The sequence below is a fragment of the Blastococcus sp. SYSU D00820 genome (genome assembly GCF_054050695.1).
Genome location: NZ_JBJGZW010000006.1, coordinates 1 through 113178 on the forward strand (window position 1 = coordinate 1; position 113178 = coordinate 113178).

Genomic DNA, 113178 nt, shown 5'->3' on the forward strand with positions numbered 1-113178 from the left:
CCGGGAGCGCAGGAAACCTGCGCTCCCGGCCTCCGGTGCGTCTAGAGCCAGCGGTCGAACCACTCCACGACCCGCTCGGACAGCTGCACGAGGTGCTCCCGGCCGACGATCGTGTGCCCCTCGCCCGGCAGCAGCAGCAGTTCGCTGGGCCCACCGAGGGCCTGCAGCTCCTGGTGGGCCTGCACCGACTCGGCCACCGGCACGTTGGTGTCCCGGTCGCCGTGCGCCAGCAGCACCGGCGAGGTCAGCCGGTGCAGTGCGGTCATCGGCGAGATCGCCGCGAGCATCTCCCGGTCGGTCACCGGGTCGCCGTACTCGGTGACCGAGGTGGCGGCCATCCACGGCTCGGTCGCGGCGAAGAACGTGCGCAGGTCGCTCATGCCGGCCAGCGAGACGCCGGCGGCGAACAGGTCCGGCCAGCGGGTGAGCGCGACCAGCGTCAGGTAGCCGCCGTAGGACCAGCCGTGCGCGCCGACCCGCCCCGGCGCCGCGATGCCCGCGGTGACGAGGAAGTCCACGGTGGCGCGGACGTCCTCGAACGACGCCTCCCGCGCCGGGCCGTCGTCGGCGGTCATGAACGCGCGGCCCTCGCCGCCCGAGCCCCGGACGTTGGGCGCGAACACGGTGAGGCCGGCGGCCACCAGCGACTGCGCGACCGGTGAGAACGCCGGGCGCTCCTGGCCCTCCGGGCCGCCGTGGAAGCTGACCACCGTGCGGTTGGCGCCCTGCTGCCCCGGCGGCGTGTAGAGCCAGCCGGCCAGCGGCAGCCCGTCGGCGGCGGCGTACTCCACCCGCTCGGGCCGCACGAGCAGCGCCGGATCCGGCCGGCGCGGCCCCGGGGACAGCCGCTGCGGCGCGGCGCTGCCCCCGAGGGAGATCCGCCACAGGGACCGCGGTGCGGCGGGGCCGGTCAGCTCGGCGACGACGGTGTCGCCGTCGGAGGCCAGCGACCAGCCGGGCAGCACCGGCTCGGGCAGCGGCACGGCGCGCACCAGCGCCCCGTCGGCCAGGTCGTGCAGGGCGAGCTCGGTGACCCCGCCGGCGTTCCAGACGGCAAGCACGGTGCCGTCCGGGCGCAGCGCGTAGCCGTCGAGGTCGGCGTCCGGACGGCGGAGCACCACCCGCCCGGGGCCGGCCGGCCCGTCGTCGTCCAGCGGCACCTCGACCAGGCCGGCGCGGTCCTCCCGCAGCGGGCCGGGTAGCGCGGCCCGCACGTAGACCGAGCGGCCGTCGGGGGCGAACCGGCCGTCCTCCGAGGCGATCCCGCCCGGGGCGTCCAGCGGCAGCACCCGCCGGGCCTCCCCGGTGGCGACGTCGACCAGCACCACGTGCCGGAAGCCGCGCGGTCCGCGGCGGGCGAGCACCCGCCGCTCGTCGGGCGAGACCGCGGTGACGACGAGGAACCCGCCGCGGGCGAGGGTGCGGTGGGCGCCGCTCTCGACGTCCACCACGACGACGTCGGCGTCCGGGCCGTCGCCGGGCGCGATGGAGCAGACGTAGGAACCGGGCCGGGTCCAGCCGCCGGCGAAGACGGTGGCCCGCGGGTCCTCCCCGGCCAGCAGCCGCCGCCCGCTGCCGTCGGGGCGGACGACGTGCAGCTCCGCGCGGATGGAGCCCCCGGGGCTGACCAGGTAGGCCAGCCAGGCGCCGTCGGGCGACCAGGCGACCGAGACGACCTCCTGGCCCGGGCCGGAGACGACGACCGGCACCGCGGCGGCGCCGACCCCGGCGACCTCCAGCCGCGGGATGCCGGAGCGGTCGGTGACGTAGGCGACGCGGTCGCCGGCCGGGGAGAGGGCCGGGCACCAGGCGCCGGACGCGCCGGCGATCGTGGCGACCGCGGAACGGACCGCGGGCGGCAGTCCGGGCGCGGTGGGGGCGGGAGTGGGGGTCGACCAGCGGTCGACCAGGGGGCTGGCCATCGCACCTCCTCGGCTCGTGGGACGGGCCGCCTCCCCGCTGCGCGCAGGACGGCCCGCGGGAGGGTCGCACGGCGCCCGGGCCGCCTCCCGCGTGGCGCCCCGGCGGGAGCTGCGCGGTCGTCGTCACCGCTGCAGCAGCCCCACCCGTCACACTGCCGCCCGCGTGTTGCGGGCACGTGTCGCCCGGGATTCGGTATGCGGCGGTTCGCGCCACGCCGGGCGGCCTGCCCGCGCGCTCCCCCGCGCGCGGATAGCCTCGGTCTGTCGTCTCCCCGCCCGCCGCCGTCCCCCGGAGGTCGCCCATGCGCGCGTTGCGCCTCGTGGCGCTCTCCGACGACGGCAAGAGCCTGGTGCTCGCCCTCGAGGGCGCCGACCCGACGGACGAGAGCGAGCGGTTCGAGCTGCCGATCGACGAGCGGGTCCGCGCCGCCGCGCGCGGGGACGCCCGCCGGCTGGGCCAGATCGACGTCGACCTGGGCACCCACCTGCCGCCGCGGGTCATCCAGGCCCGCATCCGGGCCGGGGAGACCCCCGAGCAGGTCGCCGCGGCCTCCGGCACGCGGGTGGAGCGCATCATGCGCTTCGCCCACCCCGTGCTCCAGGAGCGCGAGCGGATCGCCGAGCAGGCCCGCGAGGCACGCGTGCGGCTGTCCGAGGGCCCGCCGAGCGGTGCGCTGCAGCAGTTCATGGCCGAGCGGCTGCGGCTGCTCGGCGCCGACCTCGACGCCGTCTCGTGGGACGCCCACCGCAGCGACGAGGGCTGGCAGGTCACCGCGGCGTGGACGGCCGGGGCCAAGTCCGGCACCACCCGGTGGGCCTACGACATCCCGGCGCGCACGGTGACCCCGGCCGACGCCGCCACCACCGACTTCGCCGAGGGCACCCGCCTGGTGCGGGTCGTGCCGCACGTGCCCAGCGGGCTGCCGGTCGCACCGGTGCACCGGCCGGTGACCGCCGTGCCGGACCCCGCCGCGCCCCCGGCCCGGCGGGAGACCGACGAGCCCGGCGTCCGCGACGTCGCCGCCCCCGACGGCAGCCCCGAGCCGGCCCGCAGCACCGACGAGCTGCTCGACGAGATCGCCGAGCACGACACCGTGGTCCTCGGCCGCACCGACGGCGAGGACGAGGACCCCCGTGCCCGGATACCGGCGTGGGAGGACATCGTCTTCGGGGTCCGCCGGCACCGCTGAGGGTGTCCTCGGGCCGCTGACCGGGTACGGCACCGGACATGTCAGCGTCCGTGTCCATGCCGCTCGGCGGCGTCCAGGTCGGTTCCTACGACAGCTACGAGCAGGCCCAGGCGGCGGTCGACTACCTCTCCGACGAGAAGTTCGCCGTCGAGAACGTCACGATCATCGGCTCGGACCTCAAGATGGTCGAGAAGGTCACCGGCCGGCTGACCATGGGCCGGGCCATCGCCGCGGGCGCCGCGGGCGGCGCCTGGTGGGGTCTGTTCGTCGGCCTGCTGCTCGGCATCTTCGCCCCCGACGGCACCAACTGGTTCTCCTCGGTGCTGACCGGCCTGCTGATCGGCCTGGTGTTCGGCGCCCTCTTCGGCGGGATGGGGTACGCCGCCACCCGGGGACGCCGCGACTTCACCAGCACCAGCCGGATCACCGCCGGCCGCTACGACATCATGTGCGACCCCGCGCGCGCCGAGGAGGCCCGGGCGATGCTGGCCCGTTTCTCCCTGCGGGGCTGACGGTCAGCGCAGCGTCGCGAAGGCGATCGCCGCCGCGGCGGCGACGCCGAGGGAGTCCACGCCGGTCCGCATCGGGATCCGTGCCCGCACCCGCGCCGCGGCCTGCGCCCCGGCGGTGAGCCCCGGGCCCTCGGCCCCGAGCAGCACCGCCGTCCGCGGGTGCCGGCGGGGGTCGACGTCGGCCAGGTCGACGGCGTCGGGGGCCGGGGTGAGCGCGACGGTGAGGTAGCCGGCGTCGTGCAGCCGGTCCAGCCCGCCGGGCCAGTCCGGGAGGACGGCGAACGGCAGGGCCAGCACGTGCCCCATCGACACCCGGACCGCGCGCCGGTACAGCGGATCGGCGCAGCGCGGGTCCAGCAGCAGCCCGTCCACGCCCAGGGCCACCGCCGAGCGGGCGATCGAGCCGAGGTTCTCGGCGTCGTTGAGCGCCTCGAGCACCGCGAGCCGGCGCGGCGCGGCCGGGTCCGGGCCGGCCAGCAGCTCCCCCAGGTCGGCCGGCGCCCGCCGGTCGGCCGAGGCGAGCACGCCGCGGGTGAGCCGGAACCCGATGACCTCCGACAGCACCCACTTGTCCGCCTCGTAGGCCGGGACGTCGCCGGGCAGGTCCAGCGCGGCCAGCCGGCCGGGGACGCCGAGCACGGCCCGCACCCGGTACGGCGAGGCCAGCAGCCGCTCGACGGCGGGCACGCCCTCCACGATGACCGGGCCGGTGCCGCGCGCCGTCCCGGGCCGGCGGTCGCCCGCGACCAGGTCGCGGAAGTCGGCCAGCCGCTCGTCGGCGGGATCGGTGATCAGCTCGGGGGGCACGCCCCGATCCTCCCCGAGCGGCGCAGCGGCCCAGCCCGCAGGATCGGGCGGTGCCCTCCCCCGCTCCCGTCGTCGTCGGTGCCGGCATCGCGGGCCTGGCCTGCGCGCGGGCGATGGCCGAGCGCGGCGCCACCCCGCGCGTGCTCGACCGGGGCCGGCGCCCCGGCGGGCGGCTGGCGTCCCGGACGATGCACGGCCGCCCGGTCGACCTCGGCGCCTCCTACCTGACCGCCGAGCCCGGCACCGCCTTCGCCGCCGTGGTCGCCGGCTGGACCGCCCGCGGGCTGGCCCGGCCGTGGACCGACACCTTCGCCGTCGCCGGGCCCGGCGGCGTCGAGGGCCGCACCACCGGCCCGCTCCGGTACGCCGCGCCCGGCGGGCTCCGCTCGCTGGCCGTCGACCTCGCCGACGGGCTGGACGTGTGCCAGGAGCACGCCGTCGAGCGGATCGGCCCGGGCCCGACCGTGGACGGCGACCCGGCGCCCGCCGTGGCGCTGGCCCTGCCCGATCCGCAGGCCCGCCGGCTGCTCGACGACGCCACCGCCGCCGCGCTGCTCGGCGACCGCGCCTGGGAGCCGGCGCTGGCCGTCGTCCTGGGCTTCGACCGGCGGGAGTGGCCGGCCGACCTGCACGGCGCCTTCGTCAACGGGGACGACGACCTGGCCTGGGTCGCCGACGACGGCGACCGCCGCGGGGACGGCGCTCCGGTGCTGGTCGCGCACACGACCCCGCGGCTGGCCCGGGCGCACCTCGGGGACCCCGGCGCCGCCGTCCCGGTGGTGGCCGCGGCCGTGGCCCGCGCGCTCGGGGTGACCACCGCCCCGGCGTGGACCGCGGTGCACCGGTGGACGTTCGCCCGGCCGGCCGAGCCGCGACCGGAGCCGTTCGGCCTGCGCGACGGCATCGGCGCCTGCGGCGACGGCTGGTCGGCGCCGTCGCGGGTGGCCGCCGCCTGGACCTCGGGCGACGCGCTCGGCCGCGCGCTGGCCGGGCAGGGCGCCTGATGCCCGGTGGGCTGACGCCGCCACCGGGACCGACCGACCAGGCCGCCGAGGAGCGGCGCTCCGACGGGTCGCCGGTCAAGGCGGCCCTGCGCGGCATCGGGTTGCCGGCGCTGGTGGCGGTCGCCGTCGGCACCCTGCTCGTGGTCGTCTACCTGGCCGCCTTCCCGACGGCGGCTCCGCACGACCTCCCGGTCGGCGTCGTGGGGCCGGCCCCGGCGGTCGAGGCCGTCCGCGCGGGGCTGGCCGAGGCGGCGCCGGGCCGCTACCTGCTGGCACCGCTGCCCGACGCGGCGGCGGCCGAACGGGCGGTCGGCTCCGGGGAGGTCTACGGCGCCCTGCTGCTGGAGAGCCCGCCGCGGCTGCTCGTGGCCGGGGCGCACGGCCGACCGGTGACCCAGGACCTCACCACCGACCTCGGGCCGCTGGCCGGCGGGCCCCCGACGGTCACCGACGTCGCCCCGCTCGCGGCCGGGGACGAGCAGGGCCGGGCGATCGACCACACCGCGTTCGGCGTGGTGCTCGGAGGCTTCCTGTTCGGCATCACCAGCTACCAGGCCGCCCCGAAGCTCCGGTTGCGGCTGCGGCTGCTCAGCGCCGGGCTGTTCGCCGTGGCCGCGGGCCTGCTGGGCGCCTGGCTGTCGGTCGGGGTGTTCGGCGCGCTGCCCGCCGGCGGCTGGACCGTGGCCGGCCTGGTGACCCTGCTGGCGCTGGCCTCGGGCGCCGCGGCGGCCCTGGCCCTGCGCCTGCTGGGCGGCGCCGGCACCTTCGTGGCCACCGCGGTGCTGCTGACGATCGGCGCGGCCACCAGCACCGGCAGCCTCCCCGCGGAGTACCTGCCCGGCTGGCTGGAGCCGCTCGCCGGCGTGCTGCCCCCGGGCGTCGCGGTGCGGGCCCTGCGTGGTGCCGCCTACCTCGACGGGGACGGCGTAGGCCGGGCGGTCGTCGTCCTCACGCTGTGGTGCGTGCTGCCCTTCCTCCTCATCGCCGCGGTCGACGCGGTCTCGCGCCGCCGCGGCCGCTGACCGACCCGGCGTCGTCCAGCCGTTGACCGCGCGCAGGGAACTCATCTACCGTTGAGTTCATCAGGCGTTGAGTTCTCTCTCCCGGAGGTCCCCATGACCGACGCCGTCACCGTCACCGACCTGGTCGTCCACCGCGGCGCCCGCCCGGTCCTCCCCGGCCTCAGCTGTGCCGTGCCGGCCGGGCGGGTCACCGGCCTGCTGGGTCCCTCGGGCAGCGGGAAGACCACGCTGCTGCGCGCCGTGGTCGGCGTGCAGCGCATCCGCTCCGGGCGGGTCACCGTGCTCGGGGAGCCGGCCGGCTCCCCCGCGCTGCGGTCCCGCGTCGGCTACGTCACCCAGGCGCCGAGCGTGTACGCCGACCTGACCGTGCGGGAGAACGCCCGCCACTTCGCCGCCCTGTACGGGCGCGGCGCGCGGGAGGCGGACGCGGCCCTCGCCGACGTCGGCCTGGCCGACGCGGCCGGCCAGCTGGTCGCCGACCTCTCCGGCGGCCAGCGCGGCCGGGTCTCGCTGGCCTGCGCCCTCGTGGCACGGCCGGAGCTGCTCGTCCTCGACGAGCCGACGGTCGGCCTGGACCCGGTGCTGCGCGCCGAGCTCTGGGAACGGTTCGGCGCCCTCGCCGCCGCCGGGACGACGCTGGTGGTGTCCAGCCACGTCATGGACGAGGCCCGCCGCTGCGACCGGCTGCTCCTCCTCCGCGAGGGCCGGCTGCTGGCCGACGCCGCTCCGCAGGAGCTGCGGGACCGCACCGGCACCGACGACCTCGAGGAGGCCTTCCTCCGCCTGGTCCGCGCGCAGGAGGTGGCGGCATGAGCGCCGTCCTCACGCCCCGGCTGACCGCCGCCACCACCGGCCGGGTGCTGCGCCAGCTCCGGCACGACCACCGCACGATCGGCATGCTGGTGCTGCTGCCCTCGCTGCTGCTGGGCCTGCTGTACCTGCTGTGGGCCGACCTCCCCGCCCCGCCGGGGCAGCCGGGCGTCTTCGACCGGGTGGGGCTGACCATGCTCGGGGTCTTCCCGTTCGTGGTGATGTTCCTGGTGACCAGCATCGCGATGCTGCGCGAGCGCACCTCCGGCACGCTCGAGCGGCTGCTCACCACCCCGCTGTCGCGGTGCGACCTGCTGCTGGGCTACGGCGCCGCCTTCGGCCTGGCCGCGGCGGTGCAGGCGGTCGTCACGGTCACCGTCGCGACCACGCTCTACGACCTCGACGTCGCCGGGCCCCTGGCCCTGGTGGTGCTCATCGCCGTCGTCGACGCCGTCCTCGGGGTCGCGCTGGGGCTGCTGGCCAGCGCCTTCGCCCGCAGCGAGTTCCAGGCGGTGCAGTTCATGCCGGTCGTGGTGCTGCCGCAGTTCTTCCTCTGCGGCCTGCTGGTGCCCCGCGAGCAGATGGCCGGCTGGCTCCAGGCGGTCAGCGACGTGCTGCCGCTCACCTACGCCGTGGAGGCCCTGCAGGAGGTGGGGCGCTCGGTGGAGGCGACCGGCACGATGGTGGCCGACGTCGCGATCGTGGCCGGCGCCGCTCTCGTCGCCCTCGCCCTGGCGGCGGCCACCCTGCGGAGGAGGACCAGCTGAACGCACCGCGCCGCCGGCCCACCGGACGCCGGCCCGGCAACCCGGACACCCGCGAGGCGGTGCTGGCCGCGGCCCGCACCGCCTTCGCCGAGCGCGGGTTCGACGGCGCGTCCATCCGCGCGATCGCCACCGCGGCCGGCGTCGACCCGGCGCTGGTCCACCACTACTTCGGCACCAAGGACCAGCTGTTCCTCGCCGCGGTGGAGGCGCCGGCCGACCCCGGCGACTTCCTGCCCGAGGTGCTCGCCAGCCCCCGCGAGGAGCTCGGCACCGCGGTGGTGCGGATCCTGCTGCGGGTCTGGGACGGTCCCGCCCGCCCGGCCGGGCTGGCGCTGGTCCGGTCCGCGGTCGGCAACGAGTGGTCGGCCCGGCTGCTGCGCGAGTTCCTCGTGGCCCGCGTGCTGCGCCGCGTCGTCGGCACGCTGGACCTGCCGCCCGAGGAGGGCGCCGCCCGCGGCTCGCTGGTCGCCTCCCAGCTGGTCGGCGTCGTCCTGACCCGCTACGTGCTGCGGCTGGAGCCCCTGGCCTCGGCGACGGCCGAGTCGGTCGTCGCGGCCGTCGGGCCGACCGTGCAGCGCTACCTCACCGGCGACGTCGAGCTGCCGGCGCCACCGGCCTAGCGGGCCAGGCGCGCCAGCTGCCGGCTCTGCGCGACCAGCCGGCCGGTGGCGTCCCAGATGCGGTAGTCCTCGTCGGACCAGCCGCCCGCGACCTCGGTCGAGCGCGCCTCGACCAGGCACCAGCCCGGCGCCGGCAGCGCGTGCACGATCGTCTGCAGCTGGACCGTCGGCGCCCAGCCCATCCGGCCGACGGCGAACCCGGTGGGCGGCAGCGCGTCGGCGAACAGCAGCAGCGCCAGCGGATCGGGCTCCCGGCCGTCGGCCAGCCGCATCCAGGCGCGCAGCACCGGCTCGGTGCCGGGGCGGCCGCGCGCCCAGCCCGCCGTCTGCGGGTCCAGCCGGGTGTCCAGCCGCTGCACCAGGCCCGGCACCTCGCCCGAGGGCGGCCGGGCGTCGCGGAAGGAGAGGCACTCGTCGGGCGGGGCGACGGCCGGCATCGGGTTGGCCGAGTACTCGGCGGCGTCGTCGCCCAGGGTCGCCGAGGTGACCTGCGCCGACAGCGACGGCCCGGCGCCCCCGGTGAGCAGGACGGAGGCGTGCGCGAGCGTGCGCCCGGCCGGGCCGGCGGAGACACCGGCCGTGGCCGGGCCCGGCGGGGTGACCCGCAGGAAGCTGGCCGACACGGCGACCACGTGCGGGTGCGGGCTGTCCAGCAGCGCGGCCCGCGCGGCCACCGCCATCAGGTAGCCGCCGTTGAGGATCCCGCCGCCGACCTCCCAGCCCGGGTCCAGCTCGGCGAGCGGCTCGCCGGCCTCTCCCCGCTGCACGGTGGTGGCCCGGTCGAAGGCGCTGTCGGTGGCGGCGGGGTGGATCTGCGACACGACCGACAGGGTGCCAGGGTGGTCGTCCATGGAGTACACGCACCTCGGGCGCAGCGGCCTGTCGGTCTCCCGGCTGTGCCTCGGCACCATGAACTTCGGCTGGAAGACCGAGGAGGCCGACGCGCACGCGATCATGGACCGGGCGCAGGCCGAGGGGATCAACTTCTTCGACACCGCCAACGTCTACGGCTTCGACGCCGGCAAGGGCCGCACCGAGGAGGTGCTCGGCACCTGGTTCGCCCAGGGCGGCGAGCGCCGGGAGCGCACCGTCCTGGCCACCAAGGTCTACGGCGGGATGTCCGACTGGCCCAACGACACGTTCCTCTCCGCCCGCAACATCGTCCGCTCGTGCGACGCCTCGCTGCGCCGGATGCAGACCGACTGGATCGACCTCTACCAGTTCCACCACGTCGACCTCGCCACCCCGTGGGACGAGATCTGGCAGGCCTGCGAGACGCTCGTGACCCAGGGCAAGGTGCTGTACGTCGGCTCCAGCAACCACGCCGCCTGGCAGCTGGTGGCGGCCAACGAGGCCGCCGGCCGGCGCGGCTTCCTCGGCCTGGTGAGCGAGCAGTCGCACTACAACCTGCTGACCCGGCACGTCGAGCTCGAGGTGCTGCCGGCCGCCCAGCGCTACGGCATCGGCGTGATCCCGTGGAGCCCGCTGGCCGGCGGGCTGCTCGCCGGCGTGCTCGACCAGCAGGGCGGCCCCCGCCGCAGCGAGGACCGCAACCGGGCGCGGATCGAGCGGCACCGCCCGGCGCTGGAGGCCTACGAGGCGTTCTGCCGGGAGATCGGGCAGCAGCCGGCGGACGTCGGCCTGGCCTGGCTGCTGCACCGGCCGGGCGTCACCGCACCGATCGTCGGCCCGCGCACGATGGAGCAGTTCGAGGGGTCGCTGCGCGCGCTGGACGTCCACCTGACCGAGGAGCAGCTGACCCGCCTCGACGAGGTCTTCCCCGGTTACCGGCCCGCGCCGGAGGAGTACGCCTGGTGACCGGTCAGCCGACCGCCCAGCCCGCCAGCCGGTCGTAGCGCGGCGCGGCGCCGAGCGTGCTCCGCAGCAGCTGCACCTCGCGCACCGGCCACTCCGGGCCGCGGTAGCCGGCCAGCCGCTCGGCCAGCGCGCCGTCGGCCGGCCGGCCGGGTCGCCACCGGCCCAGGGTGAGGTGCGCGCGGAACGGCCGGTCCTCGACCGGCAGCCCGAGCCCCCGGGCCGCGCCGGCCAGCCGCCCGGCGAGCGCGTTGAGCGGCTCGACGTCCCCCTCCACCCCGGCCCAGAGGACGGCCGGCCGGCGCTGCGACCCGAAGCGGCCGGCGCCGGCCAGCCGCAGCCGCATCGGTGGCGCGGCGGCCACCGCCGCCCCGGCCGCGGCGCCCAGCTCACCGACCACCTCCGGCAGCACAGCGCCGAGGAACAGCAGGGTCAGGTGCCAGCGCTCCGGCGCCACCCACCGGGGCTCCCCCGGCGCGCCCCGCACCACGGCCAGGGCGCCGGCGAGGTGGCCGACCGCCCCGGCCGGTGGGGTCACGGCCAGGAACAGGCGGAGGGACGGCGGCGCGCTCAGTCGCCGACCGCCAGTCCGGCGGTGCGCAGCGCGGTCTCCAGGCGCAGCCGTTCCACGTCGCGCGCCCGCCCCGGCGGGGTGGTGGCCAGCGCGTGCGGCACGTCGAGCAGCAGCGCGGCCTCGACGAGCACGTCGTCGTAGGCCGCCTGCAGGCCGCGGCGGCGGGCCTGGGGCGCGCCGGTCGGCACGAGGGCCAGCTGCCGGGCCAGCCGGCGCAGGTCGGCCGCGACCTGCTGCACCGGACGGCGGTCGGTGGCCGGGACCGCCCGGCGGCGGGTGGGATGGGGCAGCCGCACGCTGCCCGTGAACAGCCCCACGGCCAGGCCCATCAACCCGACCGCACCGACGAGGGCGACGGTGATCAACCCGATCTGCAGCAGCGCGCCGGCCATGGCGGCCTCCGGGGGACGGCCCGACGGGGGGATGTGCCCACGGTACGACCTGGAACCGGCCGCAGCCCGCTCAGCTGCCGGGCGCACGGCGCGGTCCGACGTGCAGCTGCAGCCGCGGCGGGCGGACGTGCGCCTCCAGCCGCAGCCGCCGGCCCCGCGCCAGCCACGCACCGGCGCCCACCCCGGCGGCGACGACCACCAGGCCGCCCAGCACCAGCCCCCACGGGGCGCCGAGGTGCTCGGACACCCAGCCGACCAGCGGCGCCCCCACCGGGGTGCCGCCCATGAAGCACATGAAGTACAGCGCCATGACCCGACCACGCATCTGCGGATCGGCGCCCAGCTGCACGAAGCTGTTGTTGGCGACGCTGAACAGCAGGGCCGCGGCACCCGTGGGCACCAGCAGGACGGCGAACGACGCGTAGGACGGCATCAGCCCGCAGGCGACGGTCAGCAGGCCGAAGACGACCGCCGAGACGACGAGGAAGCGCTGCCGCGGCCGCGCGCTGCGCCGGGTGGACAGCAGGGCGCCGGACAGCGAGCCGACCGCGAAGAACGAGGAGAGCAGGCCGAAGGCCTCGGCACCCAGGCCGAACTCCTCCCGGGCCATCAGCGCGATCGTGACCTGGTAGTTGAAGCCGAACGTGCCGATCACGAAGGCCAGCACCATCGCGAGCACCAGGTCCGGGTGCGACGCGGTGTAGCGCAGCCCCTCGCGCAGCTGGCCGCGGCCGCGGGCCACCGGCGGGCTGGGGTGCAGCTCCTCGGCGCGCATGGCGGCCAGCGCGGCGATCGTGGCGGCGAACGTGGCGGCGTTGACGAAGAACGCCGGGGCCGTGTTCCCGCCCGCGGCGCCGATCAGCAGACCGGCCAGCGACGGCCCGATCAGCCGGGCGCCGTTGAAGATCGAGGAGTTCAGCCCGACGGCGTTGGCCAGCAGGTCCGGCCCGACCAGCTCCGAGACGAAGGACTGGCGGACCGGCGCGTCGACCGCCGCGACCGCGCCCAGGGCCCCGGCGAGCACGAAGACGTGCCACAGCGCGACGCCGCCGGTGGCCACCAGCACCGCCAGGCACAGGGCCAGCACACCCATGGCGGCCTGGGTGAGCACGAGGGTGCGCCGCTTGGGGTACCGGTCGGCGAGCACCCCGCCGTACATGCCGAGCACCAGCGTGGGCCCGAACTGCAGTGCCGTGATCAGCCCGAGCGCCACCCCGCTGTCGCCCGACAGCTGCAGCACCAGCCAGTCCTGGCCGATCCGCTGCATCCAGGTGCCGGTCAGGCTGACCAGGTTGGCCGAGGCGTGGATCCGGTAGTTGCGCACCCGCAGCGACCGGAAGGCGCCGCGCGAGGAGGTGGGCTCAGCGCTCGTGACGGTCACCCGCGGCGAGCTTCTCCATGATCGTGGCGGCGTCGCGGAGGACGGCGCGCTCCTCGGCCGTCAGCTCCTGCAGCTGCTCGGTCAGCCAGGCCTCGCGGGCCTGCGCCTCCGCGGTGAGCAGCTCCTCCGCCGCTTCGGTCAGCTCGATGACGACCTGCCGCCCGTCGCTGGGGTGCGGGCTGCGCGTGACCAGGCCCATGCCCTCCAGCGCGACGACCACGCGGGTCATCGACGGCGGCTGCACCCGCTCGTGCGCGGCCAGCTCCCCCGGGCTCATCGCCCCGTGCCGCTTCAGCGTCGACAGCGCCGCGAGGTGGGTGAGGGTGACCGAGGTGTCGACCCGCTGGGTGCGCAGCCGGCGGGAGAACCGCATCACGGCCAGGCGCAGGTCGTGGGCGAGCGCCGCGGTGTCCAGCGTCGTCCGCCCCACGACCGTGAGCCTACCTAAGCACCTCCGTGGCGCCCGCTCAGAACAGCTGGCGCAGCGGCTCCAGCGCGAAGTAGACGACGAAGACCACCGCGATCACCCACATCAGCGGGTGCACCTCGCGCCGCCGGCCGACCGCGGTGCGCAGCAGCACGAAGCTCACGACGCCGGCGCCGATGCCGTTGGTGATCGAGTAGGTGAACGGCATGAGCGCGATCGTCAGGAAGGCCGGGATGACCAGGGACATGTCGTCCCAGCGCAGCTCGCGGATCTGGCTGATCAGCATCGCGCCGACGATGACCAGGACCGGCGCGGCCGCCTCGGAGGGCACGACCTGCACCAGCGGGCTGAAGAACATCGCCACGAGGAACAGCACGCCGGTCACCACGCTGGCCAGGCCGGTGCGGGCGCCGTCGGCCACACCCGCGGTGCTCTCGATGTAGGTGGTGTTCGACGAGACGCCGCCGGCACCACCGGCGGCGGCGGCCAGCGAGTCGACCAGGAGCACCGGCTGGGACTTGGGCAGGTCGCGCTTCTCGTCGAGCAGCTCGGCCTCGGCGCCGACCGCGGTGACCGTGCCGACGGTGTCGAAGAAGTCGGCGATCATGAGCGCGAAGACGATCAGCAGCGCGGCGATGACGCCGATCCGCTCGAACCCGCCGAACAGGGAGAACTGGCCGACCAGCGACAGGTCGGGGGTGCCCACGACGTCGTCCGGCAGGGCCGGCACCTGCAGCGCCCACCCGCGCGGGTTGACCTCCTCGCCGCCGGCCGTCCGCGGGCCGACCTCGGCGACCGCCTCGATGACGATCGCCAGCACCGTGGCGACGACGATGCCGATCAGCAGCGCGCCCTTGACCTTGCGGACGACGAGCACCGCCGTCAGCAGCAGCCCGACGACGAAGACCAGCAGCGGCCAGCCGGCCAGCTCGCCGTTGACGCCGAAGCTGATCAGCGCACCGCCCGGCCGGATGACCCCGGCGTCGACCAGGCCGATGATCGTGAGGAAGAACCCGATGCCGACGGCGATCGCGGTCTTCAGCTGCCCGGGGATCGCCTCGAAGACCGCCTTGCGGAAGCCGGTGAGCACCAGCACGGTGATCAGCAGGCCCTCGAGCACGACCAGGCCCATGACCTCGGGCCAGGCCAGCGAGGTGGCCGCGTAGGCGGCGACCACCGCGTTGATGCCCAGGCCCGCGGCGAGGGCGAAGGGGTACCGGCCGACGATGCCCATGAGGATCGTCATGACGCCGGCGATCAGGGCGGTGACGGCGGCGACCGCGCCGAAGTCCAGCCGCACCTCGCGGACGTCCAGACCCGAGGTCAGGATGATCGGGTTGAGGATCACGATGTAGGCCATCGTGAAGAAGGTGGTCAGGCCGCCGCGGAGCTCGCGGGCCACCGTGGAGCGGCGGGCACTGATGGAGAAGTAGCGGTCCAGGCCGTTGCGCGGCTTGACCCGCGGGCCCTCGCTGCGCCGGGGCGCAGCCGGCTTCGCGGCTCCCTCGGCGGCGGCGTCACCGGGAGACGGGCGGGAGTTCTCGGGCATGCGCACTCTCCGGGCGGGCTGCCGGCCGTCGCGGGCCGGGCGGGCGACAAACGGCGACAGAGTGCCACACGCCGGCCCCCGCCCCGGACAGGGCATGGCCGGATCCAGCCCCTAGGGTGCTCCCCGTGCCCGGTCCGACGAAGCAGGCCCCGCCCCCGCTGCGGGTCGACACCGCCCGCGTCGTCCTCGCCGGCGTCGCGGTGTGGGCCGTCGCGCTCGTCGTCCTGCTGTTCGCCGGCGACCGGGTCGACCGCGTGTGGACCTGGACCTGCGTGGCCGGGATCGCGCTGGCCGTCCTGGGCCTGGGGATCATGCGCTGGCAGGGCCAGCTCGGCCCGCGCGACCGCTGACCGCGGTCAGTCGCTCAGGACGTCGTACTCGGCGGTGTCGTAGCGCGCGGTGTTGACCACCTCGGTGGCCTCGTCGTGCACGAGCGTGGCCTGGCTGTGCGCGCCGCAGCCGTAGTCGACGGTCACCACGTGCCCGTCGGCCGGCGCGTAGGCGTTGCCGCAGGCGCCGAGCATGCCGCGCAGCGAGCCGGCCAACGGGAGGAAGAAGCCGCAGGTGCCGCACGGGCCGGGGGCGTGCCGGGCCATCGCCGAGCGCGGGCCGAAGTCGCCGGAGGCCCAGCGGGTGACCGCCTCGCTGCGACCCTGCCGCGACATGACCCGCTCCCGGCCGAGGCCGATCTCGACCGCCACGGCCGAGGCCTCGGCGTCGTCGGCGGAGTCGTCGTCGACGGTGTAGGCGGGCACCAGGCGCGGGTCGTCCTCGGTGGCCGGCAGGACGTCGCCGACGGAGAGGTCGCCGGGGCGCAGCCGCTCGTGCCAGGGCACCCAGGCCGGGGCCAGCAGCGCCTGGTCGCCGGGGAGCAGCACGACCTCGTCGACGGTGGCGACGTCCTCGCCCGGCACCCGGGCCAGGGTGACCGCCCAGTACCAGCCGACGTAGCCGGGCAGGGTGCTGGCGAAGCAGTGGGTGACCGTCTCGCCCAGGACGACGGGGTCGGCGCCCTCGGGCAGGTCGGCGGTCTCGGGTGTGGCGGTGAGGTGGTCCCCCACCAGCACGGGATCGCCGGCGGTCTCCACGGCCGCGGCCCGGGCCAGCTCCACCGACGCGGCGAGCACGTCGTCCTCGGGCGCGGCGGGGTCCTGGTTCTGGGGCACGACGCCATTGTCGCTGACGCCTCAGCCGTCCGGTCGGCGGTGTGCGGCACGATGGGGTGGTGTCGTCCGACGGTCGTCCCGGCCCGCGCCGGGGAGTGCTGCGCCGCCGCACCCCACCGCCGCCGGTGACCGGTCCGCTCGACACCACCCCGCTGGAGCGACCGCGGCCGGCCACCCGGCCGCTGCCCGAGCCGGCGCCCGTCCAGCCGCAGGTGCCGCCGCCGGTCGCGCCGCCGCCGGTGCCCGCCGGGTCCGCCTGGCCCGGCCCGCCGCCGGCCGCCGCCTGGCCGGCGGGGTACCCGCCGGTGTGGGCCGCCGCCCAGCCCCCCGCGGGCCCGCCCGCCCAGCCGTACCCGGGACAGCCGTACGCGCCGCCCCAGTACGACCCGTCGCAGTACGCGACCCCGCAGTACGCGGCTCCTCCGTACGACCCCGCCGCCTACGCGGCGCAGCCGTACGCGGGTCAGCAGTACGCGGCACCGCCCGCGCTGTCCCCGGCCGCGCCTCCTGCCGTGCCCCCCACCGTCGCTCCGCTGCCCGAGGCGGGAACCGTCCCGGCCGCCGGGGACCCGCCGGCACCCCAGCGCATGACGGTCACGCGCGTGGCCGTCGCGCGCTCCCGCGAGCTCACCGGCGCCGCGGTGCGGCGGGTGCAGGCGGCCAGCCGGGCCGACGGCGCGGGCGAGAGCGGGCTGACCCACCTGCTCTGGGTCAACGCGATGCACATGGCCGGCGACGCCATGATCGCCGTCTCGCTCGCCGGCACGCTCTTCTTCGCGGCGACGACCGACGCCCAGCGCGGCAACGTGGCGCTCTACCTGCTGGTCACCATGGCGCCGTTCGCCGTGGTCGCCCCGGTCATCGGCCCGCTGCTCGACCGGTTGCAGCGCGGCCGGCGCTGGGCGCTCGGCGCGTGCTCCCTCGGCCGCGCGCTGCTCGCGCTGGTGATGGCCGCCCACTACGACGACTTCGTGCTCTACCCCGCGGCGCTCGGGGTGCTGGTGCTGTCCAAGGCGCACAACGTGCTCCGGGCCGCGGTGCTCCCCCGCGTGCTGCCCGGGGCGATGTCGCTGACCTCCGGAAACTCCCGGACGTCGGTGTTCGGGCTGGTCACCGCAGGGGTCTTCGGCGGCATCGCGGCGGGCCTGGCGTGGGCGTTCGGCTTCCCGCCGGAGCTGTGGGCCACCGCCGTCGTCTTCGCCGTCGCCGGGGTGCTGGCCATCCGGCTGCCCCCGCACGTCGACGTCCCCACCGGTGAGCTGCCGGCCGACGTCCTCTCCACCACGCCGCACGAGGAGACCGGCAAGCGCCGCCGGTCGATCAACCCGGCGGTGGTGGTGGCCCTGCGCGCCAACGCGGCGCTGCGCGGGCTCGGCGGCTTCCTCACCATCTTCTCGGCGTTCCTCGTGCAGGCCACGAGCACCGGCTGGGAGGCCACCCTCGCGCTCGGCGCCATCGCCGGCGCGGCCGGCGCGGGCAGCGTGCTCGGCACCGCGGTGGGCTCGCGGCTGCACCGGGTCGACCCCGACCGGGTGGTGCTCATCTCCGCCGGGGTGGCCGCCGGCGTCACCGTGGTGGCCGCGATCTTCTACAGCTTCACCCTCGCCGCGGTGGTCGCCGGCGTCTCGGCGGTGACCAACGCGTTGGGCAAGGTCTCCCTCGACGCGATCATCCAGCGCGAGGTGCCCGAGCGGCTGCGCGCCTCGGCCTTCGCCCGCTCGGAGACCATGCTGCAGCTGGCCTGGGTGCTCGGCGGGGCGATCGGCATCGCGCTGCCGCCCACCGGCTGGCTCGGCTTCACCGTCGCCGCGGCGCTGCTGGTGCTCGCCGTCGGCGTCGTGCTGTGGGGCCGCCAGCGCGCCGCAGCGCGCGCGGCCGCCCCGGCACCCGGCTGGAGCCCGGAGGCGGCCACCGACCCGCTCGGCCCCACCGCTCCCGGTGGGTGGACGCCGTGAGGCGGGCCGCCGGGCTCGCCGCGGTGCTGCTGCTCCTGGCCGGCTGCGGGGAGGAGGAGGCCGTCGCCCCGCCGGAGGTGCGGGTGACCGTGGGGCCGCAGGACGTCCGCGCCTCCCCCACCCAGTACTGCCTGGAGGGTCAGGGGCAGCGCTACGAGATCAGCCCGCCGATCGTCGAGGTCTCCCCCGACGCCCCGATCACCCTGACCGTGCCCGACAGCCTCGCCGAGCGCGGCTGGAGCGTGCAGGTCTTCGACGAGCGGCTCCAGGAGCAGATCGGCGAGGTGGAGATCGAGCCGGGCACCACCGTCTACGACGGCATCAACAGCTCCGACGTCGTCCCGCCGGCCTTCTACCTCGTGGTGGTCGAGGACAAGGGCGGGGACTGCGGGTCGTTCACCGGCGCCTGGCCGATCGGGTTCCTCCGCGCCGGCGGCGACGTCACCGGCGGCACCGGGACCGCAACCCCGGTGCCGAGCACCCCGGCGGGCTGACCCCCGCCCTTCGCGCGCGAAAGGCGACCGATGGCCGCCTCGCGACCCGCCATTCGCGCGCGAAAGGCGACCGATGGCCCCCTCGCAGGGCCCCGCCGCGAGCCTGCGAGCGGTGGGGGGCGAGGGCGGCCCCGTCCCGGGCCCCGCCCTGAGCCTGCGAAGGGTGGGGAGGACGGGGTCCTTCTAGTGCTCCAGGTCGGCCGCGACCGCGCGCAGCACCGTCGCCACCTTGCGGGCGTGCGACTTGTCGGGGTGCCGGCCGTGCCGCAGCCCCTCGGAGACGTCGTCCAGGAGCTTGATGAGGTCCTCGATGATCGGCACCAGCTCGTCGGGCTTCTTGCGGGTCGCCGCGGCGTGCGCGGCGGTCACCGACGGCAGCGGGTCGAGGACCCGCACCTGGAGGGCCTGGTCACCGCGGCGGCCGGCGACGATGCCGAACTCCACGCGCTGCCCGGGCTTGAGCTCGGACGTGCCGGCGGGCAGGGCGTCCTTGTGGACGAACACGTCGGGGCCGCCCTCGCGGGAGAGGAAACCGAAACCCTTCTCCGGGTTGAACCACTTGACCTTGCCGGTGGGCACGTTGATCCCTCAGTCGCTCGCGGGGTGGCTGCCGGCCGGACGGCCGCTGTCCCCCAGGTTAGCGGCCCGCGGTCTCCGGGCTCGGTGCCTCGACCACTCCCAGCCGCGCGAGCAGCTCCAGGAACACCGAGGCGAAGTCGTTGTCGGCGACGTCCCGGCGCACGAGGTCCCAGTCGACCTGCTCGCGCAGCGCCCGCGCGACGGGCAGCAGCCGGGAGAAGTCGCAGTAGTGCTCGTCGAGCGCCATCAGCTTGGTGGTGAGGATGTCGGTCGCCGCGAGCACCGGCATGTGCACGGACAGGACCGGGAGCTCCTCGGCCCGCTCGATGAGGTCGCTCTCCACCGGCCGCCCGCAGGTGCGCCACAGGACGTCGACGAACGAGTTGCCCTGCACGACCTTGGTCAGCCAGTCCTCCGCGGGATCGGCGACCTCGAGCCCCGCCTCCGCCAGCACCTTGGCCGCCCGCTCGGCCTCGGCCGCGGGCACCAGGAAGTCCGCGTCGTGGTCGGGCTCGGGCGCACCGCGGACCCACGCCGCGTAGCCGCCGCAGAGGGCGAAGGGCACGTCGGCCTGCTTGAGGGCGACCGCCGTGCGCTTGAGGAGGTCTCGGATCTCGTCCCGGTCGGAAGGCTGCACGAGCACACGTCTACCCGGCCGCGCCGGTCGCACGCACGGTAGATCTGCACCTCAGCGGGCACAGGAACGGTGTGCGCATCGCGACCTTCAACATCCTGCACGGACGCTCGCCGGAGGACGGCCGGGTCGACGTCGACCGGCTGGCGGCGGCGGTCAAGGCCCTGGACGCCGACATCCTCGGTCTCCAGGAGGTCGACCGGGACCAGCCCCGGTCGATGGGCGCGGACCTGACCGCGGTGGCGGCCGAGGCGATGGGGGCGATGGACTCCCAGTTCGTCGCCGCGCTGTCGGGCACCCCCGGCGGGACCTGGATGGCCGCCACCGGCGACGAGCAGCCGGGGTCGGCCAGCTACGGGATCGCCCTGCTGTCCCGGCTGCCGGTGGTGTCCTGGCGGGTGGTCCGGCTGCCGGCGCTGCGCACCCGGGTGCCGGTGTGGTTCCGCGGCGACCGGCGGCCGCGCGTCGTCGGCGACGAGCCGCGGGTCGCCGTCGCCGCCGTCCTGGAGGGGCCGCACGGCCACTTCACCGTCTGCAACACGCACCTGTCGTTCGTCCCGGGCTGGAACGAGGTGCAGCTGCGCCGGCTGATGCGCTCGCTGGCCGGCACCCGCGAGCCGCTGGTCGTCATGGGCGACCTCAACATGGAGCCCCGGCAGGCCCAGCGGGTCACCCGGATGCGCCCGCTGGCCTCGGCGGTCACCTTCCCCGTCGACGAGCCGCTGCGGCAGCTGGACCACCTGCTCGCGCGGGGTCCGCTGACCGCCGACGGCGCCGCCGAGTCGGTCCGGCTGCCGCTGTCCGACCACCGCGCCCTGGCGGTGGACTGCACCCTGGGCTGACCGGCGACGGGTCGCGGGCGGTCGGTGGCCACGGCATCATGCGGGCATGGCCGCCCGCGCGTTCTCCCTGGTCGCAACGGTCGTGCGCGTCGTCGCCTCGCTCATCGGGGCGGTCATCCTGCTGCACGCCGTCTTCTGGTTCTTCCGTGCCAACCCGGCCAACCCGCTCGTCGACTTCGCCGCGACGTGGCGCAACGACTTCGGCTGGTTCACCGTCGACCTCTTCACCGGCGCCGACATGCGGGTGCCCGAGACGGTCAACGCCGCGATCGCCGCGCTGGTCTACGTCGTCGTCGGCAGCCTGCTGTCCAAGCTGATCGTCCGGCTGGCTCCGGCACCCAGGGCGCCGGCGAAGTAGCCCGGAACGACACCGCGCCGCCGTCGGGAGCAGACGGCGGCGCGGTGTCGCGTGCGGGAGGGGTCAGCGACGACCCTCGCCGGCCATCAGGCCGGCCCGGTTGGGCTTGTCGGTCGGGTGCGCGTAGCGCAGCCGCTCGGGCGGCAGCGGGAAGTTGTGGTCCTCGCCGAACGGCGACAGCGGCCCGGCCACCTCGCTGATGAGCTCGGTCACCGGGGGGCCGGCGTCCTCCGACTGCCCCCACGTCGGCTCGATCAGGTGTGCCTGCTTCGGGTTGCGCTTGGCCATGTCCCCTCCGGGTCCGTCGGGGCGCTCGGGCGCCCGCTCGTCGTCGGCATTCTCCCCGACGGCGTACCCGGATCGCACGCGACTCCACCACGGCGGGGGATCCGGCGTCAGCGGCCGCGCCGCCGCTCCCGCGCGCCGTAGAGCGTCTCGCTGCCCTCGGCGGTGAGCACCCACGACCGCCCGCCGACCGGCGCGGCCCGCACCTCGGCGCCGTCCAGCTGCTGGACGGCGCGGGTGCGCCAGAGCGTCGTGCTCTGCAGCTGGAGCCGCACCGTGGCGTCGTCGGGGTCCCACTCGTCGGTGCCCTCGGGGACGAAGGTGAGCAGGGCGGGCCCGGCCACGCGGAGGACGCCGGTCTGCCAGGCGGTGCCGGCCAGCGCCCGCTCCCAGCGGCGGCTGCGCACCAGCGCGCCGAGCCCCGCGCCGGCGGCGACCAGGCCGCCCAGCACCAGGACGGCGACGACGGTGCCGGCCAGCGGCACCCGCCGGCCGCCGTTCTCGGCGATCGTGACGGCGGCGACGGCGAGCAGCACGGCGAGGACGACGGCGACCGAGCCACCCAGCAGCCAGCGCAGCGACCCGCCGCGGTAGGCGACCAGCGCGGCGCGGGTCGGGGGGTCGTCGGCGGCCGGGTGCACGGCTCCATGCTCGCAGCCGGCCGGGGAGGTGGCGGCGTCCCCGCGCCCGCCGACGTAACGTGGACCGGATGTCCGCCGACCGTCCCGCCACCCTCGCCGGGTGGCTGCGCACCCGCAGCGACGCCCAGGTGGCCGCGCTGCTGGCGGCCCGTCCCGACGTGGCCCGCCCCGCGCCCTCCGACGTGGTGGCGCTGGCCAGCCGGCTGGCCGTGCCGGTGTCGGTGGACCGCGCCCTCGACGAACTCGACGCCGCCACGCTGCAGGTGCTCGACGTCGTGCTGCTCGCCCCCACCGACGGCGTCGCCGCCGACGAGCTGCCCGGCGCGCTGATCGAGGTGCCGGAGGACGACGTCGCCGCCGCGCTGGACCGGCTCACCACGCGGGCGCTGCTGTGGGGCGACGACGTCCTGCACGCGCCCGACCCGGTGCGCCGCGCGGTGCGCTACCCCGCCGGGCTGGGCCGGCGGGCGCTCGACCTGCGGGTGACGCTGCCGGCCGACCTGCCCGCGGCGCTGGCCGAGCTCTCCGCCGAGGAGCGGGAGGTGCTGGAGCGGCTGGCCGGCGACCGTCCGGTCGGGCACCTGCCCGACACCGGCGGCACGGCGAGCACCCCGGCCCGGCGGCTGCTGCAGCGGGGCCTGCTGGCCCGGATCGACGCGCTCAACGTGGAGCTGCCCCGGGAGATCGGGCTGGCGCTGCGCGGCAGCCGGCCCTATGGCCCGCCGCGGCTGCGCCCGGAGCCGGAGGTGGTCACCCGCGACGTCGCCACCACCGACCGCCGGGCGGCGGGCGCCGCGCTGGAGACGGTGGGGCGGATCGGCGAGCTGCTGACCGTGCTGGAGGAGGAGCCGGCCGGGCTGCTGCGCAGCGGCGGGATCGGCGTGCGCGACCAGAAGCGGCTCGCCCGCACCCTGCACGTGAGCGAGGCCGAGGCCGCCTGGCTGCTGGAGCTGGCGCACGCGGCGGGGCTGCTGGACGTCGGCGGCCCGCACCGCGACGAGTGGCTGCCCACCCGCGCCTACGACGTCTGGCGGGAGCAGGACCTCCCCGACCGCTGGGCGGTGCTGGTCGGCGGCTGGCTCGACAGCGTGCGCCTGGCCTCGCTGGCCGGGCAGCGCGACGTCGCGGGCAAGGCGGTCAACGCCCTGTCCCCCGACCTCGTGCGGCACACCGCGCCGGCGATCCGCCGCTCGGCGCTGGCCGCGCTCGCCGAGTACGCCGCGGGCTCCGGGCTGGCCGCCGACGACCTGGTCGCGCTGCTGCGCTGGCGGACCCCGCGGCGGGCCGACCGGCTGGCTCCCGTCCCGGCGCTGCTCGAGGAGGCGACCCGGCTCGGCGTGCTCGTGGCCGGGGTGCTGTCCACCGGCGGCCGGGGCCTGCTCACCGACGGGGAGGACGGCGCCGCCGACGGCATGCGCGGGCTGCTGCCCGAGCCGGTGGACCACGTGCTGGCCCAGCCCGACCTCTCGCTGATCGCGCCCGGACCGCTGGTCGCCGAGCTGGCCGACACCCTGGCCGTGGTCGCCGACGTGGAGTCCTCGGGCGGGGCGACGGTCTTCCGGGTCTCCGACGCCAGCGTGCGGCGGGCGCTGGACTCCGGCTGGTCGGCCACCGACCTGCACGAGTTCTTCGGCCGCGCCTCGCGCACCCCGGTGCCGCAGGCGCTGGACTACCTGATCGACGACGTCGCCCGCCAGCACGGCCGGGTGCGGGTCGGCTCGATCGAGAGCTACGTGCGATCCGACGACCACGGGCTGCTCTCCCAGCTGCTCAACGACCGCCGCACCGCGAGCGCCGAGCTGCGCCGGCTGGCGCCGGGCGTGCTGGTCAGCGGCCTGGGCGCCGACGAGGTGCTGTCGGTGCTGCGCGAGGCGGGGTACGCCCCGGCCGGGGAGTCCGCGGGCGGCGCCGTCCTCACCCGGCCGCCGGCCCGGCCGCGCGCGCTGGGCCGCCGCCCGGCGGCGGGGTCCTCCCCCGCGCCGCGGCCGCTCACCGAGGCCGAGCTGGCGGCCACCGTCCGGGAGATCCGCGCCGGGGACGCCGCGCTGTCGGCCCGCCGCTCCGAGGCGGTGCGCCAGGTGCCCGGGGTGACCACCGCCGGCACGCTGGAGCTGCTGTCCCGCGCCGTGCGCGAGGGCGTGCCGGTGTGGCTGGGCTACGTCGACGCCCAGGGCAGCGGCAGCCAGCGCGTGGTGCGCCCGGTGTCACTGGCCGGTGGTTTCCTCCAGGGCTACGACGAGCGGCGCGGGGAGACCCGCACGTTCGCCGTGCACCGCATCACCTCGGTGGCGCTCGTCGACGAGGAAGCCCCCGCACCCGAGAACGGTTGAACCGTGTACGCCCACCGCCGAGGAGAGGCACCCACCCCGTGAGTGACGGCCCCCTGATCGTCCAGTCGGACAAGACGCTCCTGCTGGAGGTCGACCACCCGCTGGCGCGCGACTGCCGGGCGGCGATCGCCCCGTTCGCCGAGCTGGAGCGCTCCCCCGAGCACGTGCACACCTACCGGGTCACCCCGCTCGCGCTGTGGAACGCGCGCGCCGCCGGCCACGACGCCGAGCAGGTGGTCGACGCGCTGGTGCGCTACTCGCGCTACCCGGTGCCGCACGCGCTGCTGGTCGACGTCGCCGACACAATGGACCGCTTCGGCCGGCTGACGCTGGTCAACAACCCGGTGCACGGGCTGGTGCTCACCACCACCGACCGGGCCGTGCTGGAGGAGGTCAGCCGCTCCAAGCGGGTGGCCCCGATGCTCGGCGCGCGCATCGACGCCGACACCGTGGTCGTCCACCCGTCCGAGCGCGGCCGGCTCAAGCAGGCGCTGCTCAAGGTGGGCTGGCCGGCCGAGGACCTCGCCGGCTACGTCGACGGCCAGGCGCACCCGATCGAGCTGGCGCAGGAGGGCTGGTCGCTGCGCGACTACCAGCAGGAGGCCGTCGACGGCTTCTGGGCCGGCGGCTCGGGCGTCGTCGTCCTGCCCTGTGGCGCCGGCAAGACGCTGGTCGGCGCCGCGGCGATGGCCGAGGCCAAGGCGACCACGCTGATCCTGGTGACCAACACCGTCTCCGGCCGCCAGTGGAAGCGGGAGCTGCTGGCCCGCACCTCGCTCACCGAGGACGAGATCGGCGAGTACTCCGGCGAGCGCAAGGAGATCCGCCCGGTCACCATCGCGACGTACCAGGTGATCACGACCCGCCGGAAGGGCGAGTACCGGCACCTGGACCTCTTCGACGCCCAGGACTGGGGCCTGATCGTCTACGACGAGGTGCACCTGCTGCCGGCGCCGATCTTCCGACTGACCGCCGACCTGCAGTCCCGCCGCCGGCTCGGCCTCACCGCCACGCTCGTGCGCGAGGACGGCCGGGAGGACGACGTCTTCTCGCTGATCGGCCCCAAGCGCTACGACGCCCCCTGGCGCGACATCGAGGCGCAGGGGTACATCGCGCCCGCCGAGTGCGTCGAGGTGCGGGTGTCGCTGGACGACGAGGAGCGCATGACCTACGCGGTCGCCGAGCCCGAGGAGCGCTACCGGATCGCCGCGACGGCCACCTCGAAGTTGCCGGTGATCCGGCGGGTGCTCGACCGGCACCCCGGCGAGCAGAAGCTGGTGATCGGCGCCTACCTCGACCAGCTCGACGAGCTCGGCCGCGCGCTGGACGCCCCGGTGATCCAGGGGTCGACCACCAACAAGGAGCGGGAGAAGCTCTTCGACGCCTTCCGCCGCGGCGAGGTGGACACCCTCGTCGTCTCCAAGGTCGCCAACTTCTCCATCGACCTGCCCGAGGCCGCCGTCGCCGTGCAGGTGTCGGGGACGTTCGGGTCGCGCCAGGAGGAGGCGCAGCGGCTCGGCCGCGTGCTGCGGCCCAAGGCCGACGGCCGCCAGGCGCACTTCTACACGGTGGTCAGCCGGGACACCCTGGACGCCGAGTACGCCGCGCACCGGCAGCGGTTCCTCGCCGAGCAGGGGTACGCGTACACGATCGTCGACGCCGCCGACCTCGCCGGCCCGGGCGAGGTCAACGGGCCCGACTGGGTGGACGAGCCGGCCGACTGACCGGAGTGCGGGAGGCGAGGATCCCTCGCCTCCTGCACTCCGCTGCGCCGCCCGAACCCGGTGGACGGCGACCCCCGGCCGGTGATGAGGTCGCGGACGTGACGGCGACCGACCCCGTGGACCTGCTCGTGCTGCCGGAGGGGCTCACCGCCCGGCACCCGGTCGAGGCCGACCACCCCCGCGTCCAGGCCGTCCTCGGCGAGTGGTGGGGCCACCTCGGGGGCCGGGAGGGCGACCTGCAGCGGGCCCTGCTGGTGCCGCGGCTGTTCCTCCAGCACTTCACCGACACGAGCACGGTGGTCGAGGACGCCGACGGCCGCCTGGTGGCCTTCCTCCTCGGCTTCCTCTCCCCCGCCCGGCCGGCGACCGCCTACGTGCACTTCGTGGGCGTCGACCCGGCCGCGCAGGGCAGGGGCCTGGGCCGGCGGCTGTACGAGGGCTTCTCCGCCGCCGCAGCGGCGCGCGGCGCCCGCGAGATCCGCTGCATCACCAGCCCGGTCAACCGGGGCTCGCTGGCCTTCCACACCCGCCTCGGCTTCACCGTCGAGCCGGGCGACAAGGAGGTCGACGGCATCCCCGTGCACTCCGACTACGACGGTCCGGGGCTGGACCGGCTGTCCTTCGTGCGTCCGCTCGACCCGGCGCCGTGATCGAGGTCGGCGCGCGCCGCCGCAACCAGCCCGCGCCGCCGCACGTCGTCTTCGAGGCGCTGACGCAGCCCGACCGCGACCCCGCCCGGCCGTGGCTGGCCCTGCTGCCCGACGAGATCCCGCCGGAGGTGCTGGTCGCCGAGGAGCCGCACCTGGTCGTCTGGTCCTCGCTGTGGCCACGCCGTCCCGACGCCCGGATCCGCTTCGAGCTCGCCTGGGACGGCGGGCACGCCGGCACCGACCTGCGCTGGGTCGTGGAGATGGCGGAGCGGGCGCCCGACGCCTCGCTCACCGGGCACGTCCGCCGGCGGCTCAACGTGCTCGTCAACGCGCAGTTGCGAGCGACGTTCGGACAGTGAAGGACGGGACCGGCGGGACAGGACGGACCGGTCCGGCCGCGGCATGACCCTCGCCACAGATCCGCTTCCGTCGGCGCGAATGCACAGCTCAGCGCGGTGCCGGGCCGGCCCATACGTCGTCGGCGCGGGGGCGCGCGGGAGGTGGCCGGTTGGGCGTGTCTCGTCCGCGCCGACCAGAATGGGCGACGCGATGGCGAGTGCAGCACGAGCGGAGGCCCTGGGCCCGCAGACGACCAGCCGACCGCTCCGGGCCTGGCAGCAGGAGGCCCTCACCCGCTACGAGGAGGCCTCCCCGAAGGACTTCCTGGTCACCGCGACCCCGGGCGCGGGCAAGACGACGTTCGCGCTGACGCTGGCCGCCCGGCTGCTGTCCCGCCGCGAGGTCGCCCGTGTCGTGGTCGTCTGCCCCACCGACCACCTGCGCCTGCAGTGGGCCGACGCCGCCGACCGGCTCGGCATCGTCCTGGACCCCGGCCTGACCAACGCCGTCGGCCCGGTGCGGGCCGGCACCCAGGGCTACGTGACGACGTACGCGCAGGTCGCGGGCAAGCCGATGCTGCACGCCGCCCGCGCGACCGCGGTCAAGACGCTGGTCATCCTCGACGAGGTGCACCACGCCGGCGACGGTCTCTCCTGGGGCGAGGCGGTCGAGGAGGCCTTCGGCATGGCCGCCCGCCGGCTGTGCCTGACCGGGACGCCGTTCCGCACCAAGCCCGACGAGCGGATCCCCTTCGTGCGCTACGAGGAGGACACCTTCGAGGGCGACGACGGCAGCGGCGGCGTCGGGCTGGTCAGCCGCGCCGACTACACGTACGGCTACAAGGAGGCGCTGGCCGACAACGTCGTCCGGCCCGTCGTCTTCGCCGCCTACACCGGCACCTCGCGCTGGCGGAACTCCGCCGGGGAGGTCGTCGCCGCCTCGCTTTCGGAGGCCGGCACCCGCTCGGTGGAGATGGCCGCCTGGCGCACCGCGCTGGACCCGAAGGGCCAGTGGGTGCCGCACGTCATCGCCGCCATGGACGACCGGATCACCCACCTGCGCGAGCACGGCGGGATGCCCGACGCCGCCGGGCTGATCCTCGCCAGCGACCAGGACGACGCCCGCGCCTACGCCAAGATCGTCCGCCGCGTCACCGGCAAGGCCGCCGAGCTGATCCTCTCCGACGACCCCAAGGCCTCGAAGAAGATCGAGCGGTTCGCCGAGGGCTCGGCCCGGATCGCCGTCTGCGTGCGGATGATCTCCGAGGGGGTCGACGTGCCGCGCGCCGCCGTCCTGGCGTGGATGACCTCCTACCGGACGCCGCTGTTCTTCGCGCAGGCCGTCGGCCGCGTCGTCCGCTCCCGGGCCACGCACGAGACCGCCACCGTGTTCCTCCCCGCCGTCCGGCCGCTGCTCACGCTGGCCGCGTCGATGGAGGAGGACCGCAACCACGTCATGCCGCCGCCCAAGACGGTGCAGGGCGACGAGCTCGACCTCGATCCGCTGCCGCCCAAGGAGAAGGACCCCGAGGGGCTCCCGAAGTGGGAGGCCCTCGAGGCCGACGCGCGCTTCGCCCACGTGCTGCACGGCGGGACGGCGCACACCGGTGAGGGCCGCCCGCCGGTCGTGGCCGCCGAGGACGAGGACTTCCTCGGCATCCCCGGCCTGCTCACCGCCGAGCAGACGGCGGAGCTGCTGGCCAAGCGCGACGAGGAACTGCGCGTGCGCATCGCCCAGCGCGCCCACCACGACGACGAGGACGGCGGCCTCTTCCCGGTCGAGGACCATCCGGAGGAGGACGAGGCCGGCCGGTCGTGGCGCGACGCCGCCGAGCTGCGCCGGGAGATCAACCGGCTGGTCAGCCGGGTGTCGGCGAAGACATCGACGCCGCACGCCGTGGTGCACACCCAGCTGCGCCAGCACGTGCCCGGGCCGCCGTCGGCCTCGGCGTCGGTGGACGTGCTCCGGGCCCGGCGGGAGCGCCTGCGCACGATGCTCTGACACGGTCGGCCTACCGGCCGACACCGCGGCCAGGTGCCGTACCCGGCTGCCGTTGAGCCCTTGCGTCGCGCCTGCGCGGAGCCCTCCGGGCCCCACTCGGCGCGACAGGGCGTCCGCCCAGGTGCCGTACCGGCTGGCGTCGAGCCGCTGCCGGGGGCGGCTACGACTCCTGCAGCAGCCCCCGCTGGGCGGCGAGCGCCACCGCCTCGGTGCGGCCGCCGGCGCCCAGCTTGGCCAGGATGTTGCTGACGTGCACGCTCGCCGTCTTCTCGCTGATGTACAGCGCCGCGCCGATCTGCCGGTTGGTGCGGCCGCGGGCGAGCAGGGCCAGCACCTCGACCTCGCGCGGGGTGAACACCGCCGCCGCGTCGGGCACCCGCCCCAGCCCCGGCAGCTCGACCGCCAGCCGCCCCCGCCGGGCCAGCGCCGCCACCGCCTCGCGCAGCGGCCCGGCGCCCAGCCGCACCGCGACGTCCGCGGCCTGCTGCAGCTCCGCGGCGGCCGCGTCCCGATCCCCTGCCGCCAGCAGCGCCTCGGCCAGCCGCCGGCGGCAGCGGGCCTCCTCGTACACGTAGCCGGGGCCGAACGCGGCGACCGCGGCCTGCCACGGCGCCGGATCGGCCCCGCCGTGCAGCCGCGCCTCCTCGGCGTCCACGCGGACCAGCCAGGCGGCGGCCTCCCGGCCGTACTCCCCGACGGTCGACCGGTGCGCGGCCTCGGCCGACCGGGCCAGGGCGACCAGCTCCTCCCCCGCCGTGACCCACCGCCGCTCCGCCTCGGCGTCGGAGACGACCCGGGCCGCCGCGGCGGCGTCGCCGACCGCCCACAGCGCCGTGGCCGCCAGCCGCACCGCGGCCAGCCGGTCGTCGCGCCAGTACGTGGTCAGGTGCTCGATGCCGTCGCGGGCCAGGGCCACCGCGGCCGCGGCGTCCCCGCGCCAGACGGCGAGCTCGAGGTCCGCCCCGGTGGTGGCCAGGTGCAGGAGCACGTGCGCGTCGAGGCGGGCGGTCAGGCCGCGGGCCCACGCGATCGCCTCGGCCCCCCCGGGATCGCCGCGGCCCACCTGCACGAGCAGCCCGGCGGCGCGCACGTGGGCGGCCATGTCGGGCACCCGTGCCAGCTGCCGGGCCCACTCCAGGGCGCCGTCCCAGTCGCCGCTGACGTAGCGCGCGACCACCCCCAGGTGGCGAAGCTCGGCGGCGTAGAACGACCAGGGCACCCCCAGGGCGGTCGCACGCGCCAGCGCGGTCTCCACCCAGCGCAGCGCGGCGGCGACGTCGCCGGCCTCGTAGGGGACGACGGCGAGGTTGAACAGCACCCGCATCTCGACGTCCCGGTCGCCGGACCGGCGGGCGCGGGCGAGCGCGTCCTCCAGCCGCGCGGCGATGTCGGCCGGGGCGCCGCCCCGGCACCGGGCCAGCGAGACGGCGGTGTCGGCCCAGGCGCTGTCCAGGCCGAGGACGTCGGCGGCGGCCAGCGCCTCCTCCGCCGCGGCGTCGCCCTCGGCCCAGCGGCCGACCGAGTAGCAGCAGCGGGCGTGCACCGCGGTGGCCCAGGTCCGCGCCGCGGACGGCGGATCGGCCGGCACGAGCGCCAGCGCCGCGGCGCTCTCGGCGAGCGCGGCGTCGGCGTCCTCGATCCGGGCCAGGGCCTGCGCCAGCGTGTAGTGCACCCGGGCCCGGGCGGCCCGGTCCCCGTCCGGGCCGAGCACCTCCTGCGCCGCGCGCAGCAGCGCCACGCCCCGGTGCAGCTCACCGCCGGAGCGGGCGGCGGCCGCGGCGTCGAACAGCAGCGTGGCCTGGTCGCGGCCGGCCCGCGCCTCGGCATCCGGCACGGCCGGCCACAGGGCCAGGGCCGCCTCCAGGTGCGACAGGCGCTCGGCGGGGGCACCGACCCGGGCAGCGTCCTCCGCGGCCTCCAGCGAGGCCGACAGGGCGCCGGGCAGGTCGTTGCTCTCCCGCGCGTGGTGCGCGCGCTCGGCCGCGGTGCCGGCACCGGGCGTGGCGGCCAGGTAGGCGGCCACCGCGGCGTGCAGCCGCACCCGCTCGCCGGGCAGCAGGTCGGCCAGCACCGCCTCGCGCAGCAGCGCGTGCCGGAACCGGTACCGGCCCTCGGGCGAGACGACCAGCAGGTGCCGGTGCACCGCCTCGGCCAGCGCCTGCTCCAGGTCGCCGGGCGCCAGCCCGCCGACGGCGGCGACCAGCTCGTGGCGCACCTGCCGGCCGGCCACCGCGGCCACCCGCAGCACCTGCTGCGCCGCCGGGCTCAGCTGCTCGACGCGGGTGAGCAGGACGTCGGTCAGCCCGAGCGGGAGCGTCTCCCCCGCCAGGCCCGCGGCCAGCAGCTCCTCGGCGTAGAAGGCGTTGCCCTCGGCCCGGGCGACGACGTCCTCCACCGTGCTGTCGGGCACGCCCCCCGAGGCCGCGCCCAGCCCGCGCACCAGCTCCTGCACCGCGGCGTCGGGCAGCGGCGGCAGGTCGAGCCGGTCGACGCCGGGCAGCCGGACCAGCTCGGCCAGCAGCGGCCGCAGCGGGTGCCGGCGGTGCAGGTCGTCGGCGCGGTAGGAGGCGACGACGGCGACCGGCTCGTCGCCCAGCCGGGCCAGCAGGTAGCGCAGCAGGTCGCGGCTGGACCGGTCGGCCCAGTGCAGGTCCTCGAGCACGAGGAGCAGGGGTCGCTCGGCGGCGAGCTCGGCGAGCAGGGCCGCGACCGCCTCGAACAGCTGCAGGCGGCCGTCGTCGACCGGCAGCCGCGGGCGCAGGTTCGGCAGCGGCCGGCCGAGGTCGACCGCGTCACCGGCGGACGGGCCCGGCGGCTCGTCGACCGCGCGGCCGGCGAGGAAGCCGGCCAGGGCGGGGTGGGCGGCCGCCGTGGCGCTCTCCGCCGCCTCGGCGGCGACCGCGCGCAGCAGGTCCACGAAGGGCAGGTAGGGCAGGCCGACGTCGCCGAGGTCGACGCAGTGGCCGGTCAGCACCCGCAGGCCGCGAGCGGCGGCCCGGCCGGCCAGCTCGTCGAGCAGCCGGGTCTTGCCCACGCCGGCGTCGCCGGCGAGCAGCACGGCACATCCCCGCCCCGCGGCGGCGCGCTCGACCGCGGCGAGCAGCCGGGCGAGCTCGTCGTCCCGGCCCACCAGCGGTCGGTCGTCCCACGGCAGCACGTCGGGGATGGTGACACGCCCCGCCGACGGGTCGGCCGCCGCCGGTGCGGTCAGCGCGAGGGCCACAGGCGCCGCCGGCGGGCCCGCCACGGGTTGCGCCGGGTGCGTGAGTCGCTGGCGAGGGACTTGAGCAGCTCGCGTCGGTAGGCCAGCTCGGCCTCGAGACCGGGGTTGGGGAACACGGCCGGGACTCCTTCGTCGTCGTCGTGGATGGCGTGACGACGACGGTCGTGCTGAGGCCCCCCGGCCGGCATCGGGCGGGCACGCAGTCCTCGGACCCGGGACACGGCTGAGGGGCCTCAGCCGGCTGGCTGAGGCCCCTCAGGAGTCGAGGTCCGGACCGGGCGCTGGTCGCCTCGCGGCGAGAGGCACAACGCGGCTCCAGGCCCCCGACCGAGGTCGGGGCGGTAGTCCGCGGAGGCGGTATCCAATTGGCACCCGGGGACACAGATCGCCCGGTCCGGACGCTCTCCAGGCTACCCCCGATCCGGCGGTCCACACCCCATGGCGCCGATCACCCGAAGCCGCGGCTGTCCTGCTTCAGCGCCGTGTCGACGGTGAGCGCGGAGGCGATCACCATGCTGGCCAGCGGGTCCGGCAGCCGGAAGTGCACCTGGACGACGTACTTGTCGGCCGTGGTGAACAGGGTGCGGGCCAGGCCCTCCCAGTTCTTGGTGATCCGGGCGATCTCGGTGCCGGCGGAGTCGGTGACCGAGAAGTCCCACGCCCGCCAGTTCTCGGCCTGGATCGCGCCGACCAGCTGGCCCCCGGCCACCAGGTCGAAGCGGATCTTGCCGAACACGTTGGCCTGCACGATCTCGCCGACCGGCGAGCCGTCCGGCCGCTCGACGACGACCCGCGACTTGACGATCTTCGCCGGCCGGGTCAGCACCAGGACGACGCCGCGGGCGTCGCGCACCTCGAGCCGGTGGGTCATGTACTGGTCGAGGCTGGAGACGAACCGCACGGCCTTCTTGAGCCCGCTCTGGCCCACCTCGACGACCGCGCCGATCTGCTGGCCGTGCGCGTCCTCGACGGCGTACTCGTTGGTCAGCTCGATCAGCTTGGTCTTCTGGTTCACGACCAGGATCGGCTGCTCGTACAGCGACGGGCCCGCCGCCTGCTGGTGGGGCTGCTGCGGAGCCTGGTGCTGCGCCTGCTGCTGGGCGGCTGCCGCCGCCGGGACGGTCTGCTCGTGCGCGGGCGGGGGCGGCGGCGCCTGCACCGGCGGGGGCGGGGGCGGCGGGGTCGCGGCGACCGGCGGCGGAGGGGGCGGCGCCGGCTGCTGGACGTGCTCGGTCCAGCCCTGGCCGTCCCACCAGCGGGTGCCGCCACTGCCGGCGGGGTCGGGGTACCAACCGGGCGGCGGAGGGGGTTGCGTCACGCCCGGCAAGCTAGCCTGCCCGGCCGGCGGACGGGCCCCCGCGGGGCCGCGGCTCGCCGGAGGTGGCGCGTGCCAGACTCCGGCCGTGCCCGATCCGACCGCCGTCGAGGCCCGCGTCCTGGCCGCCGTGGACGACGGCCGGCTGGTCGACCGGCTCTGCCGGCTGGTCGCCGTCCCCTCGGTCGGGGGCACCGCGGCCGAGGTCGAGGTGCAGCACCTGCTCGCCGACTGGCTGACCGAGCTGGGCTGCGACGTCGACCGCTGGCCGATCGACCTGGCGGCCGCGGCGACCGCCCCGGACGCGCCCGGGCAGGAGGTCGACCGCGACGAGGCGTGGGGCGTCGTGGGGACCCTGCCGGGCGCCGACGGCGGCGATCCCGCGCTGGTGCTCTGCGGGCACTCCGACGTCGTCCCCACCGGCGACCGCGCCCTCTGGCCGGCCGATCCGTTCACCCCGCGGCTGTCCGGCGGCGACCTGCACGGCCGCGGTGCCTGCGACATGAAGGCCGGGCTGGTGGCCGCGCTCGGTGCCGTGGCCGCGGTGCGGGCGGCCGGGGTGCGCCTGGCCCGGCCCCTGGCGCTGCACAGCGTCGTCGGCGAGGAGGACGGCGGCCTGGGCGCCTGGGCCACCCTGGCGCGCGGTCACCGCGGCGACGCCTGCGTGATCCCCGAGCCCACCGACCGCGCTGTCGTCACCGCCGCCGCCGGCGCGCTCACCTTCCGGCTGTCGGTGACCGGTGCCGCCGCGCACGCGGCCATGCGCGACCGCGGGGTCAGCGCGGTCGAGCTGTTCGCCGAGGTGCACGCCGACCTGCGGGCGTTCGAGGCCGGGCGCCAGCGCGACGCCGACCCGCGGTTCACCGGCACCGCCTATCCGTTCGGCCTGAGCATCGGCACCGTCCGGGCCGGGGACTGGGCCAGCTCGGTGCCCGACCTGCTGGTCGCCGAGGGCCGCTACGGGGTGCGGCTGGGCGAGCCGGTGGAGACGGCGCGGGCCGCGCTCGAGCAGCGGATCGCCGCCTTCTGCGCCGGCCACCCCTGGCTGGCCGCGCACCCGGTGCGGCTGGAGTGGACCGGCGGCTCGTTCGCCAGCGGCGAGCTGGTGCCGGGCTCGACGCTGCTGCCCGACATGCGGGCCGCGGTCGTCGCCGCCGGCGGGCCCCCGCCGGCCGAGCGGGCCGTCGCGGCCGGCACCGACCTGCGGCTCTACGCCGCCGCCGGCATCCCGACGCTGCACTACGGCCCCGGCGACCTGCACCTGGCGCACGGCCCGGCCGAGCGGGTGCCGGTCGACGACGTCGTCACCGCGGCCCGCGCCCTCGCGCTGCTCGCGGTGCGCCGCTGCGGGGTGGCGTGACCGACCTGGTCGGCGCGGCCGCCTGGGCGCGGCTGGCCGGCGACTCCCCCGCGGCCCGCGACGAGTGGGCCGCCGTCGTCGCCGCGTGGAGCGAGCCGCACCGCCGCTACCACGACCTGCGGCACCTGGCCGCGGTGCTGGGGCTGGTCGGGGAGCTCTCCGGCGCGGCGACCGACCCGGAGGCCGTCGCCCTCGCCGCCTGGTACCACGACGTGGTCTACGACCCCCGCCGCGACGACAACGAGCAGCGCAGCGCCGAGCGCGCCGAGCGCGGGCTGGCCGGCCTGGTACCCCCGGCGCGGATCGCCGAGGTGGCGCGGCTGGTGCTGCTGACCGCCGGGCACGACCCCGCACCGGACGACGCGAACGGCGCCGTCCTCTGCGACGCCGACCTCGCCGTGCTGGCCGGCCCGCCGGCGGCCTACGCCGGCTACGCCTCCGCCGTCCGCGAGGAGTACGGCCACCTCTCCGACGAGGTCTTCACCGCCGGGCGGACGGCGGTGCTCGAGCACCTGCTCGCCCTGCCGGCGCTGTACCGGCTGCCCGGGCCGGCCCGCGACTGGACGGCCGCCGCCCGGGCCAACCTCACCGCGGAGCTGGCCCTCCTGCGGCAGCGGGCGGGCGGGGCCTCCGGCGCCGCAGCCCCGCCGCCATCAGCCGGCTGAGCAGCTCGCGCGCGCCGACCGGCTCCGCCCCGGCGGCCACGGCGACGTCGTAGAGGTCCTCGGGGACGTCGTAGTGGTCGCCCTGGAACGCCCGGCGCGGGATGCCGAGCTCCGCGGCCACGAAGGCGTGCAGCTCGTCGTAGGAGACGTCGCTGACCAGGTGCGACCACCGCCGCCCGCGCCACGGCCACACCGGGCTGTCGATCAGCAGGGCCACCGCGCCAGTGTGCCCGGTGGTGGCTCCGGGGCGCCCCGCTAGCGTCCACCCCATGAGCCGGGAGATCCGCTGGGGCATCGTCGGGCCGGGGCGCATCGCGGAGAACGTGGTGCGCGACTTCGCCGTCGTCGAGGGAGCGCGGGTGACCGCGGTGGCCTCGCGGTCGGCGGCCCGGGCCACCGACTTCGCCCGCCGGCACGGCATCGGCCGCGCGCACGGCTCCTACGCCGACGTCCTGGCCGACCCGGACGTCGACGTCCTGTACCTCGCCACCCCGCACGCGCAGCACGCCGCGGTGGCCACCGCGGCCCTGCGCGCGGGCAAGGCGCTGCTGGTGGAGAAGTCGTTCACCGCCACGCCGGAGGGTGCCGCGGAGGTCGTGGCGACGGCACGGGCGGCGGGCGTCTTCACGATGGAGGCGATGTGGACCCGGTTCCAGCCGGCGGTGGTCGCGCTGCGCGAGCTGGTCGCGGCCGGCGCCATCGGCGAGGTCCGCTCGGTGCAGGCCGACCTCGGCGTCTCCCGGGTCTACGACCCGGCCGACCGGCTGTTCGCCCGGGAGCTGGGCGGCGGCGCCCTGCTGGACCTCGGCGTGTACGTCGTGTCGTTCGCCCAGATGCTGCTGGGGACACCGGACACCGTGACCGCGACCGGCTCGCTGTTCCCCACCGGCGTGGACGCCGAGGCCGCGCTGCTGCTCGGCTACGCCGACGGCCGGTCGGCCACGCTGACCACCTCGCTGCGCTACCCGAGCCCGGGGGCGGCGCGGGTGCTGGGTACCGAGGGCTGGATCGACGTCCTCCCGCGGTTCCACCACCCCGACACCATCGTGCTGCACCGCGCCGGCGACGAGCCGCAGACGGTGACCCGCCCGCACCTGGGCGGCGGGTACGCGCACGAGCTGATCGAGGTCACCGAGTGCCTGCAGGCCGGGCGCCTCGAGAGCGCGGTGATGCCGCTGGACGACACGCTCGCCGTCATGACGGTGCTGGGTCAGGCCGCGGCGATGCTCGGCGTCGAGCACGCGGAGGACCCTGCGGCTCTGGACAGCTGAGCCAGGCCTCGCCCGACGCCTGCTCGGCGGTGGGCACCCGCGTCGGCGTGCGCCCGGCCCGGCGCACCGCCTCGGCGAAGACGACCGCGTCGGTGACCGCGGCCCCGCCGGGGTCGTTGTTGAAGTAGACGAGGACGTCCTCGTCGTCGGCCCAGGTCGCGGCCAGCCGGTCGGCCCACTGCTGGAGGGCCTCGGGCCGGTAGGCCCAGCCCTCGGCGCCGGTGTGCAGCCGCAGGTAGCCCCAGCCGGCGGTGCGCCACAGCGGGGCCACCGGCTGCTCGCCCCGGTCGGCCCAGCACAGGGCCGCGCCGTAGCGCTCGAGCAGCGCGCGCACCTCGTCGGTCCACCAGCTGTCGTGCCGCGGCTCGACCGCCACCCGCACCGACGCCGGGAACCGGGCCAGGCACTCGCGCAGCAGCTCGGGATCGGCCTTCAGCGTGGGCGGCAGCTGGAGCAGGACGGTGTCCAGCCGCTCCCCGAGGCCCGCGGCGCGCTCCATCAGCCGGCCCACCGGCTCCTCCGGGTCGCGCAGCCGCTTGATGTGCGTGAGGAACCGGCTGGCCTTGACCGCCCACCGGAAGTCCTCCGGCGTGCGCTGCCGCCAGGCCTCGAACGTGGCGCGCTCGGGCAGCCGGTAGAAGGCGTTGTTGCTCTCCACCGTGGCGAAGTACGTGGCGTGGTGCTCCAGCCACAGCCGCTGCGGCAGCCGCTGGGGATAGAAGCGCCCGCGCCAGTCGCGGTACTGCCACCCGGACGTCCCGATGATCACGGCCACGTCCAGCCGCCTACCCGGGCCGACCGCGACCGACGCACCGGCCGGAAGACGCCGACAGGGGCGGCCCGCTCGCGCGGACCGCCCCTGCCGGGGACTTGCTGGAAGGCTGCGTCGCAGGGACCCGCGACACGCGGAGCGTGCCGTGGGGGCGACGTGGTCCTCTTAGAAGTCCATGCCGCCCATGCCGCCGTCGGCCCCCGGCATGGCCGGAGCGTTCTTCTCCGGCTTGTCGGCGATGACGGCCTCGGTGGTGAGGAAGAGCGCCGCGATGGAGGCGGCGTTCTGCAGCGCCGAGCGGGTCACCTTGGCGGGGTCGATGATCCCGTTGGCGACCAGGTCGACGTACTCGCCGGTGGCGGCGTTGAGGCCGTGACCCACCTCGGAGTTGCGCACCTTCTCCGCGACGACGCCGCCCTCGAGGCCGGCGTTGACGGCGATCTGCTTCAGCGGGGCCTCGAGCGCGACGCGCACGATGTTGGCACCGGTGGCCTCGTCACCCTCGAGCTCGAGCTTCTCGAACGCAACGGTGGTGGCCTGCGCCAGGGCGACGCCACCACCGGCGACGATGCCCTCCTCGACGGCGGCCTTGGCGTTGCGCACCGCGTCCTCGATGCGGTGCTTGCGCTCCTTGAGCTCGACCTCGGTCGCGGCGCCGGCCTTGATGACGGCGACGCCACCGGCCAGCTTGGCCAGGCGCTCCTGCAGCTTCTCGCGGTCGTAGTCGGAGTCCGACTTCTCGATCTCGGCGCGGATCTGGTTCACCCGGCCGGCGATCTGGTCGGTGTCACCGGCGCCCTCGACGATCGTCGTCTCGTCCTTGGTGACGACGACCTTGCGGGCGCGGCCCAGCAGCTCGAGGCCGGCGTTGTCGAGCTTGAGGCCGACCTCCTCGCTGATGACCTGGCCACCGGTGAGGATGGCGATGTCGGTCAGCATGGCCTTGCGGCGGTCGCCGAAGCCCGGGGCCTTGACGGCGACGGACTTGAAGGTGCCGCGGATCTTGTTCACGACCAGGGTCGCGAGGGCCTCGCCCTCGACGTCCTCGGCGATGATGGCCAGCGGCTTGCCCGACTGCATGACCTTCTCCAGCAGCGGGAGGAGGTCCTTGACGGTGCTGATCTTCGAGTTGACGACGAGCACGTACGGGTCGTCGAGGACGGCCTCCATGCGCTCGGCGTCGGTGACGAAGTAGGGCGAGATGTAGCCCTTGTCGAAGCGCATGCCCTCGGTGAGCTCGAGCTCGAGGCCGAAGGTGTTGCTCTCCTCGACGGTGATGACGCCTTCCTTGCCGACCTTGTCCATCGCCTCGGCGATGAGCTCACCGATGGCGGTGTCGGCGGCGGAGATCGACGCGGTGGCGGCGATCTGCTCCTTGGTCTCGACGTCCTTGGCGGTCGAGAGCAGGTAGCTGGTGACCGACTCGACGGCCTTCTCGATGCCCTTCTTCAGGGCCATCGGGTTGGCGCCGGCGGCGACGTTGCGCAGACCCTCGCGGACGAGCGCCTGGGCGAGCACGGTGGCGGTGGTGGTGCCGTCACCCGCGACGTCGTCGGTCTTCTTCGCGACCTCCTTGACCAGCTCGGCGCCGATCTTCTCCCAGGGGTCCTCGAGCTCGATCTCCTTGGCGATGCTCACACCGTCGTTGGTGATGGTGGGAGCGCCCCACTTCTTCTCGAGCACGACGTTGCGGCCCTTGGGACCGAGGGTCACCTTGACGGCGTCGGCGAGGGTGTTCATGCCCCGCTCGAGGCCGCGGCGCGCCTCTTCCTCGAAGGCGATCATCTTGGCCATGTGGTGATGTCCTCCATGCATGGATCGCTGCACGGCCGGGTTCGGCGCCCGCGACGGACGACACCGATACCTGCGGGCACTCCGTCGGCCCGCGGACCGGTGCCTCACCGTTCCGACCTGATTGGCACTCGGCACTGTCGAGTGCCAATCCCGAGTCTGGCACTCGACCCTGCCGAGTGCAAGAACGGGGGGTCGGCGGGGCCTGTTCCCGGAAACGGCCGAGGCCCGGCCCCCAGGGGGGACCGGGCCTCGGCGGGGCGCTCGGGCGCTGGACTCAGGCGACGCGGACGCCGTCGGCCTGCGGACCCTTCTCGCCCTGGACGACCTCGAAGGTCACCCGCTGCCCCTCGTCGAGGGACTTGTACCCGTCCATCTGGATGGCCGAGTAGTGGACGAAGACGTCCTGGCCGCCGTCGACGGCGATGAAGCCGAAGCCCTTCTCGGCGTTGAACCACTTCACGGTGCCCTGTGCCACGTGCGCTCCCACGATCGTGCGTGCGGACGGCCCCCGTGATGCCGGGGACCGGGAACCAGCTCTTCCGCCCGTCGGACACGAACGTGGAACTCGAACCGCGCGAGAACGTACAACAAGGAGACATCGAACACACCAGGTCGATGCACGACCGATACCCGGAGGGAGGGACGATCTCGTTCCCTCACCCGGTCAGGTGACCAGCCTAGCCCTCAGGCGATGAGCCCCGCCTGTCGAACCGACCGCAGCGAGGGCTCCACGGTGTGCGTCGGGCCGACCACCGGCTCCAGCGGGTCGAGGGTCTTCAGCCCCTCCCCCGTGTTGAGGACGACGGTCTCCTTGGCCGGGTCCAGGCGGCCGTCGGCGACCAGCTGGCGCAGCACCGCGACGGTCACCCCGCCGGCGGTCTCGGCGAAGACGCCGGTGGTGCGGGCCAGGTCGCGGATGCCCTGGACGATCTCCTCGTCGCCCACCCGGCCCACCGAGCCGCCGGTGCGCCGGATCGCGTCGAGCGCGTACGGGCCGTCGGCGGGGTTGCCGATGTTCAGCGACTTGGCGATGCCGGTCGGCTTCACCGGCTTGACGACGTCCCAGCCGTTGTCGAACGCGGTGGCGATCGGGTCGCACCCGGCCGACTGCGCACCGAAGATCGTCCACTCGGTGGCCTCGACGATGCCCGCGGTGGCGAGCTCGCGGAACGCCTTGTCCACCTTGGTGAGCAGCGAGCCCGAGGCCATGGGGATCACGACCTGGGCCGGGATCCGCCAGCCGAGCTGCTCGGCGATCTCGTAACCCATGGTCTTGGAGCCCTCGGCGTAGTACGGCCGCACGTTCTGGTTGACGAAGGCGGTGTCCTCGAACTCGTCGGTCTCGGCGAGCTCGCTGGTCAGCCGGTTGACGTCGTCGTAGGAACCCTCGACGGCGACCAGCGTCTGGCCGTAGACCGCCGACTGCACGACCTTGCCCGGCTCCAGGTCGGCGGGGATGAAGACGTAGGAGGGCAGGCCGACGCGGGCGGCGTGCGCGGCCACGGAGTTGGCCAGGTTGCCGGTCGAGGCCGCGGCGATCTTGGCGTAGCCCAGCCCCTTGGCGGCGGTGGCCGCCAGGCTGACCACGCGGTCCTTGAACGAGTGGGTGGGGTTGGCCGAGTCGTCCTTGACCCACAGCCCACCGGTGATGCCGAGCTCGGCGGCCAGCCGGTCGGCGCGGACCAGCGGCGTCATGCCCGGGTCGAGGCTCACCCGGTCGGCCGGGTCCTGGCCCACCGGGAGCAGGGCGGCGTAGCGCCAGATGTTCTGCGGACCGGCCTCGATCTGCTCGCGGGTCACCGCGGCCATCAGCTCGGGGTCGTAGTCGACCTCCAGCGGGCCGAAGCACTCGGCACAGGCGTGCTCGGCGACCAGGCCGAAGGTGGCGCCGCAGTTGCGGCAGACCAGCCCGCGGGCGGGACAGGGGGGAACGGGGCCGCCGGCGCTGGAGTCGGCCTGGGCGGAACCGGGAGCGGTCAGGGTCATGCGACGACTACCTCCTCATCTTCCCCGCGTCGGGCCGTCGAGCCGCGCGGGACGGAATTGGCACCTGCCGCCCCGCGACTGCGGGGGGCGGTTGCCGGGGCTTCGTCGGGCCGTGTCCCTCTGCCCCTCTGGATGAGTGGAACGGGGGGAACTGTACCCGCGCGCCGGGAGCGCCCACCGGACGGTCAGGATGCGCGCGTGGCTGCGCGCATCGTCTACACCGACCTCGACGGCACGATGGTGGGCTGGCGGGGGTCGTTCTGGCACACCTCCGACCGGGAGCTGACCGAGGGCCCGGCGGCCGCCCTGTTCGCGCTGCACCGCGCCGGGGTGCCCCTGGTGCTGGTCAGCGGCCGCACCTACGAGCAGGTGGCCGAGGCCGCCCGGATCTTCGCCGCCGACGGCGCCATCGCCGAGCTGGGCGCGCTGGTCGGCTGGAACGGCGGCCGGGACACCCACGAGCTCACCGGCGACCTGCCGGCCCGGTACGCGGGGCGGGAGCCGGTGTCGGTGATGACCGAGCTCGGGGTCCTCGACGAGCTGTTCGCCCGCCACCCGGGCCAGCTGGAGTGGCACGCGCCCTGGCACGCCACCCACCGCACCGACGCGCTGCTGCGCGGGCGGGTCGACACCCTCGCCGTCGACGCCGAGCTGGCCGAGCTCGGCCACGGCTGGCTGACGCTCAAGGACAACGGCGCGATCCCGTACTCCCCCCGCATGGGGCTGGAGCCGGGCGGCCCGGCGCGGGTCTACCACCTCATGCCGCGCGGCATCGACAAGGGCGCGGCCATCGCCTGGGACCTGCAGCGGCGGGGCCTGGACCCGGAGGACGCGGTGGCCATCGGCGACAGCGTCAGCGACCTGGAGATGGCGCCCGCCGTCGGGCGGCTGTGGGTGCCGGCCAACGGCGCGCGCGTCGACGGCATGGCCGAGCGGCTGGCCGCCGTCCCCAACGTCACCGTGGCCGGGGCCGCCATGGGCGACGGCTGGGCCGAGGCGGTCCTCGCCTCGCTCTGATCGGAGTGCCACGGCGCGGTTTCCGCGCCCGTGGCACTCCGATCAGCTCAGCTGGTGACGTCCCGGCGGGCGAAGTGCCGGAAGCCCAGCGCGGTGAAGACGACGGCGTAGACCAGCGACTGGATGACGCCGCGGAAGAGGTCCCCGGAGTCGACCGGCGTCTGCAGCAGGTCGGTCCAGGCGAACTCCTCGGCGGTCGGGAACCAGTCCCGGATCCCGCCGAGCTGCTCCACCTGGTCGAGGATCGCGAACACGAACATCGTGAACACCGCCCCGCCGACGGCGGCCAGCGGCGCGTCGGTGACCGTGGACAGCCAGAACGCCAGCGTGCCGACGACGAGCAGGTGGACGGCGAGGTAGCCGACCATCCCGGCCAGCCGCAGCAGCCCCTCGCCCTGCGGGAGGGTCACCCCGATCGGCGTCTGGATCGCCTCGAAGCCGAACGCGATGCCCCCGGCGACCAGCGCGACGACCACCACGAGCACCAGCGCCCCGACCGAGAGCACCAGCGCGGCCAGCCACTTCTGCCGGAGCAGCCGCATCCGCGGGATCGGGGTGGCCAGCGCGTAGCGCAGCGACCCCCACTGGGCCTCGACCGCCACGGTGTCGCCGAAGAACAGCGCGAACACCACTACGAGGAAGAAGCTCGTGGTCGCGAAGAGCACGAACAGCGTGAAGTTCAGCCCGCTCGCCGTCGCGACGTCGACCAGGTTGAGCCGGCTGTTCTGCTGGGCGTTCTCGCTGGCGCCCAGCTGCAGCGCCGCGATGAGCACCAGCGGCAGGGCGATCATCAGCACGAGCACGCCCAGCGTGCGGCGCCGCTTGAACTGCCGGCGCAGCTCCACCGACAGCCGCAGGGTCCGCTCGGGCCGGTAGCCCGCGACCGCGCCGGTCGCCTGCACGTGCTCGTTCGTCGTGCTCACGCTCATCGGTTCGACTCCGGACTCGATCCGCTCCTCGGTGGCTGGCGCTCCCTGCGATGCTCCCTCGCCCGTCGTTCTCACGACTCCCCCACCAGCGCCAGGAAGGCGTCCTCGAGCCGCCGCCGCGGCGTGAACTGGTCGACACCGACGCCGGCCTCGACCAGCGCCTGCAGCGCGGTGGCACGGCTGGTCTCCGGACCGAGGTCGGCGACCAGGCCCTCGTCGGTGCGCTCGGCGGCGACGCCGGGCAGCCCGGACAGCACCTGCACCGCGCGCTCGGTCTCGGCCTCGTCGGTCAGCCCGACCAGCACCGAGCCGCCGGTGCCGACGATCTCCTCGACCGTGCCCTGGGCGATCTTCTGCCCCTTGGCCATGACGACGACGTGGCTGCAGGTCTGCTCGATCTCGCTGAGCAGGTGGCTGGAGACGATCACCGTCCGGCCGGTCGCGGCGTAGGACCGCAGCACCTCGCGCATGGCGTGGATCTGCGGCGGGTCCAGCCCGTTGGTCGGCTCGTCGAGCACCAGCAGGTCGGGCAGGCCGAGCATGGCCTGGGCGATCGCCACCCGCTGGCGCATGCCCTGGCTGTAGCGGCGCACGGGACGGTCGATCGCCGCACCGAGGCCGGCGACCTCGATCGCCTCCTCCATGTGCGCGTCCTCGGCCGGCCGGCCGGTGGCCGCCCAGTACAGCCGCAGGTTGTCGCGGCCGGACAGGTGCGGCTGCAGGCCGGTGCCCTCCACGAACGAGCCGAGCCGGGACAGCACCGGCGCGCCCGGGCCGGCGGCGTGCCCGAAGATGCTGATCCGCCCGGAGGTCGGCCGGATGAGACCCATGAGCATCCGCAGCGAGGTGGTCTTGCCCGCCCCGTTCGGGCCGAGCAGGCCGAGCACCTGGCCGCGGCGGACCTCGAACGAGAGGTCCCGGACGGCGACGAAGCCGTCCTTGTACGCCTTGGTCACCCCCTCGAAGCGCAGCGGCACGTCCTCGCCGTCGGGCTCGACCTCCGACACCCGGCGCCGCCGCCGGCGGCCCCACAGGACCGCGGCCAGCCAGCCGAGCAGGCCCAGGCCCACGACCACGGCCAGCAGCACCCACCAGCGGGAGACGCTGCCCTCGGACTGCGGGCCGGCCGCGACCTCGGGGACGGCCAGCACCGCGCCGTCGCCGTCGGCCAGCGCGACGGAGTAGATCGTCGGCTCGTCGGGCAGCGCGAACGCCTGGTCGGTGGTGGAGACGACGATCCGCATGGTGTGGCCGGCCTCGAACCGGTGCACGATCGCCGGCAGGGTCACCGGCACCGTCGTCGGGGCGGCGACGTCGGTGGAGACGCCGGTCAGGCTGACGGGGGCGACCAGGCCCGAGGGCAGCGTCATGGACCCGTCGGGGCCGACGTCGTAGAGCTTGGCGAACAGCGTCGCGGTGCCGGTCGGCGAGGCGACGGCGAGGTCGACGGTCGGTGCGCCGACCACCTCGACGGCGCCGTCCAGCGGCCGGCTGTCGAAGACGGCGAACTGGCCGGGGATCTCGATCGTCGTGCCGCCCAGGGCGGAGGTCAGGGCGCCGAGCCCGGGCACGGTGGTGATCGCCGCGGGTGCTCCGCCGGCCGGCGTCACCACCGGCTGGGTGGGGCCGGCGACGGCGACCGTGCGGCGCTCGGCGGCGTCCTCGCCGTCCAGCCCCGGGTAGGCGGCGGCGACGACGGTCTGCGAGCCGCCCTGCACCGACAGCCCGGAGCCGCCGCCCAGCCCGGTCGGCGCCGGGAACTCGAAGCCGGTGCCGGGGTCGGTGCCGCGCTCGGGGTCGTCCTCGTCGCGCAGGTACCAGGAGAACCAGCCGGCGACCTGCTCGCGGAGGTCGGCGGTGACCCGGTCGGAGGCCTGCCCGTCGTGCCCGCCGGCGTACCAGACGACGCGGACCGGCGTGCCGTTCGCGGCGATGCCGCGGGCGTTGGCGTCGGCGTGGCCGAGGCCGAACAGCGAGTCCTGGGTGCCCTGCACCAGCAGCGTGGGGGCGGAGATCCGGTCGAGGACGCCGGCCGGGCTGTTGCGGTCGAGGATCTCGGCGACCTCGGGCGTGAGCGTGCCGGTGGTCGCGGCGTCCTGGTAGGCCGCGCAGATCTCCGGGCGGAACCTGCCGCAGGCCAGCGCCTGCTCGACGGTCTCCGGGTCCAGCGACGCCGGGTCGAACGCCGGCCGGTCGCCGTTCGAGCCGCCGCCGGCACCCCCGCCCCCGCCGAGCGCGGCCAGCAGGCCGCCGGTCGGCACCGAGCCGACCCCGAAGAACAGGCCGGCCCACATCTGCTTGAAGACGCCGGTGTCGCTGTCCAGCGGGGTGGCCGCCGGGGTGCCGTCGTCGACGGTGCCCGTCGAGTCGGGGAACAGCGCGCTGGTCAGCGAGTTCCAGGTGATCTGCGGGGCGATCGCGTCGACCCGGTCGTCGTAGGCCGCGCCGAGCAGCGCCAGCGCGCCGCCGTACGAGCCGCCGGCGACGCCGACCCGGGGGTCGCCGTCCCCGTCGAGGAGGACGTCGTCGCGCTCGGCCAGCCGGTCGAGCAGCGTGGACAGGTCGGCGACCTCGTAGCGGGGGTCGTCCAGGCCGATCAGGCCGGTGCTGGCGCCGAACCCGCGCGCGGAGTACGTGAGCACCACGAAACCGCGCTCCGCGAGGTCGCGGGCGTCGTCGGCGACGGAGTCCTTGCTGCCGCCGAAGCCGTGCGCCAGGACGACGGCCGGCGCCGGGCTGTCGGCGGTGGCCGACTCGGGCACGTACACCGTGGTGTCCAGCTCGACGGCGTCGGCCCCGGTGCCGGAGGGCACGCGGGCGTCCTCGGTGGCGACGTCCTCGGCGGCCGCCGCGGGCGCGGCGGGCAGCGAGACGGTCAGGCCACCGGCGAGCAGCAGGGCGAGCAGGGCAGCGGACGTCGCGCGGGCGCCGGAGCGCGGGCGGAGACGGACGAGCCCGCGGAGAGGGCGGCGCACGCAGCGCCCAACGGACGGACGCCCGACCGTGTTCCGCGCTCCGGCGAGCAGGTCGCTCAGGGGCGCCAGTCGCCCGCGGCGACGACCACCAGACCGGGGTCGCTCACCCCGGGGACCTCGAAGAACCGCTCGGCCGGACCGGCGACCAGGCCCGGGAAGGCGTCGACCATCTGCAGCGCGGACTGGCGCTGCTCCTCGTTCCCGGCGGTGAAGAACACGGTGGTCACCGGCACGTCGCCGCCCTCGTAGGCGCCCACGCCGGCCGACGTCCAGCCCTGCGTGCCGACCGCCTCGGCGACGTCGGCGGCCAGGCCGGTGACCGAGGTGGCGTTGAGCACGGTCACCGGGACGCGGACGGGGGCGGCCGGCGCGGTGTCCACCGGCGGCAGCGGGTCGACGGTCAGGGGCGGGAGGGCCGCGGTGGGCGGCGCGGGAGCCGCGCTGGTGGTCGGCGCGGCCGCGGCGCGGCCGTCGGAGGCCTCCTGCGTGGCCGGCGAGGTGAAGGAGTAGACGCCGAGGACGGCGAGCGCGACGAGCACCACCGCGAGCACGGCGAGGGCGCGCCGGCGGGGGCGGCGGGGCTGCTCGTCCTCGTCGTCGGTGATCCGCGGCAGGCGGACGCCGTTCTTCTTGGCCACCCGGCGGCGCTCGGCGTCGGCGGCCTGCCGCTCGGCGCGGTCGGCGGCGCGGCTCCCGACCACGCCGGTACCCCCGGTGGTCGGCCCGGCCGGGGCGTTCTCGCCGGTGGCGGGCGCGAGCCGGTCGAGGGACTCCGGCTCGTCCTCGACGATCGCCGCGGTCGGCGGCACGGGTTCGGACCGGCGCTGCCGGCCGCGGTTGACCTCGCGGTCGGGGATGGCGGTGGTGGCGGGAGCCGGTGCGGCGTCCGGGCCCGACGGGCGGGTCCAGTCGACGTAGGCGGGGTGGGCGGCCGGGCCGGCGGGCGCGGGGGCCGGCGCCGGCGGAGCGGCGGACCAGAGCGCGTCCGCGGCTGCGGCTCGTGGCTCCTCGCGCCACCCGCTGTCCCAGCCCGTGCCGCCGGCGGACCGCTCGCGGGTCGGGTCGGGGGCGTCGGCGGGCGCGGTCAGCGGAAAGCCGGCCGCGACGTCGGGCAGCGGAGCCGAGGGGTGCTCGGTCGGGGCGGGCGCGGGCACCGCCTGGAACGGCGCGATGCTGGTGCGCGGCCCGGCCGGCGGCGCGACGTCGGGCAGCGGCGCTGAGGGGTGCTCGGTGAGCCCCGGGGCGGGCACCGCCGGGAACGGCGCGACGGCGGTGCGCGGGCCGGTGTGGACGGGAGCCACCGCCGGCGGGGTGGTGGCGCGCGGCCGGCTCGGCGGGGCCGGCTCGGCCGGGCGGCCGCGGCCGGCCGTCGGGGCGGGCCGGGGCACGCGGGGCGGCCGTCGGCCGGGGTCGATCCCGGCCTCGAGCAGCCCGTCACGGCGCCGGTCGGCGCGGCTGCGCCCCGGCGTCGTGGGGTGGTCGCTCAGATCCGCGTCGGCCGGGAGACCGCCCGGCGGCACGGCGTCCGCGGCGTCCGTCCGGCGACGACCCTGCTGGACCGGAGGGGTCCCCCGGTCCGGTACGTCACCGCCTGGCGCGGCGTGCCTGCCCACGGTGACCAAATCTAAACGGCTCAGGTGTCCTTGCCCAGGAGGCTGGCCTGTCGCCGCTGCCCGCGCGCGGCGCGCAGCCGGCGCAGCCGGCGGACCAGGAGGGGGTCGGCGGCCAGTGCCGCAGGCCGGTCGACCAGCGCGTTCAGTGCCTGGTAGTAGCGGGTCGGCGCGAGGCCGAACTGCTCGCGGATCGCCGTCTCCTTGGCGCCGGCGTGGCGCCACCACTGCCGCTCGAAGGCCAGCATCTCGTGCTCGCGGCGGGTGAGCTCGGGTGCGGGTGCTCCCGCGACCGACTCGCCCCCCGGCGGGGAGACCGCGGAGGCTCGTTCGGGTTCCATCGGACGTCCTTCGTCGTACCGCGCGCTCGCGTGCCGGCGCGCTGGGTCGACCGTAGCCCCGGGCACCGACAACCTCGCCCCGGCGCAGCGGGTCGTGCTCAGACCGGCGCGACGACGGGCGCAGCGGCGGCGCGGCGGGCCGCCGAGCGCGCCGTCCGGATGCTGTCGGCGGTGAAGACGGCCAGCGCGACCCAGACGATGACGAAGCCGGCCAGCCGCGCGGGCGGCATGGGCTCGTGGAAGACGAAGACGCCGAGGCCCAGCTGCATCAGCGGCGTCACGTACTGCAGCAGGCCGACGGTGGACAGCGGGATGCGGCGCGTGGCGGCGGCGAAGAGCAGCAGCGGGATCGCGGTGGCGACGCCCGTGCTCAGCAGCAGGAGCAGGTGTCCGGTGCCGACGTTGCCGAAGGTGCCCTCGCCGCGGCCGTGCAGCACGAGCAGCACGCCGACCGCCGGCACCACCATCAGCGCCGTCTCGACGAAGAGGCCGGGCGCGGCCTCGACCCGCACCAGCTTCTTCATGAGCCCGTACAAGCCGAAGCTGCCGGCCAGGGCGAGCGCGATCCACGGCGGGCGGCCGTAGTCGACGGTCAGCACGATCACGGCGACCGCGGCGATGCCGACCGCCACCCACTGCAGCGGGCGCAGCCGCTCGCTGAAGAAGACGACGCCGAGCAGCACGCTGACCAGGGGGTTGATGAAGTACCCGAGCGAGGTCTCCACGACGTGCCCGGCGTTCACGCCGTAGACGAAGACCAGCCAGTTCACCGCGATCAGCAGCGAGGCCCCGGCCAGCACCAGGAGCGTGCGCCGGTCGGTGACCGCCGCCGGCACCGCCTGCCAGCGGCGGATCGCGGTGAGCAGCAGCCCGACGAAGACCAGCGACCAGATCACCCGGTGGGCGACGATCTCCAGCCCGCCGGCGGGCTCGAGCAGCCGGAAGTACAGGGGGAACACGCCCCACAGCAGGTAGGCCGACAGCCCGGACACCACTCCCAGCTGCCGCTCGCCCACGGGAGGCGACGGTACGCCGGGCGGTCAGGCCGTCTGGATGTAGTCGACCAGCTGGGCCCGTTCCTCCTCGAGCTCGTCCAGCCGGGCCTTGACGACGTCGCCGATGGAGACGATGCCGAGCAGCAGCCCGGCCTCGTCGACCACGGGCACGTGCCGGATGCGGTGGTCGGTCATCGTGCGCGCCAGGTCGTGCACCGAAGCGGTGGGCACGCAGGTGCGCACCTCGGCGGTCATGAGCGCCTCGACCGGTTCGGCGAGCAGCCCCGCGCCCCGGGCGTCGAGCGCGCGGACGACGTCCCGCTCCGAGACGATGCCCTCGATGGCGCGCCCGTCGGGCGAGACGACCAGCGCCCCGATCCCCTTCCGGGCGAGCACCTCGAGCGCGGCGCGCACGCTCGTCCCGCGGTCGACGGTGGCCACCTCGGCCCCCTTGCGACGGAGCACCTGGCTGATCTGCACGGGGCCTCCCGGGGGCTCACCGACGCACGCCTGCGCCGCGCAGTCTGCTCGCCTCCGGGCCGCTGCGGCAACGCCTTCCGGAGGCCTACCGTCGAGGCGTGCGCACGCAGCGGTCCTCCTCCGCGCCGGCGGTCCGACCGGGCGTCGGCCGGTGGCTCTGGTACGCCCTCGGCGGCGGCCTGCCGGAGCGGTACGCGCCCTGGGTGCTGTCGGACACCACGCGCCCGGGCTGGGTGCGCCGGCACGTGCTGCGGGCGCTGGTGCAGATGTCGCCGCTGGTGGTGGCCTGCCTGCTCGTGCCGGTGCCGCTCTCCTACCGTCTCACCGTCGCGTTCGGGGGCCTGCTGGTCGGCCTGCTCTACTCCGTGGCCTTCATGGTGGAGACCACCGAGCACCGGGTGGCCAAGGCCGGGTACCCGTCGGGCACGGCGGCCCGGCTCCGGGAGGAGCGTGCCGAGCGGGCCCGGGTCGAGCGGCTCTCGCCCTACCGCCGCGACGGGGCCGGCAGCTTCGACTGAGGCGAGCCCGCCAGGGAGCCGACGGGGGGACTCGAACCCCCAACCGCCCGATTACAAGTCGGGTGCGCTGCCAGTTGCGCCACGTCGGCACGGGACGACGTCCCGGGGCAAGGATAGGGACAGCGCGAGGAGGACATCGTCGGCCCGGGCCGGCAGCCGCTGCCCGACCCGAGCGCGACGGCGTTCCCGCGGGAACGTTTCGCATGCGAGACGTTCACGCAGGAACGTCTCGCGTCACTTCCGCCAGAACAGGTGGTGCGTGACCCCGCTGCTGCTCGGGACGACGTCCACGTGGAAGCGGTCGCGCAGCTCGTCGGGTGACTCCCAGAGCCGCGTGCCCGTCCCGAGCTCCACCGGCGCCACCGCCACGTGCAGGGTGTCGACCAGGTCCGCGTCGAGGAACTGGCGGATGCTCGTCGCCCCGCCGCCGAGCCGGACGTCCTTCTCCCCGGCCGCCTCCTTCGCCTGCCCGAGCACCTCCGCCGGCGTCCCGCTGACGAAGTGGAACGTGGTGTCGGCGAGCGTGAACGACGGCCGCTCGTGGTGGGTCATCACGAAGACGGGCGTGTGGAACGGCGGCTCCTCCCCCCACCAGCCGCGCCACTCGTGGTCCTGCCACGGCCCACGGTGCGGGCTGAACTTGTTGCGTCCCATGATCTCCGCGCCGATGCCGTGGGAGAAGTCGCGCGTGAAGTAGTCGTCCAGGCCGCGGCTCCCGCCGGGGGCGCTGCGGTTGGGGAAGCTGGCCGTGGCGAGGGCCCAGGCCATCAGCACGCCCGGGTCGGCGTGGCCGAACGGCCGCTCCAGGCTCTGCCCCTCACCCGCGCCGAAGCCGTCGCTCGAGACGGTGAAGTTCTGGACTCGCACCAGCTGGGTCACGTGGTTCCTCCTGCGTCGTCGTCGGAGGGTGGACGGCCGGAGCGGAGGAAACTCATCGCCGGCCCAGGACCGCTCCGAGACGGGCCACCGCCGCCGCCTCCGCGTCGTGGATCGCCATCAGCCGACTGCTCATGCCGGTCAGCACCGCCGCGAGGCGCTCCTCGTCCAGCGGCGGCGCCCCGGCGTGCTCGGCCCGCAGCCGCCACAGCTCCCCGGCGGCGGCCGCCCGCTCAGCGGCACTCACGTCGCCCTCGGCGACCGCTCCGGTGACCGTCGCGGTGAGCTCCCGCAGCCGGGCGACCGCCGGGACGTCGTCCGGCAGCGCCGTCTCCGCGAGGGCGTGCCACAGCTCGGCGATCTCCCGCCACCGCGGCGCCTCCGCGGCCAGGTCCGGCTCGTCGAGCACGGCGGCGGCCTGCTCGAGCCCGTCGGCGAACAGCCCGCGCAGGTGCCCGCCGGACATCCCGGCCGGCTCGACGCCCTCCCACACGCTGGCCAGGGCTCCCAGCAGCCCGCGCCGGTCGGCGAAGACCGTCGGCCACCCCTTCGCGGCCCGCGGGTCGACCAGCAGCCGCGCCCACTTCCGCCAGGCCGGCAGCGCGAAGGAGGTCGACGTCCCGCCGAGGTGGTCGACGCCGGCCTCGAGCCCGGCGCGCACGGCGGCGCGCAGCCGGTCGCCGGGGACGACGGCGTCCGCGCTCCGGACGACGAGCATCGTGTTGCGGTAGCTGCCCACCCGGGCCCGCGCCCGGTCCAGGTCCGCGACCGCCACGGTCAGCGGCGCCAGCGTGCGGTCGTCGACGTGCACCCGCCCACCGGCGGCGGCGTAGGCGACCACCGGGTCGCCGCCGTGCCCGTCGAGGAACGCCGGCAGGTTCCAGTACCCGAGGTGGTAGCGGTCCGGCCAGACGATCGCCGGGTCCCCGGCGGCCAGCGTCGAGGCCAGCGCCCGGGCCGCTCCCTCGGCGCCGCCCGTCCGCGACCAGGCGACGTCCAGGCCGAGCCGGTCGACCATGGTCGCCAGCCGCCGGTCGAAGTACTGCCAGGAGTGGGTGAACCCGAGGGTGACCACCCGGCTGTCGTCGTGGGCGAACTCCCAGAGGATGTAGCCGGCGCCGAGCCCGCCGCCGACGAGGAACAGCAGCGGCTCGCTCAACGGGCCGCCGGGACCGGTGACCGCGCGGTGGGCGAGCACGTTGGCCAGCGCCGCGGTGTCCGGATCGGTGCCACCGCGCAGGGTCCACCCCCCGTCGACGACGGGACCGGTGCCGGCCGCGCCGCCGACGACGTGGGCCCGGGCGACGGCGTAGCGCTCGCCGGTCCGGGCCATCCGCGCGCGCACCCGCGCCTTGAGCTGCTTGGCCGTGGTCATGGTCGGACTCTCCCGGCTGCGCCCGCGGCGACGGCTCCACGCACCGTGCGCCGCAGCAGCCGTGGCATCGATCCGAAGGGAGACGTGCCGGCCCTGCAGCGCCCCGAGGCTCTCGGAGTCCCCTTTGCCCCGCGGCGCCGACCCGCGTGGAGAACCGGTCTGGGGTTGGGCGTGAGGCTCGCCCGGGACGCACGATAGACCCGCCGGCGGCCGGGTGGACAGCCCTTCCAGCAGGCCGGATGCTCCGGCCGTGATCTCGAAGGACGAGAAGGCCCGGCGCAAGCGACTGGTGGACGCCCACGCCCGCGAGCAGCACGCCGCGCAGAGCGCGCTCATGCCGATCGACCGGGACCAGCTGGAGGACCTGCTCGACGCCGTCGACCAGGCGGTCACCGACGAGGGGTGCGACCACACCCGCCGGGCGACCGTCGCGTGGGCCCGGGAGCACGACGTCGACGTCGGCCAGCTGAACGAGGCGTTCGACTCCTACGCCGTGTTCTGCGACTGCGAGATCGTCCTGAACATCGAGACCGAGACCGTCTTCGGCCCGACCCGCGGCTGAGCGGGCCTCAGGCCGCGTCGCTGGCGGCGTTGCCGTCGAGGTAGCGCGCCGGATCGGCTCCGGGCAGCGGCCCGGCGGCCAGCCACCGGGCGAAGCCGACCGGGTCCCGCCGCTCCAGCTCGTCGAGGGTCTCCTGCCGCCGTCGCACGATCGTCTGGCGGGCGGAGGGGTCCAGCGACGAGGACAGCGCGACCGACGTCCGCAGCCACTCGCGGCCGAGGTCCTCGGTGGAGAGCACCCGCACCGGCGCGAGGAAGGAGACGGAGTCGGCACGGCCGGCCGGCCGGTCCTGGACCGGCGCCGGACGCGCCGGCCCGCCGGCCGGGCGGGCCGCCGAGCGGACCCACCACACGACCAGCGCCGCCACCGCGCCGACGCAGCCCACCACCACCGTCAGCAGGGCTCCGCCGACGGCCGACGTGCCGCACAGCACCAGCAGCACCGCCACGGTGCACGCGGCCGCCTGCCAGGCCGCTTCGACGGTGGCCCGCAGGTCGTGATCGTTGCCCTCGCGGGCGATGCCCGCGGCGAGGGCGCCGGTGACCGCGGCGGCCAGGCCGATCGCGAGCAGCCCGGCCGGCCGCAGCGAGAGCCCGCCGACGAGGGCCAGCCCTCCGCCGACGAGCAGGGCGAGGCCCACGAGGAGGCGGGGGACGAGGCCGTGGATGCGCACGGGACAGCCTCCGGGGAGCAGGCCGGACGAGGAGGGACGGGCACCGCCGGAGCGGTGGCTCGAAGCCCTCCCCTACCCACTCCGCGGCCACTTGCACACGCACCGTGGCGTGTCCTCCGGCGTCCAGGCACCTCACAGGCAGCCTGCAGCCGCGCCCGAGGGTGCCCGCCGATCGTCGTCCCCAGGAAGGCGGCAGTCGGCCGCCCACCGGAGGAGGAACCACAGATGACCGAGCAGGGTCCCGCGGGCGCCACCCCCCACGGCAGCACCGGCCCCCAGGGCACGCAGGGCGTGCCCCCGCTCTGGGCCCGGCCGACGCCGCCGGCGCCGCCCGTCTGGCACGCCGCCGGCCCCCACGCGCAGGTGCCGCCGCCGGCCCCGGCCCGGCGGCGGTCGGGCCGGGTGCGGATCGGGGTGGCCGGCCTGCTGGCCGGCGCCCTCATCGGCGGTGGCGCCGGAGCCGGCGTGGTCGCCCTGGCCGACGGCACCGGCCTCGGCGGCGGCACGACCCCCGTCGCGGCGCAGAACGTCACCATCACCGACCCCGAGAACGCCACCGCGGTCACCGCCGCGGCCGCCAAGGCCACGCCGAGCGTGGTCACCGTCTACGTCACCTCGCCCGGCGGCTCGGGCAGCGGCTCCGGCGTCGTCCTCACCGAGGACGGCTACGTGGTCACCAACAACCACGTCGTCACCCTCGACAGCAGCACCGACACCGCGACCGTCCAGGTGCGCACGGCGGACGGCACCGTCTACGACGCCGAGGTCGTGGGCACCGACCCGGTCTCCGACCTCGCCGTGCTGAAGCTGGACGGCGCCAGCGGCCTGATCCCGGCCACGTTCGCCGACTCCGACGACGTGCAGGTCGGCGACCTCGCCGTGGCCATCGGCGCCCCGCTCGGGCTCTCGGACACCGTGACCAACGGCATCATCAGCGCCACCGACCGCGCGGTGGCCACCGGCTCCACCGAGGGCGACGCCACCGTCATCGACGCGCTGCAGACCGACGCGGCGATCAACCCCGGGAACTCCGGCGGCGCCCTGGTCGACGCGGCCGGCCAGGTGATCGGCATCAACACCGCGATCGCCTCGGTCGCCTCCGGCGCCCCCGGCTCGTCGTCCCAGAGCGGCAACATCGGCGTCGGCTTCGCGATCCCGAGCAACACCGCCCAGCGGATCGCGGAGGAGATCATCGCCGACGGCACCGCCGACACCGCCTACCTGGGCGTCAGCACCCGGACGGCGGCCGACGACGCCAACGCGGAGATCGGCACCGGCGCCCAGGTGATGCAGGTGCAGTCCGACTCCCCCGCCGCCGACGCCGGGCTGCGCACCGGCGACGTGATCACCGCCGTCGGCGACCGGCCGATCACCACCTCGACCGAGCTCACCGCCGCGGTGCGCAGCGCCGCCCCCGGCGACGACATCACCCTCACCGTCCGGCGCGACGGCGAGACCACCACGGTGGCCGTCACGCTCGGGACCGCCGCGAACTGACCGGGCAGCGGCGCGGCACGCGGGGTGCCTAGGCTCGTCGAGTGCCGGCACCCCGACCGACCGCGCCGCTCGCGGGCTCCCTCGACGATCCGGAACGGGCCCGCGCACTGGCCCGCATGAAGCGGCTGGCCACCGGCCTGTTCCTGCTGGCCGCGGCCGTCTTCCTGGCCTGCGTGCTGATCGGGTCCGAGGCCGGCGCATGGGTGGGCTACGTGCGGGCCACCGCCGAGGCCTCGATGGTCGGGGCGCTGGCCGACTGGTTCGCCGTGACCGCGCTGTTCCGGCACCCGCTGCGGCTGCCGATCCCGCACACCGCGATCATCCCGCGGAAGAAGGACCAGATCGGCGCCAGCCTGGGCACCTTCGTGCAGGAGAACTTCCTGACCCGCGCCGTCGTCGAGGAGAAGCTGGCCACCATCGACGTCCCCGGCCGGCTCGGCGCCTTCCTGGCCGCCCCCGGCCGCGCGGAGCGGCTGGCCGGTGACGCCGCCGCCGCGCTGTCCGGGCTGACCGACCTGCTCCGCGACGAGGACCTGCAGCCGGCCGTCGCCGGCCTGGTGGACCGCAAGCTGCACGAGACGCCGGCCGCGCCGGTGCTCGCGCGGGTGCTGGAGCTGGTGGTCGACGGCGACCGGCACCAGGAGGTGCTGTCGGCCGCGCTGCGGTTCATGGCCCGCTTCCTGGAGGAGAACCGCGTCGTCTTCCGCGCCCAGCTCGGCGACGCCTCACCCGCGTGGGTGCCCGACTGGGTCGACGACCGGGTGTTCAACCGCGCGTTCACCGGCGTCCAGCAGTTCCTGGAGGAAGTCGGCGACGACCGGCACCACGAGCTGCGCCGCGTCTACGACGCCCGGCTGCGCGCCTACGTGCACGCGCTGCGCACCGACCCGGCGACCGCGGCGCGGGTCGAGGAGTTCAAGAAGGACCTCCTCGAGCACCCGGCCATCCGCGCCTGGTCGGGCTCGCTGTGGACCAACGCGAAGAACGCCTTCCTCGCCGCGGCCGCCGACCCCGACTCGGAGCTGCGGTCCCGCGTGGCATCGCTGATCCGCGACGGCGCCCGGCTGCTGCAGACCGACCCCACCGTGCGCGAGCAGGTGCAGCGGCAGTCCCGCCGGGTGGCCGGCTACCTGGTCGAGCGGTTCTCCGGCGACCTGGCCGACGTCGTGGGCAGCACGGTCGCCCGCTGGGACACCGAGGAGACCAGCCGGCGGATCGAGCTGCAGGTCGGGCGCGACCTGCAGTTCATCCGGATCAACGGCACCGTCGTCGGCGGCCTGGCCGGGCTGGTCATCTACACCGTCGCCCAGCTGCTGGGCTGAGCGGAGTGCCACGGCGCGGAAAACGCGCCCCTGGCACTCCGGTTCAGCGGCGGGCCTGCGCCGCGGCGTACAGCGCGATCCCGGCGGCGACGCTCACGTTGAGCGACTCGGTGTCCCGGTCGATCGGGATGCGGACGACGACGTCGCAGCGCTCGCGCACCAGCCGCGACAGCCCCGCGCCCTCGGCGCCCACCACCAGCGCGACCGGGTCGGCGAAGCCGTCGTACTCGTGCAGGTCGACGTCGCCGTCACCGGCCAGGCCGACCGTCTGCAGCCCGGCGTCCTGGTAGGAGCCCAGCGCCCGGGCCAGGTTGACCGCGCGGGCCACCCTGAGGCGGGCCGCGGCGCCGGCGCTGGTGCGCCAGGCCGAGGCGGTCATGCCGACCGAGCGGCGCTGCGGCACGACGACGCCGTGCGCGTCGAAGGCGGCCGCCGAGCGCACGACCGCACCGAGGTTGCGGGGGTCGGTCACGCCGTCCATCGCCACGATGAGCGGCGGCCGGCCGGAGTTCCGCGCCAGGTCGAGCAGGTCGTCGGGGTGGGCGTAGTCGTAGGGCGGGACCTGCAGCCCGATGCCCTGGTGCAGCGCCCCGCCCGACATCCGGTCGAACTCGGCCTTGCCCACCTCGAGCAGCGGCAGCCCGCGGTCGGCGGCCAGCTGCACCGCCTCGGCGATCCGCTCGTCGGTGCCGCCGCGGGTCTGGTCGCCGACGACGACGTAGAGCGAGGTCGCCGGGATCTGCGCGCGCAGCGCCTCGACGACGGGGTTGCGGCCCAGCAGCAGCTCCGGCGCCTCCTCGGCACGCTGCCGGCTGCGGTCGCGCTCCGCACGGCGGCGGGCGTCGGCCTGCGCGCGGCGCTGGGCGGGGTGCCCGGTGCGCATCTCGGCCGGCGGGGTGGCCCCACGCCCGGCCAGGGAGCGACGGTTCTTGCCGCCGGTCCCGGCCGTGGCGCCCTTCTTGCCGGCGCCGCTGCTGCGGCCCCGTCGCTGGCTGTTGCCGGCCATCAGCGGCTCAGCTCCCATCGGGGTCCCTGGGGGGTGTCCTCGACCTGCACGCCCAGGGTGGCGAGCTGGTCGCGCAGCGCGTCGGCTGCCGCGAAGTCCTTGCGGGCGCGGGCGGCCTGCCGCTGCTCCAGGGCCAGCTTCACCAGCCCGTCGGTGACCTCGGCCAGGCGGTCGTCGCCGCCCGCGCCGGCCCAGCGGGGGTCGAGCGGGTCCAGGCCGAGCACGCCGAGCATCGCCCGCACCGAGCCGAGGGCGGCCGCGGTGGCGGCGTCGTCCCCGTCGGCCAGGGCGGTGTTGCCGGCGCGGACGGCCTCGTGCACCGCGGCGACCGCGGCCGGGGTGCCCAGGTCGTCGTCGAGCGCGGCACGGAACTCCGGCGCGAGGGCGGGCTCGCCGGCGTCGGGGCCGACCCGCTCGGCGGCCCGGCGCACGAACGACTCCAGGCGCCGGTAGGCCGACCCCGCCTCCTCGAGCGCGGCGTCGGTGAACTCGATCGTCGAGCGGTAGTGCGGCGCGACGAGGTAGTAGCGCAGCTCGACCGGCCGCACCCGCTGGACCACCTCGGAGACCAGCGCGGTGTTGCCCATCGACTTGCTCATCTTCTCGCCGCCGAGGGTCACCCAGCCGTTGTGCAGCCAGTACCGGGCGAAGCCGTCACCGGCGGCGCGGGACTGCGCCTGCTCGTTCTCGTGGTGCGGGAAGCGCAGGTCCAGGCCGCCGCCGTGGATGTCGAAGTCGGCACCGAGGTAGCGGCGGGCCATCGCCGAGCACTCCAGGTGCCAGCCGGGCCGGCCGCGGCCCCAGGGCGTCTCCCACGAGGCGGTCTCCGGCTCGCCGGGCTTGGCCGCCTTCCACAGGGCGAAGTCGCGCGGGTCGCGCTTGCGCTCGTCGCTGTCGGTGTCGGCCGCCGGCTGCAGGTCGGCGAGCTTCTGGCCGGTCAGGGCGCCGTACTCGGGGAACGAGCGGACGTCGAAGTAGACGTCGCCGTCGACCGGGTAGGCGTGGCCGCGGTCGATCAGCCGCTGCATCAGCGTGACCATGTCGGGCACGTGGCCGGTGGCGCGCGGCTCGTAGGTCGGCGGCAGCACCCCGAGGACGTCGTAGGCCTGCGTGCACGCCAGCTCGTACCGGTAGGCCCACGCCCACCACGGCACGTCGTGCTCGGCGGCCTTGGTGAGGATCTTGTCGTCGATGTCGGTGACGTTCCGGACGTAGGTGACCTCGAGCCCGGAGGCGGTCAGCCAGCGGCGGAGGACGTCGAACGACAGCGCGGCGCGGACGTGGCCGACGTGCGGCGGGCCCTGCACCGTGAGCCCGCAGACGTACATCGACGCCGCACCAGCACGCAGGGGCGTGAAGTCGCGGACCGCACGGGCGGCCGTGTCGAAGAGGCGGAGGCTCACTGCGCGGAGTCTACGGACGGCGTGCCGGACGCCGCCCGGACCACCAGCGCGGTGGCGATCGCCGCCCGCCCCTCGCCCCGGCCGACCAGCCCCAGCCCGTCGGTGGTGGTGGCGGTGACGCTGACCGGCGCGCCCAGCGCAGCCGACAGCACGGCCTCGGCCTCGGCCCGGCGCGGGCCCAGCTTGGGAGTGGGCGCGACGAGCTGCACCGCGGCGTTGCCGACCCGCCAGCCGGCCGCCGCCAGCACCGACCGGACGTGCTCGAGCACCGCCGCCCCGCGGGCCCCGGCCCAGCGCGGGTCGTCGGTGCCCAGCAGGCCGCCGATGTCGCCGAGACCGGCGGCGGAGAGGACGGCGTCGGTGAGCGCGTGCGCGGCGACGTCGCCGTCGGAGTGCCCGGCGCAGCCGTCGGCGCCGGGCCACTCCAGGCCGGCCAGCCAGCAGGCGCGGCCGGGCTCGACCGGGTGCACGTCGACGCCGAGGCCGACGCGCGGCAGCTCGGTCACCGGGGCACCGCGGACAGCTGCAGCTCGGCCAGCGCCAGGTCGTGCGGCACGGTCACCTTGGCGGCGCGCTCGTCGCCGGGCACGGTGGCCACCGGCACCCCCGCGGCGCGCACCACGGCGGCGTCGTCGGTGAGCTCGACGCCGTCGGCCAGCGCGGCGTAGCCGGCCACCAGGGTGCGGCGGTCGAAGCCCTGCGGGGTCTGCACCCTGCGCAGCGGCGCCCGGGGCACGGCGTCGGCGACCAGGCCGTCGTCGTCGACGACGACGGTGGTGTCCACGACCGGCAGCACGGGGACGACGGCGGGGGCACCCCCGGCCAGCGCCGCCAGCACCCGGGCGACGACGTCGGGCGGGGTCAGCGGGCGGGCGGCGTCGTGCACCAGGACGACGTCCGCGTGGTCCGGCGCCGCGGCCAGCGCGGCACGCACGGAGGCGGTGCGGGTGGCGCCGCCGTCAACCAGGCGGACGGCGTCCGGCAGGCCGGCGGCCTCGAACTCGGCACGTGCGGCGGCCGGGACGGCGACGACGACCTCGGTGACGCCCCCGGCGAGCAGGCCGTCGACCGCCCAGCTCACCAGCGGGCGGCCACCGAGCGGGACCAGCGCCTTCGGCCGATCGGCCCCCAGACGCAGACCACTCCCGGCCGCTGCGACGATGCCGACAGCGAGCACGGGAGTGGTCTGCGGTGTTACGGGGAGGGCGCCAGCGTCAGCTGGCGAGGACCTCGTCGAGGAGCACCTCGGCCTTGTCCTCGTTGGTGCCCTCGGCGAGCGCGAGCTCGCTGACCAGGATCTGGCGGGCCTTGGACAGCATGCGCTTCTCGCCGGCGGACAGGCCGCGATCCTTGTCGCGCCGCCACAGGTCACGCACGACCTCGGCGACCTTGTTCACGTCGCCGGAGGCGAGCTTCTCGAGGTTCGCCTTGTACCGGCGGGACCAGTTCGTCGGCTCCTCGGTGTGCGGGGCCCGCAGGACCTCGAACACCCGGTTGAGCCCGTCCTGACCGACGACGTCACGGACGCCGACGATCTCCGCGTTGTCGGCCGGCACGCGTACGGTCAGGTCGCCCTGGGCGACCTTCAGCACGAGGTAGGCCTTCTCTTCACCCTTGATGACCCGCGTCTCGATCGCCTCGATGAGCGCGGCACCGTGGTGCGGGTAGACAACGGTCTCGCCGACAGTGAAGCCCATGTGTGTGTGACCCCTTTCGCTGTCCCCAGCCTACCACGGCAGACTGCCCTCCGGGGCTGCCCGCGGACAGGAACATGCAGGTCAGCGGCCTGGTGAGATACCTGGGAGGGGTTGACAGAGACGTGGTCGATGTGCGTGCCGAGCCCCCCGGTAGGGCCTCGTCGGTGCGCGCGATGGTCGCCGCGACCCACCCCGGACCGGCCGTCGCGGTCACCACCGTGGCCACCCTCCTGGCCGTCGCCGCCGGGGTGCCAGCGGGACGCGTGGTGCTGGTGTTCCTGGCCGTCCTCGCAGGTCAGGCGTCCATCGGCTGGAGCAACGACTGGCTCGACGCCGACCGGGACAGGGCGGTCGCGCGGGCCGACAAGCCCGTCGTCCAGGGCGCCGTCCGGCCCTCGGTCCTGCGCGTCGCGGCCCTCGGGTCGGCGGTCCTGGCGGTGGTCCTCTCGCTCCTGCTCGGGCCGGCGCCGGGGATCCTGCTGCTGGTCCTGGTGGCCAGCGGCTGGGCCTACAACGCCGGGCTGAAGCGGACGGCGGCCTCCGTCGTCCCCTACGTGACCGGGTTCGGCCTCCTGCCCGCCGGCGTCGTCGCCGCCGCCCCCGGCACCCCGGCCGCGCCGTGGTGGCTGGTCGCTGCCGGCGGGGCGCTCGGCGCCGCGGCGCACCTGGCCAACGTCGCCCCGGACATCGAGGAGGACCTCGCCACGGGCGTGCGCGGTCTGCCCCACCGGATCGGCGCCCGCGCCTCCGCCGTCACCGGGGCGGTGCTGCTGTTCGGCGCCTCGCTGGTGCTCGTCCTCGGGCCGGACGGCCCGCCCACCGTCGCCGGCTGGACCGGGCTGGGCCTGGCGGTGCCGGCCGTCGTCGTGGCCGCCCTGTCGGGCACCAAGCGCTTCCGGCGGCTGGCGTTCCCGGCGGTCATGCTGCTGACCGTCCTGGACGTCGTGCTGCTGCTCGCCGGGGGCGCCGGGGTGACGTGACGCCGGTCAGCGGCCGTTGCCGTTTCCGTTGCCGTTGCCGTTGCCGTTGCCGTTGCCGTTGCCGTTGCCGTTGCCGTTGCCGTTGCCGTTGCCGTTGTTGCCGTTGCTGGACGGTGCCGGCGCGGCGGGCCGGTCGGGCCCGTGCACCTCGCGCGCGGTCGAGCTGATGACCTGGCCGTCGACACCGGGAACGCCGTCCTCGGCGTGCGCCTGGTCGCTGACCCAGCCACCCAAGTGCTCGGCGGGATCGGGGGCGGGAGCCGCAGGGACCTCGGGCTCGGTCACCTCCGGCTCCGTGACCTCCGGCTCGGCCACCTCGGGCTCGGTCACCTCCGGCTCGGTCACCTCGGTCACCTCGGGCACCGTGACCTCCGGCTCGGCCACCTCAGGGTCCGCCACGTCGTGCTCGGTCACCTCCGGGTCGGCCGGCGCCTCCTCCCCGGTGTCCGAGGTCGGCAGCACGCTGTCGGCCACCGTCTCCACAGCGGCCTGCACCGGGTCCGGGAGGGCCTCGGCGGTGGCCCCAACGGTGAGCCCGACGAGCACCACCCCCGTCCCGGCAGCCGCCTTGGTGGCGAGGCCGGCGGAGGCCAGCTTGGCGAGGAGGACGGACAGCGACACGGGAACTCCCGGGGTGCGACGGACGGGCGGTGGGCGGCACCCGGAGGTGCCACGGTTCCCATCGGCCGGGTCCGTCCCGCTCTGGAGCGCGGTCACCCGTACGGGTCCGACCGGGAGCAGTGGTGACGGCCGCGCCGACGCGGCCGGGACGTTCGGCTTCCCTCCCGGCGGACGTCGGGGGTCGACCGTTACGCTCGGGCCGACTCGGGGCCATCGAACGAGCGGTGGCCGAGCACCTGTGCCTGCTGGAGGTCGACGGCTGTGAACCGCGCGCTGCGCGCCGCCACGATGGGGATCCTGATCGCCTGCCCGGTCGCGCTGACCGCCTGCAGCGCCGGGCAGGTCACCCAGACGGCCTCCCAGGACCGCGACAAGGTCGGTCCCTCCTACGAGGTCGGCGACCTCACCCTGCGGCAGGTCCTGCTCGCCTACCCCGGCGAGGAGGCGAAGGAGGACGACCCGGCCACCGAGGGCGTCGACGAGTCCACCTTCTACGCCGACGGCGACGACCCGGAGCTGCTGCTGACGATCGTCAACGGCGGCCGCGAGGACGACACCCTCGTCGGCATCACCGGCGAGGTCTTCGACGGCGTCTTCCTCGACGAGGCGCCCCAGCCCGCGCCGGCCACGCCGACGACCACCGCGCCCACCACCCCGGCAGCGCCCGGCACCGAGGCGCCGGCCACCGGCGCGCCCGGCAGCACCCCCGGCAGCGAGGCCGGTGAGGCCGGCGAGGACGAGACCGGCACGGGCACCGGCGCCGGCACCACCCCGGTCCCGCCGGCCGCGCCGGCGACCGCCGCCCCGACGCCGACCACCCGCCTGTCGGTCCCCGTCCCCGCGGGTGACGCCACCTTCATCGGCCCGCGGGTCGGCTGGGACGGCGAGGTCGTCGCCGACGACGACGACCTGGTCCGCGTCTTCCTCGCCGACCTCGACCTCGGCGACGAGCGGCTCACCGTCGGCCAGACCCTCACGCTCACCCTCCAGTTCCAGCGGGCGGGCGAGGTCGAGATCCAGGTGCTCGTCGCCGGCCCGAACGAGGCGCTCGAGCGCGGGGAGGGCTTCGACTTCCACGAGGAAGAGGGCGCGGAGCAGGGCGACGAGCCGGGCACCGAGGCCGAGTAGTCCCGGCCTCCCCGGAACTGTCACCCCCCGCGGTTAGCGTCGGGGCGTGCCGCCCTCCGGAGTGAAGTCCCGTCCCGCCCACCGGTGCACCGAGTGCGGCTACGCCTCGGCCAAGTGGGTAGGGCGCTGCCCCGAGTGCCAGGCCTGGGGCACCCTGCAGGAGGCCGGCGTCCCCGCCGGTGGTCTGCGGGCGGTCGCCGCGGGCCCGGTCACCGCACCGGCTCGCCCCATCGCCCAGGTCGAGCTCTCCAGCGCTCGCGCCGTCCCCACGGGGATCGCCGAGTTCGACCGTGTCCTCGGCGGCGGGCTGGTGCCCGGGGCGGTGCTGCTGGTCGCCGGCGAGCCCGGGGTGGGCAAGTCCACCTTGCTGCTCGAGGTCGCGCACCGCGTGGCCGAGAACAACGGCCCCACCCTGGTGGTCTCCGGCGAGGAGTCGGCCGGCCAGGTCCGGCTGCGCGCCGAGCGCATCGGCGCCCTGCACGACGACCTCTACCTCGCCGCGGAGACCGAGCTCTCCGCCGTCCTCGCGCACGTGGAGCAGGTGAACCCGACCCTGCTGGTGCTCGACAGCGTCCAGACCGTCCGCTCCCCCGCCGTCGACGGCACCGACGGCGGCTCGTCGCAGATCCGGGCGGTCGCCGGCGCGCTGACCGGCGTGGCCAAGACCCGCGGGATGACCACCATCCTGGTCGGGCACGTCACCAAGGACGGCGCCATCGCCGGCCCCCGCACCCTGGAGCACCTGGTCGACGTCGTCATCTCCTTCGACGGCGAGCGGCACTCCACGCTGCGCCTGGTGCGCGCCACCAAGAACCGGTTCGGCCCGGCCGACGAGATCGGCTGCTTCGAGATCGGCGACAGCGGGGTCGTCGGAGTGCCCGACCCGTCGCACCTGTTCGTCTCCCGGCGTTCGGCCCCGGTGCCCGGCAGCTGCGTCACCGTGACGATGGAGGGCAGCCGTCCGCTGCTGGCCGAGGTGCAGGCGCTGGTCGCCCCGGCCGGCGGCGGGTCGCCGCGGCGGGCGGTCAGCGGGCTGGACCCGCAGCGCGTGGCGATGGTCAACGCGGTGGTCGAGCGGCGGGGTGGCATCCGGCTGGCCGACGCCGACGTCTTCGCCGCCTCGGTCGGTGGGGTCAAGATCGTCGAACCGGCCGCCGACCTGGCGCTCGCGCTGTCCATCGCCTCGGCCCAGAAGGACGTCCCCCTCCCCCAGGGCCTGGTCGCCATCGGCGAGGTGGGCCTGTCCGGCGAGATCCGCCGGGTGGGCGGCACCAGCCGGCGGCTGGCCGAGGCGGCCCGCCAGGGCTACACCGTCGCCCTCGTCCCCGAGGACGCCGGCCCCGCCCCCAAGGGCATGCGCCTGCTCGAGGTACCCGACCTCGGTGCCGCTTTCGCCCGGCTGGCCTGACGCCCCAGGTGACCGCCGCCACGGAGCGGGGCGGGCCGAGCCCCACCCCCGCGTCCGAGGGGCACGTAGACTCAGCCCCCGCACCTCGTCGACCGTCAGGAGCGCTCGTGCCCGCCGCTGTGGACTCCGAGGCCGCCCTGCGCGAACTCCTCGGCCGCATCGCACCGGGGACCGCGCTGCGCGACGGTCTGGAGCGCATCCTGGCCGGTCGCACCGGTGCGCTGATCGTGCTGGGCTACGACCGCGTGGTGGAGTCCATCTGCACCGGCGGGTTCGCCCTCGACGTCGCGCTGTCGGCCACCCGGCTGCGGGAGCTGGCCAAAATGGACGGCGCGGTGATCGTCTCCTACGACGGGTCACGCATCGTGCGCGCCGGCGTGCACCTCATGCCCGACCCGACGGTCCCCACCGAGGAGTCCGGCACCCGGCACCGCACCGCCGAGCGGGTGGCGATCCAGACCGGCTTCCCGGTGATCTCGGTCAGCCAGTCGATGCACATCATCAGCGTGTACGTGGCCGGCCGTCGCTACACGCTCGAGCACCCGACGACGATCCTCGCCCGCGCCAACCAGGCCCTCGCTGCCCTCGAGCGCTACAAGCTCCGCCTCGACGAGGTGGCCAGCACCCTGTCGGCGCTGGAGATCGAGGACCTCGTGACCGTGCGCGACGCGATGAGCGTCAGCCAGCGGCTGGAGATGGTGCGCCGGATCGCCGACGAGATCGAGGGCTTCGTCGTCGAGCTCGGCACCGACGGCCGGCTGCTGGCTCTCCAGCTGGACGAGATGCTCGCCGGCGTCGAGGAGGATCGCGGGCTGCTGGTCCGCGACTACCTGCCCTCCGGGGGCCGCCGGCCGCGCAGCATCGAGCAGGTCCTCACCGACCTGCGGGCGCTGTCGGCCACCGAGCTGCTCGACCTCTCCGCCGTGGCCCGCTGCTACGGCCTGCCCACCTCGGCCGACGCACTCGACTCCCCCGTGAGCCCCCGCGGCTACCGGCTGCTGGCCCGCGTGCCGCGGCTGCCCGCCGGCATCATCGACCGGCTGGTCGACCACTTCGGGGGCCTGCAGAAGCTGCTCGCCGCCACCATCGAGGACCTCCTCGCCGTCGAGGGCGTCGGCGAGGCCCGGGCGCGGGGCATCCGCGAGGGGCTGTCCCGGCTGGCCGAGACCTCGATCCTCGACCGCTACAGCTGAGCTGCGCCCGCGGCCTCAGACGACCGCGTAGGGCGCGTCCCCGCTGGTGGCGGTGTCGAGTCGGCCGCGCAGCACGTACTGGCCCGGGCCCACGGTCGTCCGGGCGGCGGAGCAGGACGGCTCGCTGGTCAGGCCGGCCCACACCACCGGGAAGGCCACCACCTCCCCCGGTGCCAGGGTGCGCAGGTCGGCGCTGACCTCCGGGTAGCAGTCGTTGCTCCCCCAGATGCGGTTGCCCGCGCCGTCGAGGAGCACCAGCTCCTGCAGCTGCTTGTCCAGCGCCCGCACGCACGGCACCGCGGAGACGTTGGCGACCGCGAGCTCGAAGGTCGGCTTGCTGCCGGCCGGGCCGCTGCCGGGGGTCCGCACCTCGACGCGCAGCATGTCGTCGGTGCAGGGGCCGCCGGGCACCGGCCCCGGAGCGGGGGCGGGCGTCTCCACGACGGGGGCGGGCGCCGGCGGGGTCGTCGGCGGCGGGGTCGGCGTCTGCACGCTGGCCAGGGAGGGCACGACCCGCTCCAGCGCGGGTGTCCCGGCCGCGCCGGCGGACGACGACGTGGGCTCGGCTGCGGCAGCAGAGCCGCCGTTGCCGCCGGTGACCAGGGAGAACGTCAGCCAGCCACCCCCGCCGAGCACGGCGACGAGCAGCGTCAACACCAGCAGCCGCCGCCGCCAGTAGACGGCGGCGGGCAGGGGCCCGACCGGGTGCAGCACGGTCGAGACGCTAGTGGGCCGTTCCGTCCGGACTCCCCCGGCACGCCGGGACGGGGCAGGCGCACACTGGTCCCCCGTGAGCAGCCCGGTCGCCCCGCCCCAGCCGGCCGATCCGCGCGCCCTCGGCGACGCGATCGTCGACTGGTACGCCACCGCGGCCCGCGACCTGCCCTGGCGCCGGCCCGGCGTGGACCCGTGGGCGGTGCTGGTCAGCGAGGTGATGCTGCAGCAGACGCCCGTAGCCCGGGTAGAGCCGGTCTGGCGGGAGTGGATGGCCCGCTGGCCGACACCGGCCGACCTCGCCGCCGCCTCGCCGGCCGACGTCATCCGGGCGTGGGGCAAGCTCGGTTACCCCCGCCGGGCTCTGCGCCTGCGCGAGACCGCGGTGGCACTCACCGAACGGCACGGAGGAGCCGTCCCGGCCGACGTGGCGGCCCTGGAGGCCCTCCCGGGCATCGGCACCTACACGGCCAGGGCGGTGGCCTGCTTCGGCCACGGCAGCGCTCAGCCGGTCGTCGACACCAACGTCCGCCGGGTGGTGGCCCGGCTGGTGCACGGTCGCGCCGAGGCCGGGAACGCCCGGGCCGCGGACCTGGCCGACATCGCGGCGCTGGCACCGGCCGACCACGACCGGGCGGTGCGGTTCTCGGTGGCGGCGATGGAACTGGGTGCGCTGGTGTGCGTGGCCCGCACCCCGCGCTGCGCCGCCTGCCCGGTCCGCGAGGCGTGTGCGTGGCGGCGCGCCGGCTGCCCGGCCGCGGAGGGCCCGCCACGGCGGGTGCAGCGCTTCGCCGGCACCGACCGGCAGGTGCGCGGCCGGCTGCTCGACGTGCTGCGGGCCGCCGACGAGGCGGTGCCGGCCGGCGCCCTGGACGACGCCTGGGACGACGCCGTCCAGCGCTCCCGGTGCCTGGACTCGCTGCTCGCCGACGGGCTGGTGGAGCAGACCGCCGACGGCCGGTTCACGCTGCCCGGCGGCGGCGGGCACGATCAGGGTCCCTGATCCTCCGGGGTCCTCCCGGACGGCGCACGGCCGGGGAGGACCCCGCACGTTCAGGAACCCTGATCATGTGCAGCGGCGCACGGACAGCGCGGGGGCGGGGACGGCGAAGGGGCCGCCTCCCTCGCGGGAGACGGCCCCTGTCGTCGTGCTGGTGCCTGCCGTTACTCGGCCTTCTTGAGGGACGGGCCCTCGCCGTCCTCGCCGTCGGCGCCCGAGAGGGCGACCGGCGGGGTGTCCGGCAGCGCGATCGGCTTGGCCTCGCCGCGGAAGGTGAACTTCTGCGCCGGGCCCTCGGCGTCGTCGACGTCCACCACGATGATCTGACCGGCGGTCAGCTCGCCGTAGAGGATCTTCTCCGACAGCGCGTCCTCGATCTCGCGCTGAATGGTCCGGCGCAGCGGCCGGGCACCCAGGACGGGGTCGAAGCCACGGGCGGCCAGCAGCCGCTTGGCCGCGGGCGTGATCTCCAGCGCCATGTCCTTGTTCGCCAGCTGGCTCTCGACGCGGGCGACCATGAGGTCGACGATCTCGATGATCTCGTTCTCGGTCAGCTGGTGGAACACGACGATGTCGTCGATGCGGTTGAGGAACTCCGGCCGGAAGTGCTGCTTGAGCTCCTCGTTGACCTTGAGCTTCATCCGGTCGTAGTTCGACTGGTCGTCGTTCCCGGCCTGGAAACCGAGACCCACGGCCTTGGAGATGTCCCGCGTACCGAGGTTGGTCGTGAGGATCAGGATCGTGTTCTTGAAGTCCACGATCCGGCCCTGACCATCGGTGAGCCGGCCGTCCTCCAGCACCTGCAGCAGCGTGTTGAACACGTCCGCGTGCGCCTTCTCGATCTCGTCGAAGAGGACCACCGAGAACGGCTTGCGCCGCACCTTCTCGGTCAGCTGGCCACCCTCGTCGTAACCGACGTAGCCGGGAGGGGCACCGACGAGACGGGACACGGTGAAGCGGTCGTGGAACTCACCCATGTCGATCTGGATGAGCGCGTCGTCCTCACCGAAGAGGAAGTTGGCCAGCGCCTTGGCCAGCTCGGTCTTACCGACACCCGAGGGGCCGGCGAAGATGAACGAGCCACCGGGGCGACGCGGGTCCTTGAGGCCCGCGCGGGTGCGCCGGATCGCCTGGCTGACGCTCTTGATGGCCTCTTCCTGGCCGATGATGCGCTTGTGGAGCTCGTCCTCCATGCGCAGCAGCCGGGAGGTCTCCTCCTCGGTCAGCTTGAACACCGGGATGCCGGTCCAGTTGGCGAGGACCTCGGCGATCTGCTCGTCGTCGACCTCGGCGACGACGTCCATGTCGCCGGCCTTCCACGCCTTCTCGCGCTCGGACTTCTCGGCCAGGAGGTTCTTCTCCTTGTCGCGCAGCGACGCGGCCTTCTCGAAGTCCTGGGCGTCGATCGCCGACTCCTTCTCGCGGCGGATGGCCGCGATCCGGTCGTCGAACTCGCGCAGGTCCGGCGGGGCGGTCATCCGCTTGATCCGCATCCGGGCGCCGGCCTCGTCGATCAGGTCGATCGCCTTGTCCGGCAGGAAGCGGTCGGAGATGTACCGGTCGGCCAGCGTCGCGGCGGCGACCAGCGCGCCGTCGGTGATGCTGATCCGGTGGTGCGCCTCGTAGCGGTCGCGCAGACCCTTGAGGATCTCGATGGTGTGCTGCAGCGTCGGCTCGCCGACCTGGATGGGCTGGAAGCGGCGCTCGAGCGCGGCGTCCTTCTCCAGGTGCTTGCGGTACTCGTCGAGCGTGGTGGCGCCGATGGTCTGCAGCTCACCGCGGGCCAGCATCGGCTTGAGGATGCTGGCGGCGTCGATCGCGCCCTCCGCGGCACCGGCCCCGACGAGGGTGTGGATCTCGTCGATGAACAGGATGATGTCGCCGCGGGTGCGGATCTCCTTGAGGACCTTCTTCAGCCGCTCCTCGAAGTCACCGCGGTAGCGGGAACCGGCGACGAGCGCGCCGAGGTCGAGGGTGTAGAGCTGCTTGTCCTTCAGCGTCTCGGGGACCTCGCCCTTGACGATCGCCTGGGCCAGGCCCTCGACGACGGCGGTCTTGCCGACGCCGGGCTCGCCGATGAGGACGGGGTTGTTCTTCGTGCGGCGGGAGAGCACCTGCATGACCCGCTCGATCTCCTTGGCCCGCCCGATCACCGGGTCGAGCTTGGAGTCGCGCGCGGCCTGGGTGAGGTTCCGGCCGAACTGGTCGAGCACCAGCGAGGTCGACGGCGTGCCCTCGGCCGGGCCGCCGGCCGCGGCCGGCTCCTTGCCCTGGTAGCCGGAGAGCAGCTGGATGACCTGCTGGCGGACGCGGTTGAGGTCGGCGCCGAGCTTGACGAGGACCTGGGCGGCGACGCCCTCGCCCTCGCGGATCAGGCCGAGCAGGATGTGCTCGGTGCCGATGTAGTTGTGGCCGAGCTGCAGCGCCTCGCGCAGGGACAGCTCCAGCACCTTCTTGGCGCGCGGCGTGAAGGGGATGTGCCCGGACGGGGCCTGCTGGCCCTGACCGATGATCTCCTCCACCTGCTGGCGGACGCCCTCCAGCGAGATGCCGAGGGACTCGAGCGCCTTGGCCGCGACACCCTCACCCTCGTGGATCAGACCCAGGAGGATGTGCTCGGTGCCGATGTAGTTGTGGTTGAGCATCCGGGCCTCTTCCTGGGCCAGGACGACCACCCGGCGGGCTCGGTCGGTGAACCGTTCGAACATCTGCTGCTTCTCCTCTGACCGGCTGGTCCGGCGCTGCCCTCCCCGGTGGCTGGGGAGGAGCACCCGACGTCCGTCGGCGCGCGGGGCACCGGTCTTTCCACTGTAGTCGCGGACTCCGCCTCCCCGTCGGCACACGGCCGGGGCGGAGGGCGGCTGTGCAGTCCAACCGATGGTGCCCGTGAGGTGTTCCGCCCGGGTTACGCCCACAGCGGACGGGCGCGTCCCCCGGAGACGACGACGGCCCGGCCCTCCCGCGAGGGAGGACCGGGCCGTCGCACGGTGCTGGAACGGCCCCCTCGCAGGATGCCGCCCCGCGCGGAGCGTGGGGTGGGGGGCGAAGGGGTCCTCTTTCAGTGGGCGGCTTCGTAGGCCTCCACGACGCTGGCCGGGATGCGGCCGCGGTCGCTGACGGCGTGACCGTTCTTGCGGGCCCACTCGCGGATCGCGCCGGCCTGCTCGCGGTCCATGCGGCCCCCGCCACCGGTGGCCCGGGAACGCCCGCCGCCGGAGGCCCGGCCACCGCCCCGGCTCACCTTGCGGGCGGCCTGGACGTACCGGGAGAAGGCGTCACGCATCTCCGTGGCGTTCTTCTCGCTCAGGTCGATCTCGTAGTTGGTGCCGTCGAGCGAGAAACTCACGGTCTCATCGGCCGTGAGGTTCTCGTCGAGGTCGTCGCTGAGGATGACCTGGACCTTGCGCGCCATTCCTTGTTCCCCACTCCTGTATTCCGGCCCCCGTTGGACGGATGCGAATGTCACCGAGGGCGACGCATCCATTCCACCACATCGCCATCCATTTCGGCGCGCCATTCGGCGAGTCCTACCGGACCGGGTGAGGAATTCAGGTTCAGGATACGATTGGTTCAGGAAGAGAGCGGCCGCACCAATGGGAAGAGGATGGTCTCGCGGATACCGAGTCCGGTGAGGGTCATCATCAACCGGTCCATCCCCATGCCCATCCCGCCGGTGGGCGGCATCCCGTATTCGAGCGCCTCGAGGAAGTCCTCGTCGAGTGCCATCGCCTCCGGGTCGCCGGCGGCGGCGAGCACCGCCTGGGCGGTGAACCGCTCGCGCTGGACGACGGGGTCGACCAGCTCCGAGTAGGCGGTGCCGCGCTCGATGCCGCCGATGTACAGATCCCACTTCTCCGCCAGGCCCGGCGTGGTGCGGTGCGCGCGGGTCAGCGGCGAGGTGTCGACCGGGTAGTCGATGACGAAGGTGGGTGCCTGCAGGGTGTGCTGCACCAGCGCCTCGAACACCTCCTCGACGATCTTGCCGGGCACCCAGGCGGGGTCGACGCCGACGTCGTGCCGCTCGGCGATCTCCCGCAGCCGCTCGACCGGCGTCTCGGGGGTGACTTCCTCCCCCACGGCGTCGGAGACCAGCCGGTAGAGCGGCACCTGCGGCCACTCGCCGGACAGGTCGACCTCGGTGCCGTCGTGGTGGCGGGCCACGTGGCCGCCGAACAGCGCCGCGCAGCACTCCTGGATCAGCTCGCGGGTGAGGGTGGCCATCACCTGGTAGTCGGCGTAGGCGGCGTAGCACTCGAGCATCGCGAACTCCGGCGAGTGCGAGCTGTCGGCCCCCTCGTTGCGGAAGTTCCGGTTGATCTCGAAGACCCGGTCCAGCCCGCCGACGATGCAGCGCTTGAGGAACAGCTCCGGCGCGATCCGCAGGTACAGGTCGAGGTCGAAGGCGTTCATGTGGGTGCGGAACGGACGGGCCGCCGCGCCGCCGTGCACCGTCTGCAGCATCGGCGTCTCGACCTCGAGGAAGCCGCGGGCGCCCAGGCCGGCGCGCAGCGTCGCCATGACCGTCGCCCGCTGGCGCACCGTGCGGCGGGCCTCGTCGCGCACGATGAGGTCGACGTAGCGCCGGCGGACCCGCAGCTCCTCGCTCATCGGCTTGTGCGCCACCGGCAGCGGCCGCAGCGCCTTGGCCGCCAGCTGCCAGGAGTCGGCGAACACCGACAGCTCCCCGCGCCGCGACGTCCCGACCTCGCCGGTGACCAGCACGTGGTCGCCGAGGTCGACGTCGGCCTTCCAGGCGGCGAGGGCCTCCTCGCCGACGCGGTCGCGGGAGAGCATGACCTGCAGCTCGGCGTCGCCCTCGCGGAGGGTGGCGAAGCACAGCTTGCCGGTGTTGCGGCTGAAGATCACCCGGCCGGTGACGCCGACCTGCTCGCCGGTCATGGTGTCCGGCGGGAGGTCGGGGTGGGCGGCCCGGACCGCGGCCAGCGTCGTCGTCCGCGCGACCGACACCGGGTAGGGGTCGACCCCGGACTCGCGCAGCCGGTCGAGCTTGGCCCGCCGGACCCGCATCTGCTCGGGGAGTTCGTCGACGTCGTCGGCCGGACCGGCAGGAACCTCGCTCACGGCAGGCCAGCCTACGGGGAGGTCGGACGCCGTCCCGGTGGGTGGCGGACCCCGGACTGCTGGCGGTCGAAGGCCAGCCGCAGGCCGTGGACGGTGAGGTCGGGCTCCCGCTCGGAGATGGTGCGGCAGCTGTCGGCCACCAGCGGGGCCAGCCCGCCGGTGGCGACGACGACCGGCGCCGCGCCGAAGGACTCGACCAGCTCGGCGGCGATCCGGCCGACCAGCCCGTCCACCAGCCCGGCGAAGCCCAGCACCAGTCCCGACTGCAGCGCGGCCACGGTGTTCTTGCCGATCGCGTGCACCGGCACGGTGAGCTCCACCGAGCGCAGCTGGGCGGCGCGGGTGGCCAGCGCCTCCAGGCTCACCTCGACGCCGGGGGCCAGCGCCCCGCCGAGGAACTGCCCGTCCGGCCCGACGGCGTCGACGTTGGTGGAGGTGCCGAAGTCGACGACCACGACCGGCCGGTTCGCCCCGCCGGGCGCCCGGCCGAACAGCTCGTGCGCCGCCAGTGCGGTCACCACGCGGTCGGCGCCGACCTCGCGGGGGTTGTCGACGTGCAGCGGGACGCCGGTGCGCACGCCGGGCCCGATCAGCACCACCGGTACGTCGAGGGAGTCCAGCAGCTGGCGCAGCGCCGGCAGCAGCGCGGGCACCGTCGAGCAGGCCGACACCCCGGTGACCTCGGTGTCGCGCAGCAGCCCGCGCCACAGCATCCGGAGCTCGTCGGCGGTGGCCCGCGGGTGCGTGGTGACCCGCCAGCAGCCGACCCGGCGGTCGCCGTCGAAGGTGGCGAGCACGGTCTGGCTGTTGCCGACGTCGACGGTCAGCAGCACGGCGTCAGCCGGCCCGCAGGTCGAGGGCGAGGTCGAGGATCGGCGAGGAGTGCGTCAGCGCCCCCACCGACAGGTGGTGCACGCCGGTCCCGGCCACCTCCCGGGCCACCGCGAGGGTCAGCCCGCCGGTCGCCTCCAGCTCCACCCGGTCGCCCACGCGCTCGACCACCTCGCGCAGCTGCGCCGGGGTCATGTTGTCCAGCAGCAGGAAGTCCGCGCCGGCCTCGACGGCCTCGACGGCCTGGGCGGGAGTGTCGGCCTCCACCTGGATCGGCACCCGCGGCGCCCGCTCGCGGACGGCGGCCACCGCGGCGGCCACGGAGCCGGCCGCCGCCACGTGGTTGTCCTTGACCATGGCGACGTCGTACAGGCCCATGCGCTTGTTGGACCCGCCCCCGCAGCGGACGGCGTACTTCTCCAGCGGCCGCAGGCCCGGCGTGGTCTTGCGGGTGTCGAGCACCGTGGCGCCGGTGCCGGCGACGGCGTCCACCCAGGCGCGGGTCGCGGTGGCGATGCCGCTGGCCCGGCTGGCGATGTTGAGCGCGCTGCGCTCGGCGGCCAGCAGCGCCCGCACCGGACCGCGGACGGTGAGCAGCACGTCCCCGCGGGTGACGCGGTCGCCGTCGGCCGCCCCGGGGGTCAGCGCGGCGCCCGGCGCCAGCCGGGTGAACACCCGCGCGGCGACCGGCAGGCCGGCGACGACGCCGTCGGCCCGGGCGACGAGGTCGGCGGTGCCCAGCTGCCCGGCCGGCACCGTGGCCGCGCTCGTGACGTCGTAGGTGACCGCCAGGTCGGGTGCGCTGGGCAGCACCGCGCCGCCGGTGAGGTCCTCGGCGAGGGTGCGCTCGACGAGCTCGTCGACCCAGGCCTCGGCCAGCCCGGTGCCCTCCAGCGAGCGGGGATCCCTCGTCACCAACGAACCTCCAGGAGCGTTCCGACCGGACGCCGGGTCAGCTGCAGCCTGCCTGCCCCGTCCAGCCGGACGTCGAGGTGCACGCGCCAGTCGTCGGACGTGTCGGGGTGGTCCTCGCGCCAGTGGCAGCCGCGGGTCTCCTCGCGGGCGGCCGCGGCCGCGGTCAGCGCGCTGGCCACGGTGAGCAGGTCGGTGGCCTCCCAGCTCGCCACGCCGGGGACGGCGCCCGGGCCCTCCCCGAGCGCGGCGGCCAGCCGGCCCAGCCGCTCGGTGGCCTCGGCCAGCCCGGCGCCGGAGCGCAGGGCGGCGACCCGCCCGGACATCGTCTCGGTGACCTCCCGGCGGCCGCCGGGGTCGAGCAAGCCCGACAGCGCCGGCCGGGCGGGCACCGGCTGCGCCGCCGGCGGGAGGCCGCGGGCCAGCTCCTCGCCGATGCGCGCGGCGAACACCAGCCCCTCCAGCAGCGAGTTCGACGCCAGCCGGTTCGCCCCGTGCACGCCGGTGCAGGCCACCTCGCCGCAGGCGTAGAGGCCGGGCACGGTGGTGCGGCCGGCGAGGTCGGTGACCAGCCCGCCCGAGGCGTAGTGCGCCGCTGGGGTCACCGGCACCAGCTCGGTGACGGGGTCGATCCCGGCCTCGCGGCACCGGGCGACGATCGTCGGGAAGCGGCCGGCCAGCCCGGGCACCTCGCGGGCGTCGAGCCAGACGTGGTCGACGCCGTCGCGCAGCTGCACGCGCGTGATCGCCTTGGCGACGACGTCGCGCGGGGCCAGCTCGGCCAGCGGGTGCACCCCGACCATGAACCGCTCGCCGGCGCCGTCGCGCAGCAGCGCCCCCTCGCCGCGCAGCGCCTCGCTGACCAGCGGCTGCTGCCCGCGGGCACCCGAGCCCAGGTAGAGGGAGGTGGGGTGGAACTGGACGAACTCGAGGTCCGTGGCGACGGCTCCGGCGCGCAGGCCGAGCGCGACGCCGTCCCCGGTGGAGACCGGCGGGTTGGTCGTGGCCGCGTAGACCTGCCCCATGCCGCCGGTGGCGAGCACCACGGCGCGGGCGCGGACCGCGCCGACGCCGTCCGCGGTGCCCTCGCCGAGCACGTGCAGCGTGACGCCGGCGGCCCGGCCGGCGGCGTCGGTGGGCAGGTCGAGCACCATCGCGTGCTCCACCAGCGTGATACCGGGGTCGGAGAGCACCGCCTCGTGCAGCGCGCGCTGCACCTCGAAGCCGGTGGCGTCGCCGCCGGCGTGCACGATCCGGTCGGCGGAGTGCCCGCCCTCGCGGGTGAGCAGCAGCGCGCCGTCCGGATCGCGGTCGAACGCGGCGCCCCAGCCGATCAGCTGGCGCAGCCGCCCGGGCCCCTCGGTCACCAGGGCGGCGACGGCGTCGGGCTCGCAGAGCCCGACCCCGGCCACCTCGGTGTCGCGGGCGTGCGCGGCCGGGCTGTCGGCCGGGTCGAGGACGGCGGCGATGCCGCCCTGCGCCCACCGGGTGGACCCGGCGTCGACGCGCACCTTGGTGACGACGGCGACCGACAGCCCCGCGGCGCGGGCGTGCAGCGCCACGCACAGCCCGGCGACGCCCGAGCCGACGACGCAGACGTCGGCGGCGAGCTCCCACCCGGGCTCCGGGGCGGCCAGCCGCAGGGGCAGGCCGGTGACCCGCTCGGCCGCCAGCTGAGTCACCGGACCGGCACGCCCAGGGGGCTGCGCTCCTGGTCGGTCGCGCCGGGGACCGGCGCCGACGGGTCGCCGCCCAGCTCGACGACGCGGTTGTGCGCGTCGACGTGCACGACCTTCGGGATGTAGCTCTTGGCCTCGGTCTCGTCCATCACGCCGTAGCTGATCATGATCACCATGTCGCCGGGGTGCACCAGGTGCGCGGCGGCCCCGTTGATCCCGATCACACCGGTGCCCCGCTCGCCCGGGATCACGTAGGTCTCCAGCCGGGCGCCGTTGGTGATGTCGACGATCGCCACCTGCTCGCCGGGCAGCAGGTCCGCGGCGTCGAGGAGGTCCTCGTCGATGGTCACCGACCCGACGTAGTGCAGGTCGGCCTGGGTGACCGTCGCCCGGTGGATCTTGGACTTGAGCATCGTGCGCATCATCGGGGAGCTCCCAGGGTGACGGGGACGTTGTCGAGGAGTCGGGTGCTGCCGGCGCGGGCGGCGACCAGCAGGCGGGCGGGCCCGGCGGCGGGTGCGGGGCCGAGGTCGGGGTCGGTGAGCTCGAGGTAGTCGGGCACCAGGTCCGGCGCGGTCGCGAGGACCTCGCGGGCGGCGGCGAGCACCGCCGCGGACCCGAGCGGGCCGGCGTCGGCCCCGGCGCGCAGCGCGCGGGACAGCGCGGCGGCGGTGGCGCGCTGCTCCGCGGACAGGTAGCGGTTGCGCGAGGACAGGGCCAGCCCGTCGTCCTCCCGGACGGTCGGGACGCCGACCACCTGCACCGGCAGCGCCAGCTCGCGGGCCATGGCCCGGATGAGGGTCAGCTGCTGGTAGTCCTTCTCGCCGAAGAGGGCGAGGTCGGGACGGACCAGCCCGAACAGCTTGGCGACGACGGTGAGCACGCCGGCGAAGTGGCCGGGGCGCACCGCGCCCTCGAGCACGCCGCCCAGCGGGCCGGGGTCGACGGTGACGCCCACCGCGCCGGGCGGGTAGACCTCCCCGACCGGCGGGTGGAACACCGCGTCGGCGCCCTCCTCGGCGAGGGCGGCGAGGTCGGCGTCCCAGGTGCGGGGATAGCGGTCGAAGTCCTCGCCGGGGCCGAACTGGGTGGGGTTGACGAACACCGACACGACGACGCTGCCGGCCCGCTCGCGGGCGGCCCGGACCAGCGTGCGGTGCCCCTCGTGCAGCGCTCCCATGGTCGGCACCAGCGCCACCGGGCCGGGCAGCCGGGTGCGCAGGGCGGCGAGGTCGGCGGTGGTCTCGGCGACCGCCGGCGTGGTCAGCGCGGTCACCGCGAGCCGGCCGGGTCGCCGTGGCGGGCGTCGGCCAGCAGGTCCAGCAGCGGCGCGCCCTCGTGCCGCTTGAGCCGGCCGGCGGCCAGCGCCCGCTCGGTGGTGCGCTGCGCCATGGCGACGTAGGCACCGACGGACTGCGGCGCCCGCTCCGACAGCGTCGTGAGGTGGTCGCGCACGGTGCCGACGTCCCCCCTGCTGACCGGGCCGGTCAGGCCGCGGTCGCCGCGGCGCAGGCCGTTGTCGAGGGCGGCGGTCAGCAGCGGGGCGAGCACGCGCCCCGGCTCGCCGACGCCGGCGGCGCGGAGCAGGTCGGCGGCCTCGGCGACCAGGGTGACCAGGTGGTTGGCGCCGGTGACCAGCGCGGCGTGGTACAGCCGCCGGTCGGCCTCGGCGACGAAGAACGGCTCGCCGCCCATCTCCAGCACCAGCATCTCGGCCACCGGGCGGTGCTCGGGCCGGCTGGTGACGCCGAACGGGGCGCCGACCAGCCGGTCGGCGTCCTCGGGGGCGCCGGTGAAGGTCATGGCCGGGTGCAGCGCCAGCGCCAGCACCCCGGCCCGCTCGGCGGGTTCGAGGACGGCGAGGCCGTGCGCCCCGGACGTGTGGAAGGTGAGCTGGCCGGCCCGCCAGACACCGGTCTCGGCCAGGCCCGCGACCAGCCCGGGGAGGGTGTCGTCGGGGACGGCGAGGACGACCAGGTCGGCGGCGGCGACCACCTCGTCGGTGGGCAGCAGCGGCACGCCGGGCAGCAGCCGGGCGGCGCGCTCGGCGGAGGCGGCGGACAGCCCCGCGGCGGCGACGACGTCGTGTCCGGCGGCGGCGAGCGCGGCGCCGAGGACGGCACCGACCCGGCCGGCGCCGACGACGCCCACGCGGAGGCGGGCGGGCGCGGCGGACGCGGCGGGGAGGCCGGCAGTGCGGACGGTCCTGCGGGCAGCAGGCATGGAGCACCTCTCGTTCCAGTCCCTCGCGGGTACCGGACTCGGCGCGGTCTCCCCCGTTGGAGACCGTCGGTTCGTGCGGGGTGGTGCGGTCGTGCGGTGGTGCCGGCACGCGCTGCTGCAACCGGTGTGTCACGCAGGTGATGTGCCGATGGCGAGTGTGTGACCAGGAACGGCGCCCCGCAACGCCCGGACCTGTGGGGTAGCTCACCAGGTGACGCTCCCTACGGTGGGCCCGACGCATCCACTCCCGGACGGAGGACGACGTGGGCAACCTCGAGGGACGCACCGCACTCGTGACCGGCGCCAGCCGGGGCATCGGCCTGGCGATCGCGCAGAGCCTGGTCCGGCGCGGCGCGCGGGTGGTCGTGACCGCGCGCAAGCCGGAGGCGCTCGCCGAGGCGGTGGCCACGCTGGGCGGGCCCGAGGTGGCCGTGGCGGTCGCCGGCAACGCCGGGGACGCCGAGCACCGCGCCGAGGCGGTCCGCACCGCCGTCGACACCTTCGGCAGCCTCGACATGCTGGTCGGCAACGTCGGCATCAACCCGGTCTACGGGCCGATGGTGGACCTCCCGCTCGACGGCTTCCGCAAGATCCTCGACACCAACGTCGTCGCCACCCTCGGCCTGGTGCAGGAGGCCTGGCGGGCGTGGATGGCCGAGCACGGCGGCTCGATCGTGCTGGTGGCGTCGGTGGCCGGGCTCAAGGCCTCCCCCGGCATCGCCGCCTACGGGGTGAGCAAGGCCGCGCTGATCAACCTGACCACCCAGCTGGCGGTGGAGCTGGGGCCGACGGTGCGGGTCAACGCGGTCGCACCGGCCGTGGTGAAGACGCGGTTCGCGACCGCCCTCTACGAGGGGCGCGAGGAGCAGGTGTCGCAGCAGTACCCGGTCGGGCGGCTGGGTGTCCCGGAGGACGTCGGCGAGGCGGCGGCCTACCTGCTGGGCAGCGAGTCGGGCTGGGTCACCGGCCAGACGCTCGTGCTGGACGGCGGGGCGCTGTCCCGCGGCCCAGCCTAGGAGCAGGACTTCCGTCCGCCCACCGCTCGCACGCCCGCGGCGGGCCCCTGCACGGGAGCCGGTCAGTTCCCCTTCAGGACCCGGGCGAGGACGTCGTCGGCCTCGTCCTCGTCGTCGCGGTAGCGCCGCCGGCGCCGGCCGCCCGAGGGCGGGCTGACCCGGCTCTCGGCCAGGATCTGCGCCAGGCGCGCCTCGCCCGGGGTGGGCAGGGCGGACGCCTGGGTCGTCTGCGGGGCGGCGACCGGCTGCGGGGACGTCGTCGGCGCGGTGGTCGGGCCGGCGACCGGCGGCGGCGCGGCGGGTGGGGTGGGCCACGCTTCGGGGACGGCGGTGCGCTCCCGGCGGTGCGGCACCGGGCGCTCGACGGTCAGGCCCTCGGCGGCCTCGTCGGTGTGCCGGCGGCGGGGCCCGCCGTCGCCGGCGGCGTCGTCGGTCAGCGAGCGGCTGGCCAGCCAGTCCAGCGGGCTCGGCGGCGGGTCGGCCGGCCGCTCGTGCCGGCCGTGACGGGGCTCGGGCTGCGCGGGCTCGGCCTGGGCGGGCTCGACCGGGCGGCTGGTGCGCGTCACCGCCTCGAAGGTGCGGGTCTCCCGCGGCCGGTCGTCGGTGCGGGCGTCGAGGGAAACCGCCGGCCAGCCACCGGTCAGCTCCCGCGGCGGCTGGTCGGCCCAGGCGGCGCTGCTCTCCACGGTGCGCAGCTCACCGGTCTCCCCCGCGGCCTGCCGGGTCGACTGGGTGCGCATGACGATCCGCTCGACCAGCATCTCGCTGGACAGCTGCTCGGCCAGCTCGGTGCGCAACCGCCCCATCTCGGCCCGCAGTTCGGGCAGGGCGAGCAGCTCGGCGCGGACCGCGGCCAGCGCCCGTACCTCCTCGCGCACCTCCGACAGGGCGCGCACCTCGTCGCGCAGGCCCCCGGGGCCGGCGATCTCCTGCCGCAGCGCCGACAGGGCCGCCACCTCCTGGCGCAGGCCGCCGGGGCCGGTGACGTCGCGGCGCAGCTCGGCCAGCGCGGCGACGTCCTGGCGGAGCGCGGACAGGGTGGAGAGGTCGCGCCGGAGGCCGTCCAGCTCGGCGCGCATGGCCTCCTCGGCCTCGCGGCGCAGCCGGTTCTCCAGCTCCAGCTCGTACTCGCGGCGGGCGGCGACCTCGCGGGCGAGCTCGGCCTCGTAGGCCCGGCGGAGGTCCGCCTCGTTGCCCGCGGCCGCACCGTCGGCGGGCGGCGCCGCCCGGCGGGTGGCGAGCAGGGCGAGGACGAAGGCCCAGGCCCCGCCGACCACGGCCAGGCGCAGCACCTGGGGGTTGTCGGTCAGGAACACCACGGCGGTGGCCACGACGGCGAGCACGAACCCGCCGACCAGGCCGACGGTGCGCAACGGGAGCCCCCCGCCGGGGCGGCCCGCGGAGCCGCGGGCGGCAGTGGGGACGGGCCGGCCGCGCTGCTGGTCGGCGTCCCCTCGCATGCCCTCCAGCGTAACGGTGCGAGAGCGGACCACCACGTCCTGCAGACACGCCGCAGGCCCCGGCGGCGATCCGCTGGGGCCTGCGTCGATGCGGGGCCGGTCAGCCCTGGGCGAGCGCCGCGTCGGTGCTGAAGACCAGGCCGATGGAGACCTCGCCCTGCTGGATGGCGGCCTTGGTCAGCGGGCCGCCGGCGTCGTACTCGACGAACTCGGCGAACGACAGCCCGTAGGTCTCCTGCAGGCCGAGCTGGCACTGCGGCCGCTCGGGGCACTCCCCGGGACCGCCGAGCACCAGCGAGCCGTCGCCGCAGGCGTCGGCCAGCTCCGACAGGGTGCTGACGCCGAGCTCGTCGGCGAACTCCTGGGTGACGGCGAAGGCGTTCTGGTTGGCCGCCGCCGAGGGCTCGCCGAACACCAGGCCGGCCTGCTCGGCCACCGGCTGCAGCGCGGTGAGGGTCTCCTGCGCGTCGCTGGTGGCGATGCTCGGCGCGTCGGGGTCGCCGGTCACCTGCTTGTTCAGGATGTCGGCGACGGTGGCGAGGTACTCGGGGAACACCTGGATGTCGGTGCCGGAGATCAGCGCCGGCAGGTACAGCTCCCGGTTGCCGACGGTGCGCACGGAGGCGTCGAAGCCGGCCGCCTGCAGGACGTCGGCGTAGATGTTGGCGAGGATGGCCGACTCGCTGAACTCGGCGGCCCCCACGACCACGGTGCCGCTGCCCTGCTCGAGGCCGTCGGTGACCCCGCTCTGCTCGACCCAGGCGGCCGCGGCGTCCTCGGCGCTCTGCCGCTCGACGTCGACCGCGGCGTTCAGGTCGATGAGCTGCTCGGTGTCCAGGGCCGCGGAGACCGCGTCCAGCGCCGGCAGGATCGCCGGGTTCGCCGCGGCGGTCGCCGCGGTCACCGCCGGGACGACGTTGTCGGCGTTCTGCAGCCCCTGGTCGTCCTCGAGGACGACCAGCTGGTCGCCGGCGACGGGCGCGCAGGCGTCGCCGGTGGCGGCGTTCGAGCCGCTGGCGCTGCCGCCCCCCGAGCCCGACGAGCCCGACTCACCGCACGCGGCGGTGGCGAGGACGGCCACGACGGCCAGGGGTGTGAGGTACCGGGAGCGCATGCGCATGGGCGTCCGCCTTCTGTGTCCCGTGCGGCCGTGCGGCCGCGACGCGTGTCTGGCGGGAGGTGTCCCGCGCGCCCATGGAACCGTTCGAGCGGGCTCGGGACCAGCGAGGACGGGGATGTGTTGTGCGCTTGTTACTCGCCCACGACGGTCACAGCGGGACGCCGCTGGCGGTCGCCTCGGGGCGTCCCGCGGCCTGCCCGGCCGCCGATCGGGGCGCCGGGCGGAACGGCAGCCGGCGGGGCCCGGGGCTCACCGCCCAGGAGATCGCGACCAGGACGAGCTCGGTCAGCAGCGCGAGCACGGCGATCACGACGGCGCCGGCGATCATCTTCCCGTAGTCCTGCTGGCGGAAGCCGAGGTTGACCAGCCGGCCCAGCCCACCGCCTCCGACCAGCGCCGCGAGCCCCGCCGTCGCCACGACCTGGACCGCCGCCGTCCGGATGCCGGTGAGCACCAGGGGCAGCGCCAGCGGCAGGTCGACCCGGCCGACCACCTGGCCGCGGGTCATGCCCATCGCCCGGGCAGCCTCCCGGACGTCGGGGTCGACGCCGCGGAAGCCCTCGTAGGTGTTGGTGAGGATCGGCGGGACGGCGAAGACGGCCAGCGCGATCGCGGTGGCCGTGGCCCCGAAGCCGATCGGGCTGACCGCGAACAGGGTGAGCAGGGCGAGGGTGGGCACCGCCCGGCTGACGTTGGAGAGGACGACGACCGCTCCCCCGCCGCGGCCGCCGCTGCCCAGCGCGACGCCGACGGGCAGGGCGACGACGACCGCGGCCAGCACCGCCGCGCCGGAGATCGCCAGGTGCTCGACGGTGAGGTCGACGATGCCGCCGCGGCGGCTCCAGTTCAGCGGGTCGTTGAGGTAGACCAGCGCCCGGGCGAAGTCGTTCACGCGCGCACCGCCCGGGTCCAGGGCGTCAGCACGCGCTGCACGCCGGCGAGGAGCAGGTCGGCCAGCAGCGCGAGCAGGACGCACAGCACGGTGCCGGTGACGATCTCGGCCCGGTAGAAGTTCGCCGCGAAGCCCCCGGTGATCAGCTGCCCGAGGCCGCCGTGCCCGATGAGCACGCCGACGGTGGTGAGCGCGACCGTGGATACCGTGGCGATCCGCAGGCCGGCCATGAACGCCGGCAGCGCGAGGGGCAGGTCGACCCGCCAGAACAGCCGCCCCGGGCCGTACCCCATGCCCCGGGCGGCCTCCCGGACGTCGTCGGGCACGCCCTGCAGCCCGGCGAGGAAGTTCCGCACGAGGATGACCAGCGAGTACGCGACCAGGCCGATCAGGACGGTCACCGGGGAGAGCCCGGTGAAGGGGAAGATCAGCGCGAACAGCGCCAGCGACGGGATCGTGTAGACGATCGAGGAGAAGGCCAGGACCGGGCCGGACAGCCACCGCGACCGGCGGGCCAGCACCGCCAGCGGCAGCGCCAGCACGGCGCCGATGACGACGGCGGCGACGGTCAGCCAGACGTGCTCGCCGAGGTGGCCCACAATGGTGGACCAGTTGTCCGACACGTACGAGGGGTCGAACCAGGGGTTCGGGGCCTCGTCCACGGCGAGCACCCGCGACGGGTCGCTCTCGGCGTCCAGCAGCGGGCGCACATCCAGGGAGGCCACCCGGTGGACGCTACTGCCGCACCCCCCGTCCCCACACCCGGCGCCACCGCGCCGGACGGACCACCGGAGGGCCCGGCCGCCGGCTCGACGGCCGAGGAGATCCGGCTGGAGGGGGTCAGCAAGGTCTATGCGGACGGGACGGTCGCCGTCGCCGAGCTGGACCTCACCTTCGCCGCCGGCGAGCTCACCGTGCTGGTCGGGCCGTCCGGCTGCGGCAAGACGACGACCATGAAGATGGTCAACCGGATCATCGAGCCCTCGACCGGGCGGATCCTGCTCGGCGGCGAGGACGTCACCCGCGTACCGGCCGAGCAGCTGCGCCGCCGGATCGGCTACGTCATCCAGAACGTCGGCCTGTTCCCCCACCAGACGGTCCGGGCCAACGTCGCCACCGTGCCCCGGCTGCTGGGCTGGGACCGCCGCCGCACCCGGGCGCGGGTCGACGAGCTGCTGGCCACCGTCGGGCTCGACCCGGCGGTGCACGGCGACCGCTATCCCGCCCAGCTCTCCGGCGGGCAGCGCCAGCGCGCCGGCGTGGCCCGGGCCCTGGCCGCCGACCCGCCGGTGCTGCTGATGGACGAGCCGTTCTCCGCCGTCGACCCGGTGGTGCGCGAGCGGCTGCAGACGGAGTTCCTGCGGCTGCAGGAGACGGTGCGCAAGACCATCGTGTTCGTCACGCACGACATCGAGGAGGCCGTCCGGCTCGGCGACCGCATCGCGGTGATGAGCGCCGGCGGGCACGTGGAGCAGTTCGCCCCGCCGGCCGAGCTGCTCGGCCGGCCGGCCAGCGAGTTCGTCGCGGACTTCGTGGGTGCCGACCGCGGCATCAAGCGGCTGGCGGTCACGGGCATCGACGTCGACGGGCTGGCCCACCCCCCGGTCGTGCGGCCCAGCGACGGCGGGGCGGGCCACGCCACGGGGACGCCGTGGGCCGTCGTCGTCGACGAGGCGGGCAGGTACCGCGGCTGGCTGCCCGGCGCGACGGCGAAGCCGCGCGCCACCCCGGCGGCGGTGCCGGTCTCGTCGTCCCTGCGGACGGCGATGGCGGTGCTGCTCGAGCAGGACGAGGGCTTCGTGCCGGTCGTGGACGGCGACCGCTACCTCGGGGTGCTCACCCCGGACGCGGTGCACGCGATGCTGCGCCGGTCGCTGGGCACCGGAGGCTAGGCACGCCCGGCGTCGTCGCCGCCCGGGGGCACCTTGCAGACCGTCTCCAGCCACAGCGCGGCCCCGACCAGCAGCCCGGAGCAGACCACCCCGAGCGCGCCGGTGACGGCGTCCCCCGAGGCGGCCGACAGCCGGCCCAGCGCCGGCAGCACGTGCGCGAGCACGCCCACCCAGATGCCCAGGAACACCGCGCCGACGTAGGCGCTGGCCTGCGCCAGCACGGCGAGCCGGGCGACCAGCATCGGCTCGACCGGGCGGACGTCGCCGGTCGGGCGCCGGCCCGGGCGGGCGGCCAGGGTGCCGGCCGACTGGCCGCGGGCCGCCCGGCGGGCGTCGCGGTGGGCCGCCAGCCGGGCGCGCAGGGTGCGGGCGCCGAGCGCCTCGGCGACCGCGAGCAGCGCGAGGGGCACGGGCAGCCACCAGCGCAGCGGCGGCAGCTCGCCGTAGGCCGCGCGCACCACCAGCCAGGCGGCGACGGCCAGGCCGGCGGCGAGGATCGCGAGGTCGCGACGCCGGACCGGGCTCACCGGAGGTGCTCCCAGCGCACCACCGCGTCGACGTCTGCCGGTGGCAGCGCGGCGAGCAGGTCGGCGATCCGGCCGTGCCCGGGCAGCTCGGCGGCCGGCTCGAGGGCGTGCCACGGCACCAGCACGAACGCCCGCTCGTGCGCCCGCGGGTGCGGCAGGGTGAGCGCGGGGTCGTCGGAGACGACCGGCGTGCCGTCGTCCGCGGTGACGGCGACCACGTCGACGTCCAGGGTGCGGGCGCCCCAGCGCACCTCGCGGGTGCGCCCGGCGGCCTGCTCCAGCTCGTGCGCGCGGGCCAGCCAGCCGGCGGCGTCGCGCGGGCCGCGGACCACCACGACGGCGTTGAGGTACGGCGGCTGCTCGACCGGGCCCCACGGCGGGGTCTCGTAGAGCACCGACCGGGCCACCAGCCCGTCGCCCTTCAGCGCCTCGATCGCCGCGCGCAGCGTGGCCGCGCGGTCGCCGAGGTTGGCCCCGAGGGACAGGACGGCGCGGGTCATGCCCGGGAGCGGTGGATCGTGACCGCGACGTCGTCGAAGCGCACCCCGAGGTCGGCATGCGGCTTGTGCACGGTGATCTCGACCGCGTCGACCAGCGGATCGGCCAGGCAGACGTCGGCCAGCCGCTGGGCGAGGGTCTCCAGCAGGGCCACCGGCTCGCCGGTGAGGACGGCGTGCAGCCGCTGCGCCAGCTCGGCGTAGTTCACCGTCCTGGCGAGGTCGTCACCGGCCGCGGCGGGCGCGGTGTCGAGCTCGAGGACGGCGTCGACGACGAAGGTCTGGCCGCGCCGGCGCTCCAAGTCGTAGACGCCGTGGTGGGCGTGCGCGGTGAGGCCGCGGACGGCGATGCGGTCAGCCACGGAGGGTCTCCCTGCGGGTGCGCTGGACGGCGGCGACCACGCGGACGGCGTCGGCGGAGGCGCCGGCGTCGTGCACCCGCACTCCCCAGGCGCCGGCCTGCGCGGCCATGACCGTGGTGGCCAGGGTGGCCGCGTCGCGCTGCTCGGCCGGGCGGACGGCGCCGTCCGGGCCGGCCAGCTCGCGGCCGAGGAAGGTCTTGCGGGAGGCGCCGACCAGCACCGGCAGGCCCATGCCCACGATGCGGTCGAGGCCGGCCAGCAGCCGCCAGTTGTGCTCGGCGCGCTTGGCGAAGCCCAGGCCGGGGTCGAGGACGAGCTGCTCGGGGGCGACGCCGGCGGCGACGACGTCCTCCACCCGCGCGGTGAGCTCGGCGATCACCTCGGTGACGACGTCGCCGTAGCGGGCGGCGGCGTACATCTCGCGGCTGTGCCCGCGCCAGTGCATGAGCACCCAGGGCACGCCGGCCTCGGCGACCAGCGCGGCCATGCGGCCGTCGGCGAGCCCGCCGCTGACGTCGTTGACCAGCACCGCCCCGGCGGTCAGCGCCGCCTCGGCGACCTCGGCGCGGGTGGTGTCGACGCTGACCCGCACGCCGGCGCGGGCCAGCTCGGCGATCACCGGCACCACGCGCCGGCACTCCTCGTCGGCGTCGACGCGGTCGGCGCCGGGCCGGGTGGACTCCCCGCCGACGTCGACGTAGTCGGCACCGGCCTCGGCCATCGCCAGGCCGTGCGCGATCGCCGAGGGGGCGTCGGCGAAGCAGCCACCGTCGGAGAAGGAGTCCGGGGTGACGTTGAGGACGCCCATCACCACGCAGTGCGCGGGCCTGGGGAGCGTCATCTCCCCAGGACGAGGCCCATCGCCTCGGCGCGGGTGGCGGGGTTGTCGCGGAAGATGCCCCGGACGGCGGAGGTCACGGTGCGCGACCCGGGCTTGCGGATGCCGCGCATCGACATGCACAGGTGCTCGGCCTCGACGACGACGATCACGCCGCGCGGCTTGAGCACGTCGTACATCGAGTCGGCGACCTGCCGGGTCAGCCGCTCCTGCACCTGCGGCCGGCGGGCGTAGACGTCGACCAGCCGGGCCACCTTGGACAGCCCGGTCACCTTGCCGTCCTCGCCGGGGATGTACCCGACGTGCGCGACCCCGTGGAAGGGCACGAGGTGGTGCTCGCAGGTCGAGTACATCGGGATGTCCTTGACCAGCACCAGCTCGTCGTGGTCCTCGTCGAAGGTCGTGGCGAGGATGTCCGCCGGGTCCTGGGCGAGGCCGGCGAAGGTCTCGGCGTAGGCACGGGCCACCCGGGCCGGGGTGTCCTGCAGGCCCGGGCGGTCGGGATCCTCCCCGATGGCCAGCAGCAGCTCGCGCACGGCGGCCTCGGCACGGGCGGTGTCGACCATGCCGGGGACCGGGCGGACCTCGTCCTCCGCCTCTTCCGGGATCTCGCTCACGCGGCCTCCTCGCCGGCGCCCGTCGGGCGCGTCCGCGACGCTGCTGTGCTCACCGGTGAGCTCGCGAGCCCGCTCACCTCTGGACGGGAGCGCCGACGTCACCGATCGCGGTGCCCTCGCCGACGTGGCCGTTGCCGTTCACCGCGGCCCGCTCGGCCGGGGTGAGCACCGGGGGCTGGTCGGACGGCGTCCGCTTGCCGAAGCCGTTGTACGGCGCGAGGGAGGGCCGCTTGGTGACCGGCGCGCAGATCCGCGCCATGTCGTCCTTGCTCAGCGTCTCCTTCTCGATGAGCTCCAGCACCAGCGCGTCGAGGACGGCGCGGTACTCGACCAGGATCTCCCAGGCCTCGTCGTGCGCGGCCTCGATCAGCGCCCGCACCTCGGCGTCGATGTCGGCGGCGACGGCCTCGGAGTAGTCCGGTCGCGAGCCCATGTCGCGGCCCAGGAACGGCTCGGAGTCGGTGCTGCCGTACTTCACCGCGCCCAGCTTGGCGCTCATGCCGTACTGGGTGACCATCGCGCGGGCCATGGAGGTGGCCTTCTCGATGTCGTTGCCGGCGCCGGTGGTCGGCTCGTGGAAGACCAGTTCCTCGGCCGCGCGCCCACCGAGGGCGTAGGCGAGGGTGTCGATCATCTCCGACCGGGTCTGGGTGTACTTGTCCTCGGTCGGCAGCACGAGCGTGTGCCCCAGCGACCGCCCGCGCGGCAGGATCGTCACCTTGTGCACCGGGTCCAGGTTGGGCAGTGCGTGCGCCACCAGGGCGTGCCCGCCCTCGTGGTATGCGGTGACCTTCTTCTCCTTCTCGCTCATCGCCCGCGTCTTCCGCTCGGGGCCGGCGATGACGCGGTCGATCGCCTCCTCGACGGTGGCGTCGGTGATCAGCGAGCCGTTGTTGCGGGCGGTGAGCAGCGCGGCCTCGTTGAGCACGTTGGCGAGGTCGGCACCGGTGAAGCCGGGGGTGCGCCGGGCGACGGTATCGAGGTCGACGTCGGGCGCGAGCGGCTTGCCCTTGGCGTGCACCGCGAGGATGGCCTTGCGGCCCTCCAGGTCGGGGCGGTCGACGGCGATCTGCCGATCGAAGCGGCCCGGGCGCAGCAGCGCCGGGTCGAGGATGTCCGGCCGGTTGGTGGCGGCGATCATGATGACGCCGCCCTTGACGTCGAAGCCGTCCATCTCGACGAGCATCTGGTTCAGCGTCTGCTCGCGCTCGTCGTGCCCGCCGCCCATGCCGGCGCCGCGGTGCCGCCCGACGGCGTCGATCTCGTCGACGAAGATGATCGCCGGGGCGTTGGTCTTGGCCTGCTCGAACAGGTCGCGGACACGGCTGGCGCCCACGCCGACGAACATCTCGACGAAGTCCGAGCCGGAGATCGAGAAGAACGGCACCCCCGCCTCGCCGGCGACGGCGCGGGCCAGCAGGGTCTTCCCGGTGCCGGGCGGGCCGAACAGCAGCACGCCCTTGGGGATCTTGGCGCCCACGGCCTGGAACTTCACCGGGTTGGCCAGGAAGTCCTTGATCTCGTGGAGCTCCTCGATCGCCTCGTCGGCGCCGGCGACGTCGGCGAACGTCGTCTTCGGGGTGTCCTTGGTGATCTGCTTGGCCTTGCTCTTGCCGAAGGCCATGACACCGCGGCCGCCGCCCTGCATGGAGTTGAACAGCCAGAACAGCAGCAGCAGGAGGATGACGAAGGGCAGGAAGCTGATCAGGACGCTGACGAAGACGTTGTCCTGGGTGACGTTGGTGTCGAAGTCGACCGCGTCGCCGCCGTCCTGACCCGAGAGCAGGTCGAAGACGTCGTCGGAGGCGCCGATCGGGTACGACGCGGTGACCTTGTCGGCGCCGTCGACCGCGTTGCGCAGGTCGAGGTCGAGGGTCTGTTCCTTGTCGTTGATCGTGACCGACTGGACGTTGCCGTCCTCGATCTGCTCGAGCGCGGTGGCGGTCGAGACCTCCTCGTAGCCGCCGTCGCCCTGGAACAGGGTGGAGAAGCCGACGGCCACCAGGACGACGAGGACGACCCAGAACCAGACGGACCGGAAGATCTTCTTACGTTCCATACACCGATACCGGGCGGCCGCGTCCCGGCCTGGCCCGTCGACCCTCCTGATCGTCCGGGGGACGCTCCTGGCGCCCGGGGGCACCCGTGCGCCTCGGTGCAGCGTCGTTGCGAGCGACGGTACACCGGAGAACCTGGGGAACTGCTGTGCACGAGCGGGGAGGCTGCTGGACTCCCCCGGCGGGGTGGCGGCCCGCTCCGGTGCCTCCGCCCGAGGGGAGCGGCGCCGGTGACGACGTCGTCGTCCTGGCCGGACGGAGGCGTCCGCGGTCGGAGGGCCGTTCCCGGCTCCGCGCAGGTCGGGGACGGGCCCTGGCCGCGGTGTGGGACGACGTCGTCGTCCTGGCCGGACGGAGTGGGCCCCGGAGGGGTCCGCGATCGGAGGGCCGTTCCCGGCTCCGCGCAGGTCGGGGACGGGCCCTGGCCGCGGTGTCGGCCGGTAGGCCGACGATCAGCTCGAGTAGACCTCGGGCTTCAGCGTCGCGATGTAGGGCAGGTCGCGGTACCGCTCGGCGTAGTCCAGCCCGTAGCCGATGACGAACTCGTTGGGGATGTCGAAGCCGATGTACTTGACCGGCACCTCGACCTTGACCGCGTCGGGCTTGCGCAGCAGCGCGCAGACCTCCAGGGAGGCCGGCCGCCGGCTCCCGAGGTTCTTGAGCAGCCACGACAGGGTGAGCCCGGAGTCGATGATGTCCTCGAGCACCAGCACGTGCTTGTCGGCGATGTCGCGGTCGAGGTCCTTGAGGATGCGCACGACGCCCGACGAGCTGGTGGAGCTGCCGTAGGAGGAGACGGCCATGAACTCCATCTGGGTGGGCAGCTGCAGCGCCCGGGCGAAGTCGCTCATGAACAGCACCGCGCCCTTGAGGACGCCGACGAGCAGCACCTCGCGCCCCGCGTAGTCGCGGGCGACCTCGGCGGCGAGCTCGGCGATCTTGCCCTGGATCTGCTCCTCGCTGAGCAGCACGTGGTCGATGTCGGGGCCGTAGCCGTGGTCGGGACCCAGGGCCCCGGGGACGGTGTGGGTCTCACTCACGGCGTTGGTGCTCCTCGCGGTTCGGCAACCGGTCCGCGCCGCCGGCCTCCTCGGCGCGCCGGACCACCAGCCTGCCAGACGCCCGGGCGACCGCTGCACCGCCGGGTACGTCCACCGGCCCCTGGCCGCGCCACCCGGTGAGCAGCGCGTCGACGGCGGCCAGGTGCACCGCCTGCAGGTCGGGCACCCCCGCGCCGCGCAGCCAGCCGCGCAGCACCCGGCGGCGCAGTGCGGCGGGGAGCGCGCCGAGCTCGCGGGCCGGGAGCCCGTCGGCCCCGGCGAGCCGGGCGAGTTCCGCGGCGGCCAGCGCGTCGAGCGCGTCGAGGTCCTCCCGCAGCATGGCGGCGGTGCGGGCGAGGGCCGGGGCGACCCCGCCGCCGAGGACGTCCTCCAGCAGGGGCAGCACCTCGGTGCGCAGCCGCACCCGGCGGTAGGCGGGGTCGGCGTTCCAGGGGTCGTCCCAGACGGGGAGCCCCTGGGCGGCGCAGGCGGCGCGCGTCGCCGTCCGCGGGACGGCGAGCAGCGGCCGCCACCACTCGACGCCGTTCTCGGTCCGGCGGGCGACCATGCCGGCCACCGAGCGCGGACCGGAGCCGCGGCCCAGGCCGAGCAGCACGGTCTCGGCCTGGTCGTCCTGCGTGTGGCCGAGGGCGATCCGCGCGCCGGTCTCGCGGGCGACCGCGGCGAGGGCCCGGTACCGGGCGGTGCGGGCGGCCGCCTCGGGCCCGCCGTCGGTCCCGACCGCGACGGTGACGACGCGCACGGGGTCCAGGCCGAGGCCGGCGAGCAGTGCGGCGGTGGCCCGCGCGCGGTCGGCGGACCCCGGCTGCAGGCCGTGGTCGACGGTGACCGCGCCGGCCGGCACGCCGGCGCGCGGCGCCTCGAAGGCCAGCGCGGCGGCCAGCGCCAGGGAGTCCGCTCCCCCGCTGACCGCGGCCAGCACTGGCGCCGGCGCCTCGCTCAGCCCCGGGCGGACGGCGCGGCGCAGCAGCGCGACCGCGGGCGCGGGCCCGCCCACCGGCGGCTCAGGCGGGGATGGCCGGGCGGCCGTGCACCCGCTCCACCCAGCGCTCGGGCGCGGTGAGCTCCTCGATCCGCGGCAGCGTCTCGGGCCCGGACCACACCCGGTTGAAGCCGTCCATGCCGACCAGGTCGACGACGCCGCCGACGAAGTGCCGGCCGTCGGCGTACTGCTTCATCTTCTGCTCGAGCCCGAGCAGCCGGCGCAGCACGCGGTCGACGGGGCCGCGGCCCTTGCGGCGCTGGGCGAAGCGCTTGCGCAGCGTCTTCACCGACGGGACGACGTCCGGGCCGACGCCGTCCATCACGTACTCGGCGTGCCCCTCCACCAGGCTCATCACCGCGGTGACCCGGTCGAGCACGGCCCGCTGCGCGGGGTCGCGGACCAGCGCCATGAGGCCGCCGGTCTCGTCGTCGTCCTCCCCGCCGCGGACCGCGTCGCCCAGGCTGCGGACGACGTCGCGCAGCCGGTCGCGCAGCACGTCGGGCGTGAGGTCGGTGGCCTCGACGAACTCGGCGATCTGCGCCTCGAGGTGGCCGCGCAGCCACGGCACCGCGGTGAACTGCAGCTGGTGGGTGACCTCGTGCAGGCACACCCACAGCCGGAAGTCGCTCGGGTCGACCCCGAGCCGGCGCTCGGCGTCGACGACGTTCGGCGCGACCAGCAGCAGCCGCCCGCCGGAGCCGAAGACCTCGTACTGGCCGAGCACCCGGGAGGAGAGGAAGGCCAGCACGCCGCCGGCCTGCACGCCGGTGGCGCGCGAGCCGATCGCGGTGGCCAGCGGCCCGGGCCGGGAGCCCTGCTTCTCGGCGAGGGCGTCGACCAGCGGGTCGAGCAGCGCGGCCATGCCGGCGGCGTTGGCGTCGATCCAGCCGGGCCGGTCGACGACCGCGACCTCGGGCACCGGCCCGCCCGGAACCGGCGAGAGCCCGGTCAGGCCCTCCACGTGCGCGACGGCCACGGCGGCGGCCTCGTGCAGCTCGCGGACGACGGCGGCGGCCTCCTCCCGCGTCGTCTGCGGCCCCGGGTTGATCAGGCGGCGGGCCGTGCGGCCGGCGAGGTCCCAGTCGACCAGTGAGGAGGCGCTCATCGGCCTCACGGTACGCGGCGGAGCTGGGTCTCCGCCCCGGTCAGGAGCACCCGCAGCGGGCCAGCGCGGCCGCCACGGCGTCGAGCGCGGCCTCGGCCGCGGGCTCCCCGCCGGAGGCGGCGTCGGCCACGACCGCGAAGGCCAGGAGCCGGCCGTCAGCGGTCACCACGGTCCCCGCGAGGGCGTGCACGCCGAGGAGGGTGCCGGTCTTGCCGCGCACCGCGCCGGGTGTGGTGCCCGGGTCGTCGTCCCCGCGGTCGGCGAGCGTGCCGTCGTACCCGGCCACGGCCAGGCCGGAGAGCAGCGCGGCGGCACCGGGCAGGGAGCCGTTCGCGGCGCCGCCGACGAGGTCGACGAGGACGGCCGGCGGCACCTGGTCGCTGCCGGACAGGCCGCTGCCGTCGGCCAGCGTGACGCCGGCGACGTCCACGCCGGCGTCGGCGACGGCGTCGGTCACCGCACGGGCCGCGCCCTCGAAGGTGGCCGGCTCCCCGCGCGCGATCGCCACGTGTCGCGCCAGCGCCTCGGCCAGCACGTTGTCGGACTGGGCGAGCATCTGCTCCACGAGCCGGGCGATCGGCGCGGACGCCACGCGGCCGAGCTCCTCGGCCCCGTCGGGTGCCTCGCCGAGCGACACGGCCGCGGCCGGCACGCCGAGCGCCTCGGCGAGGGCGGCACCGGCGTCGAGGCCGGGCTGGCCGCTGCGGGCGCTGCCCGTGGGGGTGAGCCGGGCGCCGTCGACGGCGGTGGCGGTGATCGGCGCCGCGTAGCTGGACGGCGCGTCGCCCGGGCTCCAGCCGGCGGCGGTCAGCGGGCCCTCGAACAGCGAGCTGTCGACGACGACGCCGGTGACCGTCGTGCCGGCCGGGAGGGCGGCCTGCACCTGGGCGGCGAGGTCGGCCACGGTCGCCGCGCCCGGGTAGGGCTGCGAGGGGGCCGTCGTGGAGAGCGTGGGGTCGCCGCCGCCGACGAGCACGACCTCACCGGGGGCGGCCCCGGCGACGACCGTCGTCGGCAGGGTGTCCTCGGGGTCCAGCGCGGTGAGCGCGGCGACCGCGGTGAGCAGCTTCGCCGTCGAGGCGGGCGTGACCGGCGCCTCGGCGTCCTGGTCGAGCAGGACGGTGCCGCTGGCGACGTCGACGACCTGGGCGCCGACCCCGGCGCCCAAGGCCGGGTCGGCCAGCAGCGGCGCGAGCACCGAGGAGAGGGCCTGCGGGCTGGGCTGCGGCGCGTCGGACGAGAGCGCGGCGAGCACCGGCGCGGCCGCCGGGACGTCGGGCAGCTCCGCGCCGGCGACCTGCTCGGTGGCGGCGCCCCCGGAGCCGTCGTCCCGGAGCAGCCAGATCACGCCGCCGACCGCGAGGACGACGACGAGGAAGGCGGCGAGGACGCCGAGGACGAGCCGCCTGCGGAAGCGCGAGTACTTCGGCGTGACGGTCGTCGAGCCGCTCGGCGCGATGGTGCCCACCCCCCTGACCGACCTCCGGCTGAGCGCGCCGGGGGCCGTGGGTCACACTACGACCCGTGCAGTTCGACGTGACGGTAGAGATCCCCAAGGGCCAGCGGAACAAGTACGAGCTGGACCACGCCACCGGCCGCATCCGCTTGGACCGGATGCTCTTCACCTCCACCCGCTACCCGGCGGACTACGGGTACATCGAGAACACCCTGGGCCAGGACGGCGACCCGCTCGACGCCCTGGTGCTGCTCGAGGAGCCGACCTTCCCCGGGTGCCTGATCACCTGCCGGGCCATCGGCATGTTCCGCATGACCGACGAGGCCGGTGGTGACGACAAGGTCCTCACCGTGCCGGCGACGGACCCGCGGATGGCCCACCTGACCGACATCACCGACGTGTCGGAGTTCGACCGGCTGGAGATCCAGCACTTCTTCGAGACCTACAAGGACCTCGAGCCGGGCAAGTCGGTCGAGGGCGCCAACTGGGTCGGGCGCGCCGAGGCCGAGGCCGAGATTCAGGCCTCCCTCAAGCGGGCCCAGGAAGCTCCGGCCCACCACTAGGAGCACGCCCCTTCCCCCCACGCTGGCCTCTCACCGAGTGGCCGCCGAGCGCACGACGGACCCCGACGGCGGCGCACCCCCACGGGTGCGCCGCCGTCGGCGTGTCAGGAGCCCGCGACGTCGTGCAGGACGACGGTGACGAAGCCCAGCTGCCCGCGGTACCCGGCCAGCCACTCGCGGCGGTGCGTGCGGGCGATGCCCAGCGCCTCCTCGCGGTCGGCGGGGTCGGTCGCCTCGGTGAGCGCCCAGGTGGTCAGCGCCCCGGTCCAGGACCACTCGTAGTCGTCCCATTCGGCCGGGGTGCTGAGGTGCCCGTACGCGGGCTCGTAGCCCTGCCGCTCGACCTCCGCCATGAACCCGGCGAGGTCGGGCAGCTCCCCCGGCTCGGCGCCCAGCGCCGCCAGTGCCTCCGGCGTCGGGCCGGACTCCCAGAACCCGTCGCCGAGCAGCACGGTGCCGCCGGGCCGCAGGTGCCGGCGCAGCGCGGTCAGCGTGCCGGCCAGCCCGCCGAAGACGTGACTGGCCGCGACGCAGAGGACGGCGTCGAACCGGTCCCCCGACCAGGTGCCGGCGTCGGCCTGCTCCAGCCGCACCCGCCGGGACAGCCGGCGCGCGGCCGCCCGCGCGCGGGCCTCGGCGAGCGCGGGCCCGGACAGGTCGACGCCCACGCCCTCCAGCCCCGGCACCGACTCCAGCAGCGGCAGCAGCCACTCGCCGTAGCCGCAGCCGAGGTCGAGCACCCGGCCGCCGGCCGGCGGCGCCAGCCGCTCGATCAGCGTCCGCACGCTCTCGGGGGCCAGCGGGGCGGCGATCGGGTGCCACCGGTGCGCGATGGCACTGGCCTCGGCTCTGTCCACGGCCTCATGGTCCCCGGGACCGGCCCCGTCCTCCGGGCGACGCGCGGCCCCGGGGCACCCGATCGCGGGACGACCGCGCGCCGGCCGCCGCGGCGGCTGGCAGGGTGTCGGCGTGCGTGCACCCGATCCCCAGCACTACGACGTCCTCGTGGTCGGCAGCGGCTTCGGCGGCAGCGTGACCGCCCTTCGGCTCACCGAGAAGGGCTACCGGGTCGGGGTCCTGGAGGCCGGCCGCCGCTGGGCCGACGAGGACTTCGCCGCCACCTCCTGGGACCTCAAGCGCTTCCTCTGGGCCCCGCGGCTCGGGCTCAAGGGCATCCAGCGGGTGCACCTGCTGCGCGACGTGCTGGTCCTCGCCGGGGCGGGGGTCGGCGGCGGGTCGCTCAACTACGCGAACACGCTGTACGAGCCGCACTCCGACGCCTTCTACCGCGACCGGCAGTGGGCGCACATCACCGACTGGCGCGCCGAGCTCGCCCCCTACTACGACCAGGCCAAGCGGATGCTCGGCGTCGTCCAGAACCCCACGACGACGGCGTCGGACGAGGTGATCCGGCAGGTCGCCGAGGAGATGGGCGTCGGGCACACCTACCGGCGCACCCCGGTGGGCGTCTTCTTCGGACGGAACGGGCGCACCGAGCCCGGCGTCGAGGTCGACGACCCGTTCTTCGGCGGCGCCGGACCGCGCCGGCGGGGCTGCATCGAGGTCGGCGAGTGCATGACCGGATGCCGGCACAACGCCAAGAACACGCTGGTCAAGAACTACCTGTACCTGGCCGAGCGGGCCGGCGCGGAGGTGCACGCCGAGCGCACCGTCACCGCCGTGCGGCCGCGGCCCGGCGGCGGCTACGTCGTCGACACCGTGCGCACCGGCGCGTGGCGGGCTAAGGCGACGCGGCGGCGGTTCACCGCCGACCAGGTGGTCGTCGCCGCGGGCACCTGGGGCACCCAGCAGCTGCTGCACCGGATGAAGGCCGGCGGGCAGCTGCCGGGGTTGTCCGACCGCCTGGGCGTGCTGACCCGCACCAACTCCGAGTCGCTGGGCGGCGCCACCACCCGCTGGCGCAACCGGAACCGCCACGACTTCACCCGCGGCGTCGCCATCACCTCGTCGTTCCACCCCGACGAGCTCACCCACATCGAGCCGGTGCGCTACGGCAAGGGGTCCAACGCCATGGGCCTGCTGTCCACGCTGGCCACCAAGGGCGGCGGGCGGTACCCGCGGTGGCTGCTGTGGCTGGGCACCGCGATCCGCCACCCCGGGCGGTTGCTGTCGCTCTACGGCGGCATCGGCCGGTGGTCGGAGCGCACGATCATCGCGCTGGTCATGCAGACCCACGACAACTCGCTGACCCTCTATCCCAAGCGCGGCCTGTTCGGCCGGGTGCGGGTCACCTCCAAGCAGGGCCACGGGCTGCCCAACCCGACGTGGATCCCGGCCGCGCACGAGGCGCTGGAGCGGATGAGCGCGCACATCGACGGCTATCCGGGCAACAGCATCGGCGAGATCTTCGACATCCCGATGACCGCGCACTTCCTGGGCGGCGCCACGATCGGCGACTCCCCCGCGACCGGCGTCGTCGACCCCTACCACCGGGTCTTCGGTCACGAGGGGCTGCACGTGGTCGACGGCTCGACCATCTCGGCCAACATCGGGGTGAACCCGTCGCTGACGATCACCGCGCAGGCCGAGCGGGCGATGTCGTTCTGGCCGAACAAGGGCGAGGCCGATCCGCGCCCCGCCGTCGGCGCGGACTACGTGCGGCTGACGCCGGTGCCCCCGAGGGCGCCGGTCGTGCCGCCGTCGGCGCCGGCGGCGCTGCGGCTGCCGATCGTCGAGGTCAGCTGAGGGCAGGGCCCCGGCCGGCCGAGGTGGAAGCCCTGGCCCAGGCGGATGCCCAGCCGCTGCAGGGCGGCGGCCTCGGCCGCGGTCTCGATGCCCTCGGCCACGACCTCGGCGCCGATCTCGGTGCCGAAGGTGAGCAGCGCGCCGGCCAGGGCCCGCCGCGCCGGGTCGCCGTCCACCCCGGTGACCAGGTCGCGGTCGAGCTTGATGACGTCCGGGCGGAGGTTGAGGATGTGCCGCAGCGAGGCGAAGCCCGACCCGGCGTCGTCGACGGCCAACCGGACACCGAGCCGGCGCACCCGCTCCAGGGCGGCGGTCAGCGCCGCGTAGTCGTCGACGCCGACGTGCTCGGTGAGCTCGAGGATGACCGGCCGGTCCTCCGGCAGCCCGCGGAACAGCTCGGGCAGCTGCGCCGACAGCGCGGTGTCCGGGCCGACGTTGATCGACAGGTGGGTGCCGGGTGGCAGGCGCCGGAATGCGCCCAGCGCCGCGGCCACGGCCGACAGCTCGAGCTCGACGCCCAGCCCCACGGCCGCGGCGTCGGCGAACCACGCGTCCGGCGTCCGCTGCGGCCGGCCGGGGAAGCGGGCCAGTGCCTCGTGACCGACGACCCGGCCCGTGGCGAGCTCGACGATGGGCTGGAGGACGACGTCGGGGCCACCGGCCACGAGCAGCTGCTCGATGCGCGCCCGGCGGATGCGGTGCTCGTCCTCCGCGGCCAGCGCGGCGGCGTGCTCCTCGGTGACGTCGCGCATGGAGGTGACCACGTACTCCACCGCGCCGCCGGCCCCCCGGACCGGCTCCGTGGTGACGCTCAGCCAGCGCACCCCCGCGGGCCCGGCCATGCCGACGACCTGGCCGCGCTGCCCCTCGCCGGTGCGGAAGGCGGTGCGGGTGGGCAGGTCGACGGCCTCCCACGGGGTGCCGTCGAGCCGGAACGCCCGCCAGGGCGGCTTGGGCCCGACGGTCAGCTGGTGGGAGTCCATGCCGAGCAGCTCGTGGGCGGCGGGGTTGCTGGCGACGATGCGGTCGTCGCGGTCCCACATGAGGACGCCGTCGCCCAGGTGCTGCAGCAGCGTGGACTGGACCTGCTCGAGCTCCCGGGTGCGGGCCAGCGCCTCGCGGAGCAGCTCGCCCTCGCGGGTCAGCCGGCGGCGGATGGCGGCGTACTCGCCGACCAGGGCGGCCACGAGCACGCAGGCGGCGAGCACGGACAGGACGCGGGCGGTGTACCAGGCGCCGCTGTAGCGGGCCGGCCCGGCCAGGCTGACGACGACCTCCCCGAGCGCCGCCGCGGCGGCCAGCCCGGTCCAGCGCAGCGGCCCCGTGCGACCCCAGGAACCGGCGATCGTCACCGCGGAGCAGACCACCAGCAGCGGCAGCAGCCACGGCCCCGTCGTCCGGGTGAGCCCGCTGGTGTCGTTGCCGACGATGAGGGTGGGCAGCCGGTCCACGACCGCCAGCAGCAGGCCCGCGCCCGCCGTCGCGAGCAGCCCGGCGATCCCGTGCACCGCGATGGCCAGCGGAGTGCGCCGGCCGGGCGGGACGGTGGCCCGCAGGCGGCGCGGCCAGGGCGCCATCGACAGGGCGACGAGCACGGCGAACCCGCCGTGCCACACGGCCCAGAGCCAGGGGGTGACCGCGGCCGCGCCGGTCCACGCGCCCTGCATGCCGGCCTCGCCGGGATAGGCCAGCCCCCGGTACACGGCGGTGAGCAGGGCGAAGACGTAGCTCCCGGCGAGGAGCAGCGTCCGGGGTTCGCCCGTCGTCCGGAAGATGCTGGTCAGGAGGACGACGCTGAACAGGTCGAAGCAGGCGACGACCACGAGCAGCAGCGGGACCAGTCCCGGGCGGCCGGGCAACTGCACCGAGACCAACAGCGGCAGGGCGGCCAGCAGCACCGCGATCCCGGCGAGGGGCAGCAGCGAGGACCACGGCAGCCGCACCGGGCGCCGGCCGTCCCGGACCGCGGCGCTCGACGGGGTGGTCACGCGGCTCATTTCGGCACGGTCCCGTCCGGCCTTGAGGCGACCCCTCCCCTCCGGGTGAGGCCGGGTGCACGGCCCCGGAACGACGCAGCGGCACCGGAACGACGCAGCGGCCCCGCCCGGGAGGGGCGGGGCCGCTGGGAAGACGCGAGCCGCCTGTCGGAATCGAACCGACGACCTTCTCATTACGAGTGAGATGCTCTACCGACTGAGCTAAGGCGGCGACGTGCGGCGACCAGTCTAGGGCACCGGTGGACGCCTCCTGCGGAGGGTCAGGCCCGCTCCGCCGGGAGTCGCAGCGCCACGGTGAGCGCCTCGACGGCCACCTGCGGCTTCACGTTCTGCTCCAGCGCCGTGCGGCAGGCCAGCACCGCGTCAATGCGGCGCAGCGCCCCCTCGGCGCCGATGCGGGCGGCCAGCTCCTCGGCGTCGGCCCGCCGGTCGGGGTGGGCGAGCGCCGGGGCCTCCCCGCCCCCGGCGCGGACCGCGGCCAGCACCAGCGCGTCGCGGTAGAGAGCGGCGAGGTCGACCAGCGCCCGGTCCAGGGAGTCGCGGCCCAGCCGGGTGGCCCGCGACTTCTGCCGCTTCTCCAGCTCCTTGAGCTGGCCGGCGCCGCGGCTGGCGGCGGCCACGCCGGGCCCGCGGGCGCCGACGCCGAGGCTGGCCTTGACCGCCTCGGTCTCCGCGCCGTCGAGCGCGGCGCTGGTGCGGTCGGATTCATCCTTGGCCGCCCCGACCAGCTCGTCGGCGGCGTTGAGGCACGCGGCCAGCGAGACCAGTGACAGCGGGATGTCGAGCACCGCCTTGCGGGCCAGCCGGGCAGCCTCGTCGCGGGCCAGGTGCCGCGCCCGCCCGACGTGGCCGCCGGCGGCCGCGGCCGACCAGGCGGCCAGCGCCGGGTCCACGCCGTCCCGCCGGACCAGGACGTCGGCGACGTCCTCGACCCGCGGCGTCCGCAGGCCCACCACGCGGCAGCGCGAGCGGATCGTCACCGAGACGTCCTCCGGGTGCAGGCTCGGCGCGCACAGCATGACGACCGTCCGCGGCGGCGGCTCCTCGATCATCTTCAGGACGGCGTTGGCCGCCGACTCGCTCATCCGGTCGGCGTCCTCGACGATGATCATCTGCCAGCGGCCCTGGGACGGCGCCCGGCCGGCGATCCGCACCAGTTCCCGCGCCTCGGCCACGCCGATCGACAGGCCCTCGGGGTTGATCAGGTTGAGGTCGGCGTGCGTGCCCGACAGCACGGTGCGGCACTCGTGGCAGGTGCCGTCGCCGCCGGCCGGGCACTGCAGCGCCGCGGCGAAGGCGCGGGCGGCGACCGAGCGCCCCGAGCCGGGCGGCCCGGTGAACAGCCAGGCGTGGGTCATCGCCGCGGGGTCGGCGACCGCGGCGCGGAGCGTGGCGACGACCTCCGGCTGGCCGATGACGTCGGCCCACACGCCCTCGGCGACGGCCGGGGCGCTCATCTCCGGCCGTCCAACCGGGCGCGGACCGCGGTGCGGATGTCGCCGGCGAGGTCGTCGGCGCCGCGGGTGGCGTCCAGCACCAGGTAGCGCGCCGGCTCCGCGGCCGCGAGGTCGAGGAAGGTGCGCCGCACCGCCTCGTGGAACTCCAGCGACTCGGCCTCGATGCGGTCGGCGGCGGCCCGCCCGCGGGCGCGGGCCAGGCCGGTGGCCGGCGGCAGGTCCAGCAGCACGGTCAGGTCGGGCACCAGCCCCTGGGTGGCCCAGCGGGAGAGGCCGGCCACCTCCTCGACCGACAGGGCGCGCCCGGCGCCCTGGTAGGCCAGGGAGCTGTCGACGTAGCGGTCGGTGACCACGACCGCTCCCTCGGCCAGCGCCGGCCGCAGCACGGTCTCCACGTGCTGGGCGCGGTCGGCGGCGTAGAGCAGGGCCTCGGCGCGCGGCACCAGGCCGGCGGTGGCCCGGTCGAGCACGATCGCGCGGATCGCCGCGCCCGGCCCGCTGTCGCCGGGCTCGAAGGTGACCCGGACGGCGTGCCCCTCCTCCGCCAGCCAGCCGGCCAGGGTGCGCACCTGGGTGGACTTGCCCGCTCCCTCGCCGCCCTCGAAGGCGACGAACAGCCCGGTGGACGGACCGGGCTGGCGCGCGCGGGCGGGGTCGATCGGAGGGCTCCCTGGAACGGTGGCGGACGGCCGCGCCCACGGTACCGGGGCCGGCCGACGATCCCGGGCCTAGCGTCGGGCCGTGGACGACGCCCCGTGGGACCCGGCCGGCTACCTGCGCTTCGGCGACGAGCGGGCGCGGCCGTTCGCCGACCTGCTCGCCCGCGTGGGCGCCTCCGCACCGCGCCTGGTGGTCGACCTCGGCTGCGGCGAGGGCGGGCTGACCGCCTCGCTGGCGCGGCGCTGGCCCGGCGCGCGGGTCACCGGCGTGGACTCCTCCCCCGAGATGCTGGCCGCCGCGGCCGCGCACGCCGTGCCGGGGCGGGTGGCGTTCACCGCCGGCGACGTCCGGGACTGGCGGCCGGCCGAGCCGGTCGACGTCCTGGTGAGCAACGCGGTGCTGCACTGGGTGCCCGGGCACGAGCGACTGCTGGCCCGCTGGGCCGGGCAGCTGGCCGCTGGCGGCTGGCTGGCCGTGCAGGTGCCGGGCAACGCCGGGGCGCCGACCCACCGGCTGCTGGCCGAGCTGTGCCGCTCGCCGCGGTGGGCCGACCGGCTGGCCGGCGTCGCTCCCCCGGCGGACCCGGTGCTGCCGCCGGCGGGCTACCTCGACGTCCTCACCGCGGCCGGGCTCGGCGCCGACGTCTGGGAGACGACCTACCTGCACCGGCTGTCCGGACCCGATCCGGTGCTGGGCTGGGTGCGGAGCACGGTGCTGCGGCCGGTGCTGGCCCGGCTGGCTCCCGACGACGCCGCCGTCCTCACCGCCGAGTACGCCGCCGCCCTGCGCGCGGCCTATCCGCCCCGCCCGGACGGGACGACGGTGCTGCCGTTCCGCCGGGTGTTCGCGGTCGGCCACCGAGCGGCAACTACTTGACTGACAGGAAAGTTCTTGCCACGGTGTCGTCACCGACTCCCGAGGTGAGGTCCCGCGATGACCGTTCCCACGCCCACGTCCGCCGCCGCGCTGCTCGCGCAGGCCGATGCCGCCGGCGCCCGCGTCCGGAGGGAGGCCGACCGGGCGGCCTCCGGTTTCCTGCTCACGCTGGGCCTGGCCAGCGCGGGCTTCCTCCTGGCCCAGCCGGTCGCCGGCAGCGAGCGCGGCGTCGTGGCCGCCGCCCTGCCGTTCGCGCTGGCCGTCGCCGGGGCGGCACTGGCGCTGGTGGTGGGCCGCCGCTCCACGCAGGTGGGCTTCAGCCGGCGGTTCGGCCTCACCATGGGCGCCTGGGCGGCGGTGTTCGCCGTCGGGCTCGCCGTGGGGCGCACCCGGCCGGAACTCGCCGCCGAGTGGGCCTGGTGGGGTCCGCTGGCCGTGCTGGCCGCGCTGCCGTGCCTCGTCGGCGCCTGGCGCGAGCTGCCCCGGTGACCACGGCGGACGGCCATCCCCGGCACGGCCTGGACGAGACCATCCACGCCCCGGTCCGGTTCTCGGTGATGGCGACGCTGGCCGCCGCCGAGGAGGCCGAGTTCGGCTTCGTGCGCGACGGCGTGCAGGTCAGCGACTCGATGCTGTCGAAGACGGTGAGCGCGCTGGAGCGGGCCGGCTACGTGGAGGTGCGCAAGGGCTACGTGGGCAAGCGGCCGCGCACGTGGCTGCGGCTGTCCCGCCGCGGCCGCGAGGCGTTCACCGCGCACGTCGCGGCGCTGCGCGCGATCGCCGGACCGGCGCTCGGCGGCGATCAGGCGGGCGTGAGCCGGTAGGCCGTCGTCCGGTAGGGCAGCTCGAGCACCGAGCGGCCGCGGGTGTCGGGGTGGCCGGCCAGCAGGTCGCGCAGGTCGCCGAGGAAGGCCGCGCGGCCGGCGGCGTCCATCGTGGCCACGTAGCTGCGGGTGCCGATACCGGCCACCACCTGCTCGGGCGTCAGCCGCTGCACGAGGCCGGACTCGAACATCTCGACGCGCGCCGGGAGTGCCCGGGCGATCAGCTCGACGACGCCCTGGTCGGCCTCCGCGTTCCGCGACTCCGCGGCCAGCCGCTCCCCCAGCGCGCCGACCCACGGCACCCGCTCGTCGCGGCTGTTCCAGACCAGCCCGACGACGCCGCCCGGGCGCAGCAGGCGCCGCATCTCCGCGGCCGCCGGCTCCGGGGCGAACCAGTGCGCGGCCTGCCCGGCCACCACCGCGTCGACCGAGCCGTCGGGCAGCGGAACCGCCTCGGCGCTCCCGACCGCGGTCTGCACCTGCGGCAGTCGCGCCCGCAGCTGGGCCAGCATCTCCGCCGACGGATCGACGGCGACCACCTCGTGGCCGGCAGCCACCAGCACCTCGGTGAGCAGGCCGGTGCCGGCGCCCAGGTCGAGCGCCCGCCGCGGCCCCGGACCCAGCAGGAAGGCGACCACGTCGGCCGGATAGCCGGGGCGCAGCGCCGCGTAGTCGGCGGCGACCGATCCGAACGACGTCCGCCGCGCCTGCCAGGTGGCCGGGTCCAGCGACTCGGTCCCGCCCGGGCTCACGCCAGCGGGACGGCGTCGGCCGCCGCCTTCGCGGTCGCCTTCTTGGTCGCCTTCGTGGCGGTGGTCTTCGTGGCGGTGGTCTTCTTGGCGGTGGTCTTCTTGGCCGCGGCCGTCGTGGTGGCCGCCGTCTTCTTCGCCGTCGCCTTCTTGGTGGCCTTCTTCTTCGTGGCCGCCGGGCGGCTGCGCCGGTCGGCCAGCAGCTCCGCCGCCCGCTCGAGGGTGATCGACTCGACGTCGTCGCCCTTGCGCAGGCTGGCGTTGGTCTCGCCGTCGGTGACGTACGGGCCGAACCGGCCCTCCCGCACGGTCACCGCGCCCTGGGTGACCGGGTCGTTGCCCAGCTCCTTGAGCGGCGCCGCCGCGGCCCGCCGGCCACGCTGCTTGGGCTGGGCGAAGATCGCCAGCGCCTCGTCCAGCGTGGTGGTGAACAGCGCCTCCTCGCTGGGCAGCGACCGGGAGTCGGTGCCCTTCTTGAGGTAGGGGCCGTAGCGGCCGTTGAGCGCCTGGATCTCCTCGCCGTCGGGGGCGGTGCCCACCGTGCGCGGGAGGGTGAGCAGCTTGAGGGCGTCCTCGAGGGTGACCGTCTCCGGCGACATCGAGGAGAACAGGCTGGCCGTGCGCGGCGCGGCCTTGCTGCCCTCGGGGACAACCGTGGTCACGTAGGGGCCGTAGCGGCCGGCCTTGACCACCACGGGCAGCCCGGACTCCGGGTCGGTGCCCAGCTCGCGGTCGCTGGACGGCGCGGCGAGCAGCTCGGCGACCTTCTCGCTGGTCAGCTCGTCGGGCGCGAGGTCCTCGGGGATGCTGATCCGCGGCCCGTCCTCGCCGCCGGCCTGCAGGTAGGGCCCGTAGCGGCCGACCCGGACCACGACCGGCTCGCCGTTCGGCCCGGTCGCCCGCAGCGGGATGGAGTTGACACCGCGGGCGTCGATCTCCTCCAGGCGCTGGCCGATGACCTGCTTCAGACCGCCCGCCTGGGCGATCGCGCCCGCGTGCCGGCCCTCGCCGCCGAAGTAGAACTCGGTCAGCCAGTCGACCCGGTGCAGCGCACCGTTGGCGATCTCGTCGAGCTCCTCCTCCAGGGAGGCGGTGAAGTCGTAGTCGACCAGCTGGGCGAAGTGCTGCTCCAGCAGGTTGACCACCGCGAAGGCGACGAAGGAGGGCACCAGCGCGGCGCCCTTCTTCCACACGTACCCGCGGTCCTGGATGGTCTGCATGATCGACGCGTAGGTCGACGGCCGGCCGATGCCCAGCTCCTCGAGCCGGGCCACCAGGCTGGGCTCGGTGTAGCGGGACGGCGGCGTGGTGGTGTGGCCCTTGGCCTCGAGCTCCCGGGTGTCGAGCTGCTGACCGCGCTCGAGCCGCGGCAGCCGGCGCTCGGCGTCGTCGCTGCCGTGGTCGTCGTCGCCCGAGCCGGCCGCGCCCTCGTCGCGCGACTCGACGTAGGCCCGCAGGAAGCCGGGGAAGGTGATCGTGCGGCCGCTGGCGGTGAACTCCACCCGCTCGTCGGTGGCGCTGCGGCCGGCCAGCCGGATGCTCACCGTCTGCCCGACGGCGTCGGCCATCTGCGAGGCCACGGTGCGCTGCCAGATCAGCTCGTACAGGCGGAACTCGTCACGGGCGAGCTGGCCGGCGAGCTGACCCGGGGTGCGGAAGCTGTCGCCGGCGGGACGGATCGCCTCGTGCGCCTCCTGGGCGCCCTTGGCCTTCTTCGCGTACCGCCGCGGCTCGGCCGGCACGTAGGCGTCGCCGTAGAGCTCGCGGGCCTGGGTGCGGGCGGCGTTGATGGCCTCGTTCGACAGGTTCGTCGAGTCGGTCCGCATGTAGGTGATGTGGCCGTTCTCGTACAGCCGCTGGGCCACCCGCATGACCTGCGCCGACGACCAGCCCAGCTTGCGGCCGGCCTCCATCTGCAGCGTGGAGGTGGTGAACGGCGCGTACGGCCGGCGGCGGTAGGGCTTCTCGTCGACCCGGGAGACGGTGACCGGGCGGCCCTCGAGCCGGGCGGCCAGCCCGCGGGCGCCGGCCTCGTCGAGGTGGACGACGTCGCCGGTGACCTGGCCGGTGGCCGGGTCGAAGTCGCGGCCGGTGGCGACGCGGCTGTCGTCGACGCTCACCAGCCGGGCGCGCAGGGTCGCGGGCTCGCCCTCGTCGGCGCCGGCGGTCTTCCCGGAGACGGCGAAGGTGCCCTCCAGCGACCAGTAGTCGGCGGCGTGGAAGGCCATCCGCTCGCGCTCGCGCTCGACCACGATCCGGGTCGCCACCGACTGGACGCGGCCGGCCGACAGCTTCGGCAGGACCTTCTTCCAGAGGACGGGGCTGACCTCGTAGCCGTAGAGGCGGTCGAGGATGCGGCGGGTCTCCTGGGCGTCGACCAGCGCGGTGTCGAGCTCGCGCGGGTTGGCCACGGCGCGGGCGATCGCCTCCGGGGTGATCTCGTGGAAGACCATCCGGCGCACCGGCACCCGCGGCTTGAGCGTGTCGACCAGGTGCCAGGCGATGGCTTCGCCCTCGCGGTCCTCATCGGTGGCGAGGTAGACCTCGCTGGCCTCCTTGACCAGCTGCTTGAGCCGGCTGACCTGCTGCTTGCGGTCGGGGCTGATCACGTACAGCGGCTCGAAGGCGTTGTCGACGTCGACGCCCAGCCGGGCCCAGGACGCACCCTTGTGCTCGGCCGGGACGTCCGCGGCGTTGCGCGGCAGGTCGCGGATGTGCCCGACGCTGGCCTCGACCACGTACCCGCTGCCGAGATAGCCGGCGATCTTCCCGGCCTTGGTCGGCGACTCCACGATGACCAGCGGGCGGCCTCCCGCAGCGGCGGTCCGGCGGCGGGCAGGCGTGCTCGTCCCGCCGGCGGGTGCGCTGGCGGTCTCGCTGCCGGTCTTCGCGGTCTTCGTGGGGGGCACGGTGCTCCTGTCGGTGGTGCGCTGTCCTGCGGGTGCCGCGACCGCGGCACCGGGGGTGTCGGCGCGGCGACACCACCCTCGGCTCCGCCACGGTAGGCCACGATGCCGCTGCGGCACCCGGTGGTGACCCGGAGTGGGCGTGCCGACACCCCGTCCCAACGCGGCCGGCGGCCGGCTGTTCCCGGCCGCCCGCGCTGCTCACCGGGGCCCCGTCCCGGCCACCACCTCGCCGATCGCGGCGACCGTCGGGTGCTCCGCGGCGTAGTACTCGCCGTGCCACTGACCCAGCTCGGTGGGCAGCTCCGTGGCGAGGAAGCCGGGCTCGGTGGGGTCCAGTCCGTGCCACCCCGTCCAGGTCACCGGGTCGATCGGACTGGCGGCCGCGAAGACCTCGGGGGCCTCGAGGTCGAGGGCGATGTGGTCCATGCCGGGGCTGCCCAGCACCACCAGCGCGTCGGCGGGCAGCTCGCCGGGCCGGTCGACCGCGCGGTCGGCCACGACGGTGCCGTAGCTGTGCGCCACCACGGTCACCCGGGCCGGGTCGTCGGCGCGCAGGGCGGCCACCCCGCGCAGCGTCGTGTCGAGCGCCCGGCCGCCCACCTCGGCAGCCGAGTTGCCGAGTGCCTCCCGCAGGCTGGGGGTGCGGTAGCCGAGCCAGGCGATGGTGGCCACGGCGGCGCCGGGGGCGGCGGTCGCCGCGGTGCCGGCCACCGCGGCCGCGTCGTCGGCGAGGTCGTCGAGGTCCGTGTCGGGCTCGTTCCCGACACCGGGGACCAGCACGCCGACCGCGTCGGCGGTGTCGACGTCCCCGAGCGCCACCGCGACCAGCCCGTCCTCCGGCTGGAAGAGGTACAGCTGCGCCTCCTCCCCGGCGGCCGCACGGGCGGCCAGCTCGGCGTCGGCCGCCACGGCCACCGGGTGCCCGGGTGCCGTCGGGTCGGCCAGGGCGCGCTCGAGGAGCGCGCGGTTGGCCTGGTCGCGGGCCCATGCCGGCACGCCGTCCAGCCCGCCGACGCCCTCGGGGTCCGCGGCGACCACGGCGAGCCGCTCGCCGGAGGACAGCCCCGCCCACCACCGGGCGGCCGCCTCCGGGGTCAGGCCCGGCGGCACCGGCGGTGCCGGTGGGGGCACCCCCCACCCGGTCAGCCCGGCGAGTGCCGGGAAGTCGGCCGGCGCGCGGCCGTCGACCACACCGACGGCCCGGAGCGCCTCGCCGGCCTCGACCCCCGCCGCGACCGCGCGGGCCGCCGCCGCCAGCGCCTCGGCGGCCAGCGCCTGGGCGCGCTCGACGGTCGGCGCCGCCTCGACCGCCGCGCCCAGCCGGCCGACCGGACCGGCACCGGCCGGCGCGAGGGGGCCGGCGCGGCCGGCGTCGTCGAGGTCGACCGGCACGGTCGACGCCACCGCCAGCGCCTCGCCCGCCAGCTCGTGGGCGGCGCCGGCCTCGGCGACCATGCGCCGGGCGGCCGCGGCGGACTCCGCGAGCGCCCCCGCCACCCGGATCGCGACCTCGGCCACCCCCGCCAGGGCGGTGCGGGCCACGGTGGCCGCGCTGCCGGACCAGACCAGGGGGTCCCCCACGGCCGCACCGACGGTCTCGACGCCGGTGCGCCAGGAGGGCAGCCGGTCGGCCACTGCCACCAGGTGGGCGACGCCCGTGGCCAGGAGGGACACGTCCCAGGCCGCGACCTCCCGGAGCCCCACGCCGGTCACCGGGGGCTCCCGACGCGCACCACCGCGGCGAGCGCGGTGTCGGCGGCCACGTACGAGGCCGCCGCGGCACCGAGCGTCCGGGCGACCGCGGCGGCTCCCTCCGCCGTGGCCTCGACCAGCCCGGCCCACGCCGCCCCGAGGTCCGCGGTGCGCTCGCCGGCGACGCCGTCCAGGGCACCGCGGCAGAACACACCGGCCGTGCGGCAGACGTCGGAGTCGTGGGCGAGGTCGGCGGCCAGGCCGGCCAGCGAATCGGCCAGTGCCGCGACCAGACCGGGCGAGATGGTGAGCGTGTCGGACACGTGCGGGACCTCCGGGCGGACGGCGCCGGTCCCCGTCCGGGCCGGCGGCGGCCGGACGCTAGGCCGCCGCCACCCCGGGACGCGCCGGGCCGTCCACACCGGAGGGCTGCGTCCACAACCGCCCGGCCGAACCCCCGGCGGCCCCTGGACCGCCGGAGGATCCCGCCCGTGGGATCAGGGAGCGGACGCCGTCAGCTTCTGCGCCGGCTGGCCGCTGGCGTCGCCGCCGACGACGACCGACCGGCGCTTGGAGACGACCACCGCCGCGACGATGACCAGCACGGCGGCCAGCGCGATGAGCACGCGCAGGCCGGTGTTCTGGTCCTCGCCCACCGACATGCCCACCACCGCGGGGGCGATGAGCAGCGCGACCAGGTTCATCACCTTGATCAGCGGGTTGATGGCCGGGCCGGCGGTGTCCTTGAACGGGTCGCCGACGGTGTCGCCGATGACCGTCGCCGCGTGCGCCTCGCTGCCCTTCCCGCCGTACGCGCCGTCCTCCACCATCTTCTTGGCGTTGTCCCACGCGCCGCCGGAGTTGGCGAGGAACACCGCCATCAGCGTGCCGGCCGCGATCGCGCCGACGAGATAGGCGGCCAGGGGGCCGAAGCCCAGGCCGAAGCCGACCGCGACCGGGGCGAGGACGGCGAGCAGGCCGGGCGTGGCCAGTTCGCGCAGCGAGTCCTTGGTGCAGATGTCGACCACGCGGCTGTAGTCGGGCCGCTCGCTGAAGTCCATGATCCCGGGGTGCGTGCGGAACTGCTCCCGCACCTCGAAGACCACCCGGCCGGCCGCCCGGGACACGGCGCTGATCGCCAGCCCGGAGAAGAGGAAGACGACGGCGGCCCCCAGCACCGCCCCCACCACGTTGTTCGGGTTGACCAGGCTGAACGCGGCGCCGAGGTCGACCCCGTCGAGGGCCGCGCGCACCTGCTCGTTGTAGGAGCCGAACAGCGCGGTGGCGGCGAGGACGGCGGTGGCGATCGCGATGCCCTTGGTGATCGCCTTGGTGGTGTTGCCGACGGCGTCGAGGTCGGTGAGCACGCGGGCGCCCTCGTCGTCGATGTCACCGGACATCTCGGCGATGCCCTGGGCGTTGTCGCTGACCGGCCCGAAGGTGTCCATCGAGACGATGACGCCGGCCGTGGTGAGCAGGCCGCAGCCGGCCAGGGCGACGGCGTAGAGCGCCGCGCCGCCGCCGATGAGGAAGGCGGCGTACACCGCGCCGCCGATCAGCAGCGCCGCGTACACCGCGCTCTCCAGCCCGAGCGAGATGCCGGAGAGGATGACCGTGGCCGGGCCGGTGAGGGAACTGCGGCCGACGTCCTTGACCGGCTTGCGGGAGGTCTCGGTGAAGTAGCCGGTGAGCATCTGGATCGCCGCGGCCAGGACGATGCCGATCAGGACGGCGAGGAACCCGAGCACCTGCGGGCTGACGACGGTGTCCTCGAGGTCGGCGACGGTGGGCAGCACGGTGAACGACGCGACTGCCACGAGCACCAGGGAGACGACGGCCGAGGTGAAGAAGCCGCGGTTGATGGGCGCCAGCCCGCTGGCGTCGGTCTTGCCCGGGTTGCTGGCGAGGATGCCGACGACCGAGGCGATGATCCCGATGGCGGCGACCACCAGCGGGAAGACCATGCCGACCGGGCCGAAGACGACCTGGCCCAGGATCAGCGCGGCGACCAGGGTCACCGCGTAGGACTCGAAGAGGTCGGCGGCCATCCCGGCGCAGTCACCGACGTTGTCGCCCACGTTGTCGGCGATGGTCGCCGCGTTGCGGGGGTCGTCCTCGGGGATGCCGGCCTCGACCTTGCCGACCAGGTCGGCGCCGACGTCGGCGGCCTTGGTGAAGATCCCGCCGCCGACGCGCATGAACATGGCCAGCAGCGCGCCGCCGAAGCCGAAGCCCTCGAGCACCACCGGCGCCGTCTCGCCGAACAGCAGCAGGGCCAGCGAGGCGCCGAAGAGGCCGAGCCCGACGGTGATCATCCCGCAGACGCCTCCGGTGCGGTACGCGATGCGGAAGGCCGGCCGGTAGCCGCCGGCCCGCGCCGCCGCGGCGACCCGCACGTTGCCGCGGGTGGCCAGCGTCATCCCGATGAACCCGACCATGGCGGAGAACAGCGCGCCGACCAGGAAGAACAGGGCGCGGCCGATCCGCGTGCCCCAGCCGCCGTCGTGCACCGGGAGCACGAGCAGCAGGAGGAAGACGATCACGGCGAAGACACCGAGAGTCTTGAACTGGCGCCTCAGGTAGGCCCCGGCGCCCTCCTGGATCGCCCGTGCGATGTCACGCATCGTCGTCGTCCCCTGGTCCGCGGCCATGACCGCACGCACCAGGAAGGCGGCGAAGGCGAGGGCGGCGAGGGAGATGGCGAGGACGATCGTCACGAGGGCGATGTCCCCGCCGCTGAGCGCGCTGTCCGGCATGTGGTTCCTCCAAGCGGTCGGCTGCTGCCGGGACACGCTCGCGCCCCGGGCGGCGGAGGTCTCGTCCGAGCCGGCGGTGGCCCGTCTGCGGGGACGCCGCGTGAGTGTAAGCGAGATCACACCCGGTAGCGGTAGCCCTGCGGCAGCACCGCTTTCCGCCGGACGGCGCCGACGGCGGTTGCCGGCAGGTGTGACAGTGGGGAGGTGACCACGCTCCACCCGGTCCGGTCGGCTCCCCCTCCCGGCGCGGATCACGGTCCAGAGGGCGGTGTCCTGTCCCCCGGCGCCCGCACGGCCGAGCCGCCGCCCGGCACGCAGCTGCTGGCCGCGCTCCTGGCCGGCACCCCGGTGGAGGAGCAGCCGGTCACCCACGTGCACCGTGAGCCGGTGCGGGAGGGGCGCACGCAGCCCTGGCCGGCGTGGGTCGACCCCGCGCTGCGCGCCCGGCTGGAGGGGAACGGGGTGCGCACCCCCTACCGCCACCAGGTGGAGGCCGCCCAGCTCGCCCACGACGGGACGTCGGTGGTGGTGGCCACCGGGACGGCGTCGGGCAAGTCGCTGGCCTACCAGCTGCCGGCCCTGAGCCGGCTGGCCGAGGACCCCCGTGCCTGCGTGCTCTACCTGGCTCCGACCAAGGCGCTGGCGCGCGACCAGCTGGCGTCGGTCGCCGCGCTGGCCGATCCGTCGGTGCGCCCGGCCGCCTACGACGGCGACACCCCGGCCGAGGAGCGGGACTGGGTCCGCCGGCACTCGCGGTGGATCGTCACCAACCCCGACATGCTGCACCGCGGGATCCTGCCGGCCCACCAGCGCTGGTCGTCCACGCTGCGGCGGCTGGCCTACGTGGTCGTCGACGAGTGCCACGCCTACCGCGGGGTGTTCGGCTCGCACGTCGGGCACGTGCTGCGCCGGCTGCGCCGGATCTGCCGCCGCTACGGCGCCGAGCCGGTGTTCGTGCTGGCCTCGGCGACCGTGGCCGAGCCCGGAGCGGCCGCCGGCCGGCTGGTCGGCGCGCCGGTGGTCGCGGTCACCGAGGACGGCTCGCCCCGCCCGGGGGCGACCTTCGCCCTGTGGGAGCCGCCGCTGACCGAGCGCACCGGGGAGCACGGCGCCCCGCTGCGCCGCTCGGCCGCCGGCGACGCCGCCACCCTGCTGGCCGACCTCGTCGAGCGGGGCGCGCGGACGCTGGCGTTCGTGCGCTCGCGGCGCAGCGCCGAGTCCGTGGCCGAGCAGGCCCGCCGGCTGCTGGCCGACCGCGGCCGGGAGGACCTGGTGCGCCGCGTCGACTCCTACCGCGGCGGCTACCTGCCCGAGGAGCGGCGGGAGCTGGAGCGGGCGCTGTCGGCCGGTGACCTGCTCGGCGTGGCCACCACCAACGCCCTCGAGCTGGGCATCGACATCGCCGGGCTGGACGCCGTCGTGCTCGCCGGGTACCCGGGCACGCTCGCCTCGCTGTGGCAGCAGGCCGGGCGCGCCGGGCGGGCCCAGCGGGAGTCGCTGGTCGTGTTCGTCGCCCGCGACGACCCGCTGGACCACTACCTGGCCCACCACCCGCGGGCGGTGTTCGGCCGCCCGGTGGAGGCGACGGTCACCGATCCGACCAACCCCTACGTGCTCGGGCCGCAGCTGTGCTGCGCCGCCGCCGAGCTGCCGCTGCGGCCGGAGGACCTCCCCGACTTCGGCGGGGAGGCCGCCGAGGCCCGGCTGGCCGAGCTCGTCGAGGAGGGACTGATCCGCAAGCGGCCGACCGGCTGGTACTGGGCCGGCCGCGGGCGGCCCGACGTCGACATCCGCGGCAGCGGCGGCGAGCCGGTCTCGATCATCGAGGGGGCGACCGGCCGGCTGCTCGGCACGGTGGACGGCGGCGCCGCGCACGCGACG

Annotated in this window: 108 protein-coding genes, 2 tRNA genes and 1 riboswitch (1 of these 111 only partly in view); of the genes, 39 read left to right on the plus strand and 71 right to left on the minus strand. The window is 75.8% G+C overall.

Going from position 1 to position 113178, the window contains the following annotated elements; translation table 11 throughout:
- Positions 1 to 41 precede the first annotated feature (41 nt).
- Positions 42 to 1922 carry a prolyl oligopeptidase family serine peptidase gene (locus ACI79R_RS08830; RefSeq protein ID WP_456573227.1) on the minus strand — a complete coding sequence of 627 codons (1881 nt, stop codon included), beginning with the start codon at positions 1920 to 1922 and terminating at the stop codon, positions 42 to 44.
- 302 nt (positions 1923 to 2224) lie between these two features.
- Between ACI79R_RS08830 and sepH the strand changes: the two genes are divergently transcribed.
- On the plus strand, positions 2225 to 3112 hold the full coding sequence (gene sepH / locus ACI79R_RS08835) for a septation protein SepH (RefSeq protein ID WP_456573228.1): 888 nt from the start codon (positions 2225 to 2227) through the stop codon (positions 3110 to 3112).
- 38 nt (positions 3113 to 3150) lie between these two features.
- Positions 3151 to 3624 (plus strand): general stress protein, encoded by a 474-nt coding sequence (locus ACI79R_RS08840; protein WP_456573229.1) that lies wholly within the window; start codon positions 3151 to 3153, stop codon positions 3622 to 3624.
- Positions 3625 to 3627: 3 nt separating this feature from the next.
- On the opposite strand, the gene ACI79R_RS08845 is transcribed toward ACI79R_RS08840, so the two are convergent.
- Positions 3628 to 4431 (minus strand): TrmH family RNA methyltransferase, encoded by an 804-nt coding sequence (locus ACI79R_RS08845; RefSeq protein WP_456573230.1) that lies wholly within the window; start codon positions 4429 to 4431, stop codon positions 3628 to 3630.
- Between the two features lie 50 nt (positions 4432 to 4481).
- On the opposite strand from ACI79R_RS08845, the gene ACI79R_RS08850 reads away from it, so the two are divergent.
- The 5 genes from ACI79R_RS08850 to ACI79R_RS08870 all read left to right on the plus strand — a co-directional run bounded on the left by ACI79R_RS08850 (position 4482) and on the right by ACI79R_RS08870 (position 8654).
- Entirely contained in the window at positions 4482 to 5435 is a 954-nt protein-coding gene (locus ACI79R_RS08850) for an NAD(P)/FAD-dependent oxidoreductase (protein WP_456573231.1), read from the plus strand.
- On the plus strand, positions 5435 to 6457 hold the full coding sequence (locus tag ACI79R_RS08855; RefSeq protein ID WP_456573232.1) for a hypothetical protein: 1023 nt from the start codon (positions 5435 to 5437) through the stop codon (positions 6455 to 6457). The genes ACI79R_RS08850 and ACI79R_RS08855 overlap by 1 nt, the downstream gene beginning before the upstream one ends.
- A gap of 93 nt (positions 6458 to 6550) precedes the next feature.
- Entirely contained in the window at positions 6551 to 7270 is a 720-nt protein-coding gene (locus tag ACI79R_RS08860) for an ABC transporter ATP-binding protein (RefSeq protein WP_456573233.1), read from the plus strand.
- Positions 7267 to 8034: an ABC transporter permease gene (locus tag ACI79R_RS08865; RefSeq protein ID WP_456573234.1), complete on the plus strand. Its 768-nt coding sequence runs from the start codon at positions 7267 to 7269 to the stop codon at positions 8032 to 8034. The genes ACI79R_RS08860 and ACI79R_RS08865 overlap by 4 nt, the downstream gene beginning before the upstream one ends.
- A 59-nt stretch (positions 8035 to 8093) precedes the next feature.
- A complete protein-coding gene (locus tag ACI79R_RS08870) occupies positions 8094 to 8654 on the plus strand; it encodes a TetR/AcrR family transcriptional regulator (protein ID WP_456573235.1) in 561 nt (186 codons plus the stop codon).
- Here ACI79R_RS08870 and ACI79R_RS08875 read toward each other — a convergent pair.
- Positions 8651 to 9505, minus strand: a complete 855-nt coding sequence (locus ACI79R_RS08875; RefSeq protein WP_456573236.1) for a thioesterase family protein — start codon at positions 9503 to 9505, stop codon at positions 8651 to 8653. The genes ACI79R_RS08870 and ACI79R_RS08875 overlap by 4 nt on opposite strands.
- Here ACI79R_RS08875 and ACI79R_RS08880 point away from each other — a divergent pair.
- A complete protein-coding gene (locus ACI79R_RS08880; protein ID WP_456573237.1) occupies positions 9504 to 10472 on the plus strand; it encodes an aldo/keto reductase in 969 nt (322 codons plus the stop codon). The two genes, ACI79R_RS08875 and ACI79R_RS08880, sit on opposite strands and share 2 nt — an antisense overlap.
- Positions 10473 to 10476: 4 nt before the next feature.
- On the opposite strand, the gene thpR is transcribed toward ACI79R_RS08880, so the two are convergent.
- From thpR to ACI79R_RS08905, 5 genes are all read right to left on the minus strand, one after another.
- Positions 10477 to 11043, minus strand: coding sequence for an RNA 2',3'-cyclic phosphodiesterase (gene thpR, locus ACI79R_RS08885; RefSeq protein ID WP_456573406.1), 567 nt, complete (start codon positions 11041 to 11043; stop codon positions 10477 to 10479).
- Positions 11040 to 11435, minus strand: coding sequence for a hypothetical protein (locus ACI79R_RS08890; RefSeq protein ID WP_456573238.1), 396 nt, complete (start codon positions 11433 to 11435; stop codon positions 11040 to 11042). Before ACI79R_RS08890 ends, thpR begins: the two co-directional genes overlap by 4 nt.
- 70 nt (positions 11436 to 11505) lie before the next feature.
- Positions 11506 to 12816, minus strand: coding sequence for an MFS transporter (locus ACI79R_RS08895; RefSeq protein WP_456573239.1), 1311 nt, complete (start codon positions 12814 to 12816; stop codon positions 11506 to 11508).
- Positions 12797 to 13246, minus strand: a complete 450-nt coding sequence (locus ACI79R_RS08900) for a MarR family winged helix-turn-helix transcriptional regulator (protein WP_456573240.1) — start codon at positions 13244 to 13246, stop codon at positions 12797 to 12799. Before ACI79R_RS08900 ends, ACI79R_RS08895 begins: the two co-directional genes overlap by 20 nt.
- 37 nt (positions 13247 to 13283) lie before the next feature.
- The gene (locus ACI79R_RS08905; RefSeq protein ID WP_456573241.1) at positions 13284 to 14792 is read right to left on the minus strand and encodes an NCS2 family permease; all 1509 of its coding nucleotides are present in this window, start codon (positions 14790 to 14792) and stop codon (positions 13284 to 13286) included.
- A 125-nt stretch (positions 14793 to 14917) separates the two neighbouring features.
- On the opposite strand from ACI79R_RS08905, the gene ACI79R_RS08910 reads away from it, so the two are divergent.
- Complete coding sequence (locus ACI79R_RS08910) at positions 14918 to 15142, plus strand: DUF2530 domain-containing protein (RefSeq protein WP_456573242.1); 225 nt, start codon at positions 14918 to 14920, stop codon at positions 15140 to 15142.
- Positions 15143 to 15148: 6 nt separating this feature from the next.
- Here the strand turns inward: ACI79R_RS08910 and ACI79R_RS08915 are convergent, their stop codons facing one another.
- A complete protein-coding gene (locus ACI79R_RS08915) occupies positions 15149 to 15958 on the minus strand; it encodes a DUF3027 domain-containing protein (RefSeq protein ID WP_456573243.1) in 810 nt (269 codons plus the stop codon).
- Positions 15959 to 16017: 59 nt separating this feature from the next.
- On the opposite strand from ACI79R_RS08915, the gene ACI79R_RS08920 reads away from it, so the two are divergent.
- Entirely contained in the window at positions 16018 to 17913 is a 1896-nt protein-coding gene (locus ACI79R_RS08920) for an MFS transporter (protein ID WP_456573244.1), read from the plus strand.
- Positions 17910 to 18407, plus strand: a complete 498-nt coding sequence (locus ACI79R_RS08925; protein ID WP_456573245.1) for a DUF2771 family protein — start codon at positions 17910 to 17912, stop codon at positions 18405 to 18407. Before ACI79R_RS08920 ends, ACI79R_RS08925 begins: the two co-directional genes overlap by 4 nt.
- 183 nt (positions 18408 to 18590) lie before the next feature.
- Here the strand turns inward: ACI79R_RS08925 and ACI79R_RS08930 are convergent, their stop codons facing one another.
- Positions 18591 to 18986: a cold-shock protein gene (locus ACI79R_RS08930; RefSeq protein ID WP_456573246.1), complete on the minus strand. Its 396-nt coding sequence runs from the start codon at positions 18984 to 18986 to the stop codon at positions 18591 to 18593.
- 58 nt (positions 18987 to 19044) lie between these two features.
- Positions 19045 to 19623 carry a nucleotidyltransferase family protein gene (locus ACI79R_RS08935; RefSeq protein ID WP_456573247.1) on the minus strand — a complete coding sequence of 193 codons (579 nt, stop codon included), beginning with the start codon at positions 19621 to 19623 and terminating at the stop codon, positions 19045 to 19047.
- 71 nt (positions 19624 to 19694) lie between these two features.
- Between ACI79R_RS08935 and ACI79R_RS08940 the strand changes: the two genes are divergently transcribed.
- Together ACI79R_RS08940 and ACI79R_RS08945 are read left to right on the plus strand one after the other, a co-directional pair.
- Positions 19695 to 20462, plus strand: a complete 768-nt coding sequence (locus tag ACI79R_RS08940) for an endonuclease/exonuclease/phosphatase family protein (protein ID WP_456573248.1) — start codon at positions 19695 to 19697, stop codon at positions 20460 to 20462.
- A gap of 46 nt (positions 20463 to 20508) precedes the next feature.
- The gene (locus ACI79R_RS08945; RefSeq protein ID WP_456573249.1) at positions 20509 to 20820 is read left to right on the plus strand and encodes a hypothetical protein; all 312 of its coding nucleotides are present in this window, start codon (positions 20509 to 20511) and stop codon (positions 20818 to 20820) included.
- A gap of 63 nt (positions 20821 to 20883) precedes the next feature.
- Here ACI79R_RS08945 and ACI79R_RS08950 read toward each other — a convergent pair whose 3' ends face one another.
- The gene (locus tag ACI79R_RS08950) at positions 20884 to 21186 is read right to left on the minus strand and encodes a hypothetical protein (protein ID WP_456573250.1); all 303 of its coding nucleotides are present in this window, start codon (positions 21184 to 21186) and stop codon (positions 20884 to 20886) included.
- 29 nt (positions 21187 to 21215) lie between these two features.
- The gene (locus tag ACI79R_RS08955; protein WP_456573251.1) at positions 21216 to 21746 is read right to left on the minus strand and encodes a hypothetical protein; all 531 of its coding nucleotides are present in this window, start codon (positions 21744 to 21746) and stop codon (positions 21216 to 21218) included.
- 68 nt (positions 21747 to 21814) lie between these two features.
- On the opposite strand from ACI79R_RS08955, the gene ACI79R_RS08960 reads away from it, so the two are divergent.
- The 5 genes from ACI79R_RS08960 to ACI79R_RS08980 all read left to right on the plus strand — a co-directional run bounded on the left by ACI79R_RS08960 (position 21815) and on the right by ACI79R_RS08980 (position 28790).
- Positions 21815 to 24076, plus strand: a complete 2262-nt coding sequence (locus ACI79R_RS08960; protein WP_456573252.1) for a helicase-associated domain-containing protein — start codon at positions 21815 to 21817, stop codon at positions 24074 to 24076.
- 38 nt (positions 24077 to 24114) lie between these two features.
- Positions 24115 to 25800 carry a DNA repair helicase XPB gene (locus tag ACI79R_RS08965; RefSeq protein WP_456573253.1) on the plus strand — a complete coding sequence of 562 codons (1686 nt, stop codon included), beginning with the start codon at positions 24115 to 24117 and terminating at the stop codon, positions 25798 to 25800.
- A 98-nt stretch (positions 25801 to 25898) separates the two neighbouring features.
- Positions 25899 to 26450, plus strand: coding sequence for an N-acetyltransferase family protein (locus tag ACI79R_RS08970; protein WP_456573254.1), 552 nt, complete (start codon positions 25899 to 25901; stop codon positions 26448 to 26450).
- Complete coding sequence (locus ACI79R_RS08975) at positions 26447 to 26809, plus strand: hypothetical protein (protein WP_456573255.1); 363 nt, start codon at positions 26447 to 26449, stop codon at positions 26807 to 26809. Before ACI79R_RS08970 ends, ACI79R_RS08975 begins: the two co-directional genes overlap by 4 nt.
- Before the next feature lie 190 nt (positions 26810 to 26999).
- Positions 27000 to 28790 carry a DEAD/DEAH box helicase gene (locus ACI79R_RS08980; protein ID WP_456573256.1) on the plus strand — a complete coding sequence of 597 codons (1791 nt, stop codon included), beginning with the start codon at positions 27000 to 27002 and terminating at the stop codon, positions 28788 to 28790.
- Positions 28791 to 28950: 160 nt separating this feature from the next.
- Here the strand turns inward: ACI79R_RS08980 and ACI79R_RS08985 are convergent, their stop codons facing one another.
- The 3 genes from ACI79R_RS08985 to ACI79R_RS08995 all read right to left on the minus strand — a co-directional run bounded on the left by ACI79R_RS08985 (position 28951) and on the right by ACI79R_RS08995 (position 33331).
- Positions 28951 to 31947, minus strand: a complete 2997-nt coding sequence (locus ACI79R_RS08985) for a helix-turn-helix transcriptional regulator (protein ID WP_456573257.1) — start codon at positions 31945 to 31947, stop codon at positions 28951 to 28953.
- 50 nt (positions 31948 to 31997) lie between these two features.
- A complete protein-coding gene (locus ACI79R_RS08990) occupies positions 31998 to 32129 on the minus strand; it encodes a hypothetical protein (protein ID WP_456573258.1) in 132 nt (43 codons plus the stop codon).
- A gap of 332 nt (positions 32130 to 32461) precedes the next feature.
- Complete coding sequence (locus ACI79R_RS08995) at positions 32462 to 33331, minus strand: phospholipid scramblase-related protein (RefSeq protein ID WP_456573259.1); 870 nt, start codon at positions 33329 to 33331, stop codon at positions 32462 to 32464.
- Positions 33332 to 33416: 85 nt separating this feature from the next.
- On the opposite strand from ACI79R_RS08995, the gene ACI79R_RS09000 reads away from it, so the two are divergent.
- A complete protein-coding gene (locus ACI79R_RS09000) occupies positions 33417 to 34688 on the plus strand; it encodes an ArgE/DapE family deacylase (RefSeq protein WP_456573260.1) in 1272 nt (423 codons plus the stop codon).
- Entirely contained in the window at positions 34685 to 35353 is a 669-nt protein-coding gene (locus tag ACI79R_RS09005) for an HD domain-containing protein (protein WP_456573261.1), read from the plus strand. The genes ACI79R_RS09000 and ACI79R_RS09005 overlap by 4 nt, the downstream gene beginning before the upstream one ends.
- On the opposite strand, the gene ACI79R_RS09010 is transcribed toward ACI79R_RS09005, so the two are convergent.
- A complete protein-coding gene (locus ACI79R_RS09010; RefSeq protein ID WP_456573262.1) occupies positions 35274 to 35570 on the minus strand; it encodes a DUF4031 domain-containing protein in 297 nt (98 codons plus the stop codon). The two genes, ACI79R_RS09005 and ACI79R_RS09010, sit on opposite strands and share 80 nt — an antisense overlap.
- A 52-nt stretch (positions 35571 to 35622) precedes the next feature.
- On the opposite strand from ACI79R_RS09010, the gene ACI79R_RS09015 reads away from it, so the two are divergent.
- Complete coding sequence (locus ACI79R_RS09015) at positions 35623 to 36624, plus strand: Gfo/Idh/MocA family protein (protein ID WP_456573263.1); 1002 nt, start codon at positions 35623 to 35625, stop codon at positions 36622 to 36624.
- Here ACI79R_RS09015 and ACI79R_RS09020 read toward each other — a convergent pair.
- From ACI79R_RS09020 to thrC, 4 genes are all read right to left on the minus strand, one after another.
- Positions 36548 to 37399: a DUF72 domain-containing protein gene (locus ACI79R_RS09020; protein WP_456573264.1), complete on the minus strand. Its 852-nt coding sequence runs from the start codon at positions 37397 to 37399 to the stop codon at positions 36548 to 36550. The genes ACI79R_RS09015 and ACI79R_RS09020 overlap by 77 nt on opposite strands.
- A gap of 162 nt (positions 37400 to 37561) precedes the next feature.
- Complete coding sequence (gene groL, locus ACI79R_RS09025) at positions 37562 to 39190, minus strand: chaperonin GroEL (protein ID WP_456573265.1); 1629 nt, start codon at positions 39188 to 39190, stop codon at positions 37562 to 37564.
- A gap of 274 nt (positions 39191 to 39464) precedes the next feature.
- Positions 39465 to 39665: a cold-shock protein gene (locus tag ACI79R_RS09030; RefSeq protein ID WP_089405184.1), complete on the minus strand. Its 201-nt coding sequence runs from the start codon at positions 39663 to 39665 to the stop codon at positions 39465 to 39467.
- A gap of 209 nt (positions 39666 to 39874) precedes the next feature.
- A complete protein-coding gene (gene thrC / locus ACI79R_RS09035; RefSeq protein ID WP_456573266.1) occupies positions 39875 to 41176 on the minus strand; it encodes a threonine synthase in 1302 nt (433 codons plus the stop codon).
- Between the two features lie 12 nt (positions 41177 to 41188).
- Positions 41189 to 41315, minus strand: a riboswitch (SAM riboswitch).
- A gap of 59 nt (positions 41316 to 41374) precedes the next feature.
- Here thrC and ACI79R_RS09040 point away from each other — a divergent pair.
- The gene (locus ACI79R_RS09040; RefSeq protein ID WP_456573267.1) at positions 41375 to 42193 is read left to right on the plus strand and encodes an HAD hydrolase family protein; all 819 of its coding nucleotides are present in this window, start codon (positions 41375 to 41377) and stop codon (positions 42191 to 42193) included.
- A gap of 47 nt (positions 42194 to 42240) precedes the next feature.
- On the opposite strand, the gene ACI79R_RS09045 is transcribed toward ACI79R_RS09040, so the two are convergent.
- The 6 genes from ACI79R_RS09045 to ACI79R_RS09070 all read right to left on the minus strand — a co-directional run bounded on the left by ACI79R_RS09045 (position 42241) and on the right by ACI79R_RS09070 (position 49523).
- Positions 42241 to 43122, minus strand: a complete 882-nt coding sequence (locus ACI79R_RS09045) for an ABC transporter permease (protein ID WP_456573268.1) — start codon at positions 43120 to 43122, stop codon at positions 42241 to 42243.
- 71 nt (positions 43123 to 43193) lie between these two features.
- Positions 43194 to 46097 carry an alpha/beta fold hydrolase gene (locus ACI79R_RS09050; protein WP_456573269.1) on the minus strand — a complete coding sequence of 968 codons (2904 nt, stop codon included), beginning with the start codon at positions 46095 to 46097 and terminating at the stop codon, positions 43194 to 43196.
- Positions 46098 to 46153: 56 nt separating this feature from the next.
- Entirely contained in the window at positions 46154 to 47398 is a 1245-nt protein-coding gene (locus ACI79R_RS09055; RefSeq protein ID WP_456573270.1) for a LytR C-terminal domain-containing protein, read from the minus strand.
- A 332-nt stretch (positions 47399 to 47730) separates the two neighbouring features.
- Positions 47731 to 48048 carry a DUF3263 domain-containing protein gene (locus ACI79R_RS09060; RefSeq protein ID WP_456573271.1) on the minus strand — a complete coding sequence of 106 codons (318 nt, stop codon included), beginning with the start codon at positions 48046 to 48048 and terminating at the stop codon, positions 47731 to 47733.
- 98 nt (positions 48049 to 48146) lie between these two features.
- Positions 48147 to 49064, minus strand: coding sequence for an EamA family transporter RarD (gene rarD, locus ACI79R_RS09065; RefSeq protein ID WP_456573272.1), 918 nt, complete (start codon positions 49062 to 49064; stop codon positions 48147 to 48149).
- A 24-nt stretch (positions 49065 to 49088) separates the two neighbouring features.
- Entirely contained in the window at positions 49089 to 49523 is a 435-nt protein-coding gene (locus tag ACI79R_RS09070) for a CBS domain-containing protein (RefSeq protein ID WP_456573273.1), read from the minus strand.
- A gap of 98 nt (positions 49524 to 49621) precedes the next feature.
- Between ACI79R_RS09070 and ACI79R_RS09075 the strand changes: the two genes are divergently transcribed.
- Entirely contained in the window at positions 49622 to 50041 is a 420-nt protein-coding gene (locus ACI79R_RS09075; protein WP_456573274.1) for a DUF5313 family protein, read from the plus strand.
- 16 nt (positions 50042 to 50057) lie between these two features.
- Here ACI79R_RS09075 and ACI79R_RS09080 read toward each other — a convergent pair.
- The 3 genes from ACI79R_RS09080 to ACI79R_RS09090 all read right to left on the minus strand — a co-directional run bounded on the left by ACI79R_RS09080 (position 50058) and on the right by ACI79R_RS09090 (position 52292).
- Positions 50058 to 50130: transfer RNA gene (locus ACI79R_RS09080), tRNA-Thr, on the minus strand.
- Between the two features lie 145 nt (positions 50131 to 50275).
- Positions 50276 to 50920: a dihydrofolate reductase family protein gene (locus tag ACI79R_RS09085; protein ID WP_456573275.1), complete on the minus strand. Its 645-nt coding sequence runs from the start codon at positions 50918 to 50920 to the stop codon at positions 50276 to 50278.
- Positions 50921 to 50972: 52 nt separating this feature from the next.
- Complete coding sequence (locus ACI79R_RS09090; protein WP_456573276.1) at positions 50973 to 52292, minus strand: BtrH N-terminal domain-containing protein; 1320 nt, start codon at positions 52290 to 52292, stop codon at positions 50973 to 50975.
- Positions 52293 to 52542: 250 nt separating this feature from the next.
- On the opposite strand from ACI79R_RS09090, the gene ACI79R_RS09095 reads away from it, so the two are divergent.
- A complete protein-coding gene (locus ACI79R_RS09095) occupies positions 52543 to 52854 on the plus strand; it encodes a DUF2695 domain-containing protein (protein ID WP_456573277.1) in 312 nt (103 codons plus the stop codon).
- Between the two features lie 7 nt (positions 52855 to 52861).
- On the opposite strand, the gene ACI79R_RS09100 is transcribed toward ACI79R_RS09095, so the two are convergent.
- The gene (locus ACI79R_RS09100; RefSeq protein ID WP_456573278.1) at positions 52862 to 53527 is read right to left on the minus strand and encodes a hypothetical protein; all 666 of its coding nucleotides are present in this window, start codon (positions 53525 to 53527) and stop codon (positions 52862 to 52864) included.
- 225 nt (positions 53528 to 53752) lie between these two features.
- Between ACI79R_RS09100 and ACI79R_RS09105 the strand changes: the two genes are divergently transcribed.
- Positions 53753 to 55024 carry a S1C family serine protease gene (locus ACI79R_RS09105; protein WP_456573279.1) on the plus strand — a complete coding sequence of 424 codons (1272 nt, stop codon included), beginning with the start codon at positions 53753 to 53755 and terminating at the stop codon, positions 55022 to 55024.
- Positions 55025 to 55065: 41 nt separating this feature from the next.
- Positions 55066 to 56346 carry a DUF445 domain-containing protein gene (locus tag ACI79R_RS09110; protein WP_456573280.1) on the plus strand — a complete coding sequence of 427 codons (1281 nt, stop codon included), beginning with the start codon at positions 55066 to 55068 and terminating at the stop codon, positions 56344 to 56346.
- Between the two features lie 43 nt (positions 56347 to 56389).
- Here the strand turns inward: ACI79R_RS09110 and rlmB are convergent, their stop codons facing one another.
- Genes rlmB through ACI79R_RS09135 form a run of 5 tightly spaced genes read right to left on the minus strand, consistent with a single transcriptional unit; the run spans position 56390 to position 60452 of the window.
- Positions 56390 to 57370: a 23S rRNA (guanosine(2251)-2'-O)-methyltransferase RlmB gene (rlmB, locus tag ACI79R_RS09115; protein ID WP_456573281.1), complete on the minus strand. Its 981-nt coding sequence runs from the start codon at positions 57368 to 57370 to the stop codon at positions 56390 to 56392.
- The gene (cysS, locus tag ACI79R_RS09120) at positions 57352 to 58755 is read right to left on the minus strand and encodes a cysteine--tRNA ligase (protein ID WP_456573282.1); all 1404 of its coding nucleotides are present in this window, start codon (positions 58753 to 58755) and stop codon (positions 57352 to 57354) included. The genes rlmB and cysS overlap by 19 nt, the downstream gene beginning before the upstream one ends.
- Positions 58752 to 59261: a 2-C-methyl-D-erythritol 2,4-cyclodiphosphate synthase gene (gene ispF, locus ACI79R_RS09125; RefSeq protein WP_456573283.1), complete on the minus strand. Its 510-nt coding sequence runs from the start codon at positions 59259 to 59261 to the stop codon at positions 58752 to 58754. Before ispF ends, cysS begins: the two co-directional genes overlap by 4 nt.
- Positions 59258 to 59932 carry a 2-C-methyl-D-erythritol 4-phosphate cytidylyltransferase gene (gene ispD, locus ACI79R_RS09130; protein WP_456573284.1) on the minus strand — a complete coding sequence of 225 codons (675 nt, stop codon included), beginning with the start codon at positions 59930 to 59932 and terminating at the stop codon, positions 59258 to 59260. The genes ispF and ispD overlap by 4 nt, the downstream gene beginning before the upstream one ends.
- A 37-nt stretch (positions 59933 to 59969) precedes the next feature.
- Positions 59970 to 60452, minus strand: coding sequence for a CarD family transcriptional regulator (locus ACI79R_RS09135; protein WP_073418385.1), 483 nt, complete (start codon positions 60450 to 60452; stop codon positions 59970 to 59972).
- Between the two features lie 173 nt (positions 60453 to 60625).
- Here ACI79R_RS09135 and ACI79R_RS09140 point away from each other — a divergent pair, with 173 nt between their 5' ends.
- A complete protein-coding gene (locus ACI79R_RS09140) occupies positions 60626 to 61432 on the plus strand; it encodes a UbiA family prenyltransferase (RefSeq protein ID WP_456573407.1) in 807 nt (268 codons plus the stop codon).
- 6 nt (positions 61433 to 61438) lie between these two features.
- Here ACI79R_RS09140 and ACI79R_RS09145 read toward each other — a convergent pair whose 3' ends face one another.
- The gene (locus tag ACI79R_RS09145) at positions 61439 to 62053 is read right to left on the minus strand and encodes a hypothetical protein (protein WP_456573285.1); all 615 of its coding nucleotides are present in this window, start codon (positions 62051 to 62053) and stop codon (positions 61439 to 61441) included.
- Positions 62054 to 62314: 261 nt separating this feature from the next.
- Here ACI79R_RS09145 and ACI79R_RS09150 point away from each other — a divergent pair, with 261 nt between their 5' ends.
- From ACI79R_RS09150 to disA, 3 genes are all read left to right on the plus strand, one after another.
- Complete coding sequence (locus ACI79R_RS09150) at positions 62315 to 63181, plus strand: hypothetical protein (protein WP_456573286.1); 867 nt, start codon at positions 62315 to 62317, stop codon at positions 63179 to 63181.
- Positions 63182 to 63227: 46 nt separating this feature from the next.
- On the plus strand, positions 63228 to 64589 hold the full coding sequence (gene radA / locus ACI79R_RS09155) for a DNA repair protein RadA (RefSeq protein WP_456573287.1): 1362 nt from the start codon (positions 63228 to 63230) through the stop codon (positions 64587 to 64589).
- A 107-nt stretch (positions 64590 to 64696) separates the two neighbouring features.
- Positions 64697 to 65782, plus strand: coding sequence for a DNA integrity scanning diadenylate cyclase DisA (gene disA, locus ACI79R_RS09160; RefSeq protein WP_456573288.1), 1086 nt, complete (start codon positions 64697 to 64699; stop codon positions 65780 to 65782).
- Between the two features lie 15 nt (positions 65783 to 65797).
- Here the strand turns inward: disA and ACI79R_RS09165 are convergent, their stop codons facing one another.
- Entirely contained in the window at positions 65798 to 66496 is a 699-nt protein-coding gene (locus tag ACI79R_RS09165) for a MucR family transcriptional regulator (RefSeq protein WP_456573289.1), read from the minus strand.
- A gap of 76 nt (positions 66497 to 66572) precedes the next feature.
- Here ACI79R_RS09165 and ACI79R_RS09170 point away from each other — a divergent pair, with 76 nt between their 5' ends.
- The gene (locus tag ACI79R_RS09170; RefSeq protein WP_456573290.1) at positions 66573 to 67499 is read left to right on the plus strand and encodes an A/G-specific adenine glycosylase; all 927 of its coding nucleotides are present in this window, start codon (positions 66573 to 66575) and stop codon (positions 67497 to 67499) included.
- Between the two features lie 161 nt (positions 67500 to 67660).
- On the opposite strand, the gene ACI79R_RS09175 is transcribed toward ACI79R_RS09170, so the two are convergent.
- The 9 genes from ACI79R_RS09175 to ACI79R_RS09215 form a co-directional block, all read right to left on the minus strand.
- Positions 67661 to 70204 carry an ATP-dependent Clp protease ATP-binding subunit gene (locus ACI79R_RS09175; RefSeq protein WP_456573291.1) on the minus strand — a complete coding sequence of 848 codons (2544 nt, stop codon included), beginning with the start codon at positions 70202 to 70204 and terminating at the stop codon, positions 67661 to 67663.
- A gap of 350 nt (positions 70205 to 70554) precedes the next feature.
- Positions 70555 to 70908: a histone-like nucleoid-structuring protein Lsr2 gene (locus tag ACI79R_RS09180; protein ID WP_456573292.1), complete on the minus strand. Its 354-nt coding sequence runs from the start codon at positions 70906 to 70908 to the stop codon at positions 70555 to 70557.
- Between the two features lie 158 nt (positions 70909 to 71066).
- A complete protein-coding gene (gene lysS, locus ACI79R_RS09185) occupies positions 71067 to 72578 on the minus strand; it encodes a lysine--tRNA ligase (protein WP_456573293.1) in 1512 nt (503 codons plus the stop codon).
- 11 nt (positions 72579 to 72589) lie between these two features.
- Positions 72590 to 73411 carry a type III pantothenate kinase gene (locus tag ACI79R_RS09190; protein WP_456573294.1) on the minus strand — a complete coding sequence of 274 codons (822 nt, stop codon included), beginning with the start codon at positions 73409 to 73411 and terminating at the stop codon, positions 72590 to 72592.
- Positions 73412 to 73415: 4 nt separating this feature from the next.
- Positions 73416 to 74324 (minus strand): carboxylating nicotinate-nucleotide diphosphorylase, encoded by a 909-nt coding sequence (gene nadC / locus ACI79R_RS09195; protein ID WP_456573295.1) that lies wholly within the window; start codon positions 74322 to 74324, stop codon positions 73416 to 73418.
- Positions 74321 to 76003, minus strand: a complete 1683-nt coding sequence (locus ACI79R_RS09200; protein ID WP_456573296.1) for an L-aspartate oxidase — start codon at positions 76001 to 76003, stop codon at positions 74321 to 74323. The genes nadC and ACI79R_RS09200 overlap by 4 nt, the downstream gene beginning before the upstream one ends.
- Positions 76000 to 76425, minus strand: a complete 426-nt coding sequence (gene panD / locus ACI79R_RS09205) for an aspartate 1-decarboxylase (protein WP_456573297.1) — start codon at positions 76423 to 76425, stop codon at positions 76000 to 76002. Before panD ends, ACI79R_RS09200 begins: the two co-directional genes overlap by 4 nt.
- A complete protein-coding gene (panC, locus tag ACI79R_RS09210; protein WP_456573298.1) occupies positions 76422 to 77276 on the minus strand; it encodes a pantoate--beta-alanine ligase in 855 nt (284 codons plus the stop codon). The genes panD and panC overlap by 4 nt, the downstream gene beginning before the upstream one ends.
- Positions 77273 to 78223 carry a Rossmann-like and DUF2520 domain-containing protein gene (locus ACI79R_RS09215; RefSeq protein WP_456573299.1) on the minus strand — a complete coding sequence of 317 codons (951 nt, stop codon included), beginning with the start codon at positions 78221 to 78223 and terminating at the stop codon, positions 77273 to 77275. Before ACI79R_RS09215 ends, panC begins: the two co-directional genes overlap by 4 nt.
- Positions 78224 to 78486: 263 nt before the next feature.
- Here ACI79R_RS09215 and ACI79R_RS09220 point away from each other — a divergent pair, with 263 nt between their 5' ends.
- Positions 78487 to 79239, plus strand: a complete 753-nt coding sequence (locus ACI79R_RS09220) for an SDR family oxidoreductase (RefSeq protein ID WP_456573300.1) — start codon at positions 78487 to 78489, stop codon at positions 79237 to 79239.
- 62 nt (positions 79240 to 79301) lie between these two features.
- Here the strand turns inward: ACI79R_RS09220 and ACI79R_RS09225 are convergent, their stop codons facing one another.
- From ACI79R_RS09225 to ACI79R_RS09240, 4 genes are all read right to left on the minus strand, one after another.
- Positions 79302 to 80699 (minus strand): DUF6779 domain-containing protein, encoded by a 1398-nt coding sequence (locus ACI79R_RS09225; RefSeq protein ID WP_456573301.1) that lies wholly within the window; start codon positions 80697 to 80699, stop codon positions 79302 to 79304.
- Positions 80700 to 80799: 100 nt separating this feature from the next.
- Positions 80800 to 81819, minus strand: coding sequence for a glycine betaine ABC transporter substrate-binding protein (locus tag ACI79R_RS09230; protein WP_456573302.1), 1020 nt, complete (start codon positions 81817 to 81819; stop codon positions 80800 to 80802).
- A 148-nt stretch (positions 81820 to 81967) separates the two neighbouring features.
- Positions 81968 to 82711, minus strand: coding sequence for an ABC transporter permease (locus ACI79R_RS09235; RefSeq protein ID WP_456573303.1), 744 nt, complete (start codon positions 82709 to 82711; stop codon positions 81968 to 81970).
- Complete coding sequence (locus ACI79R_RS09240) at positions 82708 to 83436, minus strand: ABC transporter permease (RefSeq protein ID WP_456573304.1); 729 nt, start codon at positions 83434 to 83436, stop codon at positions 82708 to 82710. Before ACI79R_RS09240 ends, ACI79R_RS09235 begins: the two co-directional genes overlap by 4 nt.
- A gap of 3 nt (positions 83437 to 83439) precedes the next feature.
- Here ACI79R_RS09240 and ACI79R_RS09245 point away from each other — a divergent pair, with 3 nt between their 5' ends.
- Positions 83440 to 84603, plus strand: a complete 1164-nt coding sequence (locus ACI79R_RS09245) for an ATP-binding cassette domain-containing protein (protein WP_456573305.1) — start codon at positions 83440 to 83442, stop codon at positions 84601 to 84603.
- Here ACI79R_RS09245 and ACI79R_RS09250 read toward each other — a convergent pair.
- From ACI79R_RS09250 to dacB, 10 genes are all read right to left on the minus strand, one after another.
- A complete protein-coding gene (locus ACI79R_RS09250) occupies positions 84600 to 85130 on the minus strand; it encodes a DUF3180 domain-containing protein (RefSeq protein ID WP_456573306.1) in 531 nt (176 codons plus the stop codon). The genes ACI79R_RS09245 and ACI79R_RS09250 overlap by 4 nt on opposite strands.
- Positions 85127 to 85630 (minus strand): 2-amino-4-hydroxy-6-hydroxymethyldihydropteridine diphosphokinase, encoded by a 504-nt coding sequence (gene folK, locus ACI79R_RS09255; RefSeq protein ID WP_456573307.1) that lies wholly within the window; start codon positions 85628 to 85630, stop codon positions 85127 to 85129. The genes ACI79R_RS09250 and folK overlap by 4 nt, the downstream gene beginning before the upstream one ends.
- A complete protein-coding gene (gene folB / locus ACI79R_RS09260; protein ID WP_456573308.1) occupies positions 85627 to 85989 on the minus strand; it encodes a dihydroneopterin aldolase in 363 nt (120 codons plus the stop codon). The genes folK and folB overlap by 4 nt, the downstream gene beginning before the upstream one ends.
- Positions 85982 to 86830 (minus strand): dihydropteroate synthase, encoded by an 849-nt coding sequence (folP, locus tag ACI79R_RS09265; protein WP_456573309.1) that lies wholly within the window; start codon positions 86828 to 86830, stop codon positions 85982 to 85984. Before folP ends, folB begins: the two co-directional genes overlap by 8 nt.
- Entirely contained in the window at positions 86827 to 87444 is a 618-nt protein-coding gene (folE, locus tag ACI79R_RS09270) for a GTP cyclohydrolase I FolE (protein WP_456573310.1), read from the minus strand. The genes folP and folE overlap by 4 nt, the downstream gene beginning before the upstream one ends.
- Positions 87445 to 87517: 73 nt before the next feature.
- The gene (ftsH, locus tag ACI79R_RS09275) at positions 87518 to 89503 is read right to left on the minus strand and encodes an ATP-dependent zinc metalloprotease FtsH (RefSeq protein ID WP_456573311.1); all 1986 of its coding nucleotides are present in this window, start codon (positions 89501 to 89503) and stop codon (positions 87518 to 87520) included.
- A gap of 450 nt (positions 89504 to 89953) precedes the next feature.
- Complete coding sequence (hpt, locus tag ACI79R_RS09280; RefSeq protein WP_456573312.1) at positions 89954 to 90541, minus strand: hypoxanthine phosphoribosyltransferase; 588 nt, start codon at positions 90539 to 90541, stop codon at positions 89954 to 89956.
- Complete coding sequence (tilS, locus tag ACI79R_RS09285; RefSeq protein ID WP_456573313.1) at positions 90534 to 91559, minus strand: tRNA lysidine(34) synthetase TilS; 1026 nt, start codon at positions 91557 to 91559, stop codon at positions 90534 to 90536. The genes hpt and tilS overlap by 8 nt, the downstream gene beginning before the upstream one ends.
- Before the next feature lie 7 nt (positions 91560 to 91566).
- The gene (locus ACI79R_RS09290; protein WP_456573314.1) at positions 91567 to 92652 is read right to left on the minus strand and encodes a zinc-dependent metalloprotease; all 1086 of its coding nucleotides are present in this window, start codon (positions 92650 to 92652) and stop codon (positions 91567 to 91569) included.
- A gap of 40 nt (positions 92653 to 92692) precedes the next feature.
- On the minus strand, positions 92693 to 94120 hold the full coding sequence (gene dacB, locus ACI79R_RS09295) for a D-alanyl-D-alanine carboxypeptidase/D-alanyl-D-alanine endopeptidase (RefSeq protein ID WP_456573315.1): 1428 nt from the start codon (positions 94118 to 94120) through the stop codon (positions 92693 to 92695).
- Positions 94121 to 94176: 56 nt separating this feature from the next.
- Here dacB and ACI79R_RS09300 point away from each other — a divergent pair, with 56 nt between their 5' ends.
- Entirely contained in the window at positions 94177 to 94671 is a 495-nt protein-coding gene (locus tag ACI79R_RS09300) for an inorganic diphosphatase (RefSeq protein ID WP_456573316.1), read from the plus strand.
- A 104-nt stretch (positions 94672 to 94775) separates the two neighbouring features.
- Here ACI79R_RS09300 and ACI79R_RS09305 read toward each other — a convergent pair whose 3' ends face one another.
- Positions 94776 to 95528 (minus strand): class I SAM-dependent methyltransferase, encoded by a 753-nt coding sequence (locus ACI79R_RS09305; RefSeq protein WP_456573317.1) that lies wholly within the window; start codon positions 95526 to 95528, stop codon positions 94776 to 94778.
- Positions 95529 to 95640: 112 nt separating this feature from the next.
- Between ACI79R_RS09305 and ACI79R_RS09310 the strand changes: the two genes are divergently transcribed.
- Positions 95641 to 97377, plus strand: a complete 1737-nt coding sequence (locus ACI79R_RS09310) for a GMC oxidoreductase (protein WP_456573318.1) — start codon at positions 95641 to 95643, stop codon at positions 97375 to 97377.
- On the opposite strand, the gene ACI79R_RS09315 is transcribed toward ACI79R_RS09310, so the two are convergent.
- The 4 genes from ACI79R_RS09315 to tmk form a co-directional block, all read right to left on the minus strand.
- Complete coding sequence (locus ACI79R_RS09315) at positions 97284 to 99374, minus strand: EAL domain-containing protein (RefSeq protein ID WP_456573319.1); 2091 nt, start codon at positions 99372 to 99374, stop codon at positions 97284 to 97286. The two genes, ACI79R_RS09310 and ACI79R_RS09315, sit on opposite strands and share 94 nt — an antisense overlap.
- A 138-nt stretch (positions 99375 to 99512) precedes the next feature.
- Positions 99513 to 99585, minus strand: a tRNA-Thr gene (locus ACI79R_RS09320).
- A gap of 49 nt (positions 99586 to 99634) precedes the next feature.
- Positions 99635 to 100831 carry a DNA polymerase III subunit delta' gene (locus ACI79R_RS09325; protein ID WP_456573320.1) on the minus strand — a complete coding sequence of 399 codons (1197 nt, stop codon included), beginning with the start codon at positions 100829 to 100831 and terminating at the stop codon, positions 99635 to 99637.
- On the minus strand, positions 100828 to 101490 hold the full coding sequence (gene tmk / locus ACI79R_RS09330) for a dTMP kinase (RefSeq protein WP_456573408.1): 663 nt from the start codon (positions 101488 to 101490) through the stop codon (positions 100828 to 100830). Before tmk ends, ACI79R_RS09325 begins: the two co-directional genes overlap by 4 nt.
- Positions 101491 to 101572: 82 nt before the next feature.
- On the opposite strand from tmk, the gene ACI79R_RS09335 reads away from it, so the two are divergent.
- The 3 genes from ACI79R_RS09335 to ACI79R_RS09345 are packed head-to-tail and all read left to right on the plus strand — an operon-like array spanning position 101573 to position 103191.
- The gene (locus ACI79R_RS09335) at positions 101573 to 102367 is read left to right on the plus strand and encodes a trans-aconitate 2-methyltransferase (RefSeq protein WP_456573321.1); all 795 of its coding nucleotides are present in this window, start codon (positions 101573 to 101575) and stop codon (positions 102365 to 102367) included.
- A gap of 57 nt (positions 102368 to 102424) precedes the next feature.
- Positions 102425 to 102856, plus strand: a complete 432-nt coding sequence (locus ACI79R_RS09340; RefSeq protein WP_456573322.1) for a hypothetical protein — start codon at positions 102425 to 102427, stop codon at positions 102854 to 102856.
- Positions 102853 to 103191 carry a winged helix-turn-helix domain-containing protein gene (locus tag ACI79R_RS09345; protein ID WP_456573323.1) on the plus strand — a complete coding sequence of 113 codons (339 nt, stop codon included), beginning with the start codon at positions 102853 to 102855 and terminating at the stop codon, positions 103189 to 103191. The genes ACI79R_RS09340 and ACI79R_RS09345 overlap by 4 nt, the downstream gene beginning before the upstream one ends.
- Here ACI79R_RS09345 and ACI79R_RS09350 read toward each other — a convergent pair.
- The 5 genes from ACI79R_RS09350 to ACI79R_RS09370 form a co-directional block, all read right to left on the minus strand.
- Entirely contained in the window at positions 103170 to 103943 is a 774-nt protein-coding gene (locus ACI79R_RS09350; RefSeq protein WP_456573324.1) for a class I SAM-dependent methyltransferase, read from the minus strand. The two genes, ACI79R_RS09345 and ACI79R_RS09350, sit on opposite strands and share 22 nt — an antisense overlap.
- Positions 103940 to 106849: a type I DNA topoisomerase gene (gene topA, locus ACI79R_RS09355; protein ID WP_456573325.1), complete on the minus strand. Its 2910-nt coding sequence runs from the start codon at positions 106847 to 106849 to the stop codon at positions 103940 to 103942. Before topA ends, ACI79R_RS09350 begins: the two co-directional genes overlap by 4 nt.
- Positions 106850 to 107047: 198 nt before the next feature.
- On the minus strand, positions 107048 to 108562 hold the full coding sequence (locus tag ACI79R_RS09360) for an alpha/beta hydrolase (RefSeq protein ID WP_456573326.1): 1515 nt from the start codon (positions 108560 to 108562) through the stop codon (positions 107048 to 107050).
- On the minus strand, positions 108559 to 108864 hold the full coding sequence (locus tag ACI79R_RS09365; RefSeq protein ID WP_456573327.1) for a hypothetical protein: 306 nt from the start codon (positions 108862 to 108864) through the stop codon (positions 108559 to 108561). The genes ACI79R_RS09360 and ACI79R_RS09365 overlap by 4 nt, the downstream gene beginning before the upstream one ends.
- Before the next feature lie 174 nt (positions 108865 to 109038).
- Positions 109039 to 111297, minus strand: a complete 2259-nt coding sequence (locus ACI79R_RS09370; protein ID WP_456573328.1) for a sodium-translocating pyrophosphatase — start codon at positions 111295 to 111297, stop codon at positions 109039 to 109041.
- Between the two features lie 204 nt (positions 111298 to 111501).
- Between ACI79R_RS09370 and ACI79R_RS09375 the strand changes: the two genes are divergently transcribed.
- Positions 111502 to 113178: the 5' portion of a DEAD/DEAH box helicase gene (locus ACI79R_RS09375; protein WP_456573329.1), read on the plus strand. 915 nt of this gene lie beyond the right edge of the window; only the first 1677 of its 2592 coding nucleotides appear in the window; its start codon is at positions 111502 to 111504; the stop codon falls past the right edge of the window.

Coding starts and splice junctions, on each gene's coding strand:
- ACI79R_RS09225 (WP_456573301.1), bottom strand. CDS start 80,699: ATGCGAGGGGACGCCGACCAGCAGCGCGGCCGGCCCGTCCCCACTGCC.
- ACI79R_RS08865 (WP_456573234.1), top strand. CDS start 7,267: ATGAGCGCCGTCCTCACGCCCCGGCTGACCGCCGCCACCACCGGCCGG.
- ACI79R_RS08890 (WP_456573238.1), bottom strand. CDS start 11,435: ATGGCCGGCGCGCTGCTGCAGATCGGGTTGATCACCGTCGCCCTCGTC.
- thrC (WP_456573266.1), bottom strand. CDS start 41,176: ATGACCCTGACCGCTCCCGGTTCCGCCCAGGCCGACTCCAGCGCCGGC.
- ACI79R_RS09215 (WP_456573299.1), bottom strand. CDS start 78,223: ATGCCTGCTGCCCGCAGGACCGTCCGCACTGCCGGCCTCCCCGCCGCG.
- ACI79R_RS08880 (WP_456573237.1), top strand. CDS start 9,504: ATGGAGTACACGCACCTCGGGCGCAGCGGCCTGTCGGTCTCCCGGCTG.
- ACI79R_RS08875 (WP_456573236.1), bottom strand. CDS start 9,505: ATGGACGACCACCCTGGCACCCTGTCGGTCGTGTCGCAGATCCACCCC.
- ACI79R_RS08960 (WP_456573252.1), top strand. CDS start 21,815: ATGTCCGCCGACCGTCCCGCCACCCTCGCCGGGTGGCTGCGCACCCGC.
- ACI79R_RS09370 (WP_456573328.1), bottom strand. CDS start 111,297: ATGCCGGACAGCGCGCTCAGCGGCGGGGACATCGCCCTCGTGACGATC.
- ACI79R_RS08830 (WP_456573227.1), bottom strand. CDS start 1,922: ATGGCCAGCCCCCTGGTCGACCGCTGGTCGACCCCCACTCCCGCCCCC.
- folK (WP_456573307.1), bottom strand. CDS start 85,630: ATGACCCGCGCCGTCCTGTCCCTCGGGGCCAACCTCGGCGACCGCGCG.
- ACI79R_RS08980 (WP_456573256.1), top strand. CDS start 27,000: ATGGCGAGTGCAGCACGAGCGGAGGCCCTGGGCCCGCAGACGACCAGC.
- rlmB (WP_456573281.1), bottom strand. CDS start 57,370: ATGGGAGCTGAGCCGCTGATGGCCGGCAACAGCCAGCGACGGGGCCGC.
- ftsH (WP_456573311.1), bottom strand. CDS start 89,503: ATGGAACGTAAGAAGATCTTCCGGTCCGTCTGGTTCTGGGTCGTCCTC.
- ACI79R_RS08855 (WP_456573232.1), top strand. CDS start 5,435: ATGCCCGGTGGGCTGACGCCGCCACCGGGACCGACCGACCAGGCCGCC.
- ACI79R_RS08945 (WP_456573249.1), top strand. CDS start 20,509: ATGGCCGCCCGCGCGTTCTCCCTGGTCGCAACGGTCGTGCGCGTCGTC.
- ACI79R_RS08860 (WP_456573233.1), top strand. CDS start 6,551: ATGACCGACGCCGTCACCGTCACCGACCTGGTCGTCCACCGCGGCGCC.
- ACI79R_RS09015 (WP_456573263.1), top strand. CDS start 35,623: ATGAGCCGGGAGATCCGCTGGGGCATCGTCGGGCCGGGGCGCATCGCG.
- panD (WP_456573297.1), bottom strand. CDS start 76,425: ATGATGCGCACGATGCTCAAGTCCAAGATCCACCGGGCGACGGTCACC.
- ACI79R_RS09105 (WP_456573279.1), top strand. CDS start 53,753: ATGACCGAGCAGGGTCCCGCGGGCGCCACCCCCCACGGCAGCACCGGC.
- ACI79R_RS09325 (WP_456573320.1), bottom strand. CDS start 100,831: ATGAGCGCCCCGGCCGTCGCCGAGGGCGTGTGGGCCGACGTCATCGGC.
- ACI79R_RS09180 (WP_456573292.1), bottom strand. CDS start 70,908: ATGGCGCGCAAGGTCCAGGTCATCCTCAGCGACGACCTCGACGAGAAC.
- ACI79R_RS09230 (WP_456573302.1), bottom strand. CDS start 81,819: ATGCGCATGCGCTCCCGGTACCTCACACCCCTGGCCGTCGTGGCCGTC.
- groL (WP_456573265.1), bottom strand. CDS start 39,190: ATGGCCAAGATGATCGCCTTCGAGGAAGAGGCGCGCCGCGGCCTCGAG.
- sepH (WP_456573228.1), top strand. CDS start 2,225: ATGCGCGCGTTGCGCCTCGTGGCGCTCTCCGACGACGGCAAGAGCCTG.
- ACI79R_RS08905 (WP_456573241.1), bottom strand. CDS start 14,792: ATGCCCGAGAACTCCCGCCCGTCTCCCGGTGACGCCGCCGCCGAGGGA.
- ACI79R_RS09135 (WP_073418385.1), bottom strand. CDS start 60,452: ATGGGCTTCACTGTCGGCGAGACCGTTGTCTACCCGCACCACGGTGCC.
- ACI79R_RS09090 (WP_456573276.1), bottom strand. CDS start 52,292: ATGACCACGGCCAAGCAGCTCAAGGCGCGGGTGCGCGCGCGGATGGCC.
- ACI79R_RS09060 (WP_456573271.1), bottom strand. CDS start 48,048: ATGGAACCCGAACGAGCCTCCGCGGTCTCCCCGCCGGGGGGCGAGTCG.
- ACI79R_RS09290 (WP_456573314.1), bottom strand. CDS start 92,652: ATGAGCGCCTCCTCACTGGTCGACTGGGACCTCGCCGGCCGCACGGCC.
- ACI79R_RS08840 (WP_456573229.1), top strand. CDS start 3,151: ATGTCAGCGTCCGTGTCCATGCCGCTCGGCGGCGTCCAGGTCGGTTCC.
- folP (WP_456573309.1), bottom strand. CDS start 86,830: ATGACGCTCCCCAGGCCCGCGCACTGCGTGGTGATGGGCGTCCTCAAC.
- ACI79R_RS09045 (WP_456573268.1), bottom strand. CDS start 43,122: ATGAGCGTGAGCACGACGAACGAGCACGTGCAGGCGACCGGCGCGGTC.
- ACI79R_RS09315 (WP_456573319.1), bottom strand. CDS start 99,374: ATGAGCCGCGTGACCACCCCGTCGAGCGCCGCGGTCCGGGACGGCCGG.
- ACI79R_RS09140 (WP_456573407.1), top strand. CDS start 60,626: ATGGTCGCCGCGACCCACCCCGGACCGGCCGTCGCGGTCACCACCGTG.
- ACI79R_RS09340 (WP_456573322.1), top strand. CDS start 102,425: ATGACCGTTCCCACGCCCACGTCCGCCGCCGCGCTGCTCGCGCAGGCC.
- ACI79R_RS09175 (WP_456573291.1), bottom strand. CDS start 70,204: ATGTTCGAACGGTTCACCGACCGAGCCCGCCGGGTGGTCGTCCTGGCC.